Annotated in this window: 98 protein-coding genes (1 of these 98 running past the window's edge); 13 read left to right on the top strand and 85 right to left on the bottom strand. The window is 35.1% G+C overall.

What is annotated here, in order from left to right; genetic code table 11:
• The 10 genes from NST00_RS14200 to NST00_RS14155 form a co-directional block, all read right to left on the bottom strand.
• On the bottom strand, positions 1–384 hold the start of the coding sequence (locus tag NST00_RS14200) for an ABC transporter ATP-binding protein (protein ID WP_016838207.1). 615 nt of this gene lie to the left of the window's left edge; the window shows 384 of its 999 coding nt (coding positions 1–384); the start codon lies at positions 382–384; its stop codon lies beyond the left edge, outside the window.
• Between the two features lie 254 nt (positions 385–638).
• Positions 639–782 (bottom strand): hypothetical protein, encoded by a 144-nt coding sequence (locus NST00_RS14195; RefSeq protein WP_172597779.1) that lies wholly within the window; start codon positions 780–782, stop codon positions 639–641.
• A gap of 467 nt (positions 783–1249) precedes the next feature.
• A complete protein-coding gene (locus NST00_RS14190; RefSeq protein ID WP_340710248.1) occupies positions 1250–2713 on the bottom strand; it encodes an alpha-amylase family glycosyl hydrolase in 1464 nt (487 codons plus the stop codon).
• A gap of 389 nt (positions 2714–3102) precedes the next feature.
• On the bottom strand, positions 3103–3465 hold the full coding sequence (locus tag NST00_RS14185) for a DUF1516 family protein (RefSeq protein WP_339289006.1): 363 nt from the start codon (positions 3463–3465) through the stop codon (positions 3103–3105).
• 167 nt (positions 3466–3632) lie between these two features.
• Positions 3633–4541 carry a fumarylacetoacetate hydrolase family protein gene (locus NST00_RS14180; protein ID WP_016839266.1) on the bottom strand — a complete coding sequence of 303 codons (909 nt, stop codon included), beginning with the start codon at positions 4539–4541 and terminating at the stop codon, positions 3633–3635.
• 89 nt (positions 4542–4630) lie between these two features.
• On the bottom strand, positions 4631–5803 hold the full coding sequence (locus tag NST00_RS14175; RefSeq protein ID WP_340710246.1) for a DUF418 domain-containing protein: 1173 nt from the start codon (positions 5801–5803) through the stop codon (positions 4631–4633).
• 74 nt (positions 5804–5877) lie between these two features.
• Positions 5878–9603, bottom strand: a complete 3726-nt coding sequence (gene addA / locus NST00_RS14170) for a helicase-exonuclease AddAB subunit AddA (RefSeq protein WP_340710244.1) — start codon at positions 9601–9603, stop codon at positions 5878–5880.
• Positions 9584–13099, bottom strand: a complete 3516-nt coding sequence (gene addB, locus NST00_RS14165) for a helicase-exonuclease AddAB subunit AddB (protein ID WP_340710243.1) — start codon at positions 13097–13099, stop codon at positions 9584–9586. The genes addA and addB overlap by 20 nt, the downstream gene beginning before the upstream one ends.
• Before the next feature lie 148 nt (positions 13100–13247).
• Entirely contained in the window at positions 13248–13895 is a 648-nt protein-coding gene (locus NST00_RS14160) for a TVP38/TMEM64 family protein (protein ID WP_168412746.1), read from the bottom strand.
• 11 nt (positions 13896–13906) lie between these two features.
• Positions 13907–14458: a helix-turn-helix domain-containing protein gene (locus tag NST00_RS14155; protein WP_016839261.1), complete on the bottom strand. Its 552-nt coding sequence runs from the start codon at positions 14456–14458 to the stop codon at positions 13907–13909.
• A 275-nt stretch (positions 14459–14733) separates the two neighbouring features.
• On the opposite strand from NST00_RS14155, the gene NST00_RS14150 reads away from it, so the two are divergent.
• Positions 14734–15459 (top strand): AzlC family ABC transporter permease, encoded by a 726-nt coding sequence (locus NST00_RS14150; RefSeq protein ID WP_016839260.1) that lies wholly within the window; start codon positions 14734–14736, stop codon positions 15457–15459.
• Complete coding sequence (locus tag NST00_RS14145; protein WP_016839259.1) at positions 15456–15779, top strand: AzlD domain-containing protein; 324 nt, start codon at positions 15456–15458, stop codon at positions 15777–15779. The genes NST00_RS14150 and NST00_RS14145 overlap by 4 nt, the downstream gene beginning before the upstream one ends.
• Before the next feature lie 158 nt (positions 15780–15937).
• Here the strand turns inward: NST00_RS14145 and NST00_RS14140 are convergent, their stop codons facing one another.
• The 15 genes from NST00_RS14140 to NST00_RS14070 all read right to left on the bottom strand — a co-directional run bounded on the left by NST00_RS14140 (position 15938) and on the right by NST00_RS14070 (position 35321).
• Complete coding sequence (locus NST00_RS14140; protein ID WP_339289015.1) at positions 15938–17104, bottom strand: PDZ domain-containing protein; 1167 nt, start codon at positions 17102–17104, stop codon at positions 15938–15940.
• A 244-nt stretch (positions 17105–17348) separates the two neighbouring features.
• The gene (locus NST00_RS14135) at positions 17349–18788 is read right to left on the bottom strand and encodes a S41 family peptidase (protein WP_339289016.1); all 1440 of its coding nucleotides are present in this window, start codon (positions 18786–18788) and stop codon (positions 17349–17351) included.
• Positions 18789–18857: 69 nt separating this feature from the next.
• Positions 18858–19439, bottom strand: a complete 582-nt coding sequence (locus NST00_RS14130; RefSeq protein ID WP_016839256.1) for a peroxiredoxin family protein — start codon at positions 19437–19439, stop codon at positions 18858–18860.
• 172 nt (positions 19440–19611) lie between these two features.
• Positions 19612–20841: a murein hydrolase activator EnvC family protein gene (locus NST00_RS14125; protein ID WP_016839255.1), complete on the bottom strand. Its 1230-nt coding sequence runs from the start codon at positions 20839–20841 to the stop codon at positions 19612–19614.
• A 20-nt stretch (positions 20842–20861) separates the two neighbouring features.
• On the bottom strand, positions 20862–21761 hold the full coding sequence (gene ftsX, locus NST00_RS14120) for a permease-like cell division protein FtsX (protein ID WP_026019136.1): 900 nt from the start codon (positions 21759–21761) through the stop codon (positions 20862–20864).
• Entirely contained in the window at positions 21751–22437 is a 687-nt protein-coding gene (gene ftsE / locus NST00_RS14115) for a cell division ATP-binding protein FtsE (protein ID WP_016839253.1), read from the bottom strand. Before ftsE ends, ftsX begins: the two co-directional genes overlap by 11 nt.
• A 635-nt stretch (positions 22438–23072) precedes the next feature.
• A complete protein-coding gene (locus NST00_RS14110) occupies positions 23073–23525 on the bottom strand; it encodes a GNAT family N-acetyltransferase (protein WP_339289020.1) in 453 nt (150 codons plus the stop codon).
• Positions 23526–23744: 219 nt separating this feature from the next.
• Positions 23745–24974 carry a DUF4097 family beta strand repeat-containing protein gene (locus NST00_RS14105; protein WP_340710242.1) on the bottom strand — a complete coding sequence of 410 codons (1230 nt, stop codon included), beginning with the start codon at positions 24972–24974 and terminating at the stop codon, positions 23745–23747.
• 434 nt (positions 24975–25408) lie between these two features.
• Complete coding sequence (locus NST00_RS14100) at positions 25409–25960, bottom strand: ECF transporter S component (RefSeq protein ID WP_016839250.1); 552 nt, start codon at positions 25958–25960, stop codon at positions 25409–25411.
• 289 nt (positions 25961–26249) lie between these two features.
• Positions 26250–27512, bottom strand: coding sequence for a group II intron reverse transcriptase/maturase (ltrA, locus tag NST00_RS14095; protein ID WP_339289691.1), 1263 nt, complete (start codon positions 27510–27512; stop codon positions 26250–26252).
• A gap of 680 nt (positions 27513–28192) precedes the next feature.
• Entirely contained in the window at positions 28193–28678 is a 486-nt protein-coding gene (gene tnpA, locus NST00_RS14090) for an IS200/IS605 family transposase (RefSeq protein ID WP_168412743.1), read from the bottom strand.
• Between the two features lie 194 nt (positions 28679–28872).
• Positions 28873–31740, bottom strand: a complete 2868-nt coding sequence (uvrA, locus tag NST00_RS14085) for an excinuclease ABC subunit UvrA (protein ID WP_016839249.1) — start codon at positions 31738–31740, stop codon at positions 28873–28875.
• A gap of 135 nt (positions 31741–31875) precedes the next feature.
• Positions 31876–33858 (bottom strand): excinuclease ABC subunit UvrB, encoded by a 1983-nt coding sequence (gene uvrB / locus NST00_RS14080; protein WP_016839248.1) that lies wholly within the window; start codon positions 33856–33858, stop codon positions 31876–31878.
• A 544-nt stretch (positions 33859–34402) separates the two neighbouring features.
• Complete coding sequence (locus NST00_RS14075) at positions 34403–34861, bottom strand: hypothetical protein (protein WP_340710239.1); 459 nt, start codon at positions 34859–34861, stop codon at positions 34403–34405.
• 220 nt (positions 34862–35081) lie between these two features.
• Positions 35082–35321, bottom strand: coding sequence for an IDEAL domain-containing protein (locus NST00_RS14070; RefSeq protein ID WP_340710237.1), 240 nt, complete (start codon positions 35319–35321; stop codon positions 35082–35084).
• 356 nt (positions 35322–35677) lie between these two features.
• On the opposite strand from NST00_RS14070, the gene NST00_RS14065 reads away from it, so the two are divergent.
• Positions 35678–36214 (top strand): competence protein ComK, encoded by a 537-nt coding sequence (locus tag NST00_RS14065; RefSeq protein ID WP_016839246.1) that lies wholly within the window; start codon positions 35678–35680, stop codon positions 36212–36214.
• Here NST00_RS14065 and NST00_RS14060 read toward each other — a convergent pair.
• The 3 genes from NST00_RS14060 to secA form a co-directional block, all read right to left on the bottom strand.
• Positions 36204–36581, bottom strand: coding sequence for a hypothetical protein (locus NST00_RS14060; protein ID WP_340710236.1), 378 nt, complete (start codon positions 36579–36581; stop codon positions 36204–36206). The two genes, NST00_RS14065 and NST00_RS14060, sit on opposite strands and share 11 nt — an antisense overlap.
• Before the next feature lie 460 nt (positions 36582–37041).
• A protein-coding gene (gene prfB / locus NST00_RS14055) for a peptide chain release factor 2 (RefSeq protein ID WP_184656240.1) occupies positions 37042–38152 on the bottom strand; the annotation gives its coding sequence in 2 pieces (ribosomal slippage) (positions 37042–38091 and positions 38093–38152; 1110 coding nt in all).
• A 245-nt stretch (positions 38153–38397) separates the two neighbouring features.
• Positions 38398–40902 carry a preprotein translocase subunit SecA gene (gene secA, locus NST00_RS14050; protein WP_016838028.1) on the bottom strand — a complete coding sequence of 835 codons (2505 nt, stop codon included), beginning with the start codon at positions 40900–40902 and terminating at the stop codon, positions 38398–38400.
• Between the two features lie 163 nt (positions 40903–41065).
• Here secA and NST00_RS14045 point away from each other — a divergent pair, with 163 nt between their 5' ends.
• The gene (locus NST00_RS14045; protein WP_340710235.1) at positions 41066–41491 is read left to right on the top strand and encodes a VOC family protein; all 426 of its coding nucleotides are present in this window, start codon (positions 41066–41068) and stop codon (positions 41489–41491) included.
• A 63-nt stretch (positions 41492–41554) separates the two neighbouring features.
• Here the strand turns inward: NST00_RS14045 and thiD are convergent, their stop codons facing one another.
• On the bottom strand, positions 41555–42385 hold the full coding sequence (thiD, locus tag NST00_RS14040; RefSeq protein ID WP_340710234.1) for a bifunctional hydroxymethylpyrimidine kinase/phosphomethylpyrimidine kinase: 831 nt from the start codon (positions 42383–42385) through the stop codon (positions 41555–41557).
• A 1399-nt stretch (positions 42386–43784) separates the two neighbouring features.
• A complete protein-coding gene (locus NST00_RS14035) occupies positions 43785–44951 on the bottom strand; it encodes an IS256 family transposase (RefSeq protein WP_340710002.1) in 1167 nt (388 codons plus the stop codon).
• 532 nt (positions 44952–45483) lie between these two features.
• Here NST00_RS14035 and NST00_RS14030 point away from each other — a divergent pair.
• Entirely contained in the window at positions 45484–46365 is an 882-nt protein-coding gene (locus NST00_RS14030) for a DMT family transporter (RefSeq protein WP_340710232.1), read from the top strand.
• A gap of 261 nt (positions 46366–46626) precedes the next feature.
• Here NST00_RS14030 and NST00_RS14025 read toward each other — a convergent pair whose 3' ends face one another.
• From NST00_RS14025 to NST00_RS14005, 5 genes are all read right to left on the bottom strand, one after another.
• The gene (locus tag NST00_RS14025; RefSeq protein ID WP_016838018.1) at positions 46627–47070 is read right to left on the bottom strand and encodes a hypothetical protein; all 444 of its coding nucleotides are present in this window, start codon (positions 47068–47070) and stop codon (positions 46627–46629) included.
• A gap of 25 nt (positions 47071–47095) precedes the next feature.
• Positions 47096–47908: a DUF3100 domain-containing protein gene (locus NST00_RS14020; RefSeq protein ID WP_016838016.1), complete on the bottom strand. Its 813-nt coding sequence runs from the start codon at positions 47906–47908 to the stop codon at positions 47096–47098.
• Positions 47909–47934: 26 nt separating this feature from the next.
• Positions 47935–48807, bottom strand: coding sequence for an NAD(P)-dependent oxidoreductase (locus NST00_RS14015; RefSeq protein WP_016838015.1), 873 nt, complete (start codon positions 48805–48807; stop codon positions 47935–47937).
• A gap of 23 nt (positions 48808–48830) precedes the next feature.
• Positions 48831–49235: a carboxymuconolactone decarboxylase family protein gene (locus NST00_RS14010; RefSeq protein WP_016838013.1), complete on the bottom strand. Its 405-nt coding sequence runs from the start codon at positions 49233–49235 to the stop codon at positions 48831–48833.
• 96 nt (positions 49236–49331) lie between these two features.
• A complete protein-coding gene (locus NST00_RS14005; RefSeq protein WP_340710231.1) occupies positions 49332–50531 on the bottom strand; it encodes a M20 metallopeptidase family protein in 1200 nt (399 codons plus the stop codon).
• Positions 50532–50755: 224 nt separating this feature from the next.
• Here NST00_RS14005 and NST00_RS14000 point away from each other — a divergent pair, with 224 nt between their 5' ends.
• Positions 50756–52099, top strand: a complete 1344-nt coding sequence (locus NST00_RS14000) for a hypothetical protein (protein WP_016838011.1) — start codon at positions 50756–50758, stop codon at positions 52097–52099.
• Between the two features lie 443 nt (positions 52100–52542).
• On the opposite strand, the gene NST00_RS13995 is transcribed toward NST00_RS14000, so the two are convergent.
• The 37 genes from NST00_RS13995 to NST00_RS13815 form a co-directional block, all read right to left on the bottom strand.
• Complete coding sequence (locus tag NST00_RS13995; RefSeq protein ID WP_168412662.1) at positions 52543–52758, bottom strand: hypothetical protein; 216 nt, start codon at positions 52756–52758, stop codon at positions 52543–52545.
• 158 nt (positions 52759–52916) lie between these two features.
• Positions 52917–53471 (bottom strand): ribosome hibernation-promoting factor, HPF/YfiA family, encoded by a 555-nt coding sequence (hpf, locus tag NST00_RS13990; RefSeq protein ID WP_340710230.1) that lies wholly within the window; start codon positions 53469–53471, stop codon positions 52917–52919.
• A 108-nt stretch (positions 53472–53579) separates the two neighbouring features.
• Entirely contained in the window at positions 53580–53984 is a 405-nt protein-coding gene (locus NST00_RS13985; protein WP_016838009.1) for a PilZ domain-containing protein, read from the bottom strand.
• Between the two features lie 319 nt (positions 53985–54303).
• Positions 54304–54708: a flagellar export chaperone FliS gene (gene fliS, locus NST00_RS13980; RefSeq protein ID WP_016838008.1), complete on the bottom strand. Its 405-nt coding sequence runs from the start codon at positions 54706–54708 to the stop codon at positions 54304–54306.
• A gap of 93 nt (positions 54709–54801) precedes the next feature.
• Positions 54802–55161: a flagellar protein FliT gene (locus tag NST00_RS13975; RefSeq protein WP_016838007.1), complete on the bottom strand. Its 360-nt coding sequence runs from the start codon at positions 55159–55161 to the stop codon at positions 54802–54804.
• Positions 55162–55185: 24 nt separating this feature from the next.
• Positions 55186–57762 carry a flagellar filament capping protein FliD gene (fliD, locus tag NST00_RS13970; RefSeq protein WP_340710228.1) on the bottom strand — a complete coding sequence of 859 codons (2577 nt, stop codon included), beginning with the start codon at positions 57760–57762 and terminating at the stop codon, positions 55186–55188.
• A gap of 26 nt (positions 57763–57788) precedes the next feature.
• Complete coding sequence (locus NST00_RS13965) at positions 57789–58154, bottom strand: flagellar protein FlaG (protein ID WP_339289073.1); 366 nt, start codon at positions 58152–58154, stop codon at positions 57789–57791.
• A gap of 204 nt (positions 58155–58358) precedes the next feature.
• Entirely contained in the window at positions 58359–58868 is a 510-nt protein-coding gene (locus tag NST00_RS13960; RefSeq protein WP_016838004.1) for a hypothetical protein, read from the bottom strand.
• Positions 58865–60070 carry an ATP-grasp domain-containing protein gene (locus tag NST00_RS13955; RefSeq protein ID WP_016838003.1) on the bottom strand — a complete coding sequence of 402 codons (1206 nt, stop codon included), beginning with the start codon at positions 60068–60070 and terminating at the stop codon, positions 58865–58867. The genes NST00_RS13960 and NST00_RS13955 overlap by 4 nt, the downstream gene beginning before the upstream one ends.
• Positions 60057–61166, bottom strand: a complete 1110-nt coding sequence (locus NST00_RS13950) for a hypothetical protein (protein ID WP_016838002.1) — start codon at positions 61164–61166, stop codon at positions 60057–60059. Before NST00_RS13950 ends, NST00_RS13955 begins: the two co-directional genes overlap by 14 nt.
• A 61-nt stretch (positions 61167–61227) precedes the next feature.
• Entirely contained in the window at positions 61228–62250 is a 1023-nt protein-coding gene (rfbB, locus tag NST00_RS13945) for a dTDP-glucose 4,6-dehydratase (RefSeq protein ID WP_016838001.1), read from the bottom strand.
• A gap of 8 nt (positions 62251–62258) precedes the next feature.
• Positions 62259–63338 carry a DegT/DnrJ/EryC1/StrS family aminotransferase gene (locus NST00_RS13940; protein WP_340710226.1) on the bottom strand — a complete coding sequence of 360 codons (1080 nt, stop codon included), beginning with the start codon at positions 63336–63338 and terminating at the stop codon, positions 62259–62261.
• Positions 63335–64201: a glucose-1-phosphate thymidylyltransferase RfbA gene (rfbA, locus tag NST00_RS13935; protein ID WP_339289076.1), complete on the bottom strand. Its 867-nt coding sequence runs from the start codon at positions 64199–64201 to the stop codon at positions 63335–63337. The genes NST00_RS13940 and rfbA overlap by 4 nt, the downstream gene beginning before the upstream one ends.
• Before the next feature lie 27 nt (positions 64202–64228).
• Positions 64229–65404, bottom strand: a complete 1176-nt coding sequence (locus NST00_RS13930) for a glycosyltransferase (RefSeq protein ID WP_340710224.1) — start codon at positions 65402–65404, stop codon at positions 64229–64231.
• 247 nt (positions 65405–65651) lie between these two features.
• Complete coding sequence (gene pseI, locus NST00_RS13925; protein WP_016837997.1) at positions 65652–66698, bottom strand: pseudaminic acid synthase; 1047 nt, start codon at positions 66696–66698, stop codon at positions 65652–65654.
• A 1-nt stretch (position 66699) separates the two neighbouring features.
• Positions 66700–67266 carry a formyltransferase family protein gene (locus NST00_RS13920; RefSeq protein WP_016837996.1) on the bottom strand — a complete coding sequence of 189 codons (567 nt, stop codon included), beginning with the start codon at positions 67264–67266 and terminating at the stop codon, positions 66700–66702.
• A gap of 15 nt (positions 67267–67281) precedes the next feature.
• Positions 67282–68298, bottom strand: coding sequence for a UDP-2,4-diacetamido-2,4,6-trideoxy-beta-L-altropyranose hydrolase (gene pseG, locus NST00_RS13915; RefSeq protein ID WP_016837995.1), 1017 nt, complete (start codon positions 68296–68298; stop codon positions 67282–67284).
• 8 nt (positions 68299–68306) lie between these two features.
• Positions 68307–69035, bottom strand: a complete 729-nt coding sequence (locus NST00_RS13910; RefSeq protein ID WP_016837994.1) for a cytidylyltransferase domain-containing protein — start codon at positions 69033–69035, stop codon at positions 68307–68309.
• Positions 69032–70189, bottom strand: a complete 1158-nt coding sequence (gene pseC / locus NST00_RS13905) for a UDP-4-amino-4,6-dideoxy-N-acetyl-beta-L-altrosamine transaminase (protein WP_340710222.1) — start codon at positions 70187–70189, stop codon at positions 69032–69034. The genes NST00_RS13910 and pseC overlap by 4 nt, the downstream gene beginning before the upstream one ends.
• A 33-nt stretch (positions 70190–70222) precedes the next feature.
• Positions 70223–71197, bottom strand: coding sequence for a UDP-N-acetylglucosamine 4,6-dehydratase (inverting) (gene pseB / locus NST00_RS13900; RefSeq protein ID WP_016837992.1), 975 nt, complete (start codon positions 71195–71197; stop codon positions 70223–70225).
• 14 nt (positions 71198–71211) lie between these two features.
• Entirely contained in the window at positions 71212–71553 is a 342-nt protein-coding gene (locus NST00_RS13895) for a hypothetical protein (RefSeq protein ID WP_339289081.1), read from the bottom strand.
• Positions 71550–73253, bottom strand: a complete 1704-nt coding sequence (locus NST00_RS13890) for a motility associated factor glycosyltransferase family protein (RefSeq protein WP_340710221.1) — start codon at positions 73251–73253, stop codon at positions 71550–71552. Before NST00_RS13890 ends, NST00_RS13895 begins: the two co-directional genes overlap by 4 nt.
• Before the next feature lie 100 nt (positions 73254–73353).
• Positions 73354–74175, bottom strand: a complete 822-nt coding sequence (locus NST00_RS13885; protein WP_340710219.1) for a flagellin N-terminal helical domain-containing protein — start codon at positions 74173–74175, stop codon at positions 73354–73356.
• 210 nt (positions 74176–74385) lie between these two features.
• On the bottom strand, positions 74386–74607 hold the full coding sequence (gene csrA, locus NST00_RS13880; protein ID WP_016837988.1) for a carbon storage regulator CsrA: 222 nt from the start codon (positions 74605–74607) through the stop codon (positions 74386–74388).
• Positions 74607–75050, bottom strand: a complete 444-nt coding sequence (gene fliW / locus NST00_RS13875) for a flagellar assembly protein FliW (protein ID WP_339289085.1) — start codon at positions 75048–75050, stop codon at positions 74607–74609. Before fliW ends, csrA begins: the two co-directional genes overlap by 1 nt.
• A gap of 14 nt (positions 75051–75064) precedes the next feature.
• A complete protein-coding gene (locus tag NST00_RS13870) occupies positions 75065–75628 on the bottom strand; it encodes a DUF6470 family protein (RefSeq protein ID WP_016837986.1) in 564 nt (187 codons plus the stop codon).
• A gap of 110 nt (positions 75629–75738) precedes the next feature.
• Complete coding sequence (gene flgL, locus NST00_RS13865) at positions 75739–76650, bottom strand: flagellar hook-associated protein FlgL (RefSeq protein ID WP_016837985.1); 912 nt, start codon at positions 76648–76650, stop codon at positions 75739–75741.
• 41 nt (positions 76651–76691) lie between these two features.
• Positions 76692–78320: a flagellar hook-associated protein FlgK gene (gene flgK / locus NST00_RS13860; RefSeq protein ID WP_016837984.1), complete on the bottom strand. Its 1629-nt coding sequence runs from the start codon at positions 78318–78320 to the stop codon at positions 76692–76694.
• A 79-nt stretch (positions 78321–78399) separates the two neighbouring features.
• On the bottom strand, positions 78400–78897 hold the full coding sequence (locus NST00_RS13855; RefSeq protein WP_016837983.1) for a flagellar protein FlgN: 498 nt from the start codon (positions 78895–78897) through the stop codon (positions 78400–78402).
• A 119-nt stretch (positions 78898–79016) separates the two neighbouring features.
• Entirely contained in the window at positions 79017–79280 is a 264-nt protein-coding gene (gene flgM / locus NST00_RS13850; RefSeq protein ID WP_016837982.1) for a flagellar biosynthesis anti-sigma factor FlgM, read from the bottom strand.
• Between the two features lie 151 nt (positions 79281–79431).
• Positions 79432–79854 (bottom strand): TIGR03826 family flagellar region protein, encoded by a 423-nt coding sequence (locus tag NST00_RS13845; protein WP_016837981.1) that lies wholly within the window; start codon positions 79852–79854, stop codon positions 79432–79434.
• A gap of 274 nt (positions 79855–80128) precedes the next feature.
• Positions 80129–80749: a ComF family protein gene (locus NST00_RS13840; protein WP_016837980.1), complete on the bottom strand. Its 621-nt coding sequence runs from the start codon at positions 80747–80749 to the stop codon at positions 80129–80131.
• Between the two features lie 26 nt (positions 80750–80775).
• Positions 80776–82200 carry a DEAD/DEAH box helicase gene (locus NST00_RS13835; protein WP_340710217.1) on the bottom strand — a complete coding sequence of 475 codons (1425 nt, stop codon included), beginning with the start codon at positions 82198–82200 and terminating at the stop codon, positions 80776–80778.
• 72 nt (positions 82201–82272) lie between these two features.
• Positions 82273–83124 carry a DegV family protein gene (locus NST00_RS13830; RefSeq protein WP_016837978.1) on the bottom strand — a complete coding sequence of 284 codons (852 nt, stop codon included), beginning with the start codon at positions 83122–83124 and terminating at the stop codon, positions 82273–82275.
• A 622-nt stretch (positions 83125–83746) separates the two neighbouring features.
• Entirely contained in the window at positions 83747–84292 is a 546-nt protein-coding gene (locus NST00_RS13825) for a nuclear transport factor 2 family protein (protein WP_339289095.1), read from the bottom strand.
• A 384-nt stretch (positions 84293–84676) separates the two neighbouring features.
• Positions 84677–85351: a response regulator gene (locus NST00_RS13820; RefSeq protein ID WP_016837976.1), complete on the bottom strand. Its 675-nt coding sequence runs from the start codon at positions 85349–85351 to the stop codon at positions 84677–84679.
• A gap of 25 nt (positions 85352–85376) precedes the next feature.
• A complete protein-coding gene (locus NST00_RS13815; RefSeq protein WP_168412862.1) occupies positions 85377–86549 on the bottom strand; it encodes a sensor histidine kinase in 1173 nt (390 codons plus the stop codon).
• Positions 86550–86717: 168 nt separating this feature from the next.
• Between NST00_RS13815 and NST00_RS13810 the strand changes: the two genes are divergently transcribed.
• On the top strand, positions 86718–87353 hold the full coding sequence (locus NST00_RS13810; RefSeq protein ID WP_016837974.1) for a YigZ family protein: 636 nt from the start codon (positions 86718–86720) through the stop codon (positions 87351–87353).
• Positions 87354–87571: 218 nt separating this feature from the next.
• Positions 87572–88657, top strand: a complete 1086-nt coding sequence (locus NST00_RS13805; RefSeq protein ID WP_168412861.1) for an LCP family protein — start codon at positions 87572–87574, stop codon at positions 88655–88657.
• A 257-nt stretch (positions 88658–88914) separates the two neighbouring features.
• Here the strand turns inward: NST00_RS13805 and NST00_RS13800 are convergent, their stop codons facing one another.
• From NST00_RS13800 to NST00_RS13775, 6 genes are all read right to left on the bottom strand, one after another.
• Positions 88915–89835 (bottom strand): ABC transporter ATP-binding protein, encoded by a 921-nt coding sequence (locus NST00_RS13800; protein WP_016837972.1) that lies wholly within the window; start codon positions 89833–89835, stop codon positions 88915–88917.
• Complete coding sequence (locus tag NST00_RS13795) at positions 89825–90880, bottom strand: ABC transporter ATP-binding protein (protein ID WP_016837971.1); 1056 nt, start codon at positions 90878–90880, stop codon at positions 89825–89827. The genes NST00_RS13800 and NST00_RS13795 overlap by 11 nt, the downstream gene beginning before the upstream one ends.
• Before the next feature lie 14 nt (positions 90881–90894).
• Positions 90895–91788, bottom strand: coding sequence for an ABC transporter permease (locus NST00_RS13790; RefSeq protein WP_238536185.1), 894 nt, complete (start codon positions 91786–91788; stop codon positions 90895–90897).
• Positions 91789–91829: 41 nt separating this feature from the next.
• A complete protein-coding gene (locus tag NST00_RS13785; protein WP_016837969.1) occupies positions 91830–92762 on the bottom strand; it encodes an ABC transporter permease in 933 nt (310 codons plus the stop codon).
• Positions 92763–92887: 125 nt separating this feature from the next.
• Positions 92888–94510: a peptide ABC transporter substrate-binding protein gene (locus tag NST00_RS13780; protein ID WP_340710216.1), complete on the bottom strand. Its 1623-nt coding sequence runs from the start codon at positions 94508–94510 to the stop codon at positions 92888–92890.
• A 636-nt stretch (positions 94511–95146) separates the two neighbouring features.
• The gene (locus NST00_RS13775) at positions 95147–96211 is read right to left on the bottom strand and encodes a glycosyltransferase family 4 protein (protein ID WP_016837967.1); all 1065 of its coding nucleotides are present in this window, start codon (positions 96209–96211) and stop codon (positions 95147–95149) included.
• A gap of 280 nt (positions 96212–96491) precedes the next feature.
• On the opposite strand from NST00_RS13775, the gene secA2 reads away from it, so the two are divergent.
• Complete coding sequence (secA2, locus tag NST00_RS13770; protein WP_340710215.1) at positions 96492–98852, top strand: accessory Sec system translocase SecA2; 2361 nt, start codon at positions 96492–96494, stop codon at positions 98850–98852.
• Positions 98852–99748 (top strand): accessory Sec system S-layer assembly protein, encoded by an 897-nt coding sequence (locus tag NST00_RS13765; protein ID WP_340710214.1) that lies wholly within the window; start codon positions 98852–98854, stop codon positions 99746–99748. The genes secA2 and NST00_RS13765 overlap by 1 nt, the downstream gene beginning before the upstream one ends.
• Positions 99749–100113: 365 nt before the next feature.
• Here the strand turns inward: NST00_RS13765 and NST00_RS13760 are convergent, their stop codons facing one another.
• Positions 100114–100656, bottom strand: coding sequence for a C40 family peptidase (locus NST00_RS13760; RefSeq protein WP_340710213.1), 543 nt, complete (start codon positions 100654–100656; stop codon positions 100114–100116).
• A 282-nt stretch (positions 100657–100938) separates the two neighbouring features.
• Entirely contained in the window at positions 100939–101874 is a 936-nt protein-coding gene (locus NST00_RS13755; protein WP_016837963.1) for a C40 family peptidase, read from the bottom strand.
• Between the two features lie 230 nt (positions 101875–102104).
• Between NST00_RS13755 and brnQ the strand changes: the two genes are divergently transcribed.
• Together brnQ and NST00_RS13745 are read left to right on the top strand one after the other, a co-directional pair.
• Positions 102105–103439, top strand: a complete 1335-nt coding sequence (gene brnQ, locus NST00_RS13750; protein WP_340710212.1) for a branched-chain amino acid transport system II carrier protein — start codon at positions 102105–102107, stop codon at positions 103437–103439.
• A 479-nt stretch (positions 103440–103918) separates the two neighbouring features.
• A complete protein-coding gene (locus tag NST00_RS13745; RefSeq protein ID WP_168412341.1) occupies positions 103919–105358 on the top strand; it encodes a S41 family peptidase in 1440 nt (479 codons plus the stop codon).
• Positions 105359–105543: 185 nt separating this feature from the next.
• On the opposite strand, the gene NST00_RS13740 is transcribed toward NST00_RS13745, so the two are convergent.
• The 5 genes from NST00_RS13740 to NST00_RS13720 all read right to left on the bottom strand — a co-directional run bounded on the left by NST00_RS13740 (position 105544) and on the right by NST00_RS13720 (position 113050).
• Positions 105544–106116, bottom strand: a complete 573-nt coding sequence (locus tag NST00_RS13740; protein WP_340710211.1) for a TetR/AcrR family transcriptional regulator — start codon at positions 106114–106116, stop codon at positions 105544–105546.
• 674 nt (positions 106117–106790) lie between these two features.
• Positions 106791–108326: a murein biosynthesis integral membrane protein MurJ gene (gene murJ, locus NST00_RS13735; RefSeq protein ID WP_016837959.1), complete on the bottom strand. Its 1536-nt coding sequence runs from the start codon at positions 108324–108326 to the stop codon at positions 106791–106793.
• Complete coding sequence (locus tag NST00_RS13730; protein WP_168412342.1) at positions 108323–109423, bottom strand: glycosyltransferase; 1101 nt, start codon at positions 109421–109423, stop codon at positions 108323–108325. The genes murJ and NST00_RS13730 overlap by 4 nt, the downstream gene beginning before the upstream one ends.
• Positions 109420–110565: a polysaccharide pyruvyl transferase family protein gene (locus tag NST00_RS13725; protein ID WP_016837957.1), complete on the bottom strand. Its 1146-nt coding sequence runs from the start codon at positions 110563–110565 to the stop codon at positions 109420–109422. Before NST00_RS13725 ends, NST00_RS13730 begins: the two co-directional genes overlap by 4 nt.
• 208 nt (positions 110566–110773) lie before the next feature.
• Positions 110774–113050 carry an S-layer homology domain-containing protein gene (locus NST00_RS13720; RefSeq protein ID WP_340710210.1) on the bottom strand — a complete coding sequence of 759 codons (2277 nt, stop codon included), beginning with the start codon at positions 113048–113050 and terminating at the stop codon, positions 110774–110776.
• A gap of 198 nt (positions 113051–113248) precedes the next feature.
• Between NST00_RS13720 and NST00_RS13715 the strand changes: the two genes are divergently transcribed.
• Positions 113249–115162 carry an S-layer homology domain-containing protein gene (locus tag NST00_RS13715; RefSeq protein WP_340710209.1) on the top strand — a complete coding sequence of 638 codons (1914 nt, stop codon included), beginning with the start codon at positions 113249–113251 and terminating at the stop codon, positions 115160–115162.
• Positions 115163–115343 lie beyond the last annotated feature (181 nt).

Raw genomic sequence — 115343 nt, 5'->3', positions numbered from 1 at the left:
TTCCCGTTCATCACGAGAATAGTCAGTATGATATGTTAACGCTTCTTCAATTTGATCACCAATTCGCATTAAAGGATTCAAGGCAGATAAAGGATCTTGGAAAATCATTGCTATTTCTGCACCGCGAATATGGTTCATTTCCTCTTCAGAACATTCCAAGAGATTGCGTTCTCCAAAAAGGATTTTTCCCGTCACTCGCGCATTCTGTTCATGGTGGAGACCGATGATGGCTGTAGCAAGAGTACTCTTTCCACAGCCCGACTCCCCAACAATTGCAAGAATTTCGTTATTTTTTAATGTGAAGGAAACCCCATCCACCGCATCATAAAATGTATCATTTATTCGAAATCCAACATGTAGATTTTGAATGTCCAGTATGTCCATTTTGGGAGAGTCCCCTTTCTTGCAATTGACTTTAATGAAGTGTATGAATTGAAAAGGGGAAAATTAACCTAATTACATGAGGGTTAGTATCTTCTCAATGAATTTTCTACAAATGCGTTATTTTCAAAAATACCTACAATCTTCTCATCATTTTTCTTCGGCATCCTTGCTATTCAGTCAATCGAGTAGGAGGGAGCGATTAACTCCCGTCCTCTCACACCACCGTACGTACGGTTCCGTATACGGCGGTTCAATTAAGATGATTGACGCAAGTCTTTATAACTTCCGTGAATAGCTGTTCTCTTTATGCCAGTGGTCACTCCACCCTCCAAGAGGTCTCCCACGGGATTCACCGCTTCCTTCCTCAAGTGAGGTACTACGTTTTCTGTGTTCATCATGACTCACTGAATGCCAAGGGCTATTCTCTCTTAATTGTTCGGTCCTTCTTAGTAGTTCTAAACCAACTAATACTATGACCTCTGCTGACTTCTGACGGTTCAGCTACTTATCACTAAGTAGGTTATGAAGCGTACTTCACATATCCGCCAGACCTCCCCGGGTAAGAATGTAATCTTTCCTTCCATCTATCTGCTTCATTTACTCTGTACCACCTTTGGCAGAAAGGACTTTGTTTTGTTTAGCAAACTCATCCAATGATACCTAGCCTTATATGAAGTTCGTGTTCCTCAGACCGGAAGTTTGCCGCTCGCTTCCTTCAGATTCCGCGTCACCACGGACACCCTTGCGTTAAGCTAACTGTTACTTCTGCCTTCACAGTTCGGGACTTACACCCTATAGATTACACCCATGCCAGGCGCACTAAAAAAAGCGAAATCAAAGCTAGTTGATTTCGCTGAATTTTGAATTATCCTTGAGAACGTTTGCGTTTTCCTCGTTTAATTAAAGAAATGATAAAGACGATGAAAATTATATAAACGAAAGCCATCGCTAGAATATATGAAATATTGATTCCTTGTTCATCAATCACTTGATAAATTTCAACAACTTCTCGGTCTTGGATAATTCTAAAAATCCCGTCTTCACCTTCACGGAAAATTTCACTATTTAACATTCCACGAAGCTCTTTATTTTCTCCAACAAACTCTTTCGGAATTTCAATCTTTTCGCGCATTCCTGTGTTGTTGATGACAATAATCCAATTTTCATCCTCAGAAGAACGCTGGAAAACAATTAATCCATTTTTATTTTGAATTAGATTGAAATCTCCTCTGCGTAGAGTTTCCGATTTATTACGCAACAATTGGATATCTTCAATATATTTTTTTAATTCTGTTTCTGTTTTAAAGTTATAAATTTGATGAGCTTCAGGTCCAGCTTTACCGTTCATGGCAATCTCGGATCCATATTGCATAACCGGTACGCCCGGAAGTAGCAAAGTTGTTGCCAATGCCATTTTTAATCGAGTTGGAGGATAAATTTCCGCTGTATATAGAAAACGATCTGTATTTACATTGTCAATCATAATTTGCGTAGGGATTTCCTCTTCTCCCTTTGCATAGGGTTCAAAATGTTTCAATAAATCGGATGTATCTTCATCAATATTTTTAAACGCATGGCTAAAAATTTTGCTTACTTCATCATAAAATTTCGCATCAAATCGAGCATTGCTTTCAGTATTTGAAATCACATAAATTTGTTCATTGACTGATTTAATTGCATCAATCATCTCATTTAAAAATTCTGTATCGGCAATATCGAGATTTGTTAAACGGATACCATCAACATCATATGTAGAAGCAAATTGGACAACAGCATCAATTAGCGCCTTTTGTACTTCTTCATTTTTTAAATCCCAGCGAAGTTTTCCATTCGCTGTCCCTACAATCCAAGAAGCTTTTTTAGGATCTTCAGCCCATTCATGATTTTCACTTACATTTGTTAACGGAAAATCTACCATAATGGACATGCCATTTTGTTTCACAATTTGAATCAACTTTTTGAACTCTTCTTCTGTCCCAAAATTAGGTTCCAATTGATGATAACTTGTCACCATTGAACCGTCATAAGATTCTGTTGCAAAGACCGAGCCGATGGAAACAATCGTAAATCCCATATCTTTAATGTCAGAAAGTTTATCTATAATCCCTTGAAAATCCCCACCAGCGAATTTTGCTGGATTTTTTGGATCGGTTTTCGAAATATCGTCATTTTCATTCGTAGCATTAAAATAACGATCGACTAATAAATCGTATATACTCTCATCAGCAATTGAACGGGGTTTTTCAGCGCTTGCGATAGGCGTTGAGAAACTTGCAAATAATAATGTTGCCATTGCTGTCGTTCGAATCCATTTACTGAGTTTCAACATAATCCCTCTCCTTTAAACCAATCAACGACATTTTACCAAAAATATAGATACAACTCCCAATAAAACATAAAAGTTTAATAAAATGCGCTTATTTTTTGTCTAAAGTGTGACAAAAAATAAAGAACCCCTCATGGTTATTCGTTCTTTTTATCTTCGAGTCCAATGAATTCTTCATTTCTATGATTACTCGGTTTTTGCAAAAAAACAAAAAGAATAAAAAGTAACATTAAAACAATCACAAATACAAGCATAACGATTGGAATCATAGCACATTCCCTTTCTTTTTTCTCATATTTGTTGAAATCATTTTAGAGTAATTGAGCAATAATTTCTATCTACAAACTAAAAAAACGCAAAGTATAAAATATACTTTGCGAACTCACGAATGATTAAGCTAAGAAATTCATTCCCATTGGTAATTTAAAGCCAAAGAATAACGTTAAAAATAAGAATACTGCAAATAAAACCCAAAATATTGTTGTTGGTTTGTCTTTAGCTTTACGAACAAGAACCATCTCCATCATACCAATCACTAAAATACCTAAAAGCAATTTGATTCCATAATTCAAGCCTTGACCGTAGTCCATTGCTTCAATAAATAAAGCTCCACCCGTAATGATAATGAGGATATAAAATAAGCGTAATACCATTTGCAATCCTTTGTTTGGTTTAATGGCAGCAATTAAAAACAAAATGATTCCAACAAACCATGTTGTGATGTGTAAATGCGTTGAACTTGTTAAAAAATCCATCTACTTCCCACCTCATCGTATATTTCATAGAATATCCTAACACGTGAATAGTTTCTATTCAAATATAATACTTCTTTTTATTTTGTATTTATTTTAATAAAGAGAAAAAGAATCCGCAAGTTATCGCTGTTAACACAATCATTGCGGATTCAATTTCTTACCCTCTATTAAATTGATTCAAAACGATTTGTTAATGTACCAATACCTTCAATCGATATCTTCACTTCATCTCCAGCTTTTATAAATTGTGGAGGATTCATTCCTTTCCCTACCCCGGCAGGAGTCCCTGTTAAAATAACGTCGCCAGGTTCTAGTGGAACATGCTGAGAAATAATCGAAACCAACCGATCTACTGGGAACATCATATCTTCTGTATTTCCATTTTGGCGTACTTCTCCATTCACTTTCGTCACAATCGTCAAGTTTTGGGGATTTGGAATCTCATCTTTCGTTACAATGTATGGTCCCATTGGGCAAGTAGCATCCAAACTTTTACCTAAAAAATATTGTTGGTGTCTCTGTTGAATATCACGGGCTGTGATATCATTAGCAATCGTATACCCAAAAATATAATCATAAGCTAATTTTTCAGGTATATCTTTTCCGAATTTGCCAATGACAACTGCCAACTCTCCTTCATAGTCAAGGGAGTCCGTTTTTCCTTCATGCACTGGTAAAACATCGTGGTCTGCAGCAATCGTCGTCGGTGACTTTGTGAAAATGACTAAATCAGATGGAGCAGCTTCCACTCCCATTTCCTTTGCATGTTCATCATAATTTTTGGCTACACAAATAATATTTTTTGGAGTTCTTGGAATTGGCGATAACCATTCAATTTTGCTAAATGGTAATTTAAATTTTTCAACCTCTCCTGATTTTTCTGCTACTTCTACTAATCTTCTAATTTTTTCAACAAAATCATACCCTAATGCAATGCCTTCAATAATCGTTTGCGGAAACGATGGTAGCACTTGAAGCGTTTCTTGAATTGCTAACACATCCCAAACTGCTTCTTCTTTTTTTACTTTTGGACCAAACTTCACTTGATTATTGAATTTAAAGGATAAAATTTTCATTCGTAATAGCCCCTTTACATTTTCACAAATTCTAATAAACTACGAAGCGTAGTATTAATAACATATTACATGAAAATCATTTATATTGCTCAATTTTCCGTACCGTTTTTTCCATAAGTGATGCGTTTTACAGCTTTTTCAAGCGGTCCTTGTTGATATTTCAAAAACCACAATTCAGATAAGGCTAACTGAACGACATAAATACCAATGGCGATAACAATTCCCATCATTACATCCACTTTTCCATATAACCCAAAACCGAAATTGTAAAATAATAAAGTGCAAATGATAGACTGTATGATATAGATAGTTAATGACATGCGTCCTACTTTAGCGATTGGGCTTAGTAGTTTTGTTGCAAATGGTATGAGACAAAGTACGACAATTAAAGACGCATACCCTACGGCTAATATGGGCCCTCCTATATAAACTCGGACATACTCTAATAAATAAGTCCGCGTTACATGAAAAGGCACACTTTTAATAAAAAACCCTCCAGCAATACAAATAATCGTTAGTATAATCCACATCACTTTCAATTCTTTTGCCCGCTCAACTAAACGCCACTTAGCAGCTGCTGCTCCGATCATCATATATGGCAAAATTGTAAACAACGCGCTAATCCACATACCTGGAGCCATTTGAACCGCTAAATCATTTAAACGTTGGAAAAAGGCATCAGTCCAAGTTCCAATACCGTACGCTGTAATCGCATTATTAATTGCAGTAATATCGACATGAGGAGTTTCAAACTCTGCATTCGCTATACCTGCAAGGGCATATAAGGAGAGGATGAAGAAATGCAATAGACCATTCATTGCTAAAGCAACGGTTAGCAACCATCCACTCTTTAATTTCAAACATAAAATTAAGAAAAATCCGCAAAAAGCATACATCGTAAGGATGTCTCCCCACCAAATAAGAAACGCATGCAACAATCCAATTATGAATAACACAACGAGACGTTTTGTTGCGAAAGGATAAAATCTCGTACCGGTTTGCTCAGCTTTGATCCACTGCATCGCTAAACCATAACCAAACAACATCGAAAATAAAGGATAAAAACTGCTTTGTACATAGATATCTAATGTTTGATATAACATTACATCCTGATAATCCGTAAACCAGCTATGCAAGTCAAGAATGTGGGGAAGCGGCAGGGAAAAGGCAAAGATGTTCACTATTAGAATGCCAAGCAAACTAAATCCCCTCATAATATCAAGGGTATGAATTCTTTCATTCAAAGACGTTGGTTGAAACACTACATTCGACCTCCTAAATACAATTAAACTATCATTTTCATGCAATTCTTACAAGAAGAAACGTCGAATGTTTATTACACCAGAGCTTCCAACTGTATTTCTTTCCCTGCCTCAAATAAGTAAAGCACCTTTTCATCTACTTTGATTTGTAAAATCTTTTCCACCGCTTCCGCATAAAGGCGAATTTGCACACTATAACGCTTCGACATTTCAACTATTAACGCTTCCTCTTCTTCAAAAAACGGTAATATTTTATCCGTTTTATAATCGAGCAACACCCATTTTCCGTCATAATCTTGCATTAAGCAATCGACAATCCCTTGGATCATTTGAGAGTCGCCTTCCGCATCGGACACACTTAATGTAAACGGTACTTCTCGATACAATTTTTTCGCGTTGCTAAATCGTTTTCCGATTGGCGTAGCAAAAAAGTGCAATAGTTGTTCAATTTGGATAGCTTTCATCTCTTCTTCTGTAATTAATTGTTTTTCAACTAACGTTTCAAGGAACCGTTGTGCTTCTTCCGTATTGATAAACCCTTGTTGCGGTACATGTTGCATCACGGTATGCATCGCTGTACCAATCTCTGTCGCAGTTAATTGTTTTTCTTGCATAAAAATTGGCCGCTTGACGAATGATTTTTTGCGATTTTTATAATAAATTCCAAAGTACTCACTCTCATCTTCTTGCTGCAAGTTTTCAATGCGCTTCATTTCGGATACACTCGTTTTAGATTTTTTCTTAGTTGCTCTTTCAAATGGATAAATATGAGTAAATCGACGTTCCAATTCTTGCAATAAACTGTCATCCACTTCTTTCCTTTCAAGTTCGTTTTCCGTTTCTTCCATTTTCTCCTGTTTTTTCATGAATGAATCATTGGATATGACGCTTACTTGCCAAGTGGATGGATGTTGTATCGGCGTATAGTCTGTATCACTAAAATCTTTAAACGATGCATGTCGACTAATTGCTGGACCAATCCAGTCAAGATAATTTCGAGCTCGAGCCCTTACATAATCCGGCAACATTTCATCTTGAGCCAAACTTTGAACTTCACACCAAGTTTGCTTCGTTTTCTCCCAATCTTTCACAGAGCCGACGAGAACGAGCTTTTCTTTTGCGCGGGTCATCGCCACATATAAAATGCGCATTTCTTCCGCTTTCATTTCTAACTTTTTCTTTTCCTTCATCGCTAAAAATGGCAATGAAGTATACATAATTCGATTGTCTGGGTCTATCGCTTTAACAGCTAAACCGTACTCTTGATCAAATAAATATGGTTTATTGAAATCCATTAGATTAAAATTACTACCTAATCCAGCTACAAATACAACGGGATACTCAAGCCCTTTCGAAGAGTGAATCGTTACTAAACGAACAACATCATCCTTCTCTCCAATCGATTTTGCAATTCCTAAATCATCCCCGCGGGATTTCATGCGATCGATGAATCGTAAAAAGCGGAATAATCCCCTGAAAGAAGATTTTTCAAAACTTAATGCTCGGTCATGCAGCGCTCGTAAATTAGCTTGACGCTGTTTACCGTTCGACATCGCGCCTACCATTTCATAATAATTTGTATCTAAATAAATTTGCCAAATTAGATCAGATAAACTGCCTCTGCGTGCTAAATCTCGCCAATTATCCAATTGTTTTAAAAACTTTTCAAGCTTTGCTTGTGTGCCTATTTCAAGGCCTGAATGCTCTTTTTCAACAAATATTTTTACAGCTTCATAGAAGGTTGATTGCTTTTCAGTTAAACGAATGAGTGCCATTTCATTTTCCGTTAAGCCGACAAATGGAGCTCTTAATACAGAAGCGAGCGGGATATCCTGGTACGGATTATCAATGACTTTTAATAAATTAATCATGATCATCACTTCAAGCGCTTCAAAATATCCTTTGGAACTTTCGGCATATAGAGGAATGTTTGCAGCTTTAAATTCTTCAATAATATCGTTCGACCAGGTCATTGATCGCATGAGAATGACGATATCGCTATAACGCATTGGGCGCATTCGCTTACCTGGGTCTTTTTGCTTCGTATCGTACACTGTTGCACCAGCATCCATCATTTCTCGAATGCGTTGGATAATGTAACGAGCTTCTTGTTGAGATTTTTTCATTTCCTCTTGGATTATTAAATCAATATCCTCTTCTTCCTTATCAGTAGAAGTATCTGGCTGTTCTTCATAAATGATTGCTAATTCCACTGGAACTTCGACATCATCATATGGTGCGCTTGGTTTTAAAGCTGCTTTCTCATCATATTTAATTTCTCCTACCTTCTCACCCATCACTTGCTCGAATATATAGTTCGTTCCGTATAGAACTTCCTTTCGACTGCGGAAATTGGCATTTAAATCGATTTTCAAACCGCTCGATTTCGGCTCTTCCTCAAATGTTAAATACTTATTTAAAAAGAGCATTGGTTCAGCCAATCGGAAGCGATAAATGGACTGCTTTACGTCCCCTACCATAAATAAGTTGCCGTTACTCTCATCGCCGCTTTTAACTAATTGCAAAATCGTTTCCTGCAGCATGTTTGTATCTTGATATTCATCGACAAGCACTTCTTTAAAGCGCTGTTGGAATTCGATTGCTACAGGAGATGGTTTTATTTTTCCATCCTCTTCTATCGTTAATATTTCAAGGGCATAATGCTCTAAATCTGAAAAATCTACAATCGCTTTTTCTAATTTTGCTTGTTTAAACTTTTCACCGAATTGAAGTGTTAATTCTACCAATGTTTCAATTGTCGGAGCCATAAGCCGAATTTCTTCAATGAGACGCTCAGGTTTTCTAGCAAAATACGTATCTTGAATTTTATTTACGATGTCTTTTGCTTTATTTCGCTTATCTTGCGCTTTCTTTTTTAATTCTTCATCGCAAGAATCTTTCGCCACCCTCGCTAACGTTGACCATTTCAACGTGGAAAAGAATTCGTACGCTTCTTTCCAAGAAGCACGAATGCGACGAGATGCCTCTTGAATGAGCGCTAAATCCAACTCCACCGTTTCTCCATATGGAGCCGGGCCATCTGGCATTAAAGCATATTTTCGAACTGTTAAAAGGTGTGACCTTGCTTCTTCCAATTGAAACTCTATAGCATTTTTCAAATGCTCAATAAAAGGTAATTCATCTACCGTCACATCATTCGGAATCTGATATTGTTCCACTAGGGAATGAAGCCATTTTTTTGGCTCGGGATGTACTCGAGCAGTATCGTATAATTGATCAATCAAAACTTCGATATCTTGGTCATCTCGATCGGACGTAAAGCTATCCACTAATCGATAAATACGGTTTACTTTGTTTTCATCTTCAGCACTATAAGCTTCCTCTAGCACTTCTTTTAACACATCATCCCTGAGTAAAGAAATTTCTCCTTCACTGGCAATGCGGAATCCCGGGTCAATATCGAGTAAATAAGCATATTGCCGAACAATAGATAAACAAAAAGAATGCAGTGTAGAAATTTGCGCTTTGTTGACAAGGCTTAACTGCTTTCGTAAATGTGCATTATGAGGGTCTTTCGCAATTTCCTTCTCAAGAGCATCCGCTAAGCGATGGCGCATTTCCGCGGCTGATGCATTGGTAAAGGTAACGACAAGGAGCTCATCCACATCAATCGGGTTTTCTTTTGCAATGACCTTTTCGATCATCCGATTAACAAGCACCGCCGTTTTTCCTGAACCTGCAGCAGCGGAAACAAGAATATCTTGACCTGTTGCCCAAATGGCTTTCCATTGTTCATCGGTCCATGTAGCGTCTTTCGGCTTAGTTGGAATTGAGTTCATCGTCATTCAACTCCTTTCGAATTTTTTCTACGACATTTGGCGCTTTATCTGCCTGCAACAGTTGATATTCACCGTCTGTTGGGTCAAATTGGCATACCGACTTAAATTCACAATAATCACAAGCAGTTCGATCTTTTAGCTTAAATGGTCGAATAGAAGTATCTCCGCTTAAAATGGAATCTCCTGCTTCCCTATGTTTTTTGCGCACAAATAATCTCAACTCTTCCATCGCTTCAGGCGGTACAACTTTCGAAGTTTTGGAAAATTCCTGTTTTTTCGTTATCGACACTGGAATGATAATCGACTTGCCATCCTCTTCTAAACGCTCGTCCATCGCAATCACAGCCTCTTGATCTTTGGATAACAATCCTTTCATTTTGTACATTTTTAATCGTTCTTCTTCGATTTGTAATTCATTTAACTCCTGCTCAATTTTTAACAAAGGATTTTGCACATGGACGTATAGGACACCCGCTGGCATTGCCGGTTCTTTTAGTAAAATCAATGAATTTTCAACGGCTACATCTAAATACGTTAATAATTGCAATGATAAGCCGTAATACACTTCATTTAAATCTAAATCTCTGCCAGAAGATTTATAATCGATGACACGCAAGTAGGATGTTCCACCAACTTTTGCATGGTCTATTCGGTCAATTCGCCCTCTCAATTTCATTTTTCGGCCGCCGTTTAATGCTATTTCTAAAGGCGGTAATTGTTCATTTTTGCTAGGGCCGAAAGACGCTTCCACAGCTATTGGCTTAAAGGTTGAATTCTTTGCATGCTGTGATAGGGCAATCATCGTTTTTTCAACGATGTGCATCAATTTCCGTTGAATATAGCGATAGCGGGAACTGCTTAACAAGATTTGATGTGAAAAAGCCGGTACAATCTGTTTTACAGCTTCTCGTGCAAGATGGGCACATTGTTCTTTCGTTAATTTATTCCATGGCAAATTCAATCGGCTTGTCTCCTTCGAAATCCACTTTAAAGCTTCATGGAACAAATCCCCCATCTCAAATGTTTCTAAACGGAACTCCGGACGTTGTTGCAAGCGAAGACCATAGGATGCAAAATGGGCAAATGGACAACTAAAATACTTTTCAATTCGTGAAACGCTGGATGTGAAGTCATCCCCGTATAATGCTTCCGTCAAATCTTGAGCCAATTTTTCTGAAACATTTTTTTCTTTCAACGGTTTCATTACAACTTCAAGTACTGGTTTCCATTCATCACTTTGTTCATAAAACGTTTTTAGCGCTCTCCATTCTGATGCAAGCTCCATTGATTCCGCTTGTTTCAATTGAGTCATTAAGTAAGCTAACGATGTTCTCGGATGTCGTAAGTAAGAAAGCACTTTTTCTTTATTCCATTCTTCAATCGGGTCAATAAAAATTCTTTCATGAGGCAACGTGTATTGTCCGTTTACTTCAAATAAGTTGTGCAACCGTTGTACATAAAGAGATGGTAATAAAGCTTTACTCTCCTCATCACTGCTGGAATATGTGACATATAAACGGTCTGTAGGGGAAGAAAAAGCACGATAAATATAAAAGTTTTCTTCCATGAGTCGATGCTTGGATGATGGGTACAATTCCACATCAATTCCTGAAAACCATTCCCTGTCCATATCGTTTATGAATCCTTCATAGTCAATACGCATTGGATATACTCCATCATTCACGCCAATGACGAAAACAACTTTCATATTGTCAAAACGGGAAAACTCCACAGTTGCAACAGTCACTTCGTCAACAGCTGGAGGAATTTTTGAAAATTTCAGCGTGTCAAATCCCTCATCCAAGATTTTAGCGGCTTCTTCAATCGTTAAAGATTGGTCTCCAAACATGATAGCGAATTGTTCAAGTACGTTTACCCACTGGTTCCATGCCTGATCATGTTCCATTGCCTCTTCCAGTTTGCCTTCTTCCAGTTCTTGATCTTTTAACGCTTGAAGCTTTTCATAAATTTGCAATTCTTCAACGGTTGTAAATAGAGCCGTTGCGATTTCTTGTCCATTACGAGCCTTCTTTAATTGTTTTTCAAATTTTAATAAAGGTTCTCGAATGTAACCCTTCATTTCATCGATAATCGCTTGTATCTTTTTTTCTTCATCGGTTTGTTTCGTTGTCACAAACTCTAAACCTCGATATTTTTTATACATCCAACGGTCGTCTTGCATCCATCGGTCTCCATAAATTCCTTGAGCAATGACGAAGTTTTCAAATACATCCGCTTTCTCTCTTAATTCTTTTACATTAGAGTTTAATGGGAAAAATAAATCTGTTTTTACACTACGGAAAATCGGTTCATATTTCCAATGAGACGTAATCACTTCTAAAATAGAGCGGCTAAATTCAATTAACGGATGATGCAACATCGATTTTTTCTCATTGGTAAAAACAGGAATATCATATTGTGCAAATATTGTCGAAATTAGCGGGTCATACACATCTGCTTGTCGATACATAATCCCGATATCACGATAACGAATACTTTCTTCTTGCACTAATCGTTTTATTTCCCGGGCAATGCCATGAACTTCAGCACGCCGATTTACTCCTTCAATAACCTTGATAAAACCTTCTGCTTCGATTTTTTTTGGAGTTAGCTGATAAAATTGCTGTTCCACATGAAATAAATCTCGATTTTTATAGCGGTGAGTTGTTTCCAAATGAATTCTCGTTTCAATTTCGATACCTAATTTTGTCGCTTCTTGTTTTAATTTGTCGTATGTGAGAGCAGCACGATAAAACACTGCTTGTTCATTGTGTTTATCTTGTTCATCTTCAAAAGGAAGAACAATGGTAACTCTTTTCGTTAAAGATAAAAGCTGCTTGACAATTTCAAACTCACGCACTGTAAATGATGTAAATCCATCGATATATACATGAGTGTCTTTCAATTTTTCAGAGTATTTCATTTGCTGGATAAGGAAGGGATATAGTCCATCTCCATCTACATATCGATCCCCTAAAATTTCTTCTAATTTTTGTATTATGATTTGTAAGTCTTTAGATTTCGCAATTAGTGTATGAGGAGCTTGGGCTTGTTCAAATTTTCCAATTGCTTCTTTTAATGCGATACTATCGATATTAAACTGATTAAATTCCTTAATTATCTTCTCAATTTCTTCGGTAAATCCTCGCTTATCAGCAGCTTGTCGGAATAAAGTAAAATGGTCTTTATTTTCTTCCAACAATCTTCTAAGGAGCATTCGATATCCAATTTTATCAACTTTATCTTTTGCGATGCCTCCCGTTTCTTGTAATACGTGCCAGGATAATCGCTTAAAAGTCATTACTTGCGCACGAATCAACCCTTGAATATCATAGTGATTCGTTAGCTGGTATTCCGTAGAAAAAGACATTTGGTCTGGCACAATTAAAAAAATCGGTGGGCCAAAGGGATTAGATTTTACCTCTTCCACAATTTCTCGATGAATGAGGGCTGTTTTCCCTGTCCCAGCTCGTCCGCTAATAATTCGTAATGACATGTTGCTCCTCCTTCAATTTCCTCTTGCTTTATTGAAAAATAGTACTTTATTTATTATAGTACATTTTCTAATAGATTCGATAAAATGCACCAATGAAAAACGCCCCGAAATTGCTAATTTTTCGGGGCTTTTCAATCAATTACCAAGCTTAATCTTTATAAGTTATTTTTAATTTCTTATTCTTTCTAAGTCTCGATACTTCTTTTAATTCTCTTTCAACACGTTTATTTAAATATCGTTCAATTTGCTTTCCGATAATCCATAATAAGAAAATTGCGACAACGACAAGTACTAATTTTGTGGGACTTCGTAATAATGCACCGATATCATAACCAAGTAAACTAATTGTTAAAATCATTACACATTTTCCTGCCAACAACACTACGAAGTAATATTTTTTCTTAATATTGGAAAGCCCTGCCACGATATTGACTAATACGGATGGTGTAAATGGGAAACACAATAATAAAAATAGTGGGGCAATTCCTTTCATATCTACCCAATGAATGAGTTTTTGCATCTTTTCATACTTAATGAATTGTTGGACTTTACGATTATTTCCAAATCTACGAACAAGCAAAAAGACCGAATAAGACCCCAATACTGTTCCAACCCAGGAAAGTAAAAAACCAAACCAAAGCCCGTGAGAACTTGCATTGGCTACTACGAAAACAACTAGAGGTAGGAACGGCAAAAAGGATTCTAAGAAAGGAAAAAGGATTCCAATTAGCGGTCCTAGTGTTCTATATTGTGCTTCCAATGCTTCAATATTTTCTACGGTAAACCATTCACTCACCTGTTCCACCTCTATCGATACTGAATAATTAAATGTAAAATCGTCACCTTATCTGTTGGATTTTCGTATTGGTGCGGCTGATTAGCAGAAAATACGAGCGTTTCGCCTTCTTCTAAACATTCCTTCATATTGCCGCATTGGACAACTGCCTGTCCTTCTATGACCGTAACTGTTTCCTCTACTCCTTCCGTGTGGGGCTCACTTTTATGTATCACCCCGGGATCCATTTCAATTTTATAAAATTCCCAACCCCGTTCCGGATTATAAGGGATAATGGAATATACACGGTATTTGCCATTTTCTTCAGACACATATGTAGAAGGATCCACACTATATTTTTGGAAAAATGTTTTCGGTGGCTGTAAAAGTGATGAAAATGAAATTTTTAACCCTGCGGCTATTTTCCAAAGGGTTGAAACAGTTGGATTTGCTTCACCCTTTTCAATTTGGGCAAGCTGTGCCTTACTTACATCAGTAGCTTTTGCCACATCATCCAAACTTAAACTCCGCTCTTTCCGAATTTTTTTTAATTGTATACCAATATTACGACTCATTTGATCCATTTTTTCATTCCACCCTATTGTCTATTTTAAAAGACAAATGTATACTATACTAAACAAAATGTGAATGTTCTGATTTTTTATTTTCTGTTTATTACCATTAATTAGCGATTATTTAAATTAAATTATCTCTGTATTTATCATAATACAAAATTTCTCTTTGTACTGTAACGATGATTTAGTCATTTATGCTGCATACTGCTAAAATTCCGTCAATCTTTTAAAACAGTATTTTTCATTTATTATATTTGAAAATTTAGTAGAAAGGAATGGATAGTGTGGCAACGGAAGTCAAGGAAGTGAATCAAAGTTTTTCTGATGACTCCTTTTTACAAGGTGCGAAGGATTGCGTTCCTACGTTATTAGGTTACATAAGTATAGGGCTTGCTTTTGGGGTAGTAGGCGTCACATCAAAATTATCGATTTTAGAAATCTTTCTACTTTCTGCACTAGTTTATGCTGGCAGTGCACAGTTCATTTTTGCAGGTTTATATTTAGCGGGAGCCCCAATGTACATCATGGTTATTACAACGTTTATTGTTAATTTACGATTCTTTTTAATGTCGCTTACTGTAGCACCGCATTTAACTCGTTATTCTGCTTTACGCAATGTCGGCTTTGGTTCGCTTTTAACAGATGAAACGTTTGGTGTTGCGATTACAAAAATAGGACGAGAACAATATCTTGGTGGTCGTTGGATGGATGGTTTAAATTTAACCGCCTATTTTACATGGATTGCAGCATGTGTTGTTGGAGGTCTTGTAGGAAATTGGATTCCAAATGCTGAAGCTTTTGGTCTTGATTATGCGTTAGTAGCGATGTTTATTGCGTTGCTAGTTTTAAACTTAGCAAATGTTAATAAAAGAAAACTCATGCATTATTTAAAATTAATCGGTTGTGTTTTTGGAAGCTTGTATATTCTTTCTTATTTCATGCCTAGTCATTTAGCTGTACTTTTATCGACGATTATTGTAGCAACGATTGGGGTGTTGACTGAAAAATGACGACTACGCTATCCATGTTTTTACTTATTTTAGGATGTGCTTTTGTTACGTGGGTACCACGCGTTACTCCATTTATATTAGTACGGAACATCCAATTACCGAATATCGTATTGCGTTGGCTCCAATTTATACCCGTATGCATTTTAAGTGCACTTGTATTTCAAGCCTTACTTCGTGAAGAAGGAAAATTTGTCACATTTGATATAGAAAGTACTATTGCATTCATCCCAACATTACTTGTAGCAATTTGGACGAAAAGTTTATCCATAACAGTTGTCGTAGGTGTGTTGACGGTAGCTGTATTGAGAAATTTCTTTTAATTACATCGGCGTTGCGATAATTTCGCACAGAGCCGATGTTTTTTATTGTGAAAATCACTTTCTTGTATTATTAAATTTTCCTCCATTGGTGAACGGGCCCCCAAACATAACGAAAATGGCCTAATTCTCTATAAAGAAGAATTAAGCCATTTCGTATGTTACTCTACTACTAACAATCCAATGCGATAATGATCTTTACTATGGACAACATGCTGCGTTAAGCGCAATTCATTTTGATGATTTAACACTTCCAATTTACAATGAGCCGCATTGATTTGAAGGGCTTTATACAATTCCAATTCATTGTGCACTTCCATACCGTTTACTTTGCGAATAACCTCTCCTGCTTGAAGCCCCATTTTTTCTGCCGGTGAGTTCGGTAAAACAGCAGCAATCATCACACCATTTGGACGCGCAGAAACGGCATAGACATCACGACGCTCTCGAACTTTATAAATATAGGAGATTATTAAACGAAGGAATGCGCCGACTAATACAGTCACAACTGCAACAATAGGATAAAAATATCCTACAAGTCCTCCGATTAGCACCAATTCCCCTAAAATGAAAATCGCCCTTGATAATTTAGGATATACATTTAACGGCAATGAACGTCTCGTCTTTTGCTGGAATCCGATGATAGCAGGGAACAAAATCAATGTAAATTGTTGATGGTTTAGTGAAAATTGTGGCCACCACGGAAAATAAGCATCAATTGCTTGTCCAGGAATTACGAAAAAAATCGGCAACAACCAAATTTTTTTCGTGAAGAAAGCAACGCCATGTAATCCCCTTTTTGACTTTTCGATAATCGGGGATGCATAATACAATCCATATTTCTTCATTAAGCGACTTTCCGCCATTAACAATAACCCTGCAACCAATGCGCATGTTACCGCAGTTCCTTCAAGTACGTTTACCCCTTGAATTGTCAACCCTAATAATTGAAAGGACCAATTTTGAATATTCATCAAGATTATGGCAGCCATACTCAAGGCAAACAGAATGATTGGTGAAAGTAAATGAAACTGATAAAGAACAAGTCCTAAGATACTGAAAGCTGTAACAAAGAATAATAGTTCAACTGATTGAGTCAATCCGAAAAGGAGGGTAATGACGGAAATAATGAGCGCTAACCATACCCCTTCTTTTATGAGGCCTGCAAATTCCGACCAACCCCATAAAATTCGGATATTGAAATGTTTTCTCTCTCTTTTAACTCGTACATATCCTAAAAAAATCGACATAAAAATTGCAATATACAATAGAGGATTTAAAAACATTCTGCCGATTGCACTGAACAATTCTATTAATATCTCTATCACTCATCCCACCGCCGTTTCCTACTACTACTATTGTTCATTTTATCAAAGGAATGAAAATTTGCGTAGCATCAATATACCCGTCTTCCAACATAAAATAAAATCATGTACCACACATCATTTCTGATAATTTAAAAAATTCACAAATAGTTTATCATTTTTAAGATAAATATGGTAATATTTATGGAAATCTTTGATACAAAAAGCTGCCTAGAAATGTATTCTAGACAGCCTCACCTTCAAAACGTTAAATATCCCCTTTGATTTTATGAAGCATTACACTTAAGCCCATTTTCAACTGTACATCATGTTCCATATCTTCTTTATATAAAGCGACTTGATCTCGAATGCTTGCAAAAAACTCGTCATCCATATGCCTTCCGCTCTTCAAATCATGTTTTTGTCGATAGGAGGCCACTGCTTCTGCTGTTTGTTCATCATAAAATCCGTCAGTCCTCACCATGTTATAACCTAATCCATTTAATACCTTTTGTACGTAGGCTATCTCTTCACTATAGTCTCCTTCAGCAAATTCGCCTCGCAGCGGTGTAATTTCCATTGCAAACAGCGGATGTTGTTCCACTTCGATATCTGACTCGATTCCTTTTCCATGAATCCAATCTCGATTAGGAGTAAGCCATTTGTTCGTTGATAATTTTAATTCTCCACCATTTTCCAAATCATAAGTTTCTTGAACCGTTCCTTTTCCAAAACTTTTTAAACCTACGATAATTGCACGATTCCAACTTTTCAGCGCTCCTACCATCACTTCACTTGCCGATGCACTTCCTTCATTTTGGAGAACAACTAAAGGAATCACTTTCATTTTCTTCAAATAGTCCTCATCAGCGTCAAGTTTTGTTGTTTTAATTGCTTCAAGCTTTCCTTCTGCATTTTGCATATAAGCAAAAACTTCTCCATCTTTCCCGATGCTACTTACGACGCCAGCGACGCTATGTAAATAACCTCCAGGATTATCGCGCAAATCAACTATCAACCCTTTTACATCATCCGATATTAATCTCGCAGTTGCTTCGATCCATTCTTCTACGGTCTCTTCTCCAAACATTGATATGGAAATGTATCCAATTTTTGTATCATCAACCGGAATCACTTTCCATGAAACCGTTTGATTATCAATTTCTGCCCGCTCAACAGTTACTTTAATGTGCCTGTCTGTGCTTGGACGATATAAAACAAGGGTTACTTTTTCTCCAGCTTTCCCTTGAATTAATTGCAACAACTCTCCAAGGGTTTTGCCCTCTAAACGCACACCATCCACTTCTACAATTTCATCATAAGGACGGATGCCAGCTTTTTCAGCAGGAGATGATTTAACAGGAGATACAACGATAAATCTTCCATCTTTTTCTGTAATTTCAATACCTATACCAACCCGTTGTCCTGCTAAAGACTGACGATGAATGGCTGCTTCTTTTTCGGTATAGTACGTGCTGTACGGATCCTTAATTGCTTCCGTCATTCCTCTTAACGCGCCTTCAATCAAATCCTCATCTTTTGTGTCAAAAACTGATTTTTCTTTTATGAGTGAAAAAGCTTGGTCAATTACAGGGATATTGCTTCCTTTTACTGCTGTTTCGGATTTCATATCACTTTTCCAATACACAATGATGGCAGCTAACAAACAAACAATTGCCAAAATGAAAAAAAATCGACTCTTTCGCACTCACTTTCCTCCTCTCGTTCAATCTATGTAAGAACGAGTAGTAATAACACATGCAAAAGAGCGATTTTTTTACTCTAAATTTGTAATATAATCTCTTAACGTGTCTAGGTCTAACGGTCCTAAAATCTGTTTTTCAATTTCGCCTTTTGTATTAATCATGAATGTGGAAGGAATTGTGTATATTTTATATGTTAAATTTAATCCTTCTTCTTCCATTAGGAGAATTGGAAATGTTAAATCATAGCTTTTCACGAAGTTTTCAACATTGGTTAAATTATCGTTAAAAGTAAGATTCACTGCAACAATTTCCACATTATCTTTCTTTGCATATTTCTTATAATATTCTTGGAAATAAGGCATTTCGTCTTTACAAGGTGGACACCAAGATGCCCAAAAATTTAATATCACTTTTTTTCCTTTTAAATCAGAAAGAGTCATTGTATTCCCATCTAAAGTTTTTAAAGTAAAATCCGGTGCAGGCTTTCCTAACCCAACACTTTGGGGGCTGTCGGATTTCACTTCATACCCTGGAATATTATCATCAAGGGTATTTTTATTTATATCCAATTTTTTATTGATAAACGTAGTAACTGCAATAACTACTAATGCTATTATGAGCAATGCACTTATCACTTTCTTCTTGTTGTTCATTCAATCCCTCCAAAATACTTCAAATGAACCCCATCCACTTATAGAATAACATAAATTTAGCAGAGTACATCTGGAGAATCTATGTCAAGATGATGAAAACCATAACTGAATAGCTATAAAAATAAATGGCTGCATAGAAAACAATACTTTCTATGCAGCCTTTATACTTTCATTATAGTGAAATATAGCGAAGTGGGTTTTGGACGCCGGCAGTTTGTCCTCTCCAAGTACCGATATGAACTTCAAAATGCAAGTGAGGACCTGTGGAACGACCAGTGGAGCCCATTTCAGCAATTTGTTGCCCTTGTTTCACGACATCCCCAACACTTACATTAAAGGATCTTAGATGAGCATATAGTGTTGTATAGATTTCACCGTTAATATTGTGAGTAATCATCACAACATTTCCGTAAGTACTCAGTGATGAAGCATATGTCACAACTCCGTCAGCAGATGCTACAATTGGCGTTCCTGCACTATTTGCTAAGTCAATTCCATAGTGGAACTCAGGACCATAACCAAGATTTCGCCAACCATAACCACTTGTTAAAACACCGTTAGTCGGTTTCATAAATCCGCTATCTGAAACTGGTAAATTACCTGCAGATTGAGCTTTACTTAATTGTTGTCTTTGGATTTCTGCTATTTGTTCTTGCAGTTCTTTACTGATTTCGAGATACTCGGAATATTGTTTTTCTAATAATTTTTTCTCGTTTAATAGTTTTTGTTGTTCTTGTTCGAGTTCATCAATCAATCTATTTTTTTCTTGTTTTTGAGAAGTTAAAGATGCTTTTAAATTTTCTAGTTTTGATTGTTGTTCTTCAAGTTTACGTTTCGTATTTTCAAGAACTAATTTTTGTTCTTCTAGTTTCTGTTGGTCATTTTTTTGATCACGAATAATTTGTCGATCCGCTTCAATTAATGTATTGACCGCTGAAAAACGATCAATAAAATCAACGAAGCTGTTTGAACCTAACAAAACATCTAAGAAAGTGACAGAACCATTTGCTTGAAGAGCACGTGCCCGTTCTTCCAACAATGCATTTCGCTCATCAATCTTTTTCTGAAGCTCTTCAATTTCTTCTTCTAAAGCTTCAATTTTTTCATTTGCTTGTCCAATCTCTTTTTCTACTTGTTTAATTTCTTCATTTGTTTTCGAAATTTGATTCACAAGCTGATCAATTTGAGCTAACAATTGTTCTTGTTTGGATTGATTTGATTTAATTTCATTGGATTTTTGATGAATTTGTGCATTCAATTGCTTTTTCTGTTGCTCTACTTGACTTTGTTTATTTTTTAAATCCGACAAATTCGCTGCATATGTAACTGGTATCTGTATGAATAATAGTACAGCTACTAGAGCAGCAAATAATTTGAAGTGGTGTTTTACATAGTTCCCCATCAAATGGTTCCTCCTTCAGCTTAATAGACTTTCAGGAATTTTCGTACAGACATGAAGCTACCCCAAACTCCTATAAAGATACCAAGCGCTAAAATTATTAAATTCACTTGATAGATTAGAGGAGTTACTTCTAATAGTTGTAACATTTTGCCATGAATTTTTGGGCTCAATTTGTGGTAAAGGTTATAGTAAACGACAGATACGACAATCATTGGAATTATTGATCCAAATAAACCAAGCCACAATCCTTCAAATAAAAATGGAGTTCGTACAAAAGAGCTTGTTGCACCTACAAGTTTCATAATTTCTATCTCATCACGACGAGCAATGATCGTAATGCGAATTGTATTGTAGATTAAGAAAATCGCCGTAAATAAAAGACCTAAAATTAATACGAGGCCAATATTGCGACCAGTATTTAGGAAATTAAATAAATTTTCAACTTTTTCTTCTCCGTAAATGACATCATATGTATGGTCAAACTTTTCGATTTTCTTCGCAAGACTCGCTGTTTGTTCCGGCTCTTTTGCCTTTACATATAATACGTTTCTTAATGGATTGCTTTGTTCATATAAGCTAAAATCTTCACCATAGTTTTCTATTAAAATCTGTAATTCATCTTCTTTTGAAGAGTATTTTACTTCTGCAACATCCGGTAAACTTTGCACTTGGCGAATCAACTTATCTTCTGCAATCTTCATTTCTTCAGGATCGTTAATAATATCAATCAAAACGCGAATTTCTACATCATTCTCAATATTGTCTGCAAAATTATTTAAATTCATCATCACCAATGCAAAAATACCAACTAACAAAAGGGTTACAGTAACTGCACTGATGGAAGCGATCGACATCCAACCGTTACGGCTCAAACTTTTCAAACTTTCTCGAAAATGACGTTGGAGGGTTCTATATTTCATAACCATATTCACCTCCGAAAACGTCTCTTACAATCATACCACCTTCAATTGCAATCACTCGCTTGCGAATTTGATTGACAATTTCTCGGTTGTGAGTTGCCATGACAACGGTCGTTCCCATCGTATTAATTTCTTCGAAGATCCTCATAATCTCCCAAGAGTTTTCCGGGTCAAGGTTTCCTGTAGGCTCGTCCGCAATCACAACTTTTGGCATATTCACAATGGATCGAGCAATCGAAACTCGTTGCTGTTCTCCCCCGGATAATTCGCTTGGAAACATGCGAACTTTATGTTTTAGCCCTACCAGTTCCAACACTTCCATAACCCGTTTACGAATCACTTTTGGATGTTCTTCAATTACTTCCATTGCAAAGGCAACGTTTTCGTAAACAGTTAATTTTGGAAGCAATTTAAAGTCTTGGAACACAATACCAAGCTGCCTTCTAAAGTGAGGAACTTCCTTTCGCTTTAATTTTGATGTATTGACGCCATTTATGATGACTTCTCCAGAAGTAGGTACTTCTTCACGATACATAAGTTTAATGAATGTCGATTTCCCAGCCCCTGAGGGACCGACAACATAAACAAATTCACCTTGCTTTATATCTACAGAAATACCGTTTACAGCTACTACACCATTCGGGTATTTTTTGTAAACTTCTTTCATATGTATCATTAATTTTCACCTAAGTTCTATCTATAGTAAATTCACCAATTAATATTATATCACTTTATAGAACGCATAATTTTACATTTTCGTTTCATTCCTCAACAAAACTCACCAATTTCCTAATAAACTAGCAAAAAAAAAAGCAAGCACCAGAAAATTTAATTCAATAATCAATAAAAAAAATCCTTCTATTTTCAAAAAAATATTAATAATTTATCGAATAGATTTCATATGTTCGATCTTTTTCGAGAAATTTTTTAAGAAGAAATTGTTTCATTACTTTTTGAAAAAAATATTTGCTTACTCTTAAAATTTTATAAATGAGCAATTCATTTTTTTACATTCCATTTTGTGTTTTCCTCCCCTATAAGCTATAGGTAGACTAAATAAAAAAGGGCTAAGAACCCTTGAAACTTTAGGATTCTTAGCTATTGTAGTTATTAAAATCACGAGAAATATTGTATATCAAGGTTTGAACCATGTTTACTTAGGTTTTTATATTAAAAATGAAAATGAATATTTGATTTCAGGACAAGTTTGGGCTGACTTTTGGGTTAAAATACTGATGAGCATGTATATGGTAATAGGTGAGTTGAACACCTTCAGTATGAATTTATAATTTTAAAATGCGTTATCCCCACTTAATTAGAGATATAAATAAGCGAATAATAACCATCTTCATCCGGTATCGAATTTTCAAATGAATATCCGACCGATTCAAAACATTTTAAGCAAGCAATGTTATCTGTCTCAATGTTTGCAATCCATTTTTTAATAGATTGAGTTGATGGTAAAGACATTACTTTTTTTACTAAGGCTTTACCATATCCTTTGCCACGCAAAATCGGGTTAATTACAAGCGCTATATAACCAACATAATTTGATTCTTGCTCTACCATGACGATTCCAATAGGTTGTTTATTTTCATCTAGTGCCGTCCACACTTGGTAATCTTCTTTACTTGCGACATAATTATACCACTCGGATAGCGGTTGCATGCCTTCCAAACGACGTTGAACTTCTGCATCTTCAAACCATCCTTTAATCGTTACAATATCACTCTCTCTAAAAACTTTCAGCTCTGTTATACTCAATTTATTTCTACTCTCCTATCATTTATATTTTTGAGCTCGTAACCTATATATTTCAGCATATTGTCCCCCATTACTTATCAATTTCTCATGGGTACCAGTCTATTTTTTTCACTTCAAAATCGAAGGATTTCTTTTGTTTCCTATTTGAACTTACTTTTATTAAATCCATAAACATTCTGTTAGGGCTTATGATAAAAAAGGCCAGGAACCCTGAAAATATCAGGATTCCCCGCCTATCGTTGTATATCGAATGATGATGCTTCCTGTGCGGGATTCACCAGTCATTTTTAATACAGGAGCATTTTCGATAATCTTATCAAAATGCACTGTCTTCGTAAGGAATTGATCTTCTACTATACGTGTCATCACATCAGATAGACCAAGATCTACTTTCCCTACATTTGTTGCTGCAGATCCGTTAATGGAAACCGTTTTTGGAACATATAGCTCCACTGCCCCTGCAACGGTTTGTGCCTTCACTTTTCGAGCATTTTTATCATTTGTTGTCACAATAACTGCTCCGTTCACTGATTCCGCTTCTACTTCTCGAAGCTCTCCATCTACATAAATGCGGCCATTCACTGTTTGAACTTCTAAATCTTCACCTTTTACGCGAACAATTTCAATGGCACCATTTCCGGATTGCACATCGGCATTTTCAAATTGTCCATCCATATATTTTATTGAGCCATTATAAGTTCGTATTTTCACAAGTTTAGCATTTAACTCATTGATGGAAACGCCGCCATTCAGTAGTTTCATTAACACAATATCGTATTCTTTCTCAGGAATCATGATCCGTATATTTACTTGCGTTAATTTAGATGAGCATTTTAACTCTAGTTTCCCATCTTCAAATTTTACAAACTCCCGTTCAAATGCAGCAATTGTTTTCTCTTCATCATTTTCAACCATAAATGTTTTGACTTTCGCAACGACTTTCAATTCATTTGATTCAGATCTTAAAGCTTCCACTTTCCCATTTGGAATTTCAATTTGAATTCCTCTCACTTCATTACCATTAAAGGAATATTGCTTTTCAAAATCGATTTTTGTATTGTTCAATGGGAAATCTAAGTCAAAATCTTTCAGCTTTTTAAACGTTGTCCCTAATACGCCCATTAAACGACTTGAAAATTCGGTCAAATCTTCTTTGATTTCGTTCATGAACTCGTCCATCTTTTTATTAAATTCTTTATTGTTAAAGTTTTTCCCAAAAATATCTTCAAATCCAGTTGTTTTTTGGAAATGATCAGTAGTAGATTGCTGTTGAGATTGGTGACTTTGTTCTTCATTGGAAAGTGGTAATGAAACTGCGCTGGATTGAGATTGAGTTTGTGCTGATGATTCTTGTTTTTTATTTAACGCTTCAAGTAAAGTGATGGCTTCTTCCGCAGAGATGGCACCTTCTTCAACTAATTTAATAATCCGCTTACGTTCATTATCCATAATTACTGCCTCCCTCTATGTTCTATACCATTTATACGTTAGAATTCCCAAAAAAGTTTCTTTTTTCATCAAGTTTTATTTTGGAATGCATGACGATATGATGAACGATTTTGAGAGGCATTATTCTATGAAATTTTGAAATTTTCTAGTGAAGTTTTGTCTGCGGGTTTTCCGCTTACTTCAATAGAAGGTGATATTATTATTGAATTCGAATCATGAAATTGCGCTCCTGAAAAACTACACTTGTAGATTCTGCTTTTGAGACCTTGTCAGTTATTGCTACTTCGTTGTTAAAAAATTGGCCACTTTCCCAAAGATATTGGCCTACCAGAAAAAATGCTTCTTCTGCTTTTGCTATATTAGCACTATTCCCGTAAGTTATTAGCCACTTTTGCTTCTATTTCGGCCAATGGCACAACGATATTAGCCATTCATCATCTAGTAATTGAAGCAAAATATGGAATTTTTTTCAGTACCATGCAAACTGGAATTGCAATGATTATGCCAATTCCATTTTGTACAAGATCGCCTGGAATAGAAGCTAGCGGCATTATGAAACTTGAAAACATAATCGCTTCACCGATGTAATATACCCCCACCATCACTGGAATGGATACAATCGTTGCAATGATATTTTTAGCAATGCTATCTCCACGGCTTCCATTTGACCAAGCAATTTTTCCAACAATATACCCTTGTAAAGCTCTAGATATAATTGTAATTGGAGCCCAAACAAGCCATCCGCCAACGAGATCAAATAGCCCCATGCCGACAGCACCCGCAATTGCACCTTTTTTTGGACCAAATAAGATAGAAGCAATAAATAGCATTGCAGTTCCTAAATGTACTAGACCTCCATTCGATGCAATGGGCAACTTAATATTCAAAAATATCGTAGAAATGAAAACTAATGCAACCAACATTGCTTGAATGACTAAATCGGTCGTTTTTCCACGTTGTTTTGAAAGAGTATTTGTCTTCTGCATTTTTTCAACCCCTCTGATGTAATAAAATTTATCATTACATTAGCAGAAGATTGGCACCTATAAAAGTGTCAATTATTATAAAAACTACAAGGTCAGTTTGATTTGCAAGTATTTTTATGCAAGCGTCGTTTTCGGTTTTGATTATTTGATTCAAAGAAAAATGCACTTACTTAATAAGACGTTTGTCAACGTTACATTCACATTTACCAAACGAAATCGAGTAGGAGGGAGCGATTAACTCCCGTCCTCTCACACCACCGTACGTACGGTTCCGTATACGGCGGTTCAATTAAGATAATTGACGCAAGTTTTCATAACGAGCTTCAAGACTTTCCAACCCTTGGTTTCTCCAATAGGAGTTACCAAGGGTTCTGTGTAATATTGGACTATTTGAAATACGCCAATAACTCTTCCGAGTATTTCCCCATTCATACGCTTGCCATTGTGGTACGCCAAGCTGAATAAGGTTGCGTATCTTTGTTTTCGGTTTCTTCCAGTTCTTCCATAGACACATTCGAAGTCTTCTACGAATCCATTTATCTAATTCAAGGAATATAGATTTGGTGTCTGCTAACGCAAAATATCCACACCATCCCATTAGATATTGATTCAGTTTCTGAATGCGGTATTCCATCGGGTAGGGCATCTTGCGTGATGTGATTTCACGAACTTTATTCTTCATTCGTTTAAGGCTTTCTTTTGCGATACGAACCTTTGGCTCTTTATGATAGGTATAGCTAAATCCTAGAAACTTACGTTTCCATGGACGGTCGACCGCTGATTTCTTTTCATTTACTTTCAGTCGTAGTTTTCCTTCAATGAATCGTTGAATGCTTGCCATTGTGCGAAGTCCTGCTCGTTTACTTTTCACGTAAATGTTACAGTCATCCGCATATCGAACGAATTTGTGTCCTCTTCTTTCCAATTCTTTATCTAGTTCATCTAGTACAATGTTAGATAGTAGCGGACTTAATGGTCCTCCTTGTGGAGTTCCTTCTAATGTGCTTGACACCACACCATTAATCATGACTCCCGATTGTAAATACTTACGAATCAATTTCAGTAATGGTTTATCTTGGATTCTCTTCGCGAGTGTACCCATTAATCTGTCATGGTTGACCTTATCAAAGAATTTCTCCAAGTCCATATCTACAACCCATCGATGTCCATCTCTTATATATTCTTTCGCTTTCCTCACCGCATCATGGGCACTTCGGTTTGGTCTAAATCCGTAGCTGTTTTCAGAGAATGTAGGGTCATACACTTTTGAAAGTACTTGGGCGATTGCTTGTTGAATCAAACGGTCTGTTACGGTAGGGATTCCTAGTAAACGAACACCGCCGTCAGGTTTCGGGATTTCGACTCTGCGGACTGGCATTGGTTCATAAGTTCCCTTGAGAATTGCCTCCTTAATAGATAGCCAGTTTTCGACTATGTGCTGTCGTAGGTTTTGTACGGGCATCATATCTACTCCGTGGCTTCCTTTATTCTGTTCTACACGTTTTAGTGCTTGAAGCATGTTCTCCCGTGACAGGATTTGATTCAAAAGCATCGTTATTCTCCTTCCGTGAATAGCTGTTCTCTTTATGCCAGTGGTCACTCCACCCTCCAAGAGGTCCCCCACGGGATTCACCGCTTCCTTCCTCAAGTGAGGTACTACGTTTTCTGTGTTCATCATGACTCACTGAATGCCAAGGGCTATTCTCTCTTAATTGTTCGGTCCTTCTTAGTAGTTCTAAACCAACTAATACTATGACCTCTGCTGACTTCTGACGGTTCAGCTACTTATCACTAAGTAGGTTATGAAGAGTACTTCACATATCCGCCAGACCTCCCCGGGTAAGTACATGCACTTTCACACCATCTATCCGCCTCATTTACTCGATATGACCTTCGACAGAAAGAGCTTTGTTTTGTTTTGCAAACTCACTCAATCATACCTAGCCTTATATGAGGTTCGTGTTCCTCGGACCGGTGTTTTGCCTCCAGCTTCCTTCAGATTCCGCGTCACCACGGACACCCTTGCTCTTGGCTAACCTCTACTTCTGTCTTCGGGGTTCGGGACTTACACCCTATAGTTCATGTACATGCCGGGCGCACAATCAAAACCACCCGTGTGAACGGGTGGTTTGTTCTGCGGCTAGAAGCCTTTATTACTGGCCAACCCCTAAAGGGGCATCGAATGGTTCGCCAACTGCACTACTTTTCCAGCTGACCCTTAAAGGGTCTCTTTTATTTTTTCCTAGGTTTTCGCTTTATCTCTTCACCTGTAAATGGATCGATGAATTCTTCCATACTGAGTTGATCTGCAATGATATCATCTTGTATTTGATTTCGAATATATTCTTCAATTACCTTTTTATTTCTACCTACCGTATCCACATAAAATCCTCTACACCAAAATTTTCTGTTTCCATATCGATACTTTAAATGGGCATGTCGATCGAATATCATCAAACTACTTTTTCCTTTTAAATATCCCACGAATGATGAAACACTTAATTTTGGTGGGATACTGACCAACATATGTATGTGGTCTTTGCATGCGGTAGCTTCAATTATTTCTACGCCTTTTCTTTCACATAGTTGTCTTAATATTTGTCCAATATCTTTCTTTATCTTTCCATAAATTATCTGTCTTCTATATTTTGGTGCAAATACAATGTGATACTTACAATTCCACTTGGTATGTGCTAAACTATTTGTGTCAGAAGACATAATAGGTCCCTCCTTGGTACTAAAATTTGGTTGGCGAACCGAAATTTATTTTAGCATCAAGTGGGATCTTTTTTAATACCTCGCTGTAAGCTATACGGAACCCCCTGCCTAGCAGGGGGTTTTCTTTTTTACACAAAAATAGCAGCTCAAACGTTATTATCGTTTGAGCTGCTTATTCATATCTCGCTTTTTGCTTACTGATCCGCAATTTGCGCCAATAATTGTTCCATTCTTTTACGATCTCTCTCTAAAATAGGCTTTAAATATTGACCTGTATAGGAATTTTCATGGGCTGCAACCTCCTCAGGTGTACCAGTTGCTACGACTGTGCCCCCTTTATCTCCGCCTTCTGGACCTAGATCGATAATATAGTCTACTGTTTTTATTACATCTAAATTATGCTCAATCACAAGAACCGTATCTCCATTATCAACAAGGCGCTGCAATACTGTTAAAAGCCTTGCAATATCATCTGCATGAAGACCTGTTGTTGGCTCATCTAAAATGTAGAAGGATTTACCTGTCGAACGACGATGCAATTCAGAAGCTAGCTTCACCCGTTGTGCTTCTCCTCCTGACATCGTTGTCGCAGGTTGTCCTAATTTCATATAACCTAGCCCAACATCTACAAGTGTTTGCAACTTTCGATGGATTTTTGGAATATTTTCGAAAAATACTGTTGCTTCTTCAATAGTCATATCTAAAACTTCTGCAATGTTTTTGCCTTTGTATCTTACTTCCAATGTTTCGCGATTATATCGTTTTCCATGGCACACTTCACATGGAACATACACATCTGGTAAAAAGTGCATTTCGATTTTAATAATTCCGTCACCGGAACAAGCTTCACAACGGCCTCCTTTAATGTTGAAGCTAAAACGGCCTTTTTTATAGCCCCGCACTTTCGCCTCATTAGTCGCTGCAAAGACATCACGAATATCATCAAATACGCCTGTATATGTTGCTGGATTGGAGCGAGGTGTACGGCCGATTGGCGACTGATCGATATCAATTACTTTGTCTAAATGTTCGAGTCCCGTAATTTCTTTATGTTTCCCTGGTTTTGTTCTTGCACGGTTTAAATCCTGTGCAAGTTTTTTATATAAAATTTCATTGACTAATGTCGACTTTCCAGAACCTGAGACTCCTGTTACCGCCACAAACATGCCTAATGGAATGTCTACCTTAATATTTTTTAAGTTGTTTTCAGCGGCGCCTTTAATTGTAATTTTTCGACCATCTGGCTTTCTTCGTTCACGAGGAAGAGGGATGAATTTTTTACCGCTCAAATATTGTCCAGTAATGGATTTTTCATTTTTCATCACTTCTTCAGGTGTTCCCGCTGCCACAATTTCTCCACCGCGAGAACCAGCACCAGGGCCGACATCAATTAAATAATCTGCAGCAAGCATTGTATCTTCATCGTGTTCTACAACAAGCAACGTATTACCAATATCGCGCATCGTTCTTAACGTATTAATTAATTTGTCATTATCCCGCTGATGCAAACCAATGGACGGTTCATCCAGCACATATAAGACGCCTGTTAACCGAGAACCGATTTGTGTCGCCAAACGAATGCGTTGCGCTTCACCGCCGGATAATGTTCCTGCTGTGCGGCTTAATGTTAAATATTCCAAGCCGACATTTAGTAAAAATTCTAGACGTTCTTTAATTTCTTTTAAAATTAAGCGGGCAATTTGCATATCTTTTTCTGAAAATTGGATGTTAAGAAAATAATTATAGAGTTCCGCTACAGATAAATTTGTCACTTCCGCAATATTTTTTCCGTCAATCCTTACAGCAAGGCTTTCTTTTTTTAGTCGTTGCCCTTTACATGATGAACATCGCTGCTCATTCATGAATTTCTCCATCGTTTCACGCACCCAATCCGATGAAGAATCTCGATAGCGACGTTCAATATTGTGAACGACTCCTTCAAAGACAATTTCTTTGTTGTGGACGCTGCCATATTCACTTTCATAATGGAAGTGGATTTTTTCATCTTTTGAACCGTATAAAATAATATCCATTTGTTCATCCGACAGTTGGGATACCGGCACATCCATTGGAATGTTGAAATGTTTACATACCGCTTTCAACAATTGTGGATAATATTGGGAACTTGATGATTCCCAAGCAGCTATAGCATTTTCTTCTAATGTTTTATTCCAATCGGGAATCAATAAATCGATATCTACTTTTAATTTGGAACCGAGCCCATCACACTCTGGACATGCCCCAAAAGGACTATTGAATGAAAACATGCGAGGCTCTAATTCCCCAATGGAAAAGCCACATATCGGACAAGCATGATGTTCGCTAAATAATAGTTCCTCATGTTCCATTACATCGACAATCACACGACCATCTGCAAGTTTTAAGGCTGTTTCGAGAGAATCGCTTAATCGTACTTCAATGCCTTCTTTTACAACAATTCGGTCAACGACAACTTCAATATTATGCTTTTTATTTTTATCTAGCTCGATATGATCGTCTAAATCGCGCAATTCTCCATCGATTCGAACACGGACAAATCCTTGCTTTTTCAAATCCTCAATGAGTTTGGCATGAGTCCCTTTTTTCCCGGAGATCACCGGAGCAAGTAGCTGCACTCTAGTTCGCTCCGGATATTCCATAATACGGTCAACCATTTGTTCAATCGTTTGCGATGTAATTTCAATATCATGAGTTGGACAAACAGGCTTCCCAATCCGAGCAAACAATAATCGCAAATAGTCATAGATTTCCGTAACCGTCCCTACAGTTGAACGAGGGTTACGGCTTGTTGTTTTTTGGTCAATGGAAATTGCCGGTGATAAACCTTCAATGGAATCAACATCTGGCTTGTCCATTTGCCCTAAAAATTGACGGGCATAGCTGGATAATGATTCTACATATCGTCGTTGCCCTTCTGCATAAATCGTATCAAAAGCAAGCGATGATTTACCGGAACCTGAAAGCCCTGTCAAGACAACAAGTTGATCCCGCGGTATCGTTACATCAATATTTTTTAAGTTATGTGAACGTGCCCCTCGCACGACAATTTGTTTATTTTCCACACTCGTCACCTTTCTAAATTCAAATGTATTTAGTGCAGCACCTTTTTCACTTAAAGTAGTGAGACTTTTAGCAGTACGGGAAATTCATCTTTCCACTGGCAATTCCAAATTTGTGAAGCTTTTGGCGGTGGTCTGTCACCTTTCTGCTTTTAATTCAAAAATCGTATCTCGCAATTCAGCTGCGCGCTCAAAATCCAATGCTTTCGCGGCCTCTTTCATTTCTTGTTCAAGGGATGCAATCAGTTTATCCAATTCGGATTTCGTTAATTTCTTACCTTTCGTTACTTTTGTAATATATTTTTCTTCTACTTCTGCTGTCTGTGTTGCACGAATAAGTTCAGGAATTTCTTTTCGAATCGTTTTTGGTGTTATACCGTGTTCTTTATTATAAGCTTCTTGAATGGATCGACGACGTTTTGTTTCTTCAATCGCTTTTCTCATCGAATCTGTTATTGTATCCGCGTACATAATGACATGTCCGTTTGCGTTACGTGCTGCTCGTCCTATCGTTTGGATTAAAGATGTTTCCGAACGCAAGAATCCTTCTTTATCGGCATCGAGTATGGCGATTAACGAAACTTCTGGAATATCCAGCCCTTCTCGCAATAAGTTAATGCCAACAAGCACATCAAAGGTACCTTTTCTCAGTTCACGAATGATTTCAATTCGCTCGAGAGTTTTAATTTCAGAGTGAAGATACTCGACTTTAATTCCCATCTCTTTTAAATAATCCGTTAAATCTTCTGCCATCTTTTTCGTTAATGTTGTGACAAGTACTCGCTCATTCTTCTTCGCGCGTTTTTGAATTTCATCCACTAAATCATCAATTTGTCCTTCAATTGGACGAACGTCAATTGTTGGATCAAGAAGCCCAGTTGGTCGAATAATTTGTTCCACCATTTCGGAACAATGCTCTTTCTCGTATGGGCCAGGAGTTGCGGATACATAAATGGCTTGATGAATATGATTTTCAAACTCTTCAAATTTCAACGGACGGTTATCTAATGCTGAAGGCAGACGAAAACCATAATCTACTAATACTTGTTTCCGTGCTTGGTCACCATTATACATTCCCCGAATTTGTGGCAATGTAACGTGACTTTCATCGATTACGATTAAAAAATCATCAGGGAAGTAGTCAAGCAGCGTATACGGAGTTGCCCCTGGCTCACGCAATGTTAAGTGACGGGAATAGTTTTCAATTCCCGAGCAGAAGCCCATCTCACGCATCATTTCCAAGTCATACTTTGTTCGTTGTTCTAAACGTTGTGCTTCTAACAGTTTTCCTTCCGCTCTAAATTTCTCAAGCTGTTCTTCTAGTTCTTTCTCAATGTTTTCAATGGCCTTTTTCATTTTTTCTTCCCGAGTTACGAAGTGGGAAGCAGGATAAATCGCTACGTGGTTTCGTTCTCCTATAATTTCTCCTGTTAATGCATCTACCTCTCGGATACGATCTACTTCATCACCGAAAAATTCGATGCGAATGCAATGCTCATCTCGGGAGGCTGGGAAAATTTCCACAACATCTCCACGTACTCGGAACGTTCCCCGTTGAAAATTCACATCATTTCTTTCATATTGAACATCTACTAGTCGACGGAGCAGCTGGTTACGCTCAATTTCCATTCCTTTACGAATTGATACGACTAACTCGCGATATTCATCTGGATTACCTAAGCCATAGATGCATGAAACCGATGCGACGATGATGACATCTCTTCTTTCGAACAATGCGCTCGTGGCAGAGTGTCGGAGTTTATCGATTTCGTCGTTGATGCTGGCATCCTTTTCGATGTATGTATCCGATTGAGGCACATACGCTTCCGGTTGATAATAGTCGTAGTAACTAACAAAATACTCTACAGCATTATTCGGAAAAAATTGTTTGAATTCGCTATATAATTGACCGGCTAGTGTTTTATTATGGGCAATGACCAACGTCGGTTTATTAACTTCTTTAATGACGTTCGAAATGGTAAAAGTTTTTCCAGTTCCTGTAGCCCCGAGCAACGTTTGATGCTTTTTCCCTTCTCTGATGCCTTGCACAAGCTTTTCAATCGCTTTTGGCTGATCGCCACTCGGCTTATAAGAAGAATGCAGTTCAAAAGTATCGGCCATAGTCAATCGTCCTTTCCCAATATATCGTATGACTATTTTAGCATATCCAATTGTAAATATCATTCATTTTGCGAACGTATATTCTTAAATCGAGTACACTTAGATAGCATTTTTTGGATGTAATTGTGAATATTATGAATCTCACAACGACTATTTTTCTCACAAACGCACAGGACTGATATACTTTTCCACCTATTTCATTAAATATTTCTCCCTGAAATTTATTGATTTCGTATCGAGTAGGGAATACTCTCTAGACAAATAATCTCCACAGCTTTTATTTTTTGTTCCTTTGTATATTGTCGTTGAGAAAAATAAGAATCAAATACAGCTTCACCAATAGCTGCGTATTTTCAAAACTTTCCTTTAAAGTACTTTTTGAATGTATATTGTTTATTTAATATCAATTCCTTTGGATTTTTATAAAAAGACATAATAAAAAGCCCCCTATTAAGTAGAAATGATTTTTCTCTTTCTACTTAATTGGGAGCACTTCATTTTCTGGACAGCAAGCAGTTAAAAATAGTTCAAATAATAAATAACATTATTTTTTTCTTAAATATAATCCTTCAGTTGTAGTAATCGTCTCAATAAGCTTCCTAGATTTTTCATCTTGATAATATAGAGAAACAATTAATTCATTTACCCAAGCAATCACCTTTAATTCTGGTAAATAGATTATAGTTTGTTCATACCCTCTAAGACTCAGTTTTAAGAGACACGCTAATTCTATGGGGTTATTCACTTGAATAAATAGATAATCCTTAATTTTTTTAAAGGTTGCTGGCTCTTCTAGGTTCTTATCGATTTCAACAAGTACCTTGACATAAAAAAACACCTCATTCTTGGATATAGTGAATTTGAGAGAAAATACTACCAAACAGAAGAGATGCTTCCTTTTGTTTGGTAGAGCATAATATTTGGTGAACAATAAAAGGCTATCTTCGAAGGAATTATACAAGGCGCGCACCTGTTTTCGGCAAGAAAGCATCATACGATCCATTCAAACCATCATGGCACGCTCACCATATTTTTAGCCCCAAAGATAGCCCCATTTAGCTCCAAAATCATTCATTTTAAATGCACCAATATTCAATTTGAAAATTTAAGTAAACATTGTTCAAACCTTGATATGCCAATATTTTTTGTTTTTAATAACTAAATATTCCTTCTTTAATGGAATATTTTTGTGCAATAGACGACTTCTCATTTATGGGAAATGCCTAATTCAATGAATCCTGCAATTCAATTAATTCTTCAACATACTTATAAAACGCTTCTTCATTTCTTTCATCCAATGCTTGATCGATGAATTCCCTTAATTGCTCAATACGATGTAATCTTTGTAATCTGTTTAAAAACAGATCTACGTAAATCTCATTTAACAATTTTTCAGAATCGTTTACTACTGGATTTGAACCTGCTGCACTAGAAAAATCTGCGTATGAATTATTTTTATCCATCGACATCACCCCGATTCCTTTTTTCTATTATAAAAAATCAGGGGTTAATTTTCAATATATTTAGAAAAATAAAACTCTTGCAGTATAATATTAGGAAATTCTACTTTATTTCCCATTTCATTTAGGTGTAAAAATTACTTATGTGTACAATTTTTTATCTATGCCCTTTTGAATATTGCCTCCATCCAAAGTTAGAAAAGGGGTGAAAATTAAATTTTGGACGCAAAAAAACGCCCAAAAATAAATTTTGTCAGTTTTTTCTGTATATTCCAAATTTTTGTTGATTTTATCCCGTTTTCTCATTATTATGATAATAAGACTATAAAATTTCCAATTTTTTAGAAAGGGTGAATTTTATGGTAGATACAGAGGTAATTGATTGGTACTACATAACTCCTAACACGTATTTAATTGAACCTGTAGAGCATAAGGGAAAACATTGCTCGCTTGTCTATGACAAATTCGGCATTTTTTACGTTGACAAAAAACCTTTGAAGCTTGTGGGTGATACTTTAAAAAAATTAGGTACTACTTACAAAGCATCAACAGACTTTTCAAAAAGGTTTTTTGGTAAGGAGAAGCACAAACTTCCAATCGTTTTGTCTTATGATCAACCTTACGCCTTTTTCCCGCTCTTATCACCCTATTCTTCTAAAAATATTTGGATAGCTCAGCACGCGATTATCAACATACAAAAATGTGAAGATAGTACAATCATAACTTTAAAAAATGATTATGAAATTACTTTACCAATACACTATCCTTCTTTTTGCACTCAATACGTATGTGCAACAATGCTTCTGAAATTCGCTTTGAAACAAAGGGAAGCCATTCATAAGGAATTAGGCCTTCTACAGATTGCTAAAGAAAAAGAAAATGCAATTATTGAATAGCTGAATGTGCTTGTGATGCCTTATTTAAGTACAAATTTAGCAATTCTTCAACCCGATTTCTCAATCGAATATTCGAATATCGTCTAACCTCTAAAATTTGTTTGTAATGAAAATGATATTCAGTAAATAATTCATCTCTTTCACCTTGGACAACTTTTAAATAATGGCTTTTTAAATATGCTTTTGCATCTTGTAAATCTCTTTGTGCCAATTTTTTTGCTTCTTCAATTAAGTGGACATAAGGGCGCTTTAGCTTAAATTGTCCACGCTCTATTAACTCGTAATCTTTTTCTAAAACGATGAGCAGCATCGGTAAATAGATTGCTGATTCCAAATACGGGACAGCTTCAATGGGAATATGCGCCACAAAAACTCCTCCCTACTAAATTTAATGATACCATCAAGAAGGGAACGTATGTTCTTTTAATATTATAATACATCTTCGTAAGAAAAATGCAATGACTTATAAAAAAATTTGTCTCAGCTATTGACAAAATCGGTGAAATTAGTTAGAAAATATAGTAAATAAAGAAATTGTATCCAGTTCATTCAAGCTTATAAATTATTTAAAGGCTTGAATCAGGATATGATTTCTAATGAGTGCACTTCATTATATAAAGGAGTAATTGCAAAACCCTTTTCATTTCCGATTGGCAACGATGCAACCAATCGGATTTTTTTATCTATAACAATCCTTGAGGAATAAAAACATCATCAAATTTTCTCTCACCAAAAGACTTATACCCGAAAAAAATACACAATTAATAAAAAATAAAAAGTGCACAAAACCAATGAAATGATTTTGCACACTTTGATATTTATATCATTTAATTCTTCGCTGTGATTTGAGAGCGCAAATAAGCGTTAATGAATAAGTCAATATCGCCATCCATTACCGCTTGCACATTTCCAGTCTCCACATTCGTGCGGTGATCTTTTACCATCGAATATGGATGGAACACGTAAGAACGAATTTGAGAACCCCAACCAATTTCCTTTTGTTCACCGCGAAGTGCAGCAAGTTCTGCTTCCTGTTTTTCAATCTCTAATTGATACAATTTTGCTTTTAACATGTTCATTGCTTTTTCACGGTTTTTAATTTGCGAACGTTCCGCTTGGCAAGAAACAACAATTCCTGTTGGGATGTGCGTAATGCGGACAGCAGAATCCGTTGTGTTAACGTGTTGCCCACCCGCACCTGTGGAACGATACGTATCAATTTTTAAATCTTCCTGACGAACCTCGATTTCAATTTCATTATTGAACTCAGGCATCACTTCACAAGAAACGAAGGATGTGTGACGGCGACCATTGGAATCAAATGGTGAAATACGCACTAGGCGATGTACCCCTTTTTCTGCCTTTAAATAACCGTAAGCATTATGCCCTTTAATAAGCAATGTCACCGATTTAATACCCGCTTCATCGCCTGGTAAATAATCAAGGGTTTCTACTTTGAAGCCATGTTTATCTGCCCAACGTGTATACATACGAAGAAGCATTGAACCCCAATCTTGAGACTCCGTACCTCCAGCTCCTGGGTGAAGCTCTAAAATGGCATTGTTTTTATCATATGGTTCGCTTAATAAAAGCTGTAACTCAAAGTTCTCTAACTTCTCCTCAAACTCTTTCAATTCCTGAACAAGCTCTGCTTGAAGATCCTCATCAGGCTCTTCTTTTAACAATTCAAGAGTCATTTCTAAGTTTTCTTGAGTGGATAATAAATCATTTAATTCATTTACGATGGCCTTTAAACCGTTTACCTCATTAATGATGCTTTGCGCTTTATTTTGGTCATCCCAAAAGTCGGGCATCATCATGATTTCTTCTAATTCTTGAATGCGGGCTTCTTTGTTTTCTAAGTCAAAGAGACCCCCTGAAATCCGCCAATTTTTCGGCTGTAGTTTCTAAAGTATTTCGCACATCAGATAATTCCATAAAAGCTCCTCCAATTTAATTAGATTTGAAGAAATAAAATGACTTAACGGGAGAAGGTCGGCAAACTTATCTTACTCAATTGAATAGAGAATGTTCGAACCTACCTTGCACCCCAATACAAATAAACAGAATCATTTAATATGGAAGTAAGTCTCTTACCAAATCGCGAAACAAAACCGTGCCATCAAAAAGGGTGACAACGGTTTTGTAGAAAACTTTCAAAAGAGATGATGAGAGAAAATGAATTAAGATACTGCACCATGGCAGTTTTTATACTTCTTGCCGCTGCCGCATGGACATGGATCGTTTCGACCAATGTCTTGCTTTTTACGAATCGGCTGGCGTTTTGGTTTTTCCTCTTCTTTCGGATTCACTGCCTGACCTTTCGCCACTTCTTCTCGCTCCAGGTTATTGCGAATTTGGGCTTTCATTGCATACTTCGTGACATCTTCACGAATCGCAGCAATCATCTCTTCAAACATCGCAAATCCTTCTTGCTCATATTCACGAAGCGGATCTGTTTGACCATAAGCACGAAGATGAATACCTTGACGCAGTTGGTCCATTGCATCAATATGGTCAATCCATTTCGTATCGATGGAACGAAGTAAAATAACTTTTTCAAATTCACGCATACGTTCTGGCGTCAATTGTTCTTCTTTTTCATTGTAACGAGCCATTGCAGCAGCAAAGATGTAATCAATCATTTCTTCCGGTGATTTACCATGAAGATCATTTACAGTAATATCTCCCTCATCCAGAAGGTTTGCTTTAATATAATCTTCAATTGCTTTAAAGTTCCATTCTTCTTTATTTCCAGAAGTATACGTATGGACTATATTTTCAATTGATTCGCGAATCATGTGTTCCACAACTTCGCGCATATTTTCTGATTCTAAAACAGCATTCCGCTCTTTATAGATGACTTCACGCTGTTGACGCAACACTTCATCGTATTGTAACAAACGTTTACGAGCGTCAAAGTTATTTCCTTCTACGCGTTTTTGTGCAGATTCCACCGCTTTTGACACCATTTTTGACTGAATTGGTTGGGAATCATCCATCCCAAGTTTCGTCATCATGGCTTTCATGCTATCTGAACCGAAGCGGCGCATTAAATCGTCTTCAAGGGATAAATAGAATTGAGTAATCCCTGGATCTCCTTGACGTCCGGAACGACCGCGCAACTGATTATCAATGCGGCGAGATTCGTGACGTTCTGTACCGATTACTGCAAGTCCGCCAAGCTCTTTTACACCTTCACCGAGCTTGATGTCCGTACCACGACCAGCCATGTTCGTCGCAATCGTCACAGCACCTTTTTGACCAGCTTGAGCGATGATTTCAGCTTCTCGTTCGTGGTTCTTTGCATTTAATACGTTGTGTGGAATTTTATGTTTCTTTAACAATTCTGAAATAATTTCAGACGTTTCAATCGCTACAGTACCAACAAGAACCGGCTGCCCTTTCTCGTGACGTTCCGCAATATCTTTTACAACAGCTTCAAACTTCCCTTGCATTGTTGCGAAAATAAGGTCTGGTTTGTCAATACGGGCTATTGGTTTGTTTGTTGGAATGACAACAACATTCATATTATAAATATTTCTAAATTCTTCTTCTTCCGTTTTTGCTGTACCTGTCATACCAGCTAATTTCTTATACATACGGAAGTAGTTTTGGAATGTGATGGTTGCCATTGTCATCGATTCGTTTTGGATTTCCACGCCTTCTTTTGCTTCAATCGCCTGGTGAAGACCATCTGAATAACGACGACCTTTCATTAAACGGCCAGTGAAGCTGTCAACAATCACTACTTCTCCATCTTGCACAACATAATCGACGTCTCTTTGCATTGAAACATGGGCTTTTAAGGATTGATTAATTGCATGAAGCAAACGAACGTGAGCCAAATCATATAAGTTGTCGATTCCGAAAGCTTTTTCCGCTTTCGTCATACCGCTTTCTGTAAGCGTAACCCCTTTAGTCGATTCATCGTAAGTGTAATCTTCATCCTTTTTTAACATGCGAACAAAGGCATTTGCTTGCACATAAAGTTTTGCCGAACGACCCGCATGTCCAGAAATGATTAATGGCGTTCTTGCTTCATCAATTAAAATCGAGTCCACCTCGTCAATAACGGCAAAGTTTAATGGGCGTTGCACACGGTCTTCTTTATAAAGCACCATGTTATCGCGCAAATAGTCAAAGCCCAGTTCATTATTTGTACTGTATGTAATGTCCGCTGCATAAGCCTCGCGCTTTTCTTCTTTCGTCAAGCTATTTAAATTGAGCCCAACGGATAGGCCTAAAAATTCATATAATTTACCCATTTCAGTAGCGTCACGTTTTGCCAAATATTCATTGACTGTCACAACATGAACGCCTTCACCAGTAAGGGCATTTAAATAAACCGCCATTGTGGAAGTCAACGTTTTCCCTTCCCCGGTTTTCATTTCAGCAATGTTACCATCATGTAGTACAGCCGCCCCCATCACTTGCACGCGATAAGGATACATGCCAAGCACTCTTCGGGAAGCTTCGCGACAAACAGCGAAAGCTTCAGGTAATAAGTCATCTAAAGTTTCACCGTTTTGATAACGAGATTTAAATTCTTCTGTTTTATTTTGAAGTGCTTCATCAGAAAGCTGTTCCATTTGTGGTGCTAATGCATCCACTTGGTCAGCAATTTTATTTAATTTCTTCAATTCTTTTTTGTTGAAATCAAATAATTTATTTAAAATATTTACCATTGAAAACATTCACTTCCCATTCAGTCTTAACTTTCATTTTATCATTGGTAGTATAATGGTGCAAATACACGCCTTTAATTTATCAGAATCATAATAAAAATCTTGTTTAATTATTGGAAAAAACGGCTAATGATATAACAGTAAATGATAAGGAGGATCAATTATGGCATTAGAAGTTTATTTAATTTTTAATGGGAATTGTCGAGAAGCGATAGAGTTTTATGCAAAAGTGTTTGAAACGGAGAAGCCTTACATACAAACGTACGGAGAAGTTTACCAAGACAATTCAGAGTTTAACATGCCGGAAGAAGCAAAAAATCTAATTATGCATGCTAATCTAAACGTACGTGGCAGTCGACTAATGTTTTCCGATACATTTCCAGGCAACCCTTATACAATAGGCAATAATATTACTGTCGCCTTCATTGATGATGATTTGAATTTTATGAAAAGGGCATTTGAGATGTTGAAAGAAGGGGGCAAAGTGGAAATGGAACTACAAGAAACGTTTTGGAGCAAAGCTTACGGATCACTAACTGACAAATTCGGAGTAAATTGGCAATTCAATCACGAAAGCAAAGACCAATAAAGAAGAAAAGGCAGTCTAATGTTGAAAGTAAATCAACATACGCTGCCTATTTCATTCACTCCATTATATTTCAACTTTCGTCATCGTAACCTCATCTTCATCGTACAACTTATAGGCACGGTGATCAATCATCCCCGGTACCACTTCAAATGGAATGAAGCGTTTTATACCAGCAGTAACGAATTTTTTCGCATTGAACACTGCTTCCTCAATTGATTTTCCTTTTGCCAGTTCCGCTGTGATTGCTGCTGAATATGAACAGCCTGCCCCATTTGTATGGATTGTATCGATTCGTGGAGCTTCCAATTTTATCATTTTATGACCATCATACAATACATCAATAGCTGGTCCTTCTAAACGTCCTCCTTTTACAAGAACATACTTTGGACCAAGTTTTAAAAGATCTCTTGCTGCATCCTGCAAATCCGCAACTGATGTAATTTCTTGTCCATTAAGTAAATAAGTTGCTTCCGGCATGTTTGGTGTAATAATTGTTGCTTGAGGGATCAGTTTAGTTTTTAGCGTTTCCATTGCATCAAAATCAAGTAAAGGAGACCCGAATTTACCGAACATTACCGGATCTACCACGATATTTTGAATGTTAGTTGTCGCCAACCAATCGGAAACAAGTTCGATAATTTCCTTTGAGAAAAGCATTCCCGTTTTTAATGCATCTAAATCCTCTTGTTCATTGATAATGAGGAGTTGTGCTTCAATTGCATCTAAAGGTTGAATGAATAAACTTTTTTCTTTGTTTGGATGTTTTGCATTGATGGCAGTGATAGCCGTAAAACCGTACACCCCAAGCTCTTGGAAAGTTTTTAAATCCGCTTGAATGCCGGCACCACTGCGAGCTGCAGCACCTGCAACTGTACATACTTTCGCTATTGTCATGTCCTTTTCTCCTTTTAATACCAAGCTTTATATTTGATTTTAAGCTTTTTATAAGATGAATGGAAATAATCAGAATAAGCAATTTGATTGGGGTCAGATTTGTTGCGGGAGATTCTTACTACGTGTTTGAATTCAAACTTATGAAGATGCTTGCGGGATTCAAGAAAATACTTGTAGTAAGCAAAGTAGGATTAGAATTACCCATCTATCGAAAAATACAACTGCTACTAGTGAGATATTAGCCAAATTTAATTAGATAATTGCCAACTTCGCCTTGATATTAGCCATTCTCGGAAAGATATTTGCCATTCGAAAAATTTCCTGCTTCTGCGAGTGGGATATTAGTCAATCTCCATTCGATATTGGCCAACTTCGCCTTGATATTAGCCATTCTCAGAAAAATATTTGCCATTCGAAAAATTTCCTGCTTCTGCGAGTGGGATATTAGTCAATCTCTGTTCGATATTAGTCAACTTCGCCTTGATATTAGCCATTCTCGGAAAGATATTTGCCATTCGAAAAATTTCCTGCTTCTGCGAGTGGGATATTAGTCAATCTCCATTCGATATTGGCCAACTTCGCCTTGATATTAGCCATTCTCAGAAAAATATTTGCCATTCGAAAAATTTCCTGCTTCTGCGAGTGGGATATTAGTCAATCTCTGTTCGATATTAGTCAACTTCGCCTTGATATTAGCCATTCTCGGAAAGATATTTGCCATTCGAAAAAATTCCTGCTTCTGCGAGTGGGATATTAGTCAATCTCTGTTCGATATTAGTCAACTTAACCAAAATATTAGCCATTCTTGGAAAGATATTTGCCATTCGAAAATTTTCCTGCTTCTGCGAGTGGGATATTAGTCAATCTCCATTCGATATTAGTCAACTTCGCCTTGATATTAGCCATTCTCGGAAAGATATTTGCCATTCGAAAAATTTCCTGCTTCTGCGAGTGGGATATTAGTCAATCTCTGTTCGATATTAGTCAACTTAACCAAAATATTAGCCATTCTCAGAAAGATATTTGCCATTCGAAAAATTTCCTGCTTCTGAGATTAGGATATTAGTCAATCTCCATTCGATATTGGCCAACTTCGCCGAAATATTAGCCATTCTCGGAAAGATATTTGCCATTCGAAAAATTTCCTAGTCAAGTCCCGATAATTGTGTAAAAACTCTTATACACTGTTTCCAAATCCGATTAAAGTAGCGTAAGTGGAATCAAACCAAATATAGCAGTTTTTGATTCCATTCCCCTCCCACATTTTTTAGCCGCAACTTCCATGGGGTTTTCTATCCATATTCGTAAAGGGCTGTCAAAGGCTCTTTTCACTTTGACAGCTCTTTGCGAATATGGAATCATCCCATAATGGAAGATGCGCGTGAAAAATAGTGAATGATTATCTACCTGATAGATTTTTTCGTCGATCATAGATTTCTTGGTAATCCATTAAGACAGCGCCAATCAAACGAAAAGCTGATTGCGTATTAGGGAAAATTCGGATCACTCTTTCTCTTCTACGAACCTCTTGATTCAACCGTTCAAGGGTATTCGTACTGCGAATATGAGGACGAATTTTTTCAGGAAAATTCATATATTGAATTGTATCTTCGAAACCTTCATCTAGAATTTTCAATGCTTTTTCAAATCGTGCTTGGTCACTAAACTTTTCAAACAATTCATCTTTAAATTGACGCATATCTTCAATCGTGACAGCTTCGAAAATTCGTTTCAACATTGTTCGGAATTCAGCAGTATCTTTTTTAGGTAACTTGTCAATGATATTACGTTTAAAATGAACATTGCATCTTTGCCAAGAAGTCCCGACAAATTCACGCTGGATGGCCTTTCGTAACCCTTCATGCGCATCTGAAATCACAAGTTTAGGGGATTGTAATCCTCTTGATTTTAGATGCTGGAAGAAACGACTCCAACTCTCCGCACTTTCAACGTGGTCAATATGAACACCAAGGATTTCACGTTTATTTTGATCGGTAATCGCTGTCGCGATATAAGCCGCTTTAGACACTACACTATGACCTTCGCGAACTTTAATATACATAGCATCGACAAAGATGTAAGGATAGTATGTAGTATTTAGAGGGCGATTGGCCCATTCATTGACAATTGGATCTAATTGTTTTGTCAAAGATGATACGAATGATTTGGAGACATTTTCTCCACAAAGCTGTTCAACGATTTTCGTTACTTTTCGAGTAGACACCCCATTCACGACCATCTCAAGCATAGAAAGAACGAAAGCTTGATCACAACGTGCATATTTTTCAAACACGGTAGTTGAAAACTCTCCATTGCGAGTTCTTGGAACCTTTAATTGAATCTTTCCAATACTCATCATTAAATCACGTTCATAATAGCCATTCCGGTAATCACGACGTTCGGGAGAACGTTCATAAGCAGCAGCTTGAAGATAGTCATCTCGTTCTTTTTCCATAAATTCATTCAGAATTAAAACAATCGCTGATTTGATAACAGAATCAAGATTCGAATTGATAATTGATTCTTTTAAAAGGTCCATATTTAGGTTAAACTTTAATAGAGTCATTTTTTCATCCTCTTTCTATTTGTTTTTATTGGGTCTGAAAACAGTGTAGCAAAAGAGGAGGAAAATGGCTCTTTTCTTTTTTACACAATTATATGGACTCTATCAATTTCCTGCTTCTGCGATTAAGATATAAGTCAATCTCTAATCGATATTGGCCAACTTCACCTTGATATTAGCCACTTTCACGTAAATGTTTGCCAAACAAATAAATCGTTTACGCCATCATTTCAACCACAAATCATTCATCCTTTAATAGCAATTCTCTTCAAAAGACCTTACCCACTAAGCACCTACTACTGCATCTCAACATATACTAATGGGCACAGCTGGATTACGTATTTCAGAAAAATGCTTATCAAATCATGCGAAAGAAATTTTGATAAATTCGATTTATTAAGCTGAGTTCTTCATCATTTGGAGGTTTTAGTTGCCTCAGATAAAGTTATAAAACACAATTCAAGTATTAATTTCCTCTAATAAACTCATAAACCTCACTCCAAAAACTAATTACATCATGGAAGAAGGTTGCTCATTGACAGAAAGTAAGAATCCGCTCGTCTCCTATTTACTTCTTGCATTGTTAATTATCATTTGGGGAGTTAGCTGGCCTATCTATAAACATGGCGTTAACTTCATGCCCCCACTCATCTTTGCTGGAATCCGTTCATTTATCGCAGGAATTATTTTGTTTACCCTTGCTTGGAAAATGCGGCATCTCTTGAAATTTAAAGAACATTGGAAGTTTTACGTAATCTCAGCAATATTAAATAACATTCTCTACCTGGGACTTCAAACAGTTGGCATGGTGTATTTGCCAGGTGGATTATTTTCTGTACTAGTATACTTTCAACCAGTTATTCTGGGCATTTTATCTTGGTGGTTGTTGAATGAAGATATGACCGTTACGAAAATATTTGGCTTAGTGCTTGGATTTATCGGGATTGTGCTTGTAAGCATTGATGGATTAATTATCCACCTTTCTGCCATTGGTGTTGCACTCGCCCTCGCCACAGCTCTTGCTTGGGCAAGTGGAGTCGTATTTGTCAAAAAATTAAAATCCAGAGTCGACTTTTATTGGATGGTCGTTATGCAATTGATACTCGGTGGGGGATCGCTACTTGTTTTAGGATATTTCTTTGAAAATATCAATGCCATCGTTTGGAACATTGACTTAATCAGTACCATTATTTGGGGCGGAACAGCAGGAATGGCCGCGGGGCAAGTGATTTATTTTAAATTAATGAATGAAGGTGAAGCAAGCAAAGTCGGTTCCTACACCTTTTTAGTACCTATTATTTCAGTGGTTGTCAGTACAATTTTTTTGAATGAAGCCATTACAAAAAATTTATTTATCGGCATGATTTTAGTAGGATCAAGCATCTATTTAGTAAATAGACAAAAAGAAAAAACTTAAACTTTGGAAGAATAGTGCTGTTTTATTAAAATAGCGAAGGCATCCTGATTTGGACACCTTCGCTAATCATCTCTATTCCTCTTCAACACCATATAATCAAGAATAACAAACTTCAAATAAAAACCACTTTAAAATGCCTCAACACCAATTTCAACACCGCTATTACTACTTCTTCATCCAACCACTGAAAAATTTACCTTTTCCATATCATCTCCTTTCAATAAAATTCATGTTATCTATAGCAAAATAAACTATTGAATACTATTTAAATTGTCCCGTTAATCTAAATCCGATTTCCGCAATCAATGTAGCTAACAAGAAAGTTCCCGTGTACACAAAAAGTGATACGACAACAATTCGCCAGCCGAGCTTTTTAAATTCTTTTAAATCTTTTCCAAATGATAGACCCGCATAAGCTAAAATTGGAGTTGCTAACGCCATAAAGTTAATTTGCGTTGTGGCATCTACAATTGTTTGTTGCCAAGGGAAAATCGCTGAAGTCACAAATAACGCAATAACGGACACCCAAATAACTACTGGAATTTTTAATGGAACAATTTTTTCAATGGCATAACCTAAAATCGTAATTGCCGCAATAATCATCATTCCAGGTAAAGCATCAATTGGAGAGACACCATATCCAATCCAGTTCCCTACTATCGCAATGATTCCAATCAATATGAACGTTAATGTTTTATCCAACATATATGTGTACCCCCACTTAGCTCAATTAATTTTCACCATCTGTTTGAATTCTTGAACGTCTCCCCAAGATTGGTTCCAAATGTTTATATAAGAAATTTGTAAATGGTAGAGAGAAAACAACGCATACAAACGTACCAACAATCGTTGTAATTAAGTTAGCAGCCCCAGCAAACACTGCGATATCATCACTAGCTTCTGGGAAAATAATGGCTAATGCACCGGTCATTGCAGCCATCATACTACCGGATCCTACCCCAGCTCCCATCGCGAGAGAAATTGGATGGAACCAGCCGATACTTGCTATTAAACTAGCAAGTAAAGATAAATAGAGTGCTCCAAATAATGTTCCGCAAATATAAACGCCGATGGCACCGCGAGATTCAGGAGAGTCTGCACCATATTTTTCTGCTATAATCGCTAAATTCGGTTCCCGGTCGATGGAAAATGTCGCACCGATTGCTTCCCTTTTCATCCCAATTAGTAGAGCAACAGGTAAACCGAATACAATCGTTCCTAAAAAGTGACCTACCTCTTGCAACGTTAATGTTAACCCAGCATCTAATAATTGCGGGATAGAAGGCCCCATCAACGTACCTAACTTTGCAACGAATAACATAAAGGAGATTCCCAATATTTTTGAAGCAATATCCATCTCTTTATCGGATAAAATTTTAAATCTTGGCAAACTAATGATTGCTCCCAAAATTAACGCATACAGCATCGGGAAGAAGGCAATCGCTCCAACTCCAATGTTTAAACTTTTTACCCCAATAAATTCAGCAATACATACTAATACAAATACGAATGCATGGATTTTCCAGTTTAAGAGTTCCCTCATCATTTCACTCCTTTAAAGCTCAATAATTACGTAGTTGATAAAACCAAATTTTCAATAAATTGGCAAACTGCAGTTGTATCTTTGCTACCAAGTCCTTGAGATTTGGCAGCTTCAAAAAGTTGATACGTTTGTGCTCCCAATAAAACAGGAACTTGTAACTCTGCAGCTGTTTTTGTATAGAGAGAAACATCCTTATGCATATGGTCCAAACTAAACAAAACATTGTCATACGCTTTCTTTAAAATATTGTCTCCAAAAACTGCAAGAACTCTTGAAGCACTTCCTTTTGAAAGGATTTCTTCTAATTTTTCTAAATCTAAGCCAGCTTTTGATGCAACTGTATATGCCTCCCCAATGCTTGCAATGGTTGATGCAACGACGATATTATGACAAAGTTTTGCAATTTGGCCGTTTCCGTTTTTCCCTAAATAAATGATGTCCTTCCCTACAACCTGCAAAATAGGAAGAATTTCATTAAACTTCTCTTGATCACCAGCAACCATCAATGTCAATGTGCCATTTCTCGCTCCATTAGGCCCACCACTTACTGGTGAGTCAAAAAAATACATTCCTTTTTCATTGTAAATCGATGCGATTTCTATCGCTGTGCCAGCATCTGTTGTGCTCATATCTACAATTACAGAACCAGGTTTTAACACATTTAATAATGCATTTAAATACACATCTTTTACGGCTTCAACTGTCGGTAACGATGAAATAATGAACTCCACTTTCTCCCCTAATTGTTGAAGAGAATCAACTGCAATGCCCTCATTTTCTTGGATCCAATCTTTTACTTGTGGATTTGTATCGTAAATATATACGTCATCCTTATTTTGAATGTAGTTGTAGGCAATGCCTTTTCCCATAAGTCCGCAGCCGATTATTCCAATCTTCACACACATCCCCCCGTGAATGGAAACTATTTACTTTCTATTTCTTTAAAAAATTCGAGTGCTGTCGCAATCCCATTTCCTGCTGCAGGAATGCCGCAATAAACGGCACATTGTAAGAAGACCTCCTCTATCTCTTCCTTCGTACAGCCATTATTGATAGCCCCTTGCAAATGAATTTTTAGTTCGTGTTGATAATTTAATGCTGTTAACAATGCTATATTAATTAAACTTCTCGTTTTTCGATCGAGATTTGGGCGATTCCATATTTCTCCCCAACAATACTGCATAGCCAGTTCATGAAAAGAACGATTAAACTCATTCGTATTCCTAATGAACTGTTGGACATTTTCCTCGCCTAAAACTTCCTCTCTTGCTTTAAACCCTTCTTTATACATTTCTCTAAACGTTTCTTTAAATTTTTCTATCGTCACACACAACACCCCGCGATATTTTTGAAATGGACTAATTCGTCTCCATGCTCTGTTAGGCATGATTCCTATATGAATTCATGCAATAAAAAACCCGTTTTATTTTTTAATAAATGGCGTTGTAGCTAATGCAATATATAAAGCAATGCCAAATTTCATCGCTTCTGCATTAGGTAAAAATTTCTCATGATGGAGTTTATAGGAACCCCCTTCATCATCTCCAACACCTAAAAACAAAAATGCACCCGGCACATGCTCAAGATAGTAAGCAAAATCTTCACTTGCCATACTTGGCTTTTCTAATATCTCTACAGCATCCGATCCAAATAATGCTTCTGCTAATTGTTGGGCATGTAACACATATTGTTTTGTATTGTTTGTAACGGGATAGCCAAAGTTGTATATGATATCTGCCTCAAGACGTAACGCGCTGCTCATGCCATAAATAATTCTCAAAAACTTTTTTTGAATATCTTTTCTTGTCTTATCACTCAACGTTCGAACAGTTCCTTTAAATACAGCTTTTTCTGGAATAATATTAAAGGCATTTCCAGCTTCCAGTTTCCCGATCGTAATCACCGCTGAATCTACCGGATCTATTTCTCTACTAATCACACTTTGTAAAGATGCAATAATATTGGCACTGCCAACAATGGCATCAATTCCTTGATGTGGAGCTGCTCCATGACCAGCTTGACCAGTCAGTGCCACTTCAAATGTATCCATGCTCGCCATTAATGGCCCACTCTTAAAACCTATTTTTCCAATTGGTAGATCAGGCCACACATGAAAGCCATAAATGTAATCCACATTCGGATTAGTTAATGCACCATCTTGTATCATATATTTCGCACCAGCCAACATTTCTTCTGCCGGTTGAAAAATAAATTTAATTGTTCCAGCAATATGATCTTTGTATTTTGAAAGAATTTTCGCCGCACCGAGTAACATGGCCATGTGCATATCATGTCCACATGCATGCATTGCCTGTTCATGTTGTGATGCAAAATCTACCCCTGTACATTCTTTAATCGGCAATGCATCCATATCCGCGCGCAATCCAATAACCGGCCCCTGTTTCCCACCTTTTAATATGCCGACCACTCCAGTTTTCGCATATCCTGATTGCACTTCTATACCACAATTATTTAGAAAGTTTTTTACGATTTGAGATGTTTTATGTAAATCAAATCCGATTTCAGGGTATTTGTGTAAAGTCTTACGCAATTCAATAATTTCATCAAACTCATCTTCTATCCATTGTTGTATTAAATCAGAAGATAAAATGGTTTGGTTCATCAGACTCCCTCCTATCCAGAGTCAAAAGAGTAATATATTTATGGACAGGTTGATAAATAGTCCTAAAAATATTAAGAACAAATTAGCACATTTTCTATTATTTGTAAATATTCAATTTTCAGTATTTTAGAAATACTAAAAATTGACTAGTCAAAATCTCATTGTAAAAAGCAAATATTTCTTATAAAATTTTTCTAAAAGCATATTTGAGGCAGGGAGAAGTAATGGTTGTATACAATATTGGAATAGTCGGACCAGAAGATCTTGCAACAAAATTTAAAACACAGCTAGAGGAATTAAACTTGCTCAATGTATCCATTAACCTTTCAATTGTAAATCAATTTGAGGATACGAAGAAATTAGAGCTCTCTTTTGTCGAAAAATGCGATTTATTATGTTTTATGGGGCCAATTGGTTATGAAATATATCGTGAAGAAATTGTTCCTCGACTGAAAACAATCCCTCCTATCTCATTACATATTCGTTATGATAGCTCCGCTCTATACTTATGTCTTTATAAACTGTTAAGCAAAAAACAAGGGGATATTAATTTATTTACACCTTTTTCCATAGACTTATTAGCTGAAAAAGAGGTTAAAGTTGCACTTGAGGAAATCGATTTATCGCCCGATCATTATTTTCTAATTCATGGCGATACTTCCTATACAACAGAACACTGGGCAAATATTCACGAAGAATATTACCGGAAAGGAAAAACGAAATATGCAATTACTTGTTTGACAAGTGTTGCCTATGAACTTCAAAAACGCCAAGTTCCAGTGATGCGCATTAAACCAACTTACGCTGCAATCTCAATGACAACCGAAATATTAATCGCAAAATTAGAACAATTAATTAGCAATGAGCTCAAAACCATTGCCATATTAGTCAAATGGCACGAAGCAGATCGCCGTCCAAAAAATCGATATACATTTTATAAGCAAAAATTAAAGTTCCAAGAAGCCATTATTAATTTTTGTGAGAAATATGAAATGTCACTCACTTTCGAAAACGATTTCAAAGCCATACTTTATACAAATCAATCAATTTTAAAAGAACTTACCAAAAATTATAAAGTGTTCCCTTTTACAAAAGAGATTGAGGAAATTTTAGGAACGAGAATCTCGATCGGTATCGGTGTTGGAAATGATGCAGCCCGTGCTGAAATTTATGCAAATCGTGCGTTAAAATTTGCTGAAGCAAAGCATACTTCGACCACATACTTAGCATATCAAAATGGCAGCATTATAGGGCCATTAAACAGTGAAGAAGTAGAACCCCTTTCCTTTTCAACGCATTTGAATAATCGTCATTTACAAGATATTGCAAAGAAGACTTCATTAAGTGCCATTACAATTTCAAAATTACGCTCACTTATTCAAAATCAAGAACATCCATATATAACAAGCCATCAAATTGCTGAAGCATTTGACATATCATTGCGCACAGCCAATCGAATATTACACACATTAGAAAGCTATCGATTTGCGAAAGTAATAGGTGAAGAACAACCTCCTGGAAGAGGTAGACCAAGAAAGCTATACGAACTGAAATTGACGGAAGAGTGATTGGATTTCGGATTTGGCTATTATTTTACCTGGGTTGACTATTATCTTGGGCAGGTTGGCTATTATCTTATTGGATTTGACTATTATCCTCTCTTTGCTGGAGCGAATTTTCGGCTTTGGCTATTATTTTACCTAGATTGACTATTATCTTGGCCGAGTTGGCTATTATCCCTTTGAATTTGACTATTATTTCATTTCTGCTGGAGCAAATTTTTGGCTTTGGCTATTATTTTACCTAGATTGACTATTATCTTCGGCGAGTTGGCTATTATCCCTTTGAATTTGACTATTATTTCATTTCTGCTGGAGCAAATTTTTGGCTTTGGCTATTATTTTACCTAGATTGACTATTATCTCGGCCGAGTTGGCTATTATCTCTTTGAATTTGACTATTATCTTATCTTTACTAAAGTGATTTCTCGGTTTTTACTTACAATTTTTTCTTATTTAGATCCACTCCATATATCTATTCGGTATTCGTTCAATCGTGTGGTTAGCTCCATTGCTGGATTAGAAAAACACCTTGCTCGGGCAAATTGCTTCTCAACTTGTATAGATAACTCCTTATTTTTGAGAGGACCACGAATCGTTAAGGGTGGAGTTGAATCAGAATCGGATTCCAAATTGACAGGAACGATATTTAGTTTTTCAACTGCCAAACAAAAACACCTCCTCTGTAATCGATAACTCTATCTTACAGGGAGGTACGATCGATTGATATGCGTCGTTTGAGGGCTTACCATTGTATAAAATGCTTTCTACATGCGAAAATGGAAATTCCCCCTGCCTAAAGCAGAGGGGAATAGGGGTCTATTAATTAATTTGTTTCAATTAAACCGTATTTTCCGTCTTTTCGTCTGTATACGATGTTTGTATTGTTTGTTTCCGCATCTGTATAAACATAAAAGTCATGCCCGAGCAAGTTCATTTGGAGAATGGCTTCATCTTCATCCATTGGTTTTAAGTCAAACTGTTTTGTACGAACAATTTCAAAATCTTCATCTTTGCCGCTATCATTGTTATTCGGAGTAACATTATTAGCGAAATAAACGCCTACACCTTCGCGATCACGAAGTTTGCGGTTGACTTTTGTTTTATGTTTACGAATTTGTCGTTCGAGTTTATCTACAATTAAGTCAATACCAGCATACATATCTTCATGGCGCTCTTCAGCACGAAGCGTTAAGTTTTTTAACGGAATGGTTACTTCCACTTTTGTTTTCTTATCATTATACACTTTCAAGTTTACATTGGCAGAAGCATTGACACCTTCGTTGAAAAACTTTTCAATTTTCTGAACTTTGTTGATGACGTAATCTCGAATAGCTGGAGTTACTTCAATGTTTTCACCGCGAATGTTAAAGTTTAACATGTAAACTCCTCCTTTATTGACCCTATGTAAATTATATTCTACATAAGTTTGCAAATTCCTTCTAGAAACTATGTATTCTTTTTAGGAATTCGACAAATTTTTTACCTTTTAAAAACCGATATATTTTTTTGAAATAACTTCTTTTCTTCTCCGGCGCTTCATTTCGCTAATAATCAATTCTTCAATATCTGGTTGATTTTTAAATTGCAATCCAAAATGAGCACCCATACCAAAAGGTTTACTCCAACGTACATAACCAATAGCTTGAATTCTTGTAATATCCAAAACAAAATGCATCTGAAACTGCAACGATTCAGGAGGAAGGTTGTATATTTTAGAAATATCTGAGTTCGTATACACTTTCATTCCCCGAGGACTAATATCAATAATTTTACATGGATGCATCTCACTATCAATCCGACGTCCGTTTACAAGCACAGAAAATTGTGCATCTAATGGTTGATTAAAAACGAATCGAAACGCCTCTTTGCGCTTATATTTTTTAGATATCATATTCATTCCCCCAAATTAACAGTCCTGCCAAACTCTTCTTATTATAAATATCGTTAATGAAAAGAAAATATCCACAATAAGAATTAATATTTTTCACAAAAATTTGTGACGATTTTTTAACTATTGTAAAGCGTTATTGATAATAAAAAAGCCCTTAACTTTGAGGATATTTGTACCTATCGCTTGAAAAATTCATAGTACTGAATAGCGAATAACGTAACTCCAATATACTTAGCGACTTTATTAAATAAAAAACGCCTTACAACCTTATATTTCGGGTGTAAGGCGTTTTAAGATCCAAATGATTAGTAAATTCCGACTACACTTGCTGCACATTTTGATATTGTTGTTGGCGATTTAGTTTAATAACTTCTTTCCAAGTATCACGGAATTCCGTAACCAATCCGATTACTTCATCAACGATTTCGACATCGTTTTTGATATTTGCTTCAATTAAGCGTCGATTCATATATTCATATAATGGAAGAATTTGTTTTGATATTTCGTAATCCATGTTGAGTGTAACGATTAGTTCGTTAATGATATTTTGAGCTTTTTGTAAATTAGTGTTTTTTTCTTCAATGTGTTTTTCTTCAATTGCCTTTCTAGCCAAATTCAAAAATTTAATACATCCATTGTAAAGCATTAATGTCAGTTCACCAGGGGAAGCTGTATTGATACTGTTTTGTTTATACGCATTATATGCGTTATTATGTAATGTCATATAAGACACTCCTTTAATCGCTAAGTAAAAAACCCTATGAGTTTTTTACTATCATTTTATCATAGAAGATACTTCATTTTTAGTGACTCTCTATTATTTTTTCTTATCATAATACATGCCGTCCATCACTTGTACGCTCGCATAAGGGTTTGAATATTGCTTTTCGTGTTTTTTCACATTTTGCAAATCTTTTAAATCCTTTTTCACTGCATCCATAACAAGCTGAAGTCTTTTTCGAATTCCTTCATCCAATTGCATTAGCATCGAATGATCTTTTAATTCAGGCTGAATTTGAAATCCTTGACGCTTTAAAGAGTCGATGATTTCTCCCCGTTCATCCAACAATTGATGGATGTTTTCTATATAATCGTCTCGTTCTTCTCCTTTTGGAATATCGGAAAGGAGTTGATACAGCTTAGCAGAAACTTGTAATAATTGTTTTGTTAAATCCATGTAATATCAACTCCTTTTCAATCATTAATATTGAGGCATGAATAAACTTGCTTGCATGTTTGCTTTATTGATAGCTTGCTCCATCGCAGTGAATTGTTTCCAGTAGCGTTGTTCAATCGTAATAAGCTTGTCTTTCCAAGTTTTGATACGAGACTCGATATCAGTTAAAGTTTTACCAAGAGTATACTGATTCGCAGTCATTGTAGTACGGCCAGCTTTTTTCTCGATTTTATTTTTGATATTTGTCATTTCCTCGCGGAGTTTTTGTAAGTATCCACGAGTATCAACTGTTTTTTCAAAGCCATTTTCAATGATAGTATCGTCTTTTTTACCATAATTTGTGAATAGCGCTGCCACAGCATCCGGATCTTCCTCTAAAGCTTTGCGAAGTTTGTTTTCATCGATTTCAATAGTACCACCATCATTGTAATTTTTAGAAGTAGTGATTCCGATGCTAAAGAGTGTATTATATTTTGGATTGGAAACTGCCGGATTTGATTCATACAATAATGCACGCATTTTAGAAATACCTTCTCGAATAATCGAGTCGCTGCGCAGTAGACCACTTTTAGCTTTTTCTTCCCAAAGTTCAATTTCTTTTTCATCCATTTCTTTTCTTTGGGCTTCAGTTAAAGGTGGGTAATCTCTATATTTTGATTCTTTAATTAAATCATTTAATTCTTTGATTAAACCATTATATGTGTTTACAAAATCTTTTATTTTAGAAATAATGTCATCCACGTTGGTTGTAGATGTAATCGATACCGGACTTGTTGTTGGCGCACCTATTAAAGCATCTTCATCTATATCATCACCATTTAATATACCGGCATTTTGTGCATCTTCTTTTGCAGTATCAAAAGTATTTTGTGCATTCGTTAAACGAGTTTGAGCAGCATTTAATTCAGAATTTGCTTTAACATAATTACTTCTAATAATGTTTTGTTCCGCTAAATTTTTAAAATTGTTTAATTGTTCCTCTGTTAAACTATCTAATGCTTTTATTTGATTTTCAGTTAGCTTCTCTAGTTTATTGCGCAAAGTTTCATCGGTAATGGATGAAATTGCATCTTCTTGAGTAAAATCGATATTGCTAATTGTTTCAATTTCAGAGGCAGATAAATTATTAAAGAACGAATCACCAAGAGCGCTATATTTTGTTTTCAAATCATCTGCTTGAGCTTTTTGGTGATAAATCTCTAACGTACTTGGCGAAGTGGATAGTAATTTCGTTAAATCATCTTTAGATAGAGATTTAAGCACCTTTTTAACTTCATCGCTAAATTCAGGGTTATTATCAATATTCTCATGAATTGTCGTTAAGTCGTCATTACTATCATAAGCAAAGTTTTGGATAGCGGCAATTGCTGCTGCATCAAAATCTTTTAACTTTGTACCATAAACTTGATAATTTGCATGTAATCTATAATCTACTAATTCTTGTTCAGATAAATCAGCTAAAATTTGAATCTTATCATCAGATAGAGCTTTTAGGTTCGTATAATCACTTGCTTCGATTGCTGTTTTTAAATCATCTTTATTTTCTAAAATGAAATTAATTTCATCATCCGATAATTTTCTCCAAAATGCACTTCCGAGTTTATTAAAGAGTTCTTGTTCTGAAAGAGTTAGTGTATTTCCAAAAGCAACTTTATATGCATTGTTATGCGCAGTCGTATAACTCGGTGTTTCTGTAGCACCAACACCATAATAAGCATCTTTGGCATTATTATACTGATTAGTTTTATTTGTTAAGTTAATACCAGCTAATTCCAATTCTTTTTGAGCTGCAATATATTTTTCAGCGATTGTTTGAACACTATTGAAAGTGGACTTTAACGTAACGTTATAGCCAGAAATGCTAAATGAGTTGGATGCTCTTTCTGTAGCTATACCATTAACTTGAAAAATGGCATTTTTACCGTTATCAGCTAAATTTGTTGTGTCAGCAAATTGAAATGCTGCAAAAACTTCTTGACCAGAGTCAACAACAATTTCTGCTCCACCTTTTACATCACCAGTGTTTTTTGCAGTTATAGAAAGCCGTCCATTTTCGAACACGGCACTAACACCTGCAGCACTGCTATTAATCTTGCTGACGAATTGATCAATTGTCATATTTTCTGTAAATTCTATTCTTGTAGCTTTAGCAGCTAATGTACCGTCCTTTTGAATGGCACGAATTTCTATATAATTTTGACTTACTGTAACACCACTGTTCGCAAATAAATCTCCTAATGTTGTTGTACCAATCCCATTTACTTGCCCGCCTACTGCACGAGCAGCCGAAGCTAATTGAGAAACCCCTTCAATTGTCAAAGTTCCTGCAGCTGAACCAGTTGCAGTAGCTTCGACTAAACTAGAATTTGAGGAAGTGGCTGTTTTCGTATTGAAACTTTTTAGCAATAAATTATCCGCAATATAAGTATCAAAAGTTTGTAATTTTTTATTCACATTGCGATAGGCATCGCGAGTCCATTCGTAAATTTGTTTCTGTTGTTGTAATTTATCAAGTGGGATGCGCTCTGCTTGCATTAGTTTTTCAACTAGCGCATCTATATCCATACCAGAAGCTAATCCACCGATACGAAGTTGTGACATATAAAAACCTCCCTAATATGTTCCCGTTAAATTTTTTCGTCTACAATCATTCCAACAAGTTTTTGCATTTCATAGAAAGCATCAAGCAATTTTTTTGGCGGAATTTCTTTTATTACTTCTTCGGTATCCTGATCAATTACCGTGATGTAGTAGCGTTCCAAACCTTCATGATAAACAAATCTAGAACTTCTATGATTGATTTCTAAAAATTCATTCATCGATTTTACTGCTTGTTTTATTTTTTCTTTTGTAGATTCTTCGTTACCGATTATATTATTATCAATAACCAATGACTCATTGCTTCCGTGCTTATTGATTTTATCATCTGATGCATTTTCAACAGCTTTAACAACTGTTGAAGTATCTATAGCTGGTTGTGAAGAAATGCGCATAAGTACTCCTCCTTGATTAACCGAGCAAAAAGTTTATTTACTAATAGTTATATCGGATTGATTGAGCAAAATTTATACTAATTTCCATAAATGCACGATTATAAAATTAAAAATAAAGAGCAGAAATCCCCAACAAACCATGGAAATTTCTGCTGTATTTTTTCTATATTCGATGATTGTATATACTGCTAATAATAAAAATTATTATTTATAAAATTCGAAGCAATCGAAAATTGTTAAGAATGTTTTTAATTCCAACTCATCAAATTCTATACATAGATTTTGATTATAATAATTCGAATCATTTGTTACATTTTCTAGTAGAATAATATTGTCTGTTATTACTCCTTCATCTTCAATTTCTAATAAATAGTCGCATAACCCGTTGGACCTAATAAATTTATCCAAAAAAATATTGTTTTTTATGGATCTTCTTTTTGCAACAAATGAACACCCTATTAAATCAAAAAAATTCACTTCATCTTTATTTAAGTATTTTATTTCTTTTTCAAATAGATTATCATTTAATCTTATTTTACTAACTTGTACAAGTTTGGCTTTTAAAGTTTGAAAGTCGAAAATCACTTTAATCTTTGTATTTTCTTCATAACTTGCACTTAAGTACCATTGATAAATAAGAAATTCTTTGTCCCATAATTCCTTTTTTTCTATTACTTCAACTAGAAACTTTTCCTCTTTTTCTACAACTTTCATTTTTCCACCTTAAACAAATGTTCATTAACAAAATCATTAATGATCCACTGATTACCATCCGATTCATCATTTTCATGAATTACTGTAAAAATAAAGTCTGCATTGGATTCAAAACTATTCTTATTCTCAGGTCTTAATTGATTAACTAATAATTCAACATGACCAAATTTTAATGATAATTCATTTCTACATTCTTCAACATCGTATGTAATTTTCTTATTTGTTTCATTAAATACGTAAGTCATCATCAAATTTGTATTTTTAGGCAAATAAACATCAATTGGAAAACCACAAATTAAATCTAAATATAATTCAGTCAAATCAATGTTAAAAATTTTAGAAATAAAAGTTTTAAAATAAATCCCTCCACCAACACCGATATCCATTTCAATTAAGTTTATCTTATTTTCCTCAACGATAATGTCATATTTAATGATAGAGTTAACTATATTCATTTCTTTTATTAATTTGTTAGCATGTTCTACTATTCTTTTATAATTTAAACTATCTTTGCAAAAATACAATTTCCCTAAAAAAAATGTATTTTTAAAATTCTCTCTTTTCAGCGGTGCTAATAATTTTATTTCACTATTTTGGACAATTAATAATACACGATATTCCTGGCCGAAACTTACTTCCTGCACAACATTAGAAGCTTGAACCTCATTGTTTAAAATTTTATTTTTTAAATTTTTTCCTTCAATAAATAATACATCAGCTGATCCTCTTCCAATTGAAGGCTTTAAAACATAAAGTGTTTCATCGTTTAATAATTCTAAATTCTTATTAATATCATTAATAGTATAGGTTTTAATTTGAGAAAGCCCAAATTTTAAATATAATTGTTGCTGTTTTTCTTTTTCCATTCCGATGATTAAGTCATTAGGAACTTTTGTAGGTAAATTATAAAGATTCGTAATTTTTAACAATGTTTTAATAGCCCTTCCTCCAGCATAAGAACCAGCAGCTATAATATTTTCATCCAAAGCATTTAACCAATTGATTGCTTCATCAAAATTAGAAGTATCTATTTCTTCAAAATAATCACTAAGCTCTATTGCTTCACTATTATTTTTCCCTTTTCCAAACGAGGCAACTTTAATTCCTCTTTTTTTCGCTGCTTTAATAAAAGGTAATTGGTTAGTACCAGCGCCGACAGAAACTAAAACACTGTTTGAATAATTTTGTTTAATTTCTTTCATTAAAAATCTCCTTTGTGTCTTCCCGGTTATATAAGTCGAATTGAATCCAATCTTGAAGGCTATTTAAATTAAATTTATTATTAAAGGTCATTGGACTCTTATTATGTTTTTGATCCAAAAGTAACCCTTCAGACCAAAAATATTTTGCTTTTATAGGGTTATTTAGATTAATATCAATATCTAAAATTGACCATTCTTTTAAGAATATTTCAAAGAAATTATAACTTGCATCCACAAATAGTTGAGATGGCCCCCACAATCTTGGATTCGCCTCAATCATAATAAACTCATTTTGTCTCAACCGTAATTCAACCATTACCAAGCCAAAAAACTTTTTACTCAAAAAAAGTTTCTCATAATCCGATGATATTTTATTTTTATGGAAATCTGAAATTTCGGCTGCAATTATCGACTTGCCACCATATTGTTGTAAATAGTTTTCCTGAGATAATTTATAAACCTGTCCGTCTTTTGTGAAATAGTAAAGTAAATATATGCTTCTGCCTTCGACATACTCTTGATAATAAAATGCATTTAATGGATACTTTTTAATAAAATTAACAAAATCACTTTCATTCTCAATAATAACTGGGGAGTAAATCTTTCCATCATTAGTTTCATACTTTTTAGGTTTTGCAACGAATACATTCTCAAAGGTTTTAGGAAATTCAATATGAGAAGGTACTTTTAACCCTTGTTCTAAACAGCACTTTGTAAAATTTTCTTTATCGGAAATATCAATATACAAATTTTCATCAACTAGTGGTATTATTGCACCGACTTCTTCAAACATTTTCCTATATTTTAATAAAAATCTATTGATTGCCTCAGAACTAGGAATGATGACAATTTCTTCTAATTTATTTTTATTTAAAATATCCTTAATAATAGTAATAGTTAAATCAATATCTAATTTTAAACTTTCCCTAGTGTAAACAATTTTATCTTTATATTTTGTTTTAAATAATTCATCATCTTTTGACTTGGCTATAATAAAGTAATTTTCAAACTTATTTTTTTCTAATGTCCGCAAAAACGCTAATATCGCTCTTGGATTAAATCCAGAAAATAGTAATACTCCTTTTTTATTACTCATAATAATCCCCACTTAATATTGTTTGCGCAACCAATTTTCCTTAATATATTTGAACATACAATTAAATGTTTTTCTTTAAATAATAATCAATAGTTTGAACTAATCCTTTATACCAATTTGTTCTCGGAATCCACATTAGTTCATTTTTTAATTTACTTGAATCGATAGCATATCTATAATCATGCCCTGCTCGATCATCTACAAAAGATATTAAAGATTTAAATGACTTTATGCCAAAGGCTTGTAATTTATCAAATGCTGCTTTATCTAAAATTTCACATATAGTGTCAACAATTTCGATATTTGTTTTTTCATTATTTCCGCCAACTAAATATAACTCTCCTGCTTTTCCTTGATGATAGACGACATCAATTGCTGTACAATGATCCTCTACAAATAACCAGTCTCTCACATTCAACCCATTCCCATATATAGGAATTAATTCTCCCGCTAAAGCTTTTCTAATTATCGTTGGAATTAATTTTTCATCATGCTGCCTTGGGCCGAAATTATTGGAACAATTTGTTATTACAACATTCATTCCATATGTACGAAAATAACTTCTGACTAACATATCAGAAGCAGCTTTACTAGCGGAATATGGGCTATTTGGAGCATACGGACTTTCTTCATTAAAATATCCTTCATCGCCTAAGGAACCGAATACTTCATCTGTTGATATATGGTGAAATCGAGCATTTTTAAATTCGTTTTTTACTTTTCCTGGTGAATCCATCCAATATTTTCGTGCTACATCAAGAACGGTAAATGTTCCGTTCACATTCGTTTCTACAAAAGCACCAGGATTTTTTATTGAGTTGTCCACATGGGATTCGGCAGCAAAATGGAAAACTCCTTGAAATTGATATTTTTGAAATAAATGCTCAATTAATTCTCGATCACATACGTTCCCTTTTACAAACTCGTAATTTGGATGATTTTCAACTTCCGTTAAGTTTTCTAGTTTTCCCGCATATGTTAATAAATCTAAGTTAACTATTTTATATTCGGGATACTTATTTAACATATAAATAATAAAATTCGATCCAATAAATCCTGCTCCCCCTGTTACGAGTAAATTCATATTTTTCACTACCTTTCAATTGCAGAGTTAACTATAGATGCAATTTTTTGAACATCCTCCATAGCCAAATCTGCATATAATGGCAAACAAAGAACCCGCTTCGAAATATCTTCAGATATCGGACAATTATGTTTAGATTGAATATACGGTAAGTTATTTAATGAAGGATGAAAATATCTTCTTGATTGAATACTATTGGCTTGTAATAACTCTTTAACTTTTAATAACAATTCTTCACTTTCAAAAAGGATTGGAAAATATGCATAGTTATACTCTACTTCATTACCAATTTTTAAAACTTGAAGGCTAGGATTTAACAAATTATTGTACATTTCACTTAACTTTTTCCGCTTTATTAAATTTAAATCTATGTATTCTAAATTACATATCCCCATTGCCGCATGGAACTCTGAATTTTTCCCATTAATTCCTTCTACTATCGGTATATTATCTTGTTGACCAAAATTTTTTAATTGCACTATAAACATATCAATATCTGGTCCAACATTATTTACAATTCCGCCGCCTTCAATTGTATGAAAAACTTTAGTAGCATGAAAACTTAAAGTAGACAGATCCCCATATTGTAAAATGGACTCTCCTTTATATTTCACTCCAAAAGCATGAGCAGCATCATAAATAACTTTTAAATTATATTTTTTTGCAATTCGATTAATAGTTTCAACATCGCAAGGGATTCCGTACACATGGGTTGCAAGAATAGCTGATGTTTTTTCTGTGATTGCCTCTTCTATTTTATCTGCATCTATACATAAAGTATCTGGACGGATGTCAACATAAACAGGAGTACATCCTTCCCATAAAATTGCTGTTGTTGTTGCTACGAAAGAAAAAGGCGTTGTAATAATTTCCCCAGATAAATCTAATGCTTTAATCGCTAGTTGTAATGCTATTGTGCCATTAGAAACATAGTGTAAAGAAGAAACATTTAAGTATTGTTTTAATTTCATTTCAAGTTCTTGTACCAGCGGACCATTATTTGTTAACCAAGCTCTTTCCCAAATGCCTTTAACTAAGTTTGTATACTTTTCTTGTGGAGGGAGGAACGGTTTGGTTACATTAATCATTTTTTATCGTCCTTTTTGATTAAACTTAATACATATTGGTCGTAAGAATTCTTAGGAGGACTTGTTATTTCTGGCACATCAATCCATCCATTGTTCATTGCGATTTCTTCTAAACAAGCAATCATATACCCTTGCCTTTTTTGCACCGTTTCAACAAATTGGCTTGCTTCTAGAAGACTTTCAAAAGTACCGGTATCTAACCATGCAAAACCGCGGCCCAGTAATCGAACTTGGAGTTTTTTACGTTTTAAATATTCATTATTAATATCTGTTATTTCAATTTCACCTCTAGCGGAAGGTTTTAAATTTTTTGCTATTTGAATGACATCGTTATCATAAAAGTACAATCCAGTTACTGCATAATTAGATTTTGGAATACTTGGCTTTTCTTCAATTGAAATAACGTTTTTATTTTCATCAAATTCGACTACACCAAATCTTGAAGGATCTTTTACTTGATAACCAAATATAATAGACCCTTCTTTTAAAGTAATTGCTTTTTTTAAAATAGGTGTAAAACCTTGTCCAAAAAATATATTGTCCCCTAATATTAAACAAACAGAATCATTTCCTATAAAATCTTCCCCAATGATGAATGCATCTGCGAGCCCTCTTGGTTTTTCTTGAACTTTATAAGTTATCTCCATTCCTAAACTTTTACCGCTTCCAAACAGACTCTGGAATGACTGTAAATCCTTTGGAGAGGTAATAATCAATACTTCCCGAATTCCAGCTAACATCAATACTGAAAGTGGGTAATAAATCATCGGTTTATCGTATATTGGTAAGAGTTGTTTAGAAATACCTCTTGTAATAGGATATAATCTTGTTCCACTACCGCCAGCTAAAATAATCCCTTTCACTGTTTCACCCCAAAAATTATGTATTGATTAAATAACATTTCTATATAAATCAACTAACGACGACATATATTTTTCATAGCTGAAATTATTAGTTGCGATTTCTCTACCTAACTCAATCATCCTATTGTATTTTTCTTTATTTTGAATAATTTCTTTAATTGTTTCAGAAATATGATTAATACTATTTAAGTTATAAAAAAGAGAAGATTGTTTTATATTTGGATGATTCGTTGTTAAATCTTCCATTTCATTCGAACAAAGCAATGTTGAATTAAAAAGGGAATTACTAATTCTTTCATGTGTAGTTTTAAAAAATGGTGTAACATTAAGTGCCACTTTACTCTGTGCAATAATGTTGATGCAATCTAAATACGATACAGATGGTTTTATAATCACATTAGGATATTTACTAAAGTATTGATGGGCATCACCATTTGAAAAAATCCACATTTCCAATCCTGTTTCAGCAAACTCTTGCAAAATGATTATTCTAGTGAAATTTCGATAAAAACTATCAATTATTGGAAACAAAGTACGACTAATGTTAATAATCTCAGATTCAGGTAGAGGTAGATTTTCCTTTAGGAAATTTTCAAAATAAATTTCAATGGATTCCTCTAGTAATTGTAATTCTGTGCTCAATTTGTTAATAATTACTTGAATAAATTGATTTACCAAATTATAAAGATTTTCACTTTTCTCTCGTAATTCATCAACTTTTTTATAAGGATCCATAATAGAACCAAAAAATACCATTGGAAAAATTTTATTATCGAATGGTATGTTAAACCTTTCAGTTGATGGACTGATGTTTAATATTGAGTAACGATTAACATTTAATTTTTCAAATGCACTTACATAAATCTGTTGCGGGGCAATTGTGAATACTGTTTTTGCATTTGGATTTTTCAATGCTCTTTCCCCAACATGATAGTACGGATGATCTCCCAATCTAACGATATGAGGAATATTAGTATACTCATGATGAGTAATTCCATCATAGAGATAACAAATCGGATTATTGGATATAGTAAAATCTGGTTTAAAAGTTTTAACTATTTCTAAATACTCTTGAGCAGAAACAATATTCAAATTACAGATTATATTTTCTATTCCGTAAGAACTCATTGCTTTTGAAAAAAAGGTTGTCGTTGTATTCAAAACGTCATATTGACTATTCCCTTGTAATAAAATGGCTTTCATATAATAACTCCTTGTATATTAAAGTAGAAAAACAATACCGAAACTTAGTAAGTTCATTATTGGCACTTATATAGCATTTACTTTTGACCAATTCCAAACTTCGTAATGTTAATAGATATTCTTTATACATGGTTTAATAAATAAAAAAGGTGATGGATTCAAAAATCTCATCACCTTCATAAATTACCGGAATATATAAAAGGTAACGGGTTTAATTATCCAAACAAAACTGAATTACAATTAAGAATTATAAGATTTGCTCCCATGTAATCGCAGTTCCCTTACTAATATTCTTTTTTGAAATATTCCCTAATATTTGTTCATAGTATTTTGGTTCAATTCCATATCCTGGTCTAACAATTCGAATATTATCTTTCGTAAATGGTTCACCTGCTTTAATATCTCTAGATGCATATATAGAGCGTCTAAATTTTAATGAAGCTTTCTCTTTATCCGTGATACCATACGTTACCTTTCCTAGTGCCAACCATGCTCTTTCCGTTTCCTCAACTAGTGCTTTCATTTCATCCGGTTCCAAAGAAAAAGCAGAATCGACGCCACCATCCGCACGTGATAAAGTAAAATGTTTTTCAATGACGGTTGCACCTAATGCAACACTTGCAACAGCTACACCAATTCCCATTGTATGATCCGATAGACCAACTTGAACATCATCAAACAATTGTTTCATATGTGGAATTGTTAAGATATTTGTATTTTCAGGTGAAGCCGGATAAGTACTTGTACATTTGAGTAATACTAAATCTTTACATCCAGCTTCTTTTACAGTTCGAACTAACTCATCTAGTTCTGCTAACGTCGCCATCCCTGTAGAAACTATCATTGGTTTTCCTGTTGAGGCAACCTTTTTAATTAATGGTAAATGGTTATTTTCAAATGAAGCAATTTTATATAATGGGGCGTCCAATTCTTCTAAAAAATCAACCGCGGTTTCATCAAAGGGGGTACTAAACGCAATCAATCCAAGCTCTTTCGCTCGATCAAAAATTGGTTTATGCCATTCCCAAGGTGTATAAGCTTCATTATATAATTCGTATAATGACTTTCCCTTCCATAAACTCTCATTATCTTGAATCATGAAGTCTTTGGTTTCTACATTTAAAGTCAGTGTATCTGCAGTGTATGTTTGTATTTTTATAGCATGTGCTCCAGATTTAGCAGCAGCTTCAACTATTTCGAGTGCTCTTTCAAGAGATTGATTATGGTTACCTGACATTTCAGCAATTATAAATGGTTTTGTCGTATTATGAAGTAATGACGTATCAAAATTCATTTTATTTCCTCATTTCTTTTAATTTTGATACTGGAGTATCCCAACCATCAACTAATAAATGTTCAAATTCTTTAATATCTTTTTTAAAATGGATAGATCCTTCCTCTAAATTCTGAGGAGTTGAATTACATTTTCCTAGTCTAATTTCTGGCCATTTTTCAATAAAGAGAGCTTCAATTTCTTTCGATAATACGTCATAACTTTCTCGTAAAGTAATATCCCCAGAAAAATTAATTTCTTTTTGAGCAATGATTGGGCCAGTATCTATACCCTCATCTATATAATGGATCGTTACTCCTTTTTTTGTATTTTCTAGGAAACTCCAAAAGTTTGGATCTGCTCCTCTATTCCAAGGAAGAAATGAAATATGTAAATTTATGATTTTGTTCTTCATATAATCAATAATATCTTTTCCAATGATATGCCGATATCCATAACTAACAATAAAATCAAAGTCTTTTACAAAGTCTTTAGAAATTTTTTCTTCAGTTTGTATCACTTCATCAGAAAAACTCTCTAAAAATGTAATCATATGTTGTCTATTAGGGCCTAAATATAAAATTTTCATAATAAGACTCCCGGTTTACATAAAAGTTTCTATTTTATTTCTTTGTGTTAAAAGTAAATCTGTTTTTAATAGTAAATACTGTAATTGATTATGTAAAACGTGTCGATCCACTTTATCATAATGCCCCAGATAAGTTATTAATCCTTTCTTATGTAAAGCGTTGGCAATTTCAATTTGATTTTCTGCTACTGAAATTACAATTGATGGTAACAATAAATACATTCTTTCCCATGTTGTTGCTCCACCAGCTCCAATAGCCAAATCAGCTTTAAGCATCAATTCTGAAATGTTATTAATTTGGCAATAATAACTTGTACCCTTTATAGATTTACAGAGTTCCTTAATTTTTTCTTTGTTAGGATTCGATTTCCCAACTACTACATCTACCATCAATTCAAATTTTTCAATTAGTGGTTTTATCGCTTGTAATACTTTTTCGGTTTCATTTGTCGGGTCACTTCCACCAAAAAAGATAAATAATCTCTCTACTTTTCCATTAAAAGGTTTTACTTTTTTTCGTGCTAATTTAAATTCTTCACGAAGTAAGGCATATTTTGGTCCGAGCAATAACTTTGTATGTTTTGGAACTAATCCTTCATAACGACTATTCATATCTAAATAAAAATTTTGATCTAATAATAAGTCACAATCATGTTTACGATTCGCCAAATCATCAATTACCATAATTTCTTTTGTATATGGACGAATCTTCTTTTCCCACTTTTCCTCTATTGAGTAATGATCAATAACGACTTGTTTAACTACATATTTTTTTAAAATTTGGATTGTCTGTTCAGCATCTGTCTCCCAAAATTTTTCCGTGTACTCCCATAAAGGCTGTTTTACTTCAGGTAATGCAAATACTTTAAATCCATTCTCTTCTATTAATTCAATGCAATCGCCGTTTTTTCTTCTACATATAAACGCTATTTTATTCCCTCTATTTTTTTGTTGGTGTGCGTATGTCAAACATCTCATTACATGACCTGTGCCTATTTCTACTGAAGCATCCACTCTTATAAAGATGTACATTCCATCACCTAAATTTTCTTTTGTTCAATATGTGCATTAATGTTAAACCAACTAGGATTACGCTCCATTAACTCAATTACATCGAACATTGTAAAATATGGATTTTTAAAATATAAGTGCTCAAGGATTAATTTTATTAACTCAAAATCTTCTTGAGTATCTACTGTCCATCTATATTTACTATAATCAACGCTGTTGCATACTGTTCCAATGTTAAACTTATCCTTATTCATATAAATGTATGGAGTAACATGTTCGCGATCTCTCTCTAAATAGGCATGATGAAAAGCTTCTTTTAATGCACTATAAGAGAAAACTTCAACGTCTAAACCTCTTGGGTATGTACGTTTTATTGTATTTGAAACATAATCATATTTTTTTGAATCTAAAAAATATTGAATCGTTTTATCTACTATTTCAGGGTCTATTATTGGACAATCTGAAGTTATACGAACGATAATGTCTGCATGAAAATTAACGGCTGTTTCATAATATCGTTCCAAAACATTTAATTCTGATCCTCTATAATATGAAACACCAAAATTTTTGCAAAACGTTTCAATAACATTATCTTGTTCTTCAATCGTTGTAGCTATCACTATTTCATCAATCAATCGTGACGCTTTCAAACGTTGTAATTGATATAAAAGCAAAGGTTTTCCTTTAACCTCTTTCATAATCTTCCCTGGTAATCTTGTTGATCCCATTCTTGCTTGAACTATTGCCACGATTTTCATTTTTTCACCTTCGAAATAACACTTTTTACCGATTGAATTACATCCGTTACATCATCATCAGTCATTTTTGGAAAGAGTGGTAACGTTATAATTCTTTCATACAATTTCTCAGCCTTTGGTAAACTTCCCTTTTTATAACCTAGTTTTTCATAATAGGACAAGGTGTGTACAGGTATATAATGGACATTAACACCTATTTTTAAATTTAATAATTCTTCGAAAACTTCTTTCCTAGAAGCATTTAACTTTTCTAGTCTTAATTGAATAATATAAAGATGCCAACTAGAATCAGAAAATTCATGTTGATAAGGTGTAATGATCTCGCTAACTTGTGAAAATTCTTCATTATATCTATTCACAATTTCTTTTCTTCGCTTAATAAAACTATCTAATTTCTTCATTTGGCTTATCCCAAGTGCTGCTTGTATATCCGTCATGCGATAATTGAATCCAAGAAACTGCATATCATAATACCAAGGACCATCATTTTTCTCTAATAGCTTTGTGTTACGTGTAATTCCATGAGCACGGAATTGAAGAAGTTTTTCGTAATATTGTTCATTATTTGTTGTAATAATTCCGCCTTCACCAGTTGTAATATGTTTTACTGGATGAAAGCTAAACATAGTCATATCGCTAATTGAACCGATTTTTTTTCCTTTATATGTAGCCCCAAGTGCATGAGCAGCATCTTCAATCACAATTAAATTATGTTTTTTAGCAATTGCATGAATGGCATCTAAATCCACCGGTTGCCCTGTAAAATGTACTGGGATTATCGCTTTTGTTCTTTTAGTAATGTTTTTTTCAATTTCCTTAGGATCTATATTATATGTTTGCTCATCAATATCAGCGAATACAACATTTCCTCCAACATACCTCACACAATTAGCGCTTGCTGCAAAAGTAATTGGGGTTGTAATCACTTCATCCCCCTCACCAATACCTGCAACAAAACAAGCGCCATGTAAAGCAGCTGTACCGCTTGAAAATGCAACTGCATATTTTGCACCAACATATTTTGCAACAATATTTTCAAATTCCTGTATTTTAGGTCCCGTCGTTATAAAATCACTTTTTAATACATTTATTACTTCTTGAATATCCTCATTATCAATCCACTGATTTCCATAAGGTAAATATAATTCTCGCATATTTTTAATCTCCTAATAGAATATAGTCAATGACTACATTTCTTCCACTAACTCTTTTAACTCCTCAATTGTCAACCATTGCGAATTTGTGTCACTAGTATAAGCAAATCCATCTGGTAACGGTTTGCCGCCTGGAAGTGCTTCTGTTTTCCACCATGATAATTCAGGAAGAATAACATAATAATCATCAAATTCAACAGTATGTCGTGCGTCATCTTGTGTAATCATTGCTTCATGCAATTTTTCACCTGGACGAATACCAATAATTTCAATTTCACACTCAGGTGCAATTGCCTTTGCGAGATCAGTAACCTTCATACTAGGGATTTTCGGTACAAATATTTCTCCTCCCTGCATGCGCTTTAAATTATCTATAACAAATTGCACTCCTTGATCGAGTGTAATCCAAAATCGTGTCATCCGCTCGTCAGTAATAGGAATTGTCCCAGTGTGACGAATTTTTTTGAAAAAAGGAACTACGCTTCCGCGACTCCCCACTACATTTCCATATCGTACTACAGCAAAACGTGTTTTCTTTTCCCCTACATAAGCATTTGCAGCGACAAACAATTTATCTGAAGCTAGCTTAGTAGCTCCGTATAAATTAACAGGACTACAAGCCTTGTCGGTAGATAATGCTATAACTTTTTCTACTCCTCTATCTATTGCCGCTTCAATGATATTTTGTGCACCATGAATGTTTGTTTTGATCGCTTCAAATGGATTATATTCACAAGCATCCACATGTTTCATCGCTGCTGCATGAATGACAATATCCACACCATCAAAAGCACGATAAAGACGGTCTTTATCCCGAACGTCACCAATGAAAAATCTCAATCGTTCATCTTTAAACTCTTGTTTCATCTCATATTGCTTTAGTTCATCACGACTAAAAACAATTACTTTGGTTACTTTTGATTGTAATGCCTTAGAAACAAATTTCTTTCCAAAAGAACCTGTTCCTCCAGTTATTAATACCGTCTTGTTATCTAATATATGTGTCATTTTGTTTCAACCTTTCATTGTGTTACATATCTTGTAGCATTTTCAAAGAAATCTTTTATTTCATATTCAAATATATCCGCAACGATAATATAATCTTGAATTTCAAGCCCCTCATTGATTTCGTTTAAAAAATCATGAATTTTATCAATTTGTAAAGGATTGTTAATTCCCACTGAACGAAGCTTCTCATTCACTTCACATAACCAATTTACACCTTCTGAAAAATATAAAATTAACTTTAAAGCTTCTTCTATATTATTGTTTCGCAAATATTCTGCAATGCTAATACAACCTTCAGAAATTTTATTTAAATATCCATTATAACTTTCCATTACTTCTAATATTTCTGTATTCATCTATTTCTTTCTCCTTCTATTTTTAAATGTTCACATAAATTTTCTATATATTGTTGAGTAATTTCGATTGCCTCTAAGTATCCATTGTAAAGAGCTCTGTTTTGTTCAACAACACGACTATATGCTTCTTGAGGTGTCTCATTGTTTTTAGGAGTATAATTTTTTAATATGGCGATATTTAGAGGGCCCATTATTACTTGTAAACTAGTTTTATTTCGTTTCTCTTCAATTTCTTTATCATTTCTATCCATCTTTTTCAAAATATTCTCAGAAAAGTGAGTATTATATTTGTTAGATGATATTAAACTCAAATTTTCTACTACTAAACGTTTTATTTTTTTTAAAATTTCCAGTTCATTATTAAATAATTGAATGATCTCATTATTATTTACTTCTATGATTTCCTTCTTGTAGGATTCGGTAGAAATATGGTCTGTTACAAATGTTTCAATAAATTGTTTAAAAGGAATTTGTTTAAAGTGATGTATTTTCGCTCCGCCTTCTGTACAGTTAAATATATTTTCGTTGACAGGAATGGTTTTAATTAATCTTTCAAATGATTCTTTCATAGCTAAAAACGCACTATCTGTTAACACTTTATCTCCATAATATCCCTCTGTATAGAACATTCCTCTTTTAATAATATCTTCTTCAGTAATCATTTTAAAATGTTTATTATTTTCAGCGTGAGATTTATTATCCGTATATGCTAAGTCTTGACCAATTAATGCGATTGGACCACTAGAAATATAATTTGCAATGGTAAAGGCATAGTTTGCCACCGATTCGCCACCATAGATTCCTTCCACTTTTGTATGAACGATGTTATTTAAATGGGACGCTAATGCTTTTTCATTTTTTTGAACAAAATAAAAAGCATCATTATAAAAACTTTCTCGAATTTTATAATGATTGAACATGCTATATATTAGTTTAGCATGCTTCAGTTTTAAGTCCTTAAAATGATTATAATTAACCTCTTGGCTATCAATTGATACTACATAATCCGGTTCGATATTTTCTTTTAGCAATGTGTTTACAGTAGATCCAGAAGCAATTAATAGCACTTTATCCCTTATTTTTTTTAATAACGGAATCTGTTTAGTAAGAGATGGGCCGCCTGAGGCAATTACAACGGGTGAATTCGTATATTTATGAAGTACATGAATAGAATGGTCATGAATTGCATTTTTTATATTATATAAATAGTTTCGTTGCCATTCGTGAGCCATTTTATTTATTGAATTTATATTAATTCTATTAATAGAGACTCTTTCTTTTAATTTAATTAGTAATTCTTTATATAAATTTTGGAATATTTTATCATAATTGGGAGAACAGATAATATGTACATTGTTTAGAACAAACATTTGGGAATTCTTATTAACTTCCTCAGCTATTTCATCAATAGAATTTGATTGTATAAAAACAATACCTTCCTTGTCTAATCCACTATTTGTTAATATTGGTTCAATAACAATCAAATTCTCATTTGATTTAAATTCATTTAATAAGGCTTCTACAAAATAACCTTTTCCATAACCAAACAGTATATGTACATGACCCGGTCTATAGTTTTTTTTAGCAAATTCATTCGCTTCTCTTATAGGATCATATTTACTATGTAAAAAGTAACCATTTACTTTCATCGTTTCGATGCCTGTTTTCCCTTTTACATATTCAATTTGCACGTCTGTCATTATTTACACCTCTCTACTTAATATATCGGTAACTAATTATATTTCATAAATAAAAAAACTCGCATTCCAAAGAAATGCGAGTTTTTTATTTACTTCATTATTATTGTAATAATTGAAGTACACCTTGTGGTTGTTGGTTAGCTTGAGCTAACATAGATTGAGCTGCTTGTAATAAGATGTTATTCTTAGTGAATTCCATCATTTCTTTCGCCATGTCTGTATCGCGGATACGAGATTCAGCAGCTGTTAAGTTTTCAGAAGCAGCACCTAAGTTGTTGATTGTGTGCTCTAAACGGTTTTGTACCGCACCAAGTGCAGAACGTTGTGTAGAAACTCTTTCAATAGCAGCGTCAATAGATACGATTGCATCACTTGCTCCGCCACCAGATGAAATAGAGATAGAAGCAACTCCTAATGAAGATGTACCCATATCATCAATTGCTAAGCTCATAGTTTGACCTTCGTTAGCACCAATTTGGAAAGTTAAAGCGCCAGAACCAGCAAGGTCACCGTTTAATAATTTTTGAGTGTTGAACTCAGTAGTATCAGCAATACGATCGATTTCTTCGATTAATTGTGCAATCTCATCTTGTAAGAATTTACGGTCTAATTCTACGTTTGTGTCGTTACGAGATTGTACAGCTAGTTCACGCATACGTTGTAAGATAGCGTGAGTTTCGTTAAGAGCACCTTCAGCTGTTTGGATTAAAGAAATTGAGTCTTGAGCGTTTTTAGATGCCATGTCAAGACCACGAACTTGAGCGCGCATTTTTTCAGAGATTGCTAAACCTGCAGCGTCATCTCCAGCGCGGTTGATTTTGTAACCTGAAGATAATTTCTCAAGGTTTTTAGCTGCTTGAGAGTTATTGAATGTTAGGTTACGGTGAGTGTTTAAAGCTGAAATATTGTGTTGAATTCTCATTATGAATTCCTCCTTGAAATTGTTATTAATTCATCCACATCCGTGTGGAAAATTTCGACTCAAGTCTAGTTATGTATTTCTCGAGCCTTACACTTTATATATCGTAATGAAATTAAATTGTTTAATAGTTTTTGAAAAAATTTTCTAGCCTTTTATTCTGAAATTTTTAATTTAAAAAAGCCACCACATCTTGTGATGGCCAATTCTGAATTATTTTCTATTCGTTAGTTTGTGAATTATATTTGTATCAATATTTAATGCTGCTTTGTTTTGCTCTTGAATGGCTTCAAACACTTCACTTCGGTGGACTTTTACGGATTTTGGTGCAACTATACCTAATTTTACTTGTTCTCCTTCAATTGCTAATACTTTTATTTCAATATGATCTCCAATGATGATTGACTCGTTTGTTTTTCTCGATAAAACTAACATCACTTTACACTTCCTTTTAGTTCAGCGATAGGAAAGCGTAAAGGATAAGCTTGATTGTCTTGCAATACAATTTGTTTTCCACATTTTTTTACGCTATTAATTACAATTGGAGCAAGTAAATTTAGGGTTGATTCTTCAAAAGGTTCTTTTAATGTTACAATCGAATAAGCAATTACATCTTCCTCTTTTTCAACTTGTAACTCTTTTCTATCTACTTCACTAATATCAAATGCATAATCTTTTTTAAAGGCAAAAGGATACGCAACAACAAAACCTATTTGCGATTCTTCAATGGATTGAAATATCGCCAATGGACTATCCTTATCTAAAGGAAGTAATACATATTTCGTATATTCTTCCAATCCTAAAAGTCCGCTCGTTAACGTGATAACTTCTTCTTCCTGTATTTCAACTTCACCTAAAAACTTTGTGTGAATTTGCATTTTTCTTCTCCTATCTATAAGATGACATCGATTTCAACTCTTGGGTATTGTAGTACTTCACCCGTTACTTTCCCAGGTGTATATTCATGAATTGGTTTATTCACTTGCACATCGATTTTCGGTTTTTGTGGTGTAATATTTATTTCCGTTTCACCAGGGATATAATCAATTTTTACAGAGCCTACAGACGGGACAAATTTTACATTGAATGGTACTCGTTTTGGTCCATGGTTCTGCTTCGCAATATTTTGAATTGTTTGACGTCCTAAGTCTTTCCCGGCATTCTTCATCATTTGTCGCCCTTCTCTAGCTCTTCTTGCGATCCCTTCCAGCACGGCCTTTTTTCCTTCTTTGGCATAATTTTCAACCGATTCTAATGGACCAATCATTCCAATGTCACGTCGAGCTTGAGATGAATCGATTATCAATTGTCCACGTGTAGTGTTTATTTCTAAAATAGCAGCAGGTTGTTCAATATGCTGTGTGGCTTTTGGTTGACGAATAATTTGAACAGGATCATGAATTTGTAAATCCAGGATGATATCGTATGTACGAATTTGAATTTGGGGAAACTTCATTTAAATCACCTTCATTTCAAGAAAAGCGTTTGAACAAATTGTCCAAACGCCTAATTTTATTTTAGTTTATATTTCAATGAAGTTATCTTGTAGTAACTAACCTGCAACAATTATCGAATAAAATCGACTAGAGTTTGTTGAATAATCTTTGCTCCGACAGAAAGAGCTGCTTGGTGAATCGATTCCGCTGTCACCATTTCCGTTATAGCTTTTGCATAGTCAACATCTTCATTTTCAGATAATCGTTTTGTAATATTAATCCCATGTTTTGATAAACGGTGCGTCATCATTTCTACTCTGTTTTGACGAGCCCCGACATCAGAGCGTTCAGCTAATACATTTTCGTATAATTTATCTAGCGCCGGTATTGTTCCGGTGCCATCATTCAATTCCATTCCAAGAGCTTCAGTGATTTGCGAACCTGACGCTCCACTATCTAAAAGATTATAGACTTGAGCCATAAAATCATCTATATCTTTAAATAGCACTTCTCCTGTTATATTCACATTTAACGTAATGCCATCAAATACTTCAATAATAACATCTTCTGAATTTATGTTATCACCATTATATTGACCATCTGTATTGAATATAGGAGAATGAGTTTTTGTACCTGAGAATATATATTTATCCGCTACTTTCGTATTTGCTATATCTTTCAATTGTTGACGGATTTGGTTAATTTCAACTTTAATTTTATCCCGATCCTCTTTTGTATTCGTGTCATTGGCAGCTTGAACAATAAGTTCCTTAACTCTCTGCAAGGCGGATCCTACTTGATCAAGTGCATCATCAGTAGTATCTAACCAAGTATTTACCATCAACATATTGCGAGTAAACTGTTCCGCTTTATTTAAGTCTGTTCGATAGCTCATACCTCGAACCGCTGAAACGGGATCATCAGATAAACGCACAAATTTTTTGCCAGAAGTAATTTGTTCTTGTAATTTCCCCATTTTCGAATAACTATTGCTTAAGTTTCGAAGCATGTTATTTGATAACATGGATTGTGTTACGCGCATATTCTTGCTCCTTTCCACTGCGATTAAAGGACGTTAAACGATTACAATCCTACTCTACCCATACCATTAATAATTTTATCTAAAGTTTCATCGATGACTGTAATCATGCGAGCGCTAGCGTTATATGCTTGTTGGAAACGAATCATATCCGTCATCTCCTCGTCGAGAGAAACAGAGCTCATCGAAGCACGGTTATTTTCAACTGTTAGTCGAATCGTTTCTGAGTTTGTTTTAAGCAAATTCGCTTTCTGACCATCGACTCCAAGTTGTCCAACGAGTCCTTGATAGAAGGATTGGAAAGTTGCACCATCTAAATCTATATCTGGAGATAATGTTAATGTTACCTGGATTGCCTCAGTACCTACCTCAGCTCCATTTGCCATTGGCATCGATTGCAAATTTGCTAAAATAAGCGCCCATTTACCGTTTCCTTCTTCATCTACGACATCCGATGCAGCTAATAAATTAGGGTTATTAATAATTTCATCTCGTACTTTCACTTGCCCTGTTGCATCTCTTTCAAAGAATGTAATACCAGTTGTGGAAGGTTGATCATCAGTACCTAACGTATATCCTGCTTCGTGTACAGTATTAAAAACTTCTATGAACGCATCAGCTAACTTCTTTAAATTACTCAACATTTCTGGGTAATAGCCTTTTTCAGTTTCATACCCATATGAATCAATTAAAGATACTAGCTTACCTTTAAACTCTTCAAATTCACCCTTTTGAACGGTTGTTACATTACCATTTGCTTCTACAATTTCTAAGTGTTGGAACAGGTAGTATGTGTCACTTGTTCCAATGTTATCGACAACCCCATCAACTTCAGTACCATTTGTATCAATTGCTTTTAGAGTGGCAGCATTTCTACCATCAACTAATACAATTTCTATCGGTTTACCACTAGCATCTTTTTTACCAGTATTTAAAGTAATTTTTAAACTTCCTTCCGCTACTTTCGATGCATTCCCTCCAGAAGGAATTCGCTCAATGGAAACTGGTAAATATTCATTTAATTTATCCACTAATAAATCTCGTTGGTCATATAAATCATTTGGCACGTAGCCGTTTGGTTCAACCGCTTGAATTTGTCGGTTAATGTCGGCGATTTGTTCTAATATAGAATTGATGTCTGCAACCGAAACTTTAATTTCGTTTCCTAAGTTTCCTTGAATTTGCTTTAACTGTGTCTCAATATAATTGAAAGAATCTGCTAAATGCACTGCCCTTTGAATCGCTACTTTCCGAGCAGCTGTATCTTCCGGGTTTGTACTTACATCTTGAAGGGCGCTCCAAAACATGCGAAATGCTTCATCCAATCCATACTCAGAAGGTTCTGACATAATATCTTCCATTTGAGCAATCGCTTTTGCTTTCGAATCCCAATATCCAAGTTTGTTCGTTTCTTGACGATATTGGCGATCAATAAATTCATCTCGAATTCGCTGTACAGAACCTGCTTTAACACCTGTCCCAATAAATCCAGCAGTTTTTGGTGCATTTAACCCCATACCTGGATATCCTAAAGTCGGCTCCATATTTACCCTCTGACGAGAATAACCAACCGTATTCGCATTCGCAATATTATGTCCTGTTGTATAGAGAGCGCTTTGTTGAGTAAAAATACCACGCTTACTTGTTTCTAACCCCATAAATGTGGAGCGCATATAGACTCCTCCTTACCTAAAATATGTATTCAAGATTTTGGAAGGGGCCAAGTGTCCCCTCCTCCATACAATCGATCCTCTATGCTTGCGAATCAAACAGCGACTGACGGGGAGCATTTCCACCGCGCACCGTTTTTTCAGAATAGTTAATTTCTTCAGGCTGCGGTCGCAACATATTCAATGTCACATTCACTAATTGCAGTGAATTGTAAATAAGCTGTTGATTCAAATCATTTTGTTTTTTTAAATCATCAATTACTTTCAATAATCGATTTCGTACATCGGATAGTTGTTGGCTTTCTTCCTCGTCCTCAATTACTTCCAATAACTCAGCAACTGATGGAGGAGAGGATACTTTAATGCCTTTTAACTGAAAAAATTCCACAACCTTCTTTTGACGCAGCTGTTCTAATTGTTCGATCGCAGCCACATGTGATTGTTCAACTTTTAACATTTTATCCAGTTCTTCCATGTCATTGTTTTTCACAAGTTCCGTCTTCTTATAAGCATGTTCAAGTAAACTCTTATGCATTTTTTCAAGCTTCTCTAAAATTGAAATAATCGGTTGAACTGACATGGTTTTGAACTCCTTTAAATAAATTCCTTTTGATCTCAAGAAATCTTTTCATCGAGCTTGCTTAATATAAGCTCATTGAAAAAATTTCTTTTATCTCGATGATTTTGTTTTGAGTCATCTTAACGGAGACGGTAATATTTCAACATATCCTCAGCCACTTTCTGAGCATCGACTTTATATTGACCTGATTGGATTTCCTTTTTTAATTTTTGGATTTTTTCCGCACGCTCTTGACTATAATCGGACACTACCTGCATTTCTTTTGCTGCATCTGAAATTTCTATTCTATCTGCAAAAGCATTTTTTGCTTTTACAGTATTCACATTTCGCTGTTGTTTCGTATAAGGATTTACTGAATTCGTATTGATTGGATTGATTTTCACAAGTTAGCCCCCCTTCATAACCTGTCTAGTTATTATTTCGGTTTGTTCACGAAAATGTTAAATGAGTTAAATAAAAAAACTCACATCTGCTTTACACCATTATTTAGTATAACAACAATGGCGACGTGAGCAAATTGTGAGCCGTTTATTATTATTTTTTATTTTTTTCCTTATCAGCTAGATAAGTAAGACGTTCACTTTTTTCAATACTTTCTCTAAATTCTTTCGCCGCTTCAAAAGTACGCAAATCTGATTTTAATTCAGTAACGCAACTTTCACATAGCTTCCCTTTTTTCGTTAAACGTCCACAGTTATCGCATGGATAGCCTAAGTTTGGAAAAACTGCTGGATGAAGGCGCCCTTTACGTACCCATTTAAACAATAATTCCTTATCTACTCCTGTTGCCTCTACTATTCGATCCACTGTCGCAGCACGGTTTTCTCGTTTTCTTAAAAAACGATAAACAATTTGATACATTTCTTCTTCTTTTTGAGAACATTTATAACAAACATCTCTAATGCCTGTATAGTTAAAAAATTCACCACAACTCGGACAATTTCGGATCTCTGCCAAAACTAGCCCCCCTATCAATAAAGAAGATTGACTAAAATATCCACGTCGTATTAAAACCATTATACAACAATATAGTAAATTGTCATATTTTGATAAAAAAATACTATTATCTAGTAACTAATTTTGTAAATAATGTTCACACTTTTTTAACATTTTGGCAAGATTTTAATTGTGACATTTTGTGTAGTATATGCTAAAAAAACAGATTTTTTAATGGATCGCTCATTGCTCAGTTTCTTATCTCTACTCATAGGAGTTATTGCAAATTTTCTCTTCATTTATAGAAACCCGACTTTATTAACGTAAAAGCTTTTACCGATTTGGCACCTCCTTCAATAAGGACCCGTTTGGCATGTCTGATTGTCGTTCCTGTCGTATATATATCATCAACAAGGAGAATTTCTTTCCCTTCCACTTGTACGGTTTTTTTTAATTTAAAAATTTGTGGCGTATTCATCCGTTCCTTTCTCGTTTTTCCTCCTTGAGTTTCTGTCGTTATTTTCTCCAACAAATGAACATAAGGGATTCGTGCTTCCTTCAGTAATTCATCCACATGGCTAAAGGTGCGTTCCTTTAATTTTTCAGGATGCATCGGTATTGGGACTATCATTTCTTTCCGATTTTTTAAATTGTAATAAATTTCTTCACGAAACACTTTTGCGAGCAGCACATCATGCATGAACTTATAACGATGTAAATAATCTTGCATCGCTTCGTTATAGTAATATAACGATACTACTTCTTCATCCTGTTCATGGAGACACCACTCGAATTGATTCTCGCATTCTTGGCAAATAACTTTCGGAAATCGATTGAAGAAAAGCCGTTTCCAATCCATCTGACTATTTAATGGTGCGTTGCAAAGAAGGCAATTCTCGACTTCGTTACGATTCATTTTATCCTCCTTTTTATTCGATTGTCCTATTGAAATCCCTCCTTATTTAATCGAAGGATTTCATTTCTCGCTGCATCCATTTCAACCGAGATTCCGTGATGGAAAAAGACGATCTCACCGCCAGGAAAATTTACATTTCTCCCAACACGACCGCTTATTTGAATCAACGCGCTCGATGTAAAAATTTTTGATTCTGCCCCTACGACCGCAACTTGCACATTGCTGATTGTTACCCCTCTTTCTAATATTGTCGTTGTTAATAATCCAGGGATTTCTTCATTTCTCAATTTCATGACTTTCTCTTTCCGTTCTGGATCTTTGGCATGAACGCTTAAAATGTCAGGATGAATTTGTTGAAATAGTGGTGCGGCTTTTTGCATTAAGTGAATCGTCGGAAAGAAAATGAAAAAGGGTTCTCCTTGCTCAATTCTCGATTTCGTCCATAGCGCTAATTTTTTTGGAATTCTTCCTTTATTTATTTGCCTTTCATAAAACCAAAGGGACTCAAATCGAGGTACTGGGAGCGAATGACCATGATATCGCTTCGGAATAAACGAATAACCCCATCCGTCTTTTTTAACTTTCGATAAAATTTGAACAGATGGAGTTGCCGTGACAAGTGCGACAGGAGCTCCTTTCTTCTTTGATTTCCATACCGCCTTTTGCAATGAAATATCGTAAGTATATGGAAACGCATCCGCTTCATCCACTATGACCATATCAAATGCCTCTTCAAAGCGATAAAGTTGATGTGTCGTTGCGATGACGAGTTGAGCGGTTCCCTTTTGTTTTGGGGCATTGCCATAATAGGCATGGATAACCGTATTCGGAAAAACTTTTTGAAAACGAGGAAATAATTCTAATACGACATCTGTTCTTGGCGTTGCAATACAAATTCTTAATCCTTCTTGTAAACAATGGAAAACGGCGGGAAACAAAATCTCAGTTTTACCCGCACCACACACCGCATGCAAGAGATGGTTCCGTCGTTGGATTATGCTGTCTAGCAGCTCTTTTGAAGCTTTTTGCTGAAGCTCCGTAAACATGCCATTCCAGTCGAGGATGTGATGTTTAGGAAATTTTTCACTCGGACCATTCCAAAGGAGGAGATCTGTACAACTACTCATTCTCCCCATATTGATGCAATGTCTACAGTAAACGCAAATTTTCCTGCATCGCGCACATTCAAATTCTACAAATTCTTGTTGATTATCATTAGAACAGCGGTTGCAAATATATTTTTTATTAAAGAAGGGGAAAAAAGAATGTTTTTCTGAAATAGCAGGCTTTACTTTGAAATAGTTGTTTTCGATATAACGATCAATCTTTTCTTTTGAAAAAGGAGTATTTTCCCTGGACCAAACTTTCCCGATAAAGAATTCACGAATTTCAGGTTCTACGATGATTCCTTTATATTGTCTTGCTTTAGTTAGCTGCACTTTGCGTTTCATACAATCCTCCTTTTAAATCTCCTAATATCAATAAAAAAAGCCTCTACTATTTACAGTAGAGACTACAAACTTTTACTCTTCCATTACCGGAACCCAGCCTAATCCTAATGAGCCTTCTCCTAAATGAGTGCCAATCACTGGTCCAAAATAACTTAAATGAAATTCCACGTTTGGAAACTTTTCTTGCATTTTCGCCATCCACTCTAGTGCTTCTTGTTCCCGATTGGCATGAATCACCATAGCATGAATGCGATCATATTTAGCTGCATCTTGCGAAAGCAGTTCTTCCACACGGCTTAAGGCTTTTTTCTTCGTGCGAATCTTTTCAAATGGGACAATAACTTTATTTTCGAAATGAAGAACTGGCTTAATTTGCAACAATCCTCCCACAATGGCAGCTGCAGATGATAATCTTCCTCCCCGTTGTAAATGAGACAAGTCATCAACAATAAAATAAGCACGCATGCGACTTTTTATTTCTTCTAATTTCTCTAATATTTCATCAGAAGTTTTTCCTTCTTTCGCCATTTTTGCTGCCTGCACTGCGTAGTATCCTTGCGGCGCACAAGAAATTTCACTATCAAAGCCATGCACTTTAATACCTTCTATTATATTACCTGCCTGCAATGCACTTTGAAATGTCCCGCTAATTCCGCTCGATAAATGGATGCAGATAACTTCATCATAGTCTTTCGATAATGTTTCAAATAATTCCATAAATTTACCAATAGGCGGTTGAGTCGTCTTTGGGAACACCTTTGCTTCACGAACTTTATCGTAAAACTCTTTTGCATGAATTTCGACTTCTTCTTCAAACACACCATCTTCTAATGTCACACTTAATGGAATCATATAAATATTGTATTTTTCACGTTCTTCAGGCGATAAATAAGCTGTACTGTCCGTTACAACTGCGATGCTCATATATTCACTCTCCTATGTAATTTATCATACAGTAATAATGCATTCTTGTTAATAAGAAAAAAACTACAAAAAGAATGATTGTGAGACTTGAAAGAGAAAAAACTTGCTCATGTGATATTAACAAAATTTAAGTATTAAAATTTTCTAAAAGGATAATAGTCAAACTTCGGTAGATATTAGCCAAATTGAGCAAGATAATAGTCAAATTTAAGAAAATTATTGCCAAGCGATAAAAATCAATCCCCTGAAGATGGGATAATAGTCAAACTTCAGAAGATATTAGCCAATTTGAGCTAGATAATAGTCAAATTCGGGAAAATATTTGCCATGCGAAAAAAATCACTTCCCTGATTATGGGATAATAGTCAAACTTCAGAAGATATTAGCCAATTCGAGCTAGATAATAGTCAAATTCGGGAAAATATTTGCCAAGCAATAAAAATCAATCTCCTGAAGATAGGATAATAGTCAAACTTCGGTAGATAATAGCCAATTTTCGAAATATAATAGCCAAGCCAAAAAACACTTCCTTAATTATGTTCGAAAGATATTAGCCACTCCCGCCTACCTTCCTGCACAAAAAAATATCATCCAATCCAAAGTTGGATGATCCTTTTTTCTTTTACTGGTCTAATTTTTCCATTCCTACAATCCTTGTTATTTTCCAATCATCATTTTCCTTTACAAAGATTGTTACTTGTCTAACCGTACGATTAAGTGTTGCATCTGTTCCATGTTCTTTCACATGATAATCAATATTCGCAACCACATGAGCTTCGTCTTCGTTATACTTCACAATCGTAGCATCTGAATCCTCTAATTTTACATCATGATTTTTAAATGTTTCTTTTAACATTTTAATTTCTTCTTCATAATTAAATCCAATTGCATTTTTGGAAAGAACATTTGCGTAGCGATCAATATCTTTCGCATTAAATGAATTAATATATTCATCAAAGGCAGCAATAATTTTTACTTTTTCATCTGTAGGAACATTCGTCGCTTCAACAAATTGGTCACCGATCATTTCAAATCCAATTGCCTCATCTGACTCCCCAGTTGTATTTTCTACGGATGAAATTGCTTCAGGTTCAGAATCAGCATTATTATTTCCACATGCAGTTAGCAGGAATACTGCTGCAACTACCAAAATCAACCAGTTCTTCATTTACCCTTACCTCCCAAGGTAATATTGTAGCATATGAGCAACTACCATTTCTATTGATGCAGATTTTTGTCGAAAATACAAGAAACTTTTCATCATCTACTTAAGACGAAATCACCTTAAACTTAGTTGCCTCGATTTACAAATCCTCTCCATTACGCACCATTTGCATAATTGAATTCAAAAAAAAACAAGAACAAAAGGTTTTCAGCCTATAAAAAAAACCGAACGATTATTTGAAACTCTATTTTGAGCTTCAATATCGTTCGGTTTTTTAATTATATACCAAAATGCGTATGATAATTCTTTTTAAGAAGGCTAATTTTAGTTCTGTCCCAACCTCTTACAAAATTACAGTATGTAAATTTGTTCTTGGTGCTTATGGAATTATCGTACTTCCACCCAACCGTTTTTAATAGCGGTTACGACAGCTTGTGTACGGTCATTTACATTCATTTTTTGTAGAATGCTAGATACGTGGTTTTTCACTGTCTTTTCAGAAATGAACAATGTTTCACCAATTGCACGGTTAGATTGTCCATCAGTTAATAATTGCAGTACTTCACATTCACGTTTTGTGAGCAAGTGGAATGGACGACGAATTTCTGTTTGATGGAAGTTTCCTTTATTTTCATGCTCACTTAGGCGACGGAATTCAGCTACTAAATTTTTCGTTACTTTTGGATGCAAGTAAGATCCTCCATTTGCAACAACCTTGATTGCTTCTACTATTTCATCTGCATCCATTTCTTTCAGCATATATCCTAAAGCACCGGATTTTAAAGCGTGCGTAACATATGATTCATCATCATGAATCGAAAGCATAATTACTTTTGCATCTGGAAATTCTTGAATTAATTCTTTTGTTGCATCTACGCCATTTTTACCTGGCATATTGATATCCATTAACACTACATCTGGTAAATAGTCTCTATATAAACTGATGATGTCGCTGCCGTCATCGCCTTCTGCAACAACCTCAAAGGATTCTTCAAACTCTAAAATACGTTTTACTCCTTCTCGGAATAATTGGTGATCGTCAATAATGATTATTCTTGTCACAAAGCATTCCCCCTTAACAAGTATATTACAGTTGAAATTTCTGTTCGTTATTTGGATATGGTATTTTAAACATAACTACAGTTCCATTTCCAATTTTCGTTTTAATATCCATCGAACCTTTTAAAATTTCAACTCGTTCTCTCATTCCAATAATTCCAAAAGATTGCTCTCTTTTGGCTTCTAAGTCGAAACCACTACCGTTATCTTTTACAATAACATTTAAATTGTTAAGATTCCATTCTAGTTTAACCCAAATATCTGTTGGGTTTCCATGTTTTACTGAATTATTCACGCATTCCTGCACTAATCGGAAAATTGCGACTTCATAATTTGAAGGAAGTCTCGTTTCATTATTAAGAGATTGAAAATGAATGTCTACACCCTTGTTATATTCCATAATTGTGGACAAATATTTTTTTAATGTCGGCACAATGCCAAGATCATCTAATGCCATAGGACGTAAATCGTAAATAATCCTTCTTACTTCAGACAATGCTTCTCTAACTGTTTTCTTGAGTTCTGAAATTTCCTTTATAGCGGCATCAATGCCTCTTTCACGATATGTTTTCTCAATTAAATCAGCTCGCATCAAAACATTTGCCATGATTTGTGCAGGTCCATCGTGAATTTCACGAGACAATTTTTTTCTTTCCTCTTCTTGAGCGGCAATGATATTTATGCCAAATTCATGTTTTAATTTTGCCTGCTCAAGTGCTGCACCCACATTTTTCAAATCGGATGTTAAATAATTTAACACGACATTCACTTGATTAACGATATGGTCGGCTCGTTGTATTGTATCGTATAATACTTTTAGACGCCGTTCAAGGTCATCACGTTTCTCTCGTAGGCTTTTTTCTTCGGCCTCGGAAAGTGATAACCGAATTTGCAAGTCGTTGGCAGTTTCATAAGCCTCTCTGACTTGCTGTTCTGAATATTTATCGAAATGTCTGCTAACTTCTACTAGCCTTTGTTTTGCCAGTTGCGTTTGGCGAGCTAAATTATCACTATTCTGAATAACTACTTTTAATTTCTGCTTAATTAATTCCAATTCGATTTTCATTTCCTCAAAGCTTCTACGGCTTTGTTCGCTGATTATAAAAATATCGTTTTTCGAATTGGTAATATTTTCAATCATCCGATTAAAAATAAAATCAATCGATTGGATATCAATTTTGTTTTTTTCATCAAAATACATGATTTGTCCCCAATCCAATTGGTGTAATATAATAAATTATATGTGAGCAACTATTAGTATTTAATGATTATATTATTCTAACATTATTATACCATTTTCCAGTAAACTTTTAAGAAAATTTTTTATTACAAGGAATTCGTTTTTTTGGAAAATAAAGGAGTTTTTGTAATGCGAAAGGACTACAAAACTGTTAAGGGTTATGGAGAAAAAGAGATTGTTATATCGAAATCTCGATTTATCGCTTATGTTGACAGGGCTGAAACTGAAGAAGAAGCTATTAATTTTATTAATAAAATAAAAAAGATGCATTATAATGCTACCCACAACTGTTCTTGCTATATGATTGGCGAGCATAATCAAATTCAAAAAGCGAACGATGATGGGGAACCTAGCGGAACTGCTGGCGTTCCTATGTTAGAGGTGCTAAAAAAACAAGGACTACAAGATACTGTCGTTGTTGTTACTCGATATTTCGGTGGCATTAAACTTGGAGCTGGAGGGCTTGTTCGGGCATACGGAAAAGCTACTACAGAAGGGATTGCGGCTGCCCAAGTAGTGGAAAGAAGACTACATCATGTAATGAAAGTAACGATTGATTATACATGGCTTGGTAAAGTGGAAAATGAAATTCGAAATTCGAAATATACATTAGCTGAAATCCAATATGCTGACAATGTCGATATCATCGTTCATGTCTTAAAAGACGAAGAACAAGCCTTTGTCGAATGGATGACAGAATTAACTAACGGACAAGCGACAATTACATGTATTGACAAAATGTTTATTGAAAAAGTCATTTCATAATCGTTTCAGTCCTCGAAAAAATTTCTTTTTTGTCAATATTTCATTGTCATAATTTTTCAATTTACTGTTTTTCGACAACATTGTATAATTATACGTATTGAACAATTTTGCTTTTCACATAAGATTTACCTGTGATGAATCTTAAGTTGAAATCCATAATAAACATAACAAGCCGTACAAAATCAACATTCCTACATATATAGAGGAGAGTATATATAATGAAACGAATGCAGAAAAAGGAGAAAAAAGGAAAACGTTCGACAAAGTTTTCGCTAGTACTTAAAGTATTAGCACTTTTGTCGGCTTCATTCTTAATTTGTGCAACAGCTTATGGAATTTATTTAACGAAAAAAGCTGAATACGCAGCAAAACAATCTTACGAAGAGCTTGAGGAACGACAATCTTCTCCTAAAAGGGAAATAAAAGCTGAAGCTGAAATCGATAACATTTCCATATTGTTTATCGGTGTGGATGACAGCGAGACACGGGGTCAAGGTTCCGATCATTCTCGTTCAGACGCCCTTTTATTAATGACACTTAATCGTGAAGCAAAAACAGCAAAATTAGTCAGTATCCCTCGGGATTCATATGTGTACATACCAAAAGTAGGATATCAAGATAAAATTACGCACGCACATGCTTTTGGAGGCACAGTGGCAACAATCGAAACAATAGAAGAATTATTTGATATTCCTGTCGACTATTATGTACGCATGAATTTTAATGCATTTATCGATGTAGTCGATGCGCTTGGCGGTATCGATTTAGAAGTTAACATTCCATATGCCTTCTATGAAAAAGACGAAAACGACCGCTATTCTATTTATTTAGAGCCTGGATACCATCATCTAGATGGGCGAAAAGCATTAGCATTAGCACGAACTCGTAAACATGATACAGATTTTGCTCGTGGTGAGCGTCAACAAGATATTATTAAAGCCATTGCCAATAAAGCACTTTCCTTATCCTCCATCACGAAATACGATGAAGTTCTTTTGGCAATCGGTGACAACATGAAAACTAACTTAACATTCGATGATATGAAATCGTTCCTTACGTATTTCTCAGGTGGCATGCCACAAATTGATACTTTAACGTTACAAGGTCAAGGTGATATGTCTACAGGAATTTATTATTACATGTTAGATCGAGAATCTTTAGAAGAGACAAAACAAATCTTAAAAAGCCATTTAGAAATCATCCCAAGCAATGCAAGTTCTAATATCTCTGAAATCGGTAGCGACGATGAAACACAGCAAGTAGATGTTGGTTCATATTCTTACTCATCAAATTGGAATCGATAAATAATTGACAATAGGCAAAATACACTCTCAGTAGCTTGAGAGTGTATTTTTTATATTGGAAAGGGGAGTAGTATTTTCATTCTCCAGTTTGAACAGTTGTATATAAATTTATTCATTGAAAAATTGAAATTTGGATAGTTGAGGAAAACCTTAATTCAACATTTAGCAATAATAAAACGGCTTAAGGGGAATTCATGTCCCCTTAAGCAACAGATTACATTTTAATTTGAAAAGAAAGTTGCATCTAACAAACAGCATTATAGTTGGGCTTGTTTTAACCATTTATTTAGCTGTTCATCCGTACCATATACGAAATGATTCGGCAATGGTTCGTGCATTGATGCAAAATCCGACGTTTCTTCTTGTACATACGGAATTCGTTTCCGTTTTCTTTCCAAAATCGGATCTGGGAGCGGAACTGCTGATAGTAATGATTTTGTATATGGATGAATAGGGTGATGATAAATTTCTTCTGCATCCCCTAACTCCACAATTTTTCCGCGATACATCACAGCAATTCGATCGCTGATATATTTCACCATCGATAAATCATGCGCAATAAATAAGTACGTTAAATTCCGTTCTTCTTGAAGTTCTTTTAATAAATTGACAACTTGTGCTTGAATGGAAACGTCTAGTGCTGAAATGGGTTCATCAGCAATAATAAAACTCGGATTTAAACTTAACGCTCTTGCAATACCAATACGTTGTCTTTGTCCACCGGAAAATTCATGGGGATATCTTGTCATATGTTCACGATTTAAACCAACGGCTTCTAATAAGGAAACAATTCTTTCTTGGCGTTCTTTTTTATTTTTATAAAGACCGTGAATATCAAATGCTTCACTGATGATTTCACCTGCTGTCATACGCGGATTCAATGAAGCATATGGATCTTGGAAAATCATTTGCATTTCACGTTTTAATTGCTTTTGCTCTTTCTTTGATTTGATTTTGTGAACATTTTTTCCTTTAAAAATCACTTCGCCATCGGTCATGTTATAAAGACCAATAATGGAACGACCTGTCGTTGATTTACCGGAACCAGATTCACCAACAAGTCCTAACGTTTCCCCTTCAAAAATATGGAAACTAATTCCATCAACTGCTTTAATAGGATTGGAAGGAGAGCCGAAATATTGAGTTAAATTTTTTACCTCTAATAACTTATGATTCACTTAATTCAGCCTCCTTTTTATATCTTTCCATTCTTCTGACGATAGGTTCCGGAATGTCAATTTTCGGTGCATATTCATGCAACAACCATGTTTTTGCATAATGTGTTTCCGATACTTTAAACATTGGCGGTTCTTTTTCAAAATCAATTGCTAATGCATATTTGTTTCGAGGTGCAAAAGCATCTCCTTTTGGCGGATTTGTTAAATCTGGTGGAGAACCTGGAATTGCAAACAATTTTTCGTCGCTTTTATTATTTAAATCAGGCATAGAGCCAAGTAATCCCCAAGTGTAAGGATGTTTAGGATTGTAGAAAATATCGTTGACTGTTCCGTATTCCACAATTTGGCCAGCGTACATCACCGCTACACGATCTGCAACATTTGCTACAACCCCTAAATCATGGGTAATAAAAATAATAGACGTTTTCCGTTCCTTTTGAATTTCCTTCAATAATTCCAAAATTTGCGCTTGAATTGTAACATCAAGTGCAGTTGTTGGTTCATCAGCAATTAGCAATTTCGGATCAGCGGCAAGAGCAATGGCAATAACCACACGCTGACGCATCCCACCGCTAAATTCATGCGGATATTGGTTAAACCGTTTTTCAGGCATTGGTATACCTACTTGGCGAAGCAACTCTATCGCTCTTTCTTTCGCTTCTTGTTTAGAAACTTTTTTATGTTTTAAAATGACTTCCATTATCTGCTTTCCAACACGGATAGTTGGGTTTAAAGCCGTCATCGGATCTTGGAAAATCATCGCGATATCATTACCGCGAATTTTTGACATTTCTTTATCTGAAAGCGGAATTAAATCTTTTCCTTCAAATAAGATTTGTCCATCTGCATAAATGCCAGGCGGCTCAGGAATCAATTTCATAATCGCATTACTGGTAACACTTTTTCCCGAACCTGATTCGCCAACAATTGCTAAAGTTTCGCCTTCATATAATGTAAATTCTACCCCTCGTACCGCTTGAACAAGTCCTGCATATGTTTTAAAGTTTATTTTTAAATTCTTTACTTCTAACAATGGTTTTTTCATCTTTCCACCCCTTTCTACTTTCGTAATTTTGGATCAAGTGCATCGCGTAAACCATCACCAATTGCGTTAAAAGCAAAAATTGTTAAGGAAATGAAGAATGCAGGGAAGAATAAACGCCAAGGGGCTATTCTTAAACCACCCATACCTTCTGATGCCATCGTTCCCCAACTAGCAACCGGTTGAGTTACACCTAAACCTAAAAAGCTTAAGAAAGATTCAGTGAATATTGCTGTTGGAATTGTCAATGTCATTGTTACAAGAATCGCACCTAAAGCATTCGGTATAATGTGGCGGATAATTAAATGCCAAGTACTTGCTCCAAGTGTTCTTGAGGCTAGTACGAATTCTCGATTTTTAATCGATAAAACTTCACCACGGACAATTCGCGCCATGTTTACCCAACCTGTAATCGATAAAGCAATAATCATTGGAAGAAGACCTTGTTCCATTACAACAAGTAAAATGATTACCACTAATAAGTAAGGGATGGCAGATAAAATATCGACAAAACGCATCATTATGTCATCTACACGTCCGCCAATCAGACCTGAAATGCTGCCCCATAAAACACCGATGATTACATCAATGATAGCGGCCGTAATACCAATAAATAATGAAATGCGTGCACCATACCATACACGAACAAATACATCCCGACCTAAATCATCCGTACCAAACCAATGAGTCTTTGAAGGCGCTTCATTATAAACACCTAATTGATCACGATAACTATATTGTGAAAATTCTGGTACAAATGTCGCCAGTAGTACAATGATGAACAGAATAATTACGCCCGAAACCGCTAATTTGTTTTGTTTAAATCGGAGGAATACTTCTTTCCAGAAAGATACAGACTTTTTTGTCATTTTATCGCTTTCTTCTAATCGGGGCCCAACTACTGTAAACATTTCTGGAGTTAAATTGTCAATCGTTTCATGCTGCTTTGCCATTATTTTTTTGCTCCTCCTTTCAACTTAATGCGCGGATCAATGAGAGTATATAAAATGTCTACTATTAAAACTGCGAACATTAAAATAATTGCATAGAATACCGTTGTGCCCATAATCACTGTATAATCCCGGTTTGTAATACTTTGAACGAAATGTCTACCTAATCCAGGAATAGCAAAAATTTGTTCTACTATAAAACTTCCTGTTACAACCCCGGCTGTTAAAGGCCCTAAATACGTGATAACAGGCATTAATGCATTGCGCAACGTATGTTTAAATACAACCGTCCATTTGCCAAGCCCTTTTGCGCGAGCTAATTTTACATATTCGCTATTGTTTTGTTCTAACATGCTTGAACGAACTAATTTTGCAATATAACCTGCATGTGTTAATGCAATCGCTAATGCTGGCAAGACGGTATACTTAAATCCATTCCAACCTGCTACAGGGAACAAACCTAATTTTAAGGAGATAAAGTATTGCATTAATCCAGCTAATACAAAGGAAGGGATTGATATTCCTAAAACAGCGAGCGACGAGGCAGCATAATCGAAGAAACGATTATGATAAAATGCTGCAATGATGCCAAGTGATACCCCTATTCCAACCGCAATGAACATGGCTTCAAGTCCAAGGGCTAACGAAACAGGAAACCCGTCCGCAATAATATCGTTAGTGGAGCGGTTTTTATATTTCATTGACTCTCCAAAGTCAAAAGTCAGCGTATTGAGTAAATAATCTTTATATTGAATATACCAAGGGTTGTCCAGTCCATATTTCGCTTTTAAATTGGCTTCTATTGCAGGCGGAAAATCCCTTTCACTTGCAAAAGGATTACCAGGCGCTGCCTTCATTAAGAAAAAGGTTGCCGTGATGATAATAAATAAAGCAATTAAAATATGAATAATTCTTTTGATAATGTACTTTAGCAAAGTGTTCCCTCCTTTATATAAAAATCCCGTGGACACCTAAAAAATAGCAAAAGGCTGCCTCTGATCAATGAAATCGATTTCAGCAGCCTTTACAACTATTAAAATAAATTTTTTAAATTGACCAATTATAATTCAATATCTACATATTTTAAATAAATGTAACCTAAGTTATCCGGCTTCATGTTTTTCACATGATCCTTTGCAACATATAGATTTGTGTAGTAATAAATTGGAGCTACTGGCATTTCATCAATAATAAGTGCTTCTGCTTGTTTAAGCATTGCAAGACGTTTTTCTTCATCCGTTTCTTGATTCGCTTCTCTTAATAGTTTCGTATACTCTGGGTTTTCCCAACCTGTATCGTTGTTGCCGTTTTCTGCAGAATCATATGGCTCTAAGAATGTGTATGCATCGTTAAAGTCTGCAATCCAACCAAGACGTCCAACTTGGTAATCTAAATTTGAAAGTTTGTCTAAGAAAACTTGCCATTCTGAATTATCAATTGTTGAGTTAATTCCTAAGTTTTTGCGCCAGTTTTCTTGAATGAATTGTGCGATTGCAGAATGCGCTTCACTTGTATTAATTGAAATTTTAATATTAATTTCGCTTGGATCTTTAATTCCTAGCTCTTTCATACCTTCCTCTAGAGCTTTTTTCGCTTCTTCAACATCATTATCTTTGAAGTAGCCGCGATCTTCTTCAAATCCTTTAATTGCTATTGGTACCATACCTAGTGCCGGTTTTTGTTCACCTTTTGTTACATTGTCGATTAATGATTGACGATCAATTGCAAGAGCTAAAGCTTTACGAATATTTTGGTTTTTCAGAAGTTCATCTGTTGTATTGAATTTGTACAAGTAAATGGCTGCATAGTCTTCGATATTTAAAATTCCCTCTGCTTTATATTGATCGATTGCATCCAACGCTACTGTTTGGTAAGGAGAACCTATGAAATCAATTTCACCATTATCAAACATTGTAGCTGCTGTTTGTTCAGATTCAACCATTGTTATATTTACTTGATCAAGTGCGACATGTTCAGCATCCCAGTAATCTGGATTTTTCTTTAATGTAATGTCTTTGTCGTGGTTCCATGAATCTAATAAGAATGGACCGTTTGTTACATAATCTTCTCCAGCTTCTGTGTACCATTTCGGATTTTTCTCCGCTACATTTTTATTTACTGGGTAATATGTTTTAAATGCAACTAATTCCAAGAAATAAGGTATCGGTTGTTCCAATGTTACAACTAAAGTTTTGTCGTCTTCCGCTTTCACACCAACATCTTCAGCTGTTGCTTCACCTTTATGGTAAGCTTCTGCGTTTTTGATTGGGTAAAGGATTGAAGCATATTCGGAAACGTTTTCAGGATTTAATACCCATTTCCAAGCGAATTCAAAATCATGTGCCGTTACAGGATCTCCGTTTGACCATTTATTATCACGTAATTTGAATGTATAAGTCAGTTGGTCATCGCTGACTGTAATCTCTTCTGCTGCTCCATTCACAACTTCTCCATATTTGTGAGTTGTTAACCCTTCAAATACATTAATGAGTATTGCACTAGAAGTGTTATCAGTTGCAAGTCCTGGATGTAATGAAGGCGGCTCAGAAGGAATCACTAAATTAATTTCTTTTTTCCCTGAAGAATCGCTTCCTTCCTCTTTGTTGTCACTTCCGCTACATGCACCTAGCACAAAACTAAGTGTTAATAGCGCTACTAAGAATAGCCAATACTTCTTTTTCATATTTTCCCCCCACTCATTTTTTCAATATTTCAGAAAAAAGTAATCATCTACATTTTTCTGAAATTTTGAATTTTCGATATCATGATAACAAATTTTTTTTTTAAAATAAATAACTTTTTTTATTTTAATACTTAATTTAATATTATACTGATTTTAAATCGTTTTAATTGTACGAATATTCTTTTTTAGAAAAAAATTAAGTTTCTACTATAACTATAAAAATATTACATCATACAAAATGTTACTCTATTTCATTTTAATAACAATCTTAGCTTAATATGCTTATTTCTAAAAAATTCCTTGGAACATAGCTCTAGCTAATAAAAAAGTCAACCATGATTTTTCTTGTCATGATTGACTATTTTTTACGGAAAAGGTTGTTCTCAGTTATAAGTTTTTGGATTCCAAATGCTATTTTGGATTTCACACAATTTTCAGTCCGAGGGAAATCGAAAGTAAAAAGAAATCGGCCACGCATGAATAACCACAAATTAAAAATACACTACGAGAGGAAAAACCGGTTGAAAATGTAAAAGGAGAGTTGTGTTAAACAACTCCCCTTTAAATTAGAGGTTGAAAATTCTTTTATCTCAACCTCTTCTTATCTATTCAATATAACTCTATACAAATTGACGATTATTTACTAAACATCTTCACTAAATTAATGAGCGGTCGGTAGTTTTTGCCCGCAAGACCTATTACTTCTACAAACAATTCAATGGCAACTAAAATAACAGTGATAAGAAGAATTGCTCCCCAAAGTTTTGCCATAGAGAATATGATAGATGCAATTCCAAACATTACTGCAATTCCATAGATAATCAATACCGTTTGTCGATGAGAGAATCCCATTTTCATTAAACAATGGTGCAAGTGAGATTTATCTGGATCCGACCATTTTTGCTTATTGCGTACGCGACGCACGATTGCAAAGAATGTATCTGAAATCGGCACACCTAACAAAATAACTGGGATAATGAATGATACTAACGTTAAGTTTTTAAAACCTAACAATGAAAGCACAGCAATCATAAATCCTAAAAACAGTGCACCCGTATCGCCCATAAAAATTTTTGCCGGATGAAAGTTAAAGAATAAAAATCCAATCGTACTACATGCTAATATTGCAGCAACGGCAAGTACAAATCCATTGCCCATAATATAGGCCATCGTTGCAAGAGTAATTAATGCAATCGTTGACACGCCTGCTGCTAGTCCATCTAAACCGTCAATTAAATTTACCGCATTCGTAATTCCAACAATCCACAATAGTGTTAACGGAATACTCAATAATCCAAAATTTAAAATACCGTTATCAAAAGGCAAGTTAATGAAGTCAATTTGCACACCGCCCATAAAAATAACAATGGAAGCGGCAACAATTTGCCCTAACATTTTTGCCTTTGCACTTATTTGATATTTATCGTCTAAAATACCAGTAATAACAATTACCAAAGCACCTAATACAATCGATAAAGGCATTAATGAACTTTCATATCGAGGACTTTCCGGTCTTAGTATCGCTAGTCCTATTAAAAAGGATAAAAATATAGCTAAACCACCTAGACGTGGCATTATTTTTTGATGCACTTTCCGATAATTCGGTGCGTCCACAGCACCTATGCGAAACGCTAATCGTCTAACAATCGGAGTCAGTATTATGGACGCGACTAGCGCCACTGCTAAAGACACGTAAACCATGTCTATCCTCCTTAGAAAAAGAATTCCATTTATTATTAAACCTAAGATATTATAGCATGAATAAATAAGAAAACCTAGTCTTTCCTTTAAAATGTAATTAAATATCCAATAAAAATGAATCATCAATCAAATTACTATAAAAAGACAATACTGGAAATACTAATGATTACAAAATCTTCATACTTATTTTCCCCGTGATTGAAGTAGTCATACATTCAAAAGTTTGATAGAATAACAAAGGTGTCTATATTTATTTAGACCACAAAAGGAGCGTAAAAAAATGTTCTCAATTTTCAAAAATAAGGAAAGAACAAGTAAACGAGAATTAAAACATTACTATAAGATAGTAGAAAAAATTAATCAACTCGAAGCTACATACTCATCGATGTCTGATGATGAGCTTAAAAATATGACTGTAAAATTTAAAGAGCGCCTTGCAAAGGGTGAAGATTTAACAAATATCATACCTGATGCCTTTGCTGTCGTTCGAGAAGCATCAAAACGCGTCCTCAACATGCGACATTTTGACGTTCAATTAATTGGTGGTCTCGTTCTAACAGAAGGAAATATAGCTGAAATGCCTACTGGTGAAGGGAAAACTTTAGTTGCTTCTCTTCCTTCTTATGTGAGAGCCCTCGAAGGAAAAGGGGTTCACGTTATCACTGTCAATGATTACTTGGCAAAACGGGACTTCGAATTAATTGGTCAAATTCACAAATTCCTTGGCTTAAAAGTTGGTTTGAACTTGCCAATGATGGATTTAGAGCAAAAGAAAAAAGCTTACAATGCAGACATTACATACGGTGTCGGTACGGAATTTGGCTTTGACTATTTACGTGACAACATGGCTCGTAATGTGGAAGATAAAGTGCAGCGGCCATACCATTTTGCCATCATTGATGAGGTAGACTCTGTTCTAATTGATGAAGCAAAAACTCCACTTATCATTGCTGGGAAAACTCCTTCTCAAGAAGAACTGCACCGTATTGCTGCCATGCTTGCAAAAACCTTCAAAAAAGATGAAGATTATGAATTCGATGAAGAAACAAAAGCTACTTCTCTTACAGATCAAGGAATTGACAAAGTTGAAGAAGCTTTCGGCGTAGATAATTTATATGATTTAGATCATCAAGTATTGTACCACTACGTCATTCAAGCGGTACGTGCCCACGTGATGTTCGAACGCGACGTGGACTACATTGTGAAAGATGATAAAATTGAGCTAGTCGACATGTTTACTGGCCGAATCCTTGAAGGACGTTCTTTATCAGACGGTTTACACCAAGCCATTGAAGCAAAAGAAGGCGTCACGATTACTGCCGAAAATAAAGCACAAGCTCAAATTACCGTCCAAAACTACTTCCGTATGTACCCTAAACTTGCCGGAATGACTGGAACTGCAAAAACGCAAGAAAAAGAATTCATTGAAGTATACAACATGCGAGTTGTTCAAATTCCAACAAACCGTCCAGTCATTCGTATTGATCAACCAGACATCGTTTTCGAAACGCGGGATGCAAAATACGAATACGTAGCACAAGAAGCAAAACGACGCCAAGAAAAAGGACAACCAATACTAATCGGAACCACTTCTATTCTACAATCAGAAGAAGTGGCAAAATATCTAGATAAATATGGACTAGAATACCAACTACTCAATGCGAAAACAGTTGAACAAGAAGTGGAATTAATCTCTCAAGCAGGACAAAAAGGGCGAATTACGGTCGCAACAAACATGGCGGGTCGCGGTACTGACATTAAACTCGGAGAAGGTGTTCCAGAGCTTGGCGGTCTTTATGTAATCGGAACAGAAAAGCATGAAAGCCGTCGTATTGATAATCAGCTTCGCGGGCGCTCCGGTCGACAAGGAGATCCTGGTGAAACCCGCTTCATCGTCTCATTGGAAGACGATATGTTCCGACGTTTCGCTAAAGAAGACGTTGAAAAATTCAAGAAAAAAATGGTCGTTGATGAGAAAAAGCAAATTCAAAACAAAGATGTACAAGAATTAATTGACCGTACACAGCGGATTGTTGAAGGCGCTCACTTTGCATTGCGTGAATACAACTTAAAATTAGACGACGTCATCAATGATCAACGAAAAATATTGTATACTTTAAGAGATAAAGTTCTACACGAAGAAGACATTATCGAAATCATTCAAAAAATGCTCTTTGATGCAATCGACTTTGCTGTTCGTGATAATGCTGATGAAGAAATTGGCCAAGAAGAATGGAATTTTGATGCAATAGAAAATACATTAAACTCCTTCTACTTAGAGAAAGTCACATTAGACCGTACAGTAGTAAAAGTCAATCACATTTTTGACCAAGTAGAACCTGGTTACTTGCAATTAAAAGAATTTATCCAATCCTTCGAGAACGATGAAAGAGTGCTAAGCATTTCACAACAAGTAATGCTCGGCTTCATTGATCGCATGTGGGTAAATCACTTAGCACAAATGACATATTTAAAAGAAGGCATCGGCTTACGCAGCTATCAAGGTGAAGATCCAATGCGAATCTACCAGCGAGAAGGACTCAAGTTATTCGGTAAGAACTTCCAAGAACTTCGCGTCCAAATCGTTTCAGAATTGGTGAAATTTATGAACATTCGCCGAAAAGAGGAGGAAAATGAATAATGGGGCTTTTTGATTTTTTTAAGAAAACCGATAAAGTTGGAACAGACAGTGCAATCGACTCAAGTAATTTAATTGAAGGAATTGAAGAATCATCCGAAAAAAAATTAGTGAAAACAAAACTATCACTTCATCCGGATTGGAAAGTACCGCAAGAACAAAAATACGTGTTCAGCTTTTTAGCAAATCAATTAGTACCGTTACGTCCAAATCAATTGTCTCTTGCTGCCATTGATATCGATGAAGATAAAAAAACAGGAACTTGGTACGTGCGTGCGTTCTTCCGATCATCAATTCCCCACAATATTGAATTAGGGGAAATTGGACTGCTTATATTAGATAAAAACAATAAACGCTTAGCTGGAAAAATATTTGATTTTAAAGAATTGGGTACTCTCCCTCCAGAAAGCTGCCGTCCATGGGTATTCGTTTTTGAAAAGAAATATATCGAAACGGACGAACTTCCTGGCGAAGGTTGGAAAATTGTCTTTAACTTGAACACATTAAAAGAACATACACTGGATTTAGATGAATCTTGGAAAAAGCAGCTTCCAATCGAACAACAAGAGTTGCTTGCAAAAGTTGTAAGTAAACTGCCAGAACTAGGCCATAATGAAGTGAATATTACAGGTTTACAAGCAAATTTACGTGATGATAAGAGCTTATCTGTATCCATCTTCATTCGAAATGGAAATGATCGTGCAATCAATGTTGAACAATTACCGTTAGAAATAATTGACGCGAACGGTAAAAAAATTGCAAAAGGATCATTTACAATAGATCCTCCTTTAACTGTTAAAGCTCGTACAACGAAACCGTGGACATTTGTCTTCCCACCTGAATTAGTGGATGCAGAAGGTGCAGATTTATCTCGCTGGAAAGCTGTCGTACCACAATAAAAAAGTAACGCGTAGAGCAATCATGCTTCTACGCGTTTTTTGTATTGTATTATATCTTACAGCTAATAACATTTTTACACGGGTTAAAATTTAAACTTAATTTTAATAGGATTTGTTTCCGCTCTTTTGCTTTTCTTCAATTTATCTTTTTTCTAAAATTTTATTTTTGAACTTCTAAAGGTTTTTTGTATCTTTTCTTTTGGCGTTTTAATCCATTTCCTTTCTGTATTGATGCACTTTTTCTGAGATTAGTAAAATATTTCTAAATTTAGGAGTAGTTATTTACAGACAATTAAAAAGGGGAACCCACAAAAATAGGTTCCCCTCTGCTTTTTATTTTCCCAAAATAATATATCTATAAAATTTTAATTTCCCTCAGAAATCAACTCCACATCCGCCACACGCTTAGCCCCTACGAAACGGTCATACCAGTAGTATTGATCAAAGAAGTTCGATAAACTTACCCCTTCTCCTGTTTGAGCATGTATCATTTTACCATCACCATAATAAATTGCAACATGGGAGATTCCTAACCCTGATGTATTATAGAACAATAAATCTCCTGGCCGAATTTCACCAATCTTCACTGGCTCCCCAATCTCATACATTTCCTTTGAGGTACGGGGCAATTCTATCCCTAAATCACTAAATACTTTTCTGACAAATCCTGAACAGTCAAAGCCGCTTGTTGACGTTCCTCCATACAAATATCTTATCCCTAAATATTTAATTGCAGTCTCCCGCAATTCCGTTGAAGTAAAGTCTGTTGAATCCTTTTCCGTTGCACCAACTGCTATAGGAGAAAAACAAATGACTACACCAGCCACAGTTGCCAAAAGCAATTTTCGAATATTCTTTTGGAAAATGATAGTACCCTCCATCGTGAAGTAGTCAGAAAATTCAATCATAAAAAGTGTAACATGTGAGGATTTGTAGTAACATTACAGTTCATTTACATTCACATTACATCAAACATTCACGATATCGGCTGTATAAAACTTGTTAACCGAGGCATTAAAGCTTCTTACTGTAATGAATTTGTAAATCTATTTTACGAATATATCAAAAGAGAATCTAAGAAATCCTCTATTATTGCGTAATATTTGTAACTTGTATTTTTCTATAACATTAAAAGGGTATTTTTCTACTTTGATAGAAGAAATACCCTTTTTAAAAACACGATAAAATTGTCAATTAATTCCTTTAAACCGTTTATATGTCACGAAATGTTTCTTCCAATAGTCATAATTAACGTTCGATACTTCTACTCCATTGTCTCCTGCATGGATGAATTTTCCGTCCCCTAAATATATCCCCATATGAGATATGCCTGTTTTGTACGTATTTTTAAAGAAAATCACGTCGCCAGGAACTGGGTTTTTTACTACAGTCGTATCTTGGTTAAAATAGTCTTCACTGCTTTTTCGCTGAATATCCAACCCTGCATTAACAAAAACGTACCGTACAAACCCAGAACAATCAAATCCTTCTGGTGTATTTCCCCCAAATAGATAAGGTACACCTAGTTGAGCATTAGCAATTTCCAACACTTTGTTATATATAGCTTGTCCTTTTTCTGAAGGATCCTTATCAATCATCTGTTCTTTTTCTAACTGTTTTTTAATTACTTCATCAACTAACAATTCATCATGCGGGGGATTCTTCACTTCATTCTCGATATTTTGGTTAGGTAAGTCTCCCTGCTCCTCATGATTTGGAGATTGAGAGGATGAATAAATTGTCAATATTTGTCCAGCATATATCACATCAGCAGAACTTAACTGATTCCAATTCATAATGTCTTCAACAGTCACATTGAATTTTTTGGAAATTTTTGTTAAAGTATCACCTTTAACCACTTTATATGTAATTTGAGAAGCAAGTTGTCGATCTGGAATATTTAATTTTGTCATTCTAGCTTTAGATAAAGTTTCTTTTCTCGTCTTAGAACGGTCGATATTCGAAAAATTATTAGGTAAAACGTTGTTTTTTATGTTAAAATGTTCAAGTGTTTTTTCGCCGCTGCTTTTACCACTCTCAGTAGATGCATAAGCACTTTGGGCGAAAATACAACTTGCCAACAAACCCGCACTTATTAATACAATCGACTTTTTTCGCCGGTACACCCTATCTCCCTCCTTATAAAAAGATTAACTATATCATACTTAATATTTCGGATAAAAACTAATAATTTTTTAGAAATAATTAAACATTAAGTAAGGAATTCTTAAAATATCCAAAAATATTATTTGTCTTTTTCGACGATAGATGATATAATTCGACATTGTTACCGTTCTAATTATTTATTATTTTTAGAAATTTTCCGCTATTCGAAAATAAAGGAGAAAATGCAACTATGAAAAACTTAGGAGATCTTGTAAAAAACAATTTAGCTGTGGGATTTATGTTATTTGCTCTATTTTTAGGAGCTGGTAATATTATCTTTCCGCCACTATTAGGGCAACAGGCAGGAGAAAACATCGTACCTGCAATGATTGGTTTCCTTATAACTGGAGTGGGGTTACCACTTCTAGGTATCGTAGCTGTTGCAAAGAATGGCGGGGATTTGCAAGAAGTAGCTAGTCGTATTCACCCTTGGTTTGGTGTAATTTTTACATCAGTGGTTTATTTATCAATCGGACCGCTTTTTGCCATTCCTCGTACAGGAGCAGTTACATATGAAATCGGTATTGCTCCGTACTTATCTGATGCACAAGCTGATAGCTGGGTACCATTATTTATAAGTTCATTTATTTATTTTGCTATTAGTTTATATTTAGCATTAAACCCAACAAAATTAGTTGACCGTATTGGTAAAATATTAACACCAGCATTGTTGATTGTCATTCTGTTGCTTGCACTAAAAAGTGTGATTACTCCATTGGGTGCTCTTCAAGAAGCAAATGGAGATTATATTACAAAAGCCTTTTCAAAAGGATTTGTTGAAGGTTACTTAACAATGGACGTGCTCGCTTCCCTTGTATTCGGAATCGTTGTCGTGCAATCCATTCAAGCAAAAGGAATCATAGATCGTACTAAACAAGTAACCATTACAATTTTTGCAGGAATTATAGCAGCCATTGGATTAGCATTTGTTTACGTTTCTTTATCATGGATTGGAGCATCAAGTCCATCAGCCATAGGCTATTTTAATGAAGGTGGTAGCGTTATCTCTGCTGCATCCAAAGCATTGTACGGTAGTGGAGGAAGCATCATTTTATCATTAGTCATCATTCTTGCTTGTATCACTACTTCTGTGGGATTAATTACAGCGAATGCCACATATTTCGCTAAAATCTTCCCAAAAGCATCTTATAAATTATTAGTTGTGATTTTTACAGTATTTTCATTCTTCATTTCCAACTTTGGATTAGCGAAATTAATCTCGATTACTTTACCAGTTTTATTATTTATTTACCCTATTGCAATCGTACTCATGTTTATGGTGATGTTCGATAAAGCTTGGAACCGAGCACCAATCGTTTACAGTCTTGCTCTAATTGCCACTGCTTTTGTAAGCTTATACGATGGAATTCAAGGGGCAGGATTTGAAATTAATTGGTATGCAAATATTGTAAGTTCATTACCATTACACAGTCAAAGTCTCGGATGGTTACTTCCTGCAATAGTTGGATTAGTGATTGGTTGGGGGATTCATTTAATTACTAAATCTGCAAAACATGCTAAATAATTAAACTGTCTGAAAATTCATATTTAGATAAATCCTTTGCGGTGAGACTACCGCAGAAGCAAAAATTTAGTAAAAATCAAGATATTGAAAGAATAAGGGTGTTTAGAAAGTTTTAGGCTTTCTAGACACCCAATTTATTGTTACAAAAATATTTCAAAAACAACGAACTTTTCGTTTTAATTACACTTCAATGTACATATGGTGTATTAAAGAAGACAAACTATTCTATTCTTTCATATACATATAAAATCCTCAATTTCTGTCTTTTCTCCACTAAAGATTTACATAATCTACGATGTTAAATTATTTATATTTCGTTTCTCTTGGGAAGGGCATCTCAATCTATTTCCTCATTATCCTTCTCACTCACCAAGAAACAACCAGACTCTATCAAAATTTTACAAACGTATTAAAATTCAATTCTATTACGAAAAGTCAATTGCTATAATGGATATATCTAGAAAGAAGGGGTGTGCTATATGAAAAAATGGTTTCCAATAATCTCTATGATTTTTCTATTTCTTGCAATGCCATTCAATGTACAAGCTGCAACAACATTGCAAGAAATAAAAGAGATTGTCAAAAGTGAATATGTGGGCGAAATAAATGGAAATATCGATCAAGCGAATACCATCAATGAAATAATGGAAATGCTTGATCCATACTCCAACTATTATACCCCTGAACAATATGAAAGCTTTATCAAAAGCGTTGATATGAAGCAAATCGGTATTGGGGTTGTGATTCAAAAACATGAAAACGGATTGTTAATTACGGACGTATTAGAAAATGGAAGTGCTTACGAACAAGGGTTAGTAGTTGGAGACATCATTACAAAAGTCAATTCAATATCCCTTAAAGGAAAATCAGTTGAGGAAGGCCAGTCATTACTTTTAGGAAAAGAAAATACAACGGTAAAGCTTGAAATTTTAAAAGAAAATGGTACAACCGTTGTAAAGCAATTGACACGTAAAGCTTTCTCAATACCAAATACCACGAGTCAAATTCTATACGGAAATATTGGCTACATACAGCTTCAATCATTTTCTGAAGATGCTGCTGACCTTGTCAAAAAGGAATATGAAAAATTAACCCAAAAAGGTGCAACTTCCTTTATTCTCGATTTGCAAAATAATGGCGGCGGTTATGTAGAATCTGCCGAAGAATTAATCGCTTTATTTAAAAACGCAATGTTTGCATACAAAGTCAAATATCAGGAAGGCAATACACAATATTATTTATATTACGATCGAGATCATTATAAATATCTATTAGAGCCAGACGGTACTCTGTTGGTAAACTTACCTTATTTTGTGCAACCAATTTTTGATAGTAATACGAAAGTACTTGTCAATCGTTATAGTGCAAGCGCTTCTGAAATGACAGTCGCTGCTTTATCGGATTATGACGCTGCTGTTGTTTATGGTGAAAAAACTTATGGAAAAGGCACGATGCAAGGGTTTTATCAATTATCAGATGGCAGTTATTTAAAATTAACAATAGGAGAATTTTTCGGCCCAAAAGGAACAGTCATTCGCGATCAGGGAATAATGCCACATATTAACACAAATTCAAATCCTATTTATCAAGCACACTTCGATGCAATTGCAGAAAATCTAGTAAACTATAAAGAGTTGAAAGCATTATTAGATGTTCCGACGACGAAAACATTTAATATCACATTAAATCGTCCATTAGGTGCTATAAATGAAAAGGATGTTGAATTAGTTGAATTAGGTGGGAATAAAGTAGATGTTAATATATTAACGGATGGGAATCAATTAATTGTGACACCGAAAAAACCGTTGAATGAAGGTGGAGAATATATGCTTCTCATTCATCCAACATTAAAAGACAATCAAAATCATCAACTGAAAAAAGGTGCTTACTTGCACATAACAGTAAAAAAAGAATTTTAAAAGGAACATCTAAAATGAGTCATATTTATTGGAGCGGAAAATAAATAATGGCTCATTTTTTATGTTTATTTAAGGAACCAAAAAAAATAATCCTTAAAAAGTTAAACTTTTTTAAGGATTCCAATTGATGAAGCAATCTAGTATTGGCAGAACTTTTCTATTAAGGTCCATCATGTAATTTATCTTTATCTACATATTAATTCTTTACCAAAATAAATATTAATGAGTTCGGAAGCTAATTGCTCCGGCTCTTTTTCTTTTGTAAACAACATCGTTAGTGTAAGCCGCTCAATAGCACCAACAATACTGTTTATAAAAATACGAATATCATGATCCGAAAATTCTACTCGTTCTTTTAATTTTTCCTCAAGAATTTGTGAAAAGATGTTTTTTAATTCCTCCGACTCTTCTGTTTGGTAGAAACCGATTTTTGTCAGGTGTGGATTACTGGCGAAGAATTTAAAAAGAGCTGTAAAGTTTGTTTGTAATTTTTCGATGAAATTATCTTCATTCCCCACATTGATACGATTTACATTTTCTAAAAATTCATTTCTAAATTGTAATATCAAATCATTATATAGTGATTCTTTATTTTCAAAATAAAGATAGAATGTAGGTTGTGTTAAATTAGCAGCCTTTACGATATCGCTAATTTTAGTTTCATGATACCCAAATTGTGAAAATAATTCTATCGCCTTTTCTTGAAGTAATTTTTTACTTTTTTCTCCACTAGAGTTGACTTTTCGACCCCTCGGCAACTGGACTACCCCCATTCCAAAAACGGTGTGTTGAGTGTTGTGTAAGAATGAAATCGGCTCTTACGGAATTATATTCTTTTAAGAAAAAAGTCGTTTGTTGACAATATTTCCACTACGTAAAAAGTGTTTTAGTAATATAACGTTTCGAACTTTTCGTAAGAGGCATTTCATTTTATTATTAAATCAAGTTCATTATAAAATGGAAATACTTTAAATTGAAGATATTTATCATAATAATACAATTTTCAATCATAAAAGTAGATAAAATCAAACTATGTTTAAAAAATAATGCAAAAATAATCTAGTATTATTATCACAATACATTAGGTATTATGTATTAAATGTATTTTAATATTTTATACCTATATTAATAATAAAACATTAAATTTCTTATTCTTCCATTTAATTACTTACTAATAATATCTTAATATAACTTAAATTTCGACAATTAATGTTAGCAAATTTCATTTATCCTACAATAGCAAATAGTAGGCTACCGTATTAATATGTCACCATTAATAAAAAAGTGGAATTTACTATAACCCATCGGGAATTGTTGGATCTTAAACAATCCCGATAAAGTTAGTAAATTCCACTTCTTATTCATTATCCAATTAATTCACTGAGCATTATAACCTGTGATTTAACTTTAAGATTGAATCTAATTAATTTAATTACTTATTGCTAAAATACTTCTTTTTGATTCCGTTAATATAGTCCTCAACTTCTTTTATTCTAAACAGCATGAATAGACCAATCGTACTTACACTGAAAATAACCAATCCTGTAATAAATGTAACCCACTTATAATCAAAAACGAGATATTTGCTCGATAAATACGTGATACAACCGATTAAAATAAGCGGTATGGATAGTTTGAAGAAATCCTTTAGTTTTCCATTACCTAGCTTCAATCCATATCTAAAGTGTGCATAGATAATTAGCAACACTGTATTGACAACTGAACTGATTAACGTACCCCAAGCGATAGAATTAACTCCTGTTGAATCGGCAAGTAAATACATCACCGCAATATTCACGATGAATACATTGACGATGCTGAAAATAACCGGAGCGATCGAGTCTCCTTTTGCATAATAGAAACGAGTAATATACGTATTCGCAGCTAAGAAGAACATAGATAACACGAAAATTTGCATTACTGGTGTCGTTAATTTAGTTCCTTCTTTAGTAAAATTTCCGTACTCAAAAATCACTTGAATAATATTTTCCGCGTAGAAATATGCAAATATGGATACAGGAATCATCAACAATACTAAATAACGTAACCCTCTGCTATATAAACTTTTAATGGATTCATGATCATCTTCTGCTTCTTTGCGGCTTAATATTGGGTAGATTACCGTCGTCACCGCTGTAATTAAAATCGTTTGTGGAAACTGTGTTAAACGGGAAGCATAGTTTACAACGGAAATCGCACTTTCTCCAAACCCTAAAAGCTGAGCAAAGAAACGTTGCAACATGGCATAAATCTGAATTGTTCCACCACCAATCATGATGGGTACAACCATTATCCATAAGTCTTTTGTCGTCGCATCTCGTTTAAATGAGATTCCGATTGGATGTGAAGAATCCAGCTTGCGATAACCTACAATTAAGAAGTAAATCATAATGATGGAACTGGCAAAAGCACTTATACCGTAAGCGATTGGACCAATCACAAAAGATAATGCGACTGCAATAACTAGAAACGCCACATTATATATTAAAATCGAAAAACTGGATAAATGAAATTTATTATGAACATTTAGTAAACCGCTATAATACGATGCGAGAATTAAGAAAATTGATGAAGGCATCATCCAGTAAAATAAATGCTTCGTTAATTCAATTGCATCAGGTGCAATGTCTTCATTATTCTCAAATAACATTTTAATAATTGGGTCGGTAAATAGGAGTAATACCGCTGTCATGACGATTCCAGAGGTTAACACAATCGTGAAGGACTGTTTCACAAATTCCGATTGGTTCGTCGTTTTCCTATTATATAGAGAAATCACAGCTGTCGTAAAAGCACCGCCGACTACTAAATATAAAAAGTTCGGCACCATATAAGCGGTAAAAATACTGTCCGCTGCATAGGAAAATCCGTACTGGTACCCAACGGCCATTTCCCGGAAAAACCCGAAGATGCGGGCTGCTATATTAATGATAGCTACCGCTCCAACGATTTTTAAAAATTTATTCATAGGCTAGAACCTCCGTTCACCGCAGATTCATATAGCCTAATGACACGTTTCGTAATTTCATCAGCATCATGAATATGCAAAATCTCATCACATGCCTCTTGATTGGTATACTGTTCTTTTGGTGTCGTTAGAGCATTGAACATTTCATCAGCCAGCGCTTTCGGATTTTTTGGCTCTACTAAATGCCCAGCACCATCTTTTAATAAATAAGTTAAACCTCCAACATCCGATGCAATGACAGGCGTTCCGCTAGCTATTGCTTCTAAAGCCACTAAACCGAAGCCTTCTAAATGCGAAGGTAATACAAACACATCGCTCGCTTGATACCATTTCACAAGCTCGTTTTGTTTCATTGGTCCATACATTAGCACGTCATCATCCATTAATGGCGATAGACTATTCACAAAACTTCTATCTCGTTGAGAACCAATGATCACAAGCTTTACTTTTCGATTCGCCTCTTTTTTCACTTGCTGGAAAGCAATTAACAGCTCTTCTACACCTTTTTGCTTAATGACATTCCCAACAAATAAATAGATAAAGGCATCATCATCTAGATTTAATTCTTTTCTTACTATTTCTTTATTTCCAGGTTTGAATTGTTGCCTATTCACACCCATACTGCAAACTAGAATTCGATCACGAGGAATCCCATAATCCTTTTCAATTTGATCTGCTAACACTGGACCAACGGCAATTACATAGCTGCTTTCTTGTAAAATCTTTTCTGTCCAATTGCGAATGCTGGCACTTTTCTTCGCCATCCGTTCAATATCGCCACCATGGGCAGTCACCACATACGGAATATTGAACATTTTCTTCATCATGAATGAAAAAACACCGGATGGAAAAACGTAATGAGCATGCGTAATGGAAATTTCCTTTTTATATTTTAAAGCTTTCGAAAGAACCTCTTTTGCCCACTTACTATATTTCAATATGGTATTTTTCTTACCTGTCTTTGGATTATCATTTGCTGCGACAATTACATCAATATTCGAATTTCGCAGTGCTTCCACTTGATTTTTTACGAAAATACCAAACGAGAGATGTTCTTTTGAAGGATACATATTGCTAATTACAAATACTTTTTTCATTTGTCCTTCACTGCCTTCATCATCAATTCTTTGCCTTTACTCGCCTCTTCATATGCCTTTGCAGCAATTTTTTTCGTTTCACTCACAACTTCTTTCCAATTTTCTCGAATATCGCTAAAGGAACGGGATATAATCATTTCATCCTTTTGAATATCTTCAATCGTAAGACATCTTTTTTCGTTTCCTGTTAATCTCATAAAATTGGTTACTTTTGGATGATAAGAAATCGCAATCACTGGAGTTGCAGAACATGTTGCAATAATTAAGGAGTGCAAACGTGTACCGATGACTGCATCGTATTTACTCACCACATCAATTAATTTCATCGGTTTTAAATTCTCATCAATAATTTTTGTCTTCGATTGATGCTTCATTTTCTTTTGAATATCCTTCGTCACATAGACATCTTGAGGATATTTCGTAGCGAAAAAGGTAATATTGACATGTTCCTTTTCGATTAAATGATCTAAATTTTTAGCCATTCCAGTAGTGTAACTTTCATATTTGTCGACGTCACCAAATGGCCAATAGTTCGCGTTATACATTGGAACACAAGATACGGCGACTTCCTTTGGCTCGTTAGAATAGCTATCTTTTGGACTGTATAAAGTAAAGGCAGGATCACCAATCACTTTAATTTCTTTTTTGACACCTATTTTTTCTAATAGGTCTTTTGATTCTGGATCTCTCACTGAAATATTGAAGGCATGTTTACACATTAATCGAATCATTAGGCGACCGGTAATGGTATCGAGAGGACCAGCACCACAGCCGTAAACGATATATGGGACTTTCGCATGCTTTGCCATCAGTGCATATGTGCTATATAGGTGAGCTTCACGGCGATAAAAATCCATTAAAATCCCGCCGCCACCAATAATGAGTAAATCAAATTGAGAAACATATTTTTTATTCGATTGATATGTAGTATAAAAAGTTTTATATAAATTTTTGCGTTTATAATATAATGGATAGCTTTGAACTCCATATTGTTCACTCGTTTGTTGAGTGTTATTGCTAAAAACGGTGATATCTTCACGGGAGATATTAAATGCTTGCTCAAGCTGCATAATGATGCTGAGCAAAATCGATTCATCCCCGTTGTTATCATTACCGTAATTACCTACGATTCCGATTTTCATGAACCTACATCCTTTATAACTTAATAATGAACAATTATATCATATAAAAACTCTCCTCCACATCAAAGTAGGGGAGAGTTTTTTTATGATGAACCTAGATTTCCCATTCTATGATTTTTCTATTCAAAGGGATATGCCCCTTTATAGATAAGGTTGGCTATTCAACGTTAAATGACAAAGTACAGAGCTACCATTCTACTAACTTCAATTAACGATGAATAGCACGATATACGAATAGAACAAAATGTTGACGATTGATATTTTCATTTGGTTTAAATGTTCCATCTTCGTATCCCGTTGTGACTTTGCTATAAGCTAATGCATCGATATAAGGATATGCCCAATGATTTGTTGGAACATCTTTAAATTTTGTTGATTTACTTTCTGAACCATGCAATTCAAAGGCAATCGCTAAAATTTTCGCCATTTGTGCACGCGTCAGCTTACCTTTAGGATCAAAAGTGCCATCGTTTTTACCGCTCACTAATCCGTAGTTTGCTGCCGCTGCAATTTCTTTGTAATAAGGATAATTCGTTGGAACGTCTTTGAAGTTCGGATTTTGAACATTTGTCGTATCTAATTTCAGAACTCTCGTTAAAATGACAGCTGCATGCTCCCGGGAAATATTTTCTGTCGGTCTAAATGTGCCATCACTGTACCCTGTGACGATATTGTTTTTTACGCTATAACTAATCTCATTGAAATATGGGTGATTTGTAGGGACATCTTTAAAGATTACTTTCTCTTTTACTTTTACAGGAATTGAAACAGTCTTTGAACCTAACGTTGCAATAATTTTACCGCTACCTGCAGTCGTTGCTTTAAATTGTCCTGTAGAAGTAATGGTTCCGATATTTCCTTCTACCGACCATTTCACTTGATTTGCATTATAAATTAAATTTTTACCTTCCGTATCTTTTGCTTCAACTGTATAATTCTGCGTTGCTCCAACGACTACTTCTTGTGCTCCTTTAATTGTCATTTGACTTGGTGCATCAACAATTGTCACTGGGAAAGATTGAACGACTTTTCCATTATACATAATGTAAATACGATCTTGTCCTGCTTTTGTTGTTGTAAATGTCGTACCACTAATCGTTAAAGTTCCATTTTGTGATGCTAGACTAATAGAATCAGGAGTAATTGGCAGCGGATTATAGTACTCGTCCAGTACATATTGTACGCTGACAGTGGAACTTGTTCCTTCCAACATCGTACCGACATTTGTACGAGTAAATTTCATTATTTTCGCCTCTCCAAGCGGTGCAGTGCTAATTGCTTCTAAAATCGCATGTACTGCACGTTGGGACCCACCTGATGGTTTATTCACGACAACTACATCATTGCTTCCATATTTACGCATTGCCATTGTTGTTGAACCGCCACCATCAAGGTTAATGGCCGTATCTACTCCTAAAGAAACTAGATAATCTGCAAGTTCTTTCATATTCATCCCTTTACTGTGGGACTGTCTTCCATCTACAGTAATGAAATGAACGGTTTTCTTATCTTTACTCACTGCTACAACTGTTCTAGGCGCTACTTCTCTTGCTCGGCTAGAAGCAGTGCTCATCATAATATACGGTTTACCATCGCGCACTAAAAAAGGCCCTGTTGCAACAATAAATTGTGCATCTTGCCATTTTGAGTCGATGGAAAAGTTCACATCAATCTGTTGACCAATTTGTAAACTAGACAACGTTTTACTTAAAGGTGAGCCGCCTTGGACAGATAGAATGAAACCATTTTTCGGAATAGGATGTTTTGATTCCCCATAAGGAGCGATTTCTTTCACTACCCCAGAAATCGTATCTCCGAAATATATTTCTCCGATTGGTGTATCTCCTTCAACAATAATGTCGAATCCATATTGATTATTATCTGTATAGCCTTTGTAATAGTTCGGTGTATAAACGATGACCTCATTGCCATTCCGAACACGGTCCATGCCAGTCAGTTGATACGATTGGCCATTTGTCGTCATCGTAATTTGAAAATCAAAATAATCGATAATGCCTTGTCCGTTTTTATCGATACCGAAAGCTGTTGGAACGTTCAAATATTGATCCGCACCTTCAGAGATCGCCCCACCGTTAATAATGCGATTATTTTTTGCAATTAAAAACAATGGAACCCCATCGCTCATATTGAAAAATGCAGCATTAATAGCTCCTACTACTCTATTACCATCTTTAGAGTCTCGATTTGCTATTGCCGTTACCGTTTCTCGCTTATTGTAAGCACTAGGTAAGCCAATATCTACTTTCGTAAATGGATCATTTAAATTAATTGATAGATGATTGATTACATTTGTTTTTGAAGTTTTATATGTATATTGACTATACACCACTCCAGAAGACACTGGATATTGCTCATTGACTGATTGATTCGCTTGAGCAGGTGCCACAGTCCCAAACAAAAGCACAAAAGCAAATAATATTGAAATAATTTTCTTCATTTGATTTTGCTCAAAAAGAGCCCTCACCTTCCTTCCCCCCATACTTTCATTTCTTTTCCATTAAATCATATTAAACTATAAATATAAAAGGAAAAACACTAGAAATATAAAATAATACTTTTTTCACTATTATTATTATAAAATTCATATAATTGACCATTTATCCTATTAATAACTTAATAGAAATTTGTTAGTATGGGAGGTAGAGAAAGGAGAAGGTACTACATGAAAAAATTTCTATTAATGGCTTTCAGTATTTTGCTAGTTTTTTCGCTCTGTTCAACTGGCAAAGTACAAGCTGCAGACGATGTAACAGGCAACTATCATGAACGGGGATTACGCTATTTAATTATGAAAGGGGCTTTAACGCCTGATGCGAATGGCAATTACAATCCAAATGCTACTGTAACACGCGGCCAATTCGCAGCGTTTATCTCCAGAGTGATCGGCTTACCAAAAGCTGAAGAGAATATTGATTTTAAGGACGTACCAACAAATAGTCCCTATTATCAAGATATTCAAAACGCCGCAGCATCAGGGATTATTACCGGATATGAAGACGGCACATTCAAACCGAATGATCCGATTACTCGCCAACATATGGCTGTCATGATTGAGCGAGCAATGAAGCATTTAAAGATTCCTACGAGCACGGCGAAAGATTTGCAATTTAAAGATAAACATCAAATTTATAAAGAATATTATTCTGCGGTTGCAACAGGTGCAGAAAAGGGAATTATTCAAGGTTCCACAATGCCTGATGGCGTGTATTTTTATCCATTAAAAAATACGCCGGTATCACAAGCTGCAACGTTCATCATTCGGATGATGGAGGTAGCTGGTAATCAAGAAGCGATAAACTTTGGGCCATATGAATTAAAAGATATTCAAGGTGGACAACTCGTTTCTACAAAAATAACTTCTTTTGATTACGACGCTGTATTAAAAAGCGTTTCAAAAGACACTCATGTTATTACAAAAAATAACAACATCGTATACATGAAACCAGGTTCTGGTTTCGTCGTTGCAAAATCTTACACGGTTTTAGACTCTGAAACGGTAAAAGATAAGATCAGCGTAGCTTCAGAAACAGAAATGCAATATCTTCAATCTGAAGGCAACCGTGTGAAAGTGAATTTAGCAGGACAAGTTGGATATGTGGATGCAAACACTGTATCATTAATTCCTTTCTCCTTATCAAAAGGTCGCCACTATTACTTAAACGTTGGCGGAGAAATGAAACACGTCCTAGTAGATCACAAAACAGGAAACGATAAAGCAAGCTATATTTATGGAAAAGCACCAAGCCAAATGAAACCTGGGGTAAAATACTACAGCTGGGACGGCATTAATTTCTACAATGGTGGGGAAAAGTTTACATATTACAATTATTACCAATTCCTACCTGTTCACTCAAAAACACAGTATTCAACTGAAGAAATCGACAAGTACATTCAATACGCATTAGCAGAGCGAGAAAAAGCTGGCGGCCGTTATGTTGATGCTTCTAAGAAAAGTAAATTGATAGGATTAGGTAAACAGTTGAAAGCCATTGAAGAAGACTACGGGATTAATGCGATGATGATACTTGCCCTTGCAATGCACGAAAGCGACATGGGGATGAGTGATTACGCGCAGCAATACAACAACTTATTCGGTTTGTATGTGTATGACACTGATCCATTAAAGGTGAAATTCGATTCTCCTGAAGCAAGCATTCGTGAACTGATGGAAAAATTCTGGTGGAAAAACTACATTCCTGCAAATGCACCATTCGCTCACGGTCCTGTATTCGGAACAAAACGAATCGGATTTAATGTGAAATACGCATCCGATCCTTATTGGGGTGCAAAAGCAGCTGGCCACTACTACCGTGCAGATAAATATTTAGGGTTTAAAGATGCAAATAACGCATATACAATCGGATTAACGAATATTGAAGGATTAAATGTTCGTTCTGTAGCGACAACTTATAACAACACGCCAATTTATCAATACAGCCGGACAAATATTCCAGTCATTATTACAAGCACAAACCTTGCAGCAAACGGTTGGTATGAAATCATTCCAGACAGCCGTGACCATAAAGTCGCATACGTAAGCTCACAATACATTATCATTTTGGATACTGTTAAATAGAAGTAAGGATTGCTTCGAAATTAAAAAAGTGAAATCGACATAAACGAGTCGATTTCACTTTTTTTATCTTATAGACACTTTGCGTTTACATTCGGGCGAAATACAAACTTGATAGAGAATCTTGATTTTTTGGCTTTGGCTATTATTTTATCTAGATTGACTATTATCTCAGGTGAGTTGA

This window comes from Ureibacillus sp. FSL K6-0165, from assembly GCF_038004285.1.
Classification (GTDB): Bacteria; Bacillota; Bacilli; order Bacillales_A; family Planococcaceae; genus Ureibacillus; species Ureibacillus thermosphaericus.
The sequence above is the reverse complement of the archived record's forward strand: the minus strand, read 5'-3'. Positions and strand labels throughout refer to the sequence as shown.

What these genes read in the sequence shown, in the direction of transcription:
- NST00_RS13920 (WP_016837996.1), bottom strand. Translation starts at nt 67,266, where the DNA reads ATGAAAATTTTATATTTAGGCCCTAATAGACAACATATGATTACATTT.
- fliW (WP_339289085.1), bottom strand. Translation starts at nt 75,050, where the DNA reads ATGCAAATTCACACAAAGTTTTTAGGTGAAGTTGAAATACAGGAAGAA.
- NST00_RS13825 (WP_339289095.1), bottom strand. Translation starts at nt 84,292, where the DNA reads ATGAAGAACTGGTTGATTTTGGTAGTTGCAGCAGTATTCCTGCTAACT.
- NST00_RS14125 (WP_016839255.1), bottom strand. Translation starts at nt 20,841, where the DNA reads ATGGGGAACTATGTAAAACACCACTTCAAATTATTTGCTGCTCTAGTA.
- NST00_RS13975 (WP_016838007.1), bottom strand. Translation starts at nt 55,161, where the DNA reads ATGGATTTAACAAAACAATTATTACAAGTTTCTGCTAAGCTGTATCAA.
- NST00_RS14035 (WP_340710002.1), bottom strand. Translation starts at nt 44,951, where the DNA reads ATGACTCTATTAAAGTTTAACCTAAATATGGACCTTTTAAAAGAATCA.
- NST00_RS14130 (WP_016839256.1), bottom strand. Translation starts at nt 19,439, where the DNA reads ATGAACAACAAGAAGAAAGTGATAAGTGCATTGCTCATAATAGCATTA.
- pseC (WP_340710222.1), bottom strand. Translation starts at nt 70,189, where the DNA reads ATGCGAGAATTATATTTACCTTATGGAAATCAGTGGATTGATAATGAG.
- tnpA (WP_168412743.1), bottom strand. Translation starts at nt 28,678, where the DNA reads ATGTCTTCTGACACAAATAGTTTAGCACATACCAAGTGGAATTGTAAG.
- NST00_RS13965 (WP_339289073.1), bottom strand. Translation starts at nt 58,154, where the DNA reads ATGCGCATTTCTTCACAACCAGCTATAGATACTTCAACAGTTGTTAAA.
- NST00_RS13830 (WP_016837978.1), bottom strand. Translation starts at nt 83,124, where the DNA reads ATGAGCATCGCAGTTGTAACGGACAGTACAGCTTATTTATCGCCTGAA.
- NST00_RS13930 (WP_340710224.1), bottom strand. Translation starts at nt 65,404, where the DNA reads ATGAAAGCCATTTTATTACAAGGGAATAGTCAATATGACGTTTTGAAT.
- pseG (WP_016837995.1), bottom strand. Translation starts at nt 68,298, where the DNA reads ATGTACATCTTTATAAGAGTGGATGCTTCAGTAGAAATAGGCACAGGT.
- NST00_RS13760 (WP_340710213.1), bottom strand. Translation starts at nt 100,656, where the DNA reads ATGATTGAATTTTCTGACTACTTCACGATGGAGGGTACTATCATTTTC.
- NST00_RS13790 (WP_238536185.1), bottom strand. Translation starts at nt 91,788, where the DNA reads ATGTTTACAGTAGTTGGGCCCCGATTAGAAGAAAGCGATAAAATGACA.
- NST00_RS14185 (WP_339289006.1), bottom strand. Translation starts at nt 3,465, where the DNA reads ATGGATTTTTTAACAAGTTCAACGCATTTACACATCACAACATGGTTT.
- NST00_RS13890 (WP_340710221.1), bottom strand. Translation starts at nt 73,253, where the DNA reads ATGACAGACGTGCAAATTGAATATGTAAAAGGGAAAACAGGCATCGAA.
- NST00_RS14180 (WP_016839266.1), bottom strand. Translation starts at nt 4,541, where the DNA reads ATGAAAATTTTATCCTTTAAATTCAATAATCAAGTGAAGTTTGGTCCA.
- NST00_RS14045 (WP_340710235.1), top strand. Translation starts at nt 41,066, where the DNA reads ATGGCATTAGAAGTTTATTTAATTTTTAATGGGAATTGTCGAGAAGCG.
- secA (WP_016838028.1), bottom strand. Translation starts at nt 40,902, where the DNA reads ATGGTAAATATTTTAAATAAATTATTTGATTTCAACAAAAAAGAATTG.
- NST00_RS13765 (WP_340710214.1), top strand. Translation starts at nt 98,852, where the DNA reads ATGGGGCTTTTTGATTTTTTTAAGAAAACCGATAAAGTTGGAACAGAC.
- murJ (WP_016837959.1), bottom strand. Translation starts at nt 108,326, where the DNA reads ATGAATAAATTTTTAAAAATCGTTGGAGCGGTAGCTATCATTAATATA.
- ftsX (WP_026019136.1), bottom strand. Translation starts at nt 21,761, where the DNA reads ATGAAATATAGAACCCTCCAACGTCATTTTCGAGAAAGTTTGAAAAGT.
- thiD (WP_340710234.1), bottom strand. Translation starts at nt 42,385, where the DNA reads ATGACAATAGCGAAAGTATGTACAGTTGCAGGTGCTGCAGCTCGCAGT.
- uvrB (WP_016839248.1), bottom strand. Translation starts at nt 33,858, where the DNA reads ATGGCCGATACTTTTGAACTGCATTCTTCTTATAAGCCGAGTGGCGAT.
- flgK (WP_016837984.1), bottom strand. Translation starts at nt 78,320, where the DNA reads ATGCGCTCCACATTTATGGGGTTAGAAACAAGTAAGCGTGGTATTTTT.
- rfbB (WP_016838001.1), bottom strand. Translation starts at nt 62,250, where the DNA reads ATGAATTTACTCGTAACAGGGGGAGCAGGATTTATTGGATCGAATTTT.
- NST00_RS13715 (WP_340710209.1), top strand. Translation starts at nt 113,249, where the DNA reads ATGAAAAAATTTCTATTAATGGCTTTCAGTATTTTGCTAGTTTTTTCG.
- csrA (WP_016837988.1), bottom strand. Translation starts at nt 74,607, where the DNA reads ATGTTAGTTTTATCGAGAAAAACAAACGAGTCAATCATCATTGGAGAT.
- NST00_RS13955 (WP_016838003.1), bottom strand. Translation starts at nt 60,070, where the DNA reads ATGAAAGAAATTAAACAAAATTATTCAAACAGTGTTTTAGTTTCTGTC.
- pseB (WP_016837992.1), bottom strand. Translation starts at nt 71,197, where the DNA reads ATGACACATATATTAGATAACAAGACGGTATTAATAACTGGAGGAACA.
- NST00_RS14105 (WP_340710242.1), bottom strand. Translation starts at nt 24,974, where the DNA reads ATGGATAATGAACGTAAGCGGATTATTAAATTAGTTGAAGAAGGTGCC.
- NST00_RS13985 (WP_016838009.1), bottom strand. Translation starts at nt 53,984, where the DNA reads ATGATATCTAAAAAATATAAGCGCAAAGAGGCGTTTCGATTCGTTTTT.
- NST00_RS14075 (WP_340710239.1), bottom strand. Translation starts at nt 34,861, where the DNA reads ATGGATCGTATGATGCTTTCTTGCCGAAAACAGGTGCGCGCCTTGTAT.
- hpf (WP_340710230.1), bottom strand. Translation starts at nt 53,471, where the DNA reads ATGTTAAACTTTAACATTCGCGGTGAAAACATTGAAGTAACTCCAGCT.
- fliD (WP_340710228.1), bottom strand. Translation starts at nt 57,762, where the DNA reads ATGTCACAACTTCGTATCGGTGGATTAGCTTCTGGTATGGATATAGAT.
- NST00_RS14070 (WP_340710237.1), bottom strand. Translation starts at nt 35,321, where the DNA reads ATGGATAAAAATAATTCATACGCAGATTTTTCTAGTGCAGCAGGTTCA.
- NST00_RS14145 (WP_016839259.1), top strand. Translation starts at nt 15,456, where the DNA reads ATGACGACTACGCTATCCATGTTTTTACTTATTTTAGGATGTGCTTTT.
- NST00_RS13730 (WP_168412342.1), bottom strand. Translation starts at nt 109,423, where the DNA reads ATGAAAAAAGTATTTGTAATTAGCAATATGTATCCTTCAAAAGAACAT.
- addA (WP_340710244.1), bottom strand. Translation starts at nt 9,603, where the DNA reads ATGAACTCAATTCCAACTAAGCCGAAAGACGCTACATGGACCGATGAA.
- NST00_RS13840 (WP_016837980.1), bottom strand. Translation starts at nt 80,749, where the DNA reads ATGAATCGTAACGAAGTCGAGAATTGCCTTCTTTGCAACGCACCATTA.
- NST00_RS13895 (WP_339289081.1), bottom strand. Translation starts at nt 71,553, where the DNA reads ATGAATACAGAAATATTAGAAGTAATGGAAAGTTATAATGGATATTTA.
- NST00_RS13885 (WP_340710219.1), bottom strand. Translation starts at nt 74,175, where the DNA reads ATGAGAATTCAACACAATATTTCAGCTTTAAACACTCACCGTAACCTA.
- NST00_RS13775 (WP_016837967.1), bottom strand. Translation starts at nt 96,211, where the DNA reads ATGGTTTACGTGTCTTTAGCAGTGGCGCTAGTCGCGTCCATAATACTG.
- NST00_RS13960 (WP_016838004.1), bottom strand. Translation starts at nt 58,868, where the DNA reads ATGAAAGTTGTAGAAAAAGAGGAAAAGTTTCTAGTTGAAGTAATAGAA.
- NST00_RS13805 (WP_168412861.1), top strand. Translation starts at nt 87,572, where the DNA reads ATGAAACGAATGCAGAAAAAGGAGAAAAAAGGAAAACGTTCGACAAAG.
- ftsE (WP_016839253.1), bottom strand. Translation starts at nt 22,437, where the DNA reads ATGATACATATGAAAGAAGTTTACAAAAAATACCCGAATGGTGTAGTA.
- NST00_RS13950 (WP_016838002.1), bottom strand. Translation starts at nt 61,166, where the DNA reads ATGAGTAATAAAAAAGGAGTATTACTATTTTCTGGATTTAATCCAAGA.
- NST00_RS13940 (WP_340710226.1), bottom strand. Translation starts at nt 63,338, where the DNA reads ATGATTAATGTAACCAAACCGTTCCTCCCTCCACAAGAAAAGTATACA.
- NST00_RS13795 (WP_016837971.1), bottom strand. Translation starts at nt 90,880, where the DNA reads ATGAAAAAACCATTGTTAGAAGTAAAGAATTTAAAAATAAACTTTAAA.
- pseI (WP_016837997.1), bottom strand. Translation starts at nt 66,698, where the DNA reads ATGAATTTTGATACGTCATTACTTCATAATACGACAAAACCATTTATA.
- NST00_RS13745 (WP_168412341.1), top strand. Translation starts at nt 103,919, where the DNA reads ATGAAAAAATGGTTTCCAATAATCTCTATGATTTTTCTATTTCTTGCA.
- NST00_RS14020 (WP_016838016.1), bottom strand. Translation starts at nt 47,908, where the DNA reads ATGAGGGAACTCTTAAACTGGAAAATCCATGCATTCGTATTTGTATTA.
- NST00_RS14155 (WP_016839261.1), bottom strand. Translation starts at nt 14,458, where the DNA reads ATGGATCAAATGAGTCGTAATATTGGTATACAATTAAAAAAAATTCGG.
- NST00_RS14000 (WP_016838011.1), top strand. Translation starts at nt 50,756, where the DNA reads ATGGTTGTATACAATATTGGAATAGTCGGACCAGAAGATCTTGCAACA.
- NST00_RS13815 (WP_168412862.1), bottom strand. Translation starts at nt 86,549, where the DNA reads ATGTATTTTGATGAAAAAAACAAAATTGATATCCAATCGATTGATTTT.
- NST00_RS13725 (WP_016837957.1), bottom strand. Translation starts at nt 110,565, where the DNA reads ATGAAAATCGGAATCGTAGGTAATTACGGTAATGATAACAACGGGGAT.
- NST00_RS14100 (WP_016839250.1), bottom strand. Translation starts at nt 25,960, where the DNA reads ATGCAGAAGACAAATACTCTTTCAAAACAACGTGGAAAAACGACCGAT.
- addB (WP_340710243.1), bottom strand. Translation starts at nt 13,099, where the DNA reads ATGTCATTACGAATTATTAGCGGACGAGCTGGGACAGGGAAAACAGCC.
- ltrA (WP_339289691.1), bottom strand. Translation starts at nt 27,512, where the DNA reads ATGCTTTTGAATCAAATCCTGTCACGGGAGAACATGCTTCAAGCACTA.
- NST00_RS13870 (WP_016837986.1), bottom strand. Translation starts at nt 75,628, where the DNA reads ATGAAGTTTCCCCAAATTCAAATTCGTACATACGATATCATCCTGGAT.
- NST00_RS13810 (WP_016837974.1), top strand. Translation starts at nt 86,718, where the DNA reads ATGCGAAAGGACTACAAAACTGTTAAGGGTTATGGAGAAAAAGAGATT.
- NST00_RS14005 (WP_340710231.1), bottom strand. Translation starts at nt 50,531, where the DNA reads ATGAACCAAACCATTTTATCTTCTGATTTAATACAACAATGGATAGAA.
- NST00_RS14190 (WP_340710248.1), bottom strand. Translation starts at nt 2,713, where the DNA reads ATGTTGAAACTCAGTAAATGGATTCGAACGACAGCAATGGCAACATTA.
- secA2 (WP_340710215.1), top strand. Translation starts at nt 96,492, where the DNA reads ATGTTCTCAATTTTCAAAAATAAGGAAAGAACAAGTAAACGAGAATTA.
- NST00_RS13910 (WP_016837994.1), bottom strand. Translation starts at nt 69,035, where the DNA reads ATGAAAATCGTGGCAATAGTTCAAGCAAGAATGGGATCAACAAGATTA.
- NST00_RS13780 (WP_340710216.1), bottom strand. Translation starts at nt 94,510, where the DNA reads ATGAAAAAGAAGTATTGGCTATTCTTAGTAGCGCTATTAACACTTAGT.
- NST00_RS14065 (WP_016839246.1), top strand. Translation starts at nt 35,678, where the DNA reads ATGGTAGATACAGAGGTAATTGATTGGTACTACATAACTCCTAACACG.
- fliS (WP_016838008.1), bottom strand. Translation starts at nt 54,708, where the DNA reads ATGACATTACATAATAACGCATATAATGCGTATAAACAAAACAGTATC.
- flgL (WP_016837985.1), bottom strand. Translation starts at nt 76,650, where the DNA reads ATGCGCGTAACACAATCCATGTTATCAAATAACATGCTTCGAAACTTA.
- NST00_RS13835 (WP_340710217.1), bottom strand. Translation starts at nt 82,200, where the DNA reads ATGAAACGCAAAGTGCAGCTAACTAAAGCAAGACAATATAAAGGAATC.
- NST00_RS14025 (WP_016838018.1), bottom strand. Translation starts at nt 47,070, where the DNA reads ATGTTGGATAAAACATTAACGTTCATATTGATTGGAATCATTGCGATA.
- NST00_RS14195 (WP_172597779.1), bottom strand. Translation starts at nt 782, where the DNA reads ATGATGAACACAGAAAACGTAGTACCTCACTTGAGGAAGGAAGCGGTG.
- NST00_RS13855 (WP_016837983.1), bottom strand. Translation starts at nt 78,897, where the DNA reads ATGTCAGTTCAACCGATTATTTCAATTTTAGAGAAGCTTGAAAAAATG.
- brnQ (WP_340710212.1), top strand. Translation starts at nt 102,105, where the DNA reads ATGAAAAACTTAGGAGATCTTGTAAAAAACAATTTAGCTGTGGGATTT.